The sequence below is a fragment of the Thermodesulfovibrio yellowstonii DSM 11347 genome (assembly GCF_000020985.1).
Lineage (GTDB): Bacteria > Nitrospirota > Thermodesulfovibrionia > Thermodesulfovibrionales > Thermodesulfovibrionaceae > Thermodesulfovibrio > Thermodesulfovibrio yellowstonii.
In genome coordinates, this window is the sequence record NC_011296.1 from 1,842,747 (window position 1) to 1,958,089 (window position 115,343).

Below are 115,343 nucleotides of genomic sequence, written 5' to 3' on the forward strand. Positions count from 1 at the left end.
ATCTGGTCCTTCAAGTCATCAAATGTAAACTCCTCTTTTTCAATTTTTGCTTTAAGCTTTTCAGCTTCTTTCATATCATAGGCTTTCTGTGCCTGTTCAATTAGTGAAAGGACATCTCCCATTCCAAGAATTCTATTTGCAACTCTGTCTGGATGGAATTCATCAATTGCATCAATTTTTTCACCTGTTCCAATAAGCTTTATTGGCTTTCCAGTGACTTCTTTTATGGACAGTGCTGCTCCACCTCTGGCATCTCCATCCATCTTTGTAAGAATAACACCGTCAATACCTATTTTTTCATGGAAACTTTTTGCGATGTTCACAGCATCCTGTCCTGTCATTGCATCTGCTACAAAAAGAATTTCATGAGGATTAAGAACATTTTTTACATCCTGCAATTCTCTCATGAGTTCTTCATCAACATGCATTCTTCCTGCGGTATCAACAATTACAGGATCTGCTCTGTCAATAACAGCCTTTTTTAAAGCATCTTTACAGAGTTCTCTTGGATCTTTAATTTCATATGAATGAAAAACAGGAACATCTATCTGTTTACCTAAGGTAACAAGCTGTTCTATTGCCGCAGGTCTTTGAAGATCAGCTGCTACGAGCATAGGCCTTCGTCCCTGTTTTTTAAAAAGTCTTGCAAGCTTTGCAGATGTGGTGGTTTTACCAGAACCATGAAGTCCTACCATCATAATGATTGTTGGAGGATTAGGACTGAGCTTAATTTTTGAAGTGCTTCCTCCAAGGAGTTCACAGAGTTCTTCATAAACTATCTTTATTACTTGTTGTGCAGGAGAGAGGCTTTCAAGAATCTCTTTACCAACTGCTTTTTGACGGACTCTTTCAATAAAAGCTTTTACAACCTTAAAGTTAACATCTGCTTCAAGCAAAGCAATTCTTATTTCTTTTAAAGCTGCATCAACATCTTCTTCTTTTAGAATTCCTTTACCTTTAAGTTTTTTAAATATTGCTTCAAGTTTATCTGTTAATGCTTCAAACATTTATTGCCTCCTAAGAAGAATTTCTAAATCTTTACTCAGTAAACCAAAAGTATCTTCTGTTATGCCTCTGTATATTTGGACAATCTTTTTTTCTCTATTTAAAATAAAAAAGTTTGGGAAACCATAGATATTGTATAATTTTTTTATTTTTACATCACATAGAAATAGAGGATATTGAATTCCCCTGTTTTTTGCAAATTCAAAAAGTTTTTGAGGTTCTTTTATTTCGTCATTAAACAAGATTCCGATTATTTGAATATTTTCTTTTTTAAATTTTCCGTAAAGTTTGTTTATATCAGGAATTACGTAATCACAGGCAAAACATTTTGTTGAAAGAAACTCTATAAGTATTCCATTGCCTTTAAGCTGATAAACTTCAATATTTTCTCCATTCCAAGCAGTAAGGGAAAAATTAGGGGCAAAATCACCTTTTTTAAGTGCACTTTGCCCCATTTGTGGAATTAGTAGGATAAAAACTATAATTAAAAATTTTTTCACGAATTAGCTACTGAGGAGACTATCCAATTTGCTCTTTAGAATAGATTTTGGAACAACTCCTACAATCTGGTCAACTCTTTGACCATCTTTAAAAAACATTATTGTTGGAATTCCCATAATTCCATAACGTGTTGCTATTTCTGGATTTTCATCAGTATTTAGTTTCCCTACTTTTATTTTACCTTCGTATTCCTTTGCAAGTTCTTCTATTGTAGGAGCAATTATTCTGCATGGACCACACCATGGTGCCCAAAAATCTACCATTATTACACCTTTTGAATTTAAAACTTCTGTTTCCCATTTAGAGCTTGTGAGCTCTACAATGCCTTCAGCCATTGTTACCTCCGGGAGATTTTGTAAACAACTTCTCTAAAATAAATCTTTCTCTAATATTTTGTCAATTATTATCAAATTCCTCGGAGCATGATGCCCCGAGGAATATAATTATTCTAAAGGAATTTTTATCTCTCTTGGTTTGGATTCTTCTTTTCTTAAAACAACTATCTCAAGTAGTCCGTTTTTAATATTTGCTTTAACTGAAGATTTATCTACATCCGTAGGGAGATTGACAGTTCTTGAAAATGGTCCATAACTTCTTTCATTCAAAATATAATCATCTTCAGAAATACCTTCAGGCTTCTTAATTTCTCCCTTAATTATCAATCGGTCATCTGTAATAGTTAAATCCACCTCATCCTTATTAACACCTGGTAGTTCAACCTGAATAACTACCTCTCTACCTCTTTCAAAAATATCCACATTAGGAGAGATAACCCCTTCTGTGGTAACAGCTCTTCTCCTACGAACAGGTGATAGAAACTCTTCAAAAAGTCTGTCCATCTCCTTTCTTATTTCCTCAATTTCCTTTAAAGGACTCCATTTTACAATGGACATGATACACCTCCTCAATTTATCTTAGGCTGCTTCTACCAAAACAACCTTATTAAATACAATTTTACCATCTTTAAAATCAACTTCTACAGTCTCCCCTTCTTTAAATGTTCCTTCAATTAGTTTTATTGCCAGAGCATCAAGAATTTCTTTCTGTAACACTCTTCTCAAAGGTCTTGCACCATATACAGGATCATATCCAATTCTTACAATATAGTCCTTTGCTTCTTCTGTAAGGATTATATCAATCTTCCTCTGTTTAAGATACTGTTTTATCCGTTTAATCTGAATTTCTATGATATCCTTCATTATCTCTTTACTCAATGGATTAAAGATTATTATCTCATCAATCCTATTAAGAAACTCAGGTCTGAAAAATGCTCTTAAATCATCTATTATCCTTGTTTTTAAATCTTTCTTTAAATCCTGCCAGTGCTCAGAACCTTTATTTTCAAGAAATTCTTGAATATGGGCGCTTCCTATGTTTGATGTCATTATGATAATTGTGTTTCTGAAGTCAACAGTTCTTCCGTGTCCATCTGTAAGACGACCATCATCAAGTATCTGTAAGAGTATATTGAATACTTCCTGATGAGCCTTTTCAATTTCATCAAAAAGAACAACACTGTATGGCCGCCTTCTTACAGCCTCTGTAAGTTGACCTCCTTCTTCATAGCCCACATAACCAGGAGGAGCACCAATAAGACGAGATACAGTATGACGCTCTTGATATTCAGACATATCAATACGAATCATGGCATTTTCATCATCAAATAGAAATTCTGCCAGCGCCTTTGCAAGTTCTGTTTTACCAACACCTGTAGGTCCAAGAAACATGAATGACCCAATAGGACGATTAGGATCCTGTAATCCTGCTCTTGCTCTCCTTATTGCATTTGATACTGCTATAATTGCTTCATCTTGTCCAACAACTCTTTCTTTGAGTCGCTCTTCCATTTTTATAAGTTTCTGAGTTTCGCTTTCAAGAAGTCTTTTAACTGGAATTCCTGTCCATTTAGCCACTACCTCAGCAATATCCTCTTCATCAACCTCTTCTTTGAGCATTTGCCTTCCTCTCTGAATCTCTTTAAGTCGGGCATTTGCCTCATCAAGTGCTTTCTGAAGTTCAATAAGTTTGCCATATCTCAATTCTGCTGCCCTTGTTAAATCTCCCTGACGTTCTGCCTGTTCACTTGCTATTTTTGCCTGTTCAATCTCTGCCTTAATCTCTCTGATTTTTAAAATAAACTCTTTTTCAGCCTGCCATTGTGTGTTCAGTTCCTCTTTTTTAGTGAGTAGTTGCTCTATCTCCTGAGAAATCTTTTTTATTTTTTCCTTTGCATCTTCAGTTGGTTCTTTGCTCAATGCCTGACGCTCTATCTCAAGTTGTCTAAGTTTTCTTTCTATCTCATCAAGTTCAATTGGCATGCTATCAATCTCCATTCTGAGCTTTGCCGCAGCTTCATCAATTAAATCAATTGCTTTATCAGGCAAGTATCTGTCTGTTATATACCTTGCTGAAAGCACAGCAGCAGCAACTAATGCTGAATCCTTTATCTTTACACCATGATGAACCTCATATCTCTCTTTAAGTCCTCTTAAAATAGAAATTGTGTCTTCAACAGAAGGCTCTTTAACTAAAATAGGCTGAAATCTTCTTTCAAGTGCAGGGTCTTTTTCAATGTATTTTCTGTATTCATTAACAGTAGTTGCTCCAATGCATCTAAGCTCTCCCCTTGCTAAAGCTGGCTTGAGCATATTTGCTGCATCCACTGCACCTTCAGCAGCACCTGCACCTACAAGTGTGTGAAGTTCATCAATAAATGTAATAATTCTTCCTTCAGACTGTGTAATCTCTTTAAGCACTGCTTTGAGTCTCTCCTCAAACTCTCCACGATACTTTGCACCTGCAAGAAGTGAGCCTATATCAAGAGCTATAAGTTCTTTATTCCTCAAAGATTCAGGAACATCGCCTGCTACTATCCTCTGTGCAAGACCTTCCACTATAGCTGTTTTACCAACACCAGGGTCACCAATCAAAACAGGATTGTTCTTTGTTCTTCTGCTTAAAACTTGAATAACTCTTCTAATTTCTTCATCTCTTCCAATAACAGGATCAAGTTTACCCTTTTTTGCAAGTTCTGTAAGATTTTTGCCATATCTAACCAATGCCTGATACTTTTCTTCTGGATTTGGATCAGTTACCTGATGAACTCCTCTTATTGCCCTCATTGCATCAAGCACTTTTTGACGGGTAACTGCCTGCTTTTTTATTGCATCAAGCGCAGGACCTCCTACATCAAAAAGAGCTATAAGAAGATGCTCCACACTTATATATTCATCTTTAAGATGTTCTGCTTCCTTGTCAGCTTTTTCAAAAAGCTGATTAAGTCTTGGAGTAATATAGACCTGCTCAAGTGGCTGAGCACCATAGACCTTTGGAATTTTATCTATAGCTTTCTTTAAATCTGTTTTGATTGAGTTTAAGTCTGCTCCGCATTCCTTAAGAATCCGAGTCACAAGCCCTTCACTATCTTCAACCAGGGCATAAATTAGATGTTCTACATCTATCTGCTGGTTACCATACTGTGAAGCAATCTTCTGAGCCTCTCTTATGGCTTCCTGAGTTTTATAAGTAAGTTTATCAAATCTCATGGTTTTTCCCTCCTTAAAATTGTTCAAAAAATTTTTTAATTCTTTTTTCCACCTGTTGTCTTATTTCTTCATCAACATAACGAAGCATTTCCTGCATTACCTCTTCCATAATCTGCATTCTTTCTCTCATCCTTAAAATAATGTCAACTCCTGCTCTGTTAACACCAAATTCCTTTGTAAGCTTTATTACAAAGTTAAGTCTTTCTAAATCCTCATCTGTATAAATCCTCTGTTTTTTTATTCTTTTGGGCTTTATAAAACCTTCTCTCTCATAAAGTCTCAGAGTTTGAGGATGTACATTAAGAAGTTTACATACCATGCTAATCAAATAGAATCTCTCGTCTTTTCCCATTTTTACCTCCCCAACATGAACTGTCTTGGATTTTCTTTATAGAGTCTCTCAATCTTTTTTACTTCCTCCTTTTCGGACTGGGTTAATCCCTTAGGCACCGCAATCTTGATCACAACATACAAATCTCCTCTATTACCATTCTTTGGCGAAGGAAATCCCTTGCCAGAAATTCTAAACTTCTGTCCACTTTGAGTACCTTCAGGGATTTTCATTTTTACAAAACCTCCATCAGCAATAGGAACATCAATCTTCGCACCCAGTGCTGCTTCAACAAAGGTAACAGGAAGCTCAATGTATATATCATCGCCCTTTCTTGTAAAGAAAGGATGCGGCGTAACCGTAACATCAAGTATTAAATCACCATAAGGTGCACCGCCCTTGCCAGCATTTCCGTATCCTTTAACCTTTACAGTTGAACCATTATCAACACCAGCAGGAATTTTTGCTTTAAGTGTTTCAACAGTCAAAATTCTTCCAATTCCACCACAGTTTCTACATTTGGATGAAGCGGTTCTACCTGTTCCTCCACATTGAGGGCATGTTTGGTTTACTCTTAGAAATCCACGAGATGCCTGAATTCTTCCTGTACCATTACATTTTTTACATATATCTATCTTATCAGCACCGCTTCCGTGACAGACTGAGCATTCTATATATCTCTGATAATGAATTGGCTTGACTACACCATTATAAGCTTCTTCAAAACTAAGTGTTATCGGAATAACAATATCTTCACCCTTTAAATAGAAAGGTTGAGCAGTGGTAAAAGTCTCACCGAAGATGTCGCCAAAGATATCTCCCAAATCAAAGCCTTTTGTAAAGTCAAAACCACCGAAATCAAAACCCTTAAAATCAAAGCTTCCTCCTCTGTCATACTCCTCTCTTTTTTGAGGATCACTCAATACTGCATATGCTTCATTTATCTCCTTAAACTTTTCCTCAGCTTCTTTATTCCCCGGATTTAAATCAGGATGGTATTTCCTCGCAAGCTTACGATAAGCCTTTTTAATCTCTTCCTGCGAGGCATCTTTACTAATTCCTAAGATTTTGTAGTAATCTTTACGTTCCATAGTTAAACAATAACATATTGAGTTGATTTATATCAAGTCTTGAAACCCTAATTGATTTAAGGAGAAATTAGTTACTCAGAAATATTGATATTGCTTGCTTCTATTGCATTCAATGCATCAATAAATAAGGAGTTCTTAATTCCTCCAACCGTTAACTCATTGATAAATAAATTTTTCTGGGCTTTTAAGAAATCGGTCTTATTTTGGATTAAAGCAATATTGCATAATTCATCAATAAAATCATTAAGAATAGGAACTTCAAAGAAACCACTTTCTGTCTGTATAAATTTTTGAAAAAATACATTATTTTCAAATCTCAAAAAAATTTTCTCAATTATATGTCTTTGGAAAACAAGATTTTCTCTAAGGTTATAGAAATTTTCTTTAAGCTTTGGGTCAGTGAATTCACCATTCCATACCACAGGAGCATCATCATGAAAACCTTTACAAACTTTAAAAACTCCTCTTCTTTTTTCTGCTATTACAAGATTTTGCATTGTTTCAGGGAAAGTCACGGAAAATGGAATAATATTGCATTGAAGGGGTTTAAGGCTTCCATGTATTGAACATAAAGAGTCTTTAAGCAGTCTACATCTTTTCTTTAATCTATTGCCTGCTACAAAATCTCCAATAATGTAAAAGCTTTTATATTTAATTGCAAAAGCTTCAAGATACTCTTTATGAAAAGAATTAAAAGGATATATCTTCCTAAATCCTGCAGTAATAGGGAAAAATCTGTAAAGTTTTCCAAGTTCTTTTATTGTAACAATAGTTGCTCCACCGCAACATATATAGGAGCAATTAATTATGCATTGAAATTTTATCTGTTTATTCACCTTTTAAGCTGCATTACATCATCCCTTAAAACCACTGCTTCTAATTCAGCAGGAAATCCGCATTCTGCAAGAAATTTTAATATATTTTCCCTTCCACCTTCTTGTCTATCAACAAGAACAATAACTTTTTTCACGAAAATTCCTGCTTCTTTAAGACGGGTTATTGCCTTAATTGTTGAGCTTCCTGTAGTAATGACATCATCTACAACAACAACACTGTCACCTTGTTTTATATTCCCCTCAATCCACTGCATAGTGCCATGTTCTTTTGCTTTTTTTCTAACAACAAATGACTCAATAGGTTTACCTTTTAAATAGGAAGTATAGGCTACTGCATTTGAAATAGGGTCTGCACCAAGTGTAAGTCCTCCTATACCTTTAACATCAAGGTTAGCAATCATGTCAAAAATTATATTACCTATTAAATACATGCCTTCAGGTGATAGAGTTACTGTTTTACAGTTAAAGTAATACTGACTTAAACCACCTGAGACAAGTCGGAAAATAGGCTCTTCACTGTATTTAAAGGCTCTTTCATAAATAAGTCTTATTAGTCTATCCCGCATTGGATATTACCGCTATCAATAGCTTCTCTCTTGCTTTTCAGATTCGCATATTTCTTTTACTGTATCCTTAACAAGCTTACCATCTTCCCACACTTTTTCTGAAACCTTTCTACACTTGGTATAAGGGTCTTTATAGTAGTAATCACTTGAAGGTTCTGCTTTGTAATAGCCTCTTCCATCTTCTGTTCTGTATTCAACAGGCTTTCCAGTTTGATATGCCTCTCTTGAACCTCTTGTAGAAATATCAGCAATTGTAGCTCCAAAAACAGCACCAAGAGCTGCGCCAATAACACCTCCACGCCATGGATTTTTTTTGTCAAGAAGAGCACCTGCTACTCCACCAACAACAGCACCTGCACCTGCGCCTTCATAGTGTTGTTGCTGAAACTGGCCACATGCTACTGTAAAGAGTAATAAAATAGCCACTACCAAAGCCATTGTTTTCATTTTAAACCTCCTCCTTAGTTTCTATTAAGACTGTTCAAAAACTTATAGCTTCATCTGTCATTCCGAGGAGCATGAGCGACGAGGAATCCCCTCTTTCCGATTTAAGGAGGAGACCCTTTGGCTTTGCCTCAGGGTGACCCTAAGGGTCAAATTCCTCACACCCATTGAGGGTGCTCGGAATGACAAAAGAAAAAGAAACCTTTTCGGATAAAATTCCTCAGAGTCATTAAAACCCCTTGGAATGACTGTTACTAATTGAACAGCCTCTTGTTTTTTATTTTACTATAAAAGTCTCTAAAATTACTCTATTTCTTCCTGTCTGCTTTGCTTTATAAAGAGCTGTATCAACTTTTTGTATTAATTCATCTATTGTTATTAATTTGTTTCCATAAAAAGTTGTCAGTCCAATGCTTATTGAAAGATTTATTGTTTCACCAGAAAAAGTATGAAATTCGGTTTCTGCAACTTTTTTCCGAAAAGCCTCGCATATTTTAAAAGACTCATTTTCCTCAATACCAGGCATTATTATACAGAACTCCTCACCACCATATCTTCCGATAGTTAATCGGTTTGGCAAAAATTCTATTGCTAATGAAACAATTTCCATCAGAATTTTATCTCCTGATAAGTGACCATAGGTATCATTTATTTTTTTAAAGTAGTCTATATCAAACAAAGCAATACTAAGGGGTTCTTTATATAAAAAACACCACTCCAGAGAGGCTGAAAAATTTCAACTTCATCTTTTAAAAAAGAAGATATCAAATCGGAAAGAGATTCTATATTGATATATAGAACTATTTTCATTTTGATAAATAATTTAACATAAAAATATCCTTCATCTGAACAGGTTTAAGAGAACTTCTCTGGGATTTTGAGAAGATATGACTGCTCTTCCAATTACTATATAGTCCGCACCTCTGAGGAAAGCCTCTTGCGGAGTCACTGTTCTTTTCTGATCGTCATGAGACAGTTTTCCCAGCCTAATTCCTGGAGTTACTACTGTAAAATCCCTGCCACAGTGTTCTTTAATTGTAGATATCTCATGGGCAGAGGCTACAACTCCATCAACTCCTGTCTTTTTAGCAAGCATTGCAAGTTTTTTTACAAGAGATGGGATATCAAAGGTTAATCCATAAATTTCTTCAAGACTTTTACTATCAAGACTTGTAAGCACAGTTACTCCTAAAAGCTTTAAAGAAACATTCTCTCTAATTTTTGCTTCCTCTACAGTCTCCCTTGCCCTTTTCATCATCTCAAAGCCACCTGTTGTATGTAAAGTCAGCATATCCACGCCATAGTTTAAACTTGTCTTGACAGCTCTCTGAACAGTGTTCGGAATATCGTGAAATTTAAGATCAAGGAAGATTTTTTTCTCTCTTTTTTTTAGAGTTTTTAAAATCTCTTTACCTTCGTTGAGAAAAAGCTCAAGCCCTACTTTGTAAAAACTTATCAGTTCATCAAGCTCATCAACAATTTTCAGAGCCTCTTTTTTACTTGGAAAATCAAGAGCAATTATTACCCTGTCTAAGGTCATATTTTAGGAAGCACTATTCCCTGCTGAGCCTGATACTTACCTTTTCTATCTGCATAGGAGACCTCGCATTCTTCCTCTGCTTTTAAAAAGATCAACTGAGCAATACCTTCGTTGGCATAGATTTTTGCGGGCAAAGGCGTTGTATTTGATATCTCTATAGTTAAAAAACCTTCCCACATCGGTTCAAGAGGGGTTACATTTACAATAATTCCACATCTTGCATAGGTTGACTTTCCTATGCATATCACAAGAACATCTCTTGGAATACGGAAATATTCCACAGAGCGAGCAAGAGCAAAAGAGTTTGGCGGAATTATACATACTTCTCCCTTAAACTCAACAAAGCTTTTCGGATCAAAGTTTTTTGGGTCTACTACTGTGTTGTTTATGTTGGTGAAAATTTTGAATTCATCGGCAATTCTCATGTCATAGCCATAAGAACTTACTCCATAGGATATGACACCTTCCCTGATAAGTCCCTCTTCAAAGGGTTCAATCATTCCATTACGAGCCATTTCTTTAATCCAGCGATCATTTCTCACCATATGCTTCACTCCTTTTCATCAAGTATATTTCTAATTTTAAGTAAAATTTCCTCAGGCGCAAAAGTTTTTTCCACAGAGATGACATCTTTAAGGTCAATAGGATGTCCGCTCATTATAACAATTTTTGCCTCTGGATTGATTGTCTTAATCTGTCTCATAACTTCAATACCAGAAATTCCTGGCATAACAAGGTCTATCAGAGAAAGTGCTATCTCATGGTTGAGTTTTTTAAATATTTCCAGAGCTTCTTTACCATTTTTAGCTTCATAGACATTATATCCATAATCTTTAAGAAATGACGAAATAAAATCTCTTGTCTGTTCATCATCATCAACAACAAGTATTGTTTCTGCGCCCTTTAAAGTTTCTGGGGATATTGAAGGCTTTATTTTCTTGTCTTTTGCAGGCATGTATATTTTAAATGTTGTTCCCTTACCCACTTCGCTATAAACATGAATATGTCCATTATATTGTTTTACTAATCCAAAAACTGTGGAAAGCCCAAGCCCTGTTCCTTTGCCTTTTGGTTTTGTGGTAAAAAATGGTTCAAATATTCTTTGTTTTGTCTCTTCATCCATGCCTGCTCCTGTATCAGCTATGCATAAAACAACATAATCACCCGGGGCGACAAGCGGATGAGTATAATGATATTCAAGGTCAATGGAAATCTCTTTAAAACCAATTATAAGCTCTCCTCCTTCAGGCATTGCATCCCTTGCATTTGTAATAAGATTCATCAGAATAACCTCAAGATGAAGAGGGTCTATTCTATAAAAAACTTCTTCCTCTGGAAGATGCAGTTTTAACTCTATATCTTTTCCTATAATGGTTTTTACAAATTCAGAAAAATTTTTAAGATATTTGTTTATATTGATTTCCTGAATTACGCCAATTTCCTCTTTTCTGCTGAATACAAGTAACTTCTTTGCTAAATCTCTTGCTTTTTCGCCAGCATCAATAATTTTTTCAACAAAATTCTTAAGTATTGGCTCTTCTATCTTCGTATGAAGAAGACCAGCAAATCCTAAAATCCCTGTAAGAATGTTGTTGAATTCATGAGCAACTCTTCCTGAAAGCATTCCAAGGGACTCCATCTTCTGTGAATGAATAAGTTGTTCCTGTATCTTCTTCCTCTCGGAGATATCAATTATAGATGCTACTGATTTTTTTGTGTAAGGAATCATGGCAACATTCATAAGAACTTCCCTAATTCTTCCATTTCTGTCTTTCAGTTTTGATTCATACTGTCTTGGAGCTAAGGAAGGAGAAATTCTTCTAAGATTATGATACTCTATCATTTTATCAAGCATCTCTTCTGAAAAAAACTCTGTCCACTTCATCTTGCCTTCTATTTCTTTTTTAGAATAGCCTGTTAAATCTTCAAACTCACTGTTAGCAAACTCTATTGTCATATCCGCTTCAACAACAATAATGGCAACTCCAACAGAGGAAAGAATAGCATTTTGTTGTTCATAAAAATGAAATATTTGTTCCTGTTGTTCTTTTATTTTACTTATATAGTCTAAAAATCTCTCTTTTTGTTTATTTATTAACTGTCCGAGCATCTTTACAATTTCAATTTTGGATTCCTCTGAAGCTTCTGCTGAAAAATCGCCTTCTTGAAGTCTTCTTAAAACATCAAAGTGTTCACATATTCCCACTGCAAGCTCATGATTAAGATTTATTAAATCGTCAACCTCTTTAGCCAGTTTATTTATACTATCTATGAGTCTCTGAACAGCATACCTTTGAACTTTTATATCTATTTTTTTTGATGTATCTCCTTTGCTTATGCTTTCAATTATGTCTGAGCAGAGATGTAAAATCTCGCTCAATCTCTGTCCATATTCGCAGAATGTATTTTTGCATGCAAGAAAACCACCATATGGACAAGGATGCTGTTCCATCATTAAATCCTTATTGTCACCTTAATTTTATTTCCTTGTTTCTCTATATTTAGGATGGTTTTACCGAGCTTGCTACACCAGGCTTTTATATCTTTTTCAAAGGTGGGACAATCTCCGATTACTTCAATAATTTCACCTTCTTTGAATTGAGGATATTGGGCACTTAATTTTAGGATAGGATAAGGACATTTTAAACCACTGTAATCTATGACTCTGTCTGCCAACTTTTTTCCTGTTCCTCCATATCTTTAAAAATTTTTTCAAAAATCTTTAATGCTTCCTGTGCTTCTTGAGGTTCCATTTTGTTTATGGCAAAACCAGCATGAACAAGTACATAATCTCCAATTTTGGGCTCTTCTGGAAGAAGCATAAGGCTGATTTGTTTTCTTAATCCCATAACATCTACTGTTGCCATAGTGTCTTCAATTTCTATTATTCTTGAAGGGACTGCAAGACACATTTTATCCCCCAATTATTTAGAATTTTTAAAATTTCTTCAATTAATTCATTTAGTTTACCAACCATAGTAGGTGAAAGGTCAAGTCCAAGGTCAATAGACTCTGGTTGAATTCCTGCAAGAACTAATTCTTCTGGCATATAACCCATCAGCCTTGCCACTTCAAGTAAGTCCTGAACTCCTACGTGATGCACAGAAAGCTTTGTTTTAAGATAGGGTGGGATTTCTTCTCCCCTTAAAATTTTTATAAATCCTGGTTCTTTACCAAAATCTACAACATCAATTATGATGATTTTTTTATACTTTTCAATGTAGGGGAGAAGGTCAAGTCCTAATGTCCCTCCATCAATAATTTCAATATTTGGCTCAAAGGTATAATTTTTTCTTAAAATCTCCGCAATCTTCGGACCAATACCTTCATCTTGCATAAGAATATTTCCTACGCCAATGATGCAAATATCCATACTTCTCTCCAATTAAAAAGCCCTCCTATGATAAGGAGGGCTTAGTTTTTTTATTCTTTTTAACTATTCTTCCTTTACTTCAACAATGTGCATACCACATGCCATGCATGGGTCAAAGGAGTGAATGGTTCTGAGAAGCTCAAGAGGCTGTTTTGAATCTGCTACAGGTGTATTAACAAGAGCCTCCTCAACAGGACCTCTCACACCTTTGTTGTCTCTTGGTGAGAGATTCCATGTAGAAGGAACAACCATCTGGTAGTTTTCAATCTTCTTGTTCTTTATTACGATATAGTGTGAAAGAGCACCACGAGGAGCATCATGCCAACCCATACCTTTTGCCTCTGCGGGCCAAGTCTTTGGATCCCATTTTTCAGTGTTAGCGATTGTGTAATCACCTTTTTTGATATTTGCAGCAAGCTCATTGATGAAATCTTTTGTTTTGTAAGCAGTAACAAGAGCTATAATTCCTCTTGCCGCTGTCCTTCCAAGAGTTGAAAACAGTGCTTCGGGTCCGACACCGAGTTTTTTCATTACCATATCTACTGCTTCCTTAACTTCCTTATGTCCTGAAGCATAGGCTACAAGCACTCTTGCAAGAGGACCTACTTCCATTGGAAGGTCTTCATATCTTGGTGCTTTACCCCAGCTGTATTTACCATCTACATTGAGATACTCATAGGGTGGTTTCGGTCCTGTATAGTTAGGTGTTGTCTCTCCGTCCCAAGGATGAAGTCCTGCATTTTCTCCTTTGGAATACTTATAGTATGAGCGAGTGATGTATTCCTGAATCTTTTTGTGGTCAACTGGATATATTTCCTTTAGATTTTTGTTCTTTATAATTCCTGCTGGTAGCCACATTTTCCCATTTGCCTCTGGATATTCACCACAAGCAAGGAAATTCACATTTCCGCCGTATTTTGCCCAATCTTTGTAGAAAGATGCGACTGCAAGAAGGTCTGGAATGTATACTTTTTCAACAAACTCAATTGCCATGTCAGCATATTTATTTAAAGCAGCTATAGTTCCTGCATTAATTGCATTCTGGCTTTCTGGGTCTATTGGAATTGCCATTCCACCTACTAAGAAGGTCTGAGGATGAGGATTTTTTGCACCAAGCATTGCCATCATCTTGATAACTTCTTTCTGCCAGTCAAGTGCTTCAAGATAATGTGCTACTGCCATTAAGTTTGCCTCTGGTGGAAGATTGTATGCAGGATGACCCCAGTAGCCATTGCTGAATATTCCAAGTTGTCCTCTTTCTACAAAGGCTTTCAGTTTGTCCTGAACAGCCTTGAAGTATGTTGTTGAATTATTAGGCCAAGGAGAGATGGTTTTTGCCAGTTCTGAAGTTTTTGCTGGGTCTGCTTTAAGTGCTGAGACAACATCAACCCAGTCAAGAGCATGAAGATGATAAAAATGAATTACATGGTCTTGAACACACTGATTTGCCATTATGAGATTTCTGATAAGGTCAGCATTTCTTGGAACTTTTATCTTCAATGCATCTTCTACTGCTCTTATTGATGCAATTGCATGAACAGTTGTGCAGACACCGCAAAGTCTCTGAACAAAAACCCATGCTTCTCTCGGGTCTCTACCTTTCATTATTACTTCTATTCCACGCCACATGGTACAGGATGAATAGGCATCTTTCACCTTGCCATCGGCAACTACTGCTTCACATCTTAAGTGCCCCTCAATTCTTGTTACTGGATCAATAACTAATCTTGCCATACATGCCCCCTTTATTTATTCCTTGTTTTCTTTCTTTGTTAAACCGGCTACTGCCATAGCACCAAGTCCAATCTTGGATGCCTTTGCAAAGAAGCTATCTTTATTTTGAAGTCCTGCATAAAATGGAGCATTAGCATCCCAGAATTTTGGCTCTGAACAGGCAACACAAGGATGTCCTGCCATAACTGGCCAGCTTGTCCCATCATTCCATCTAATTGTTGGACAGTTGTGATAGGCAAAAGGTCCTTTGCAGCCAAGTTCATATAAGCACCAGCCAAGTCTGTGTCCCTTATCTCCCCATGACTTTGCAAATTCGCCTGTGTCAAAATGACCTCTTCTTTCGCAATTATCATGAATGAGAATTCCGTGTGCGAATAGAGGTCTTCCGAGATTGTCAGTTTTTGGAAGTTTTCCAAAGGTAAGGAAATAAACCACTGTAGCAGTGAAGTTTTCAACATTCAGTGGACAGCCTGGCAGATTAATTACAGGCTTGTCTTTAATAATATCTCTTACACCGACAGCTCCTGTTGGATTTGGTTTTGCTGCTGGAATTCCACCGTATGTTGCACAGGTTCCGATGGCAATTATAGCAGCGGCATCTTTTGCAACTTCTTTGAGAATATCAACTGCTGCTCTACCACCTATACAACAATAAAGTCCACCATCTTTTGTAGGAATTGCACCTTCAACCACTACAAGATATTTACCCTTGTACTTCTTAATGGCATCGTGAAGGGACTTTTCAGCCTGATGTCCTGCTGCTGCCATGATTGTCTCGTGGTATTCAAGAGATACCACATCAAGAACAATCTGGCCAATTGTTGGTTTTGTTGCCCTTAATACACTTTCACTGCATCCTGTGCAGTCCTGAAAGTGTAACCAGACAACAACTGGCTTTTCCTTTTTTTCCATTGCTTCAGCAATCTTTGGAACATAAGAGGAGGAAAGTCCTAAAACAGCTGCTGTTGTTGCACAGAATTTAAGGAAGTCTCTTCTTGAAACCCCACGACGAACCAATCCTTCATAGATTGTTCCTTTTTCCATACATGCCCCCTGAAAAGATTTTTTTTCGTGTAGTAAGTTTATATTTTTTTATATAATTTGTCAAGAGATTTCTCTTTCAGGTTAAAACATAGTATATAGGGTAAGAACAATCCTTGAAATAAGAGGTATTTAGCTGCCCTCAGAGAGACAGTTAAATTAGCTGGGTTTCAGTATAATAGTATTATTTGCATTCACCAATCCACTTACCGCTCATTTTTTGAGTAATCTCTACTCCGCTATGTTTCATTTTGCCAACTCCGTTAAAGGAGGTTCCTTTGTATGTCACTGTCCCTTCACTGAAAAAAGGTCCATCAGGAGTTTGGCATTCCATTGACCATGCTACTGTATCTCCTTTTAACTCCTCTTTAATAACTTTACAGTCCTTATTTGTTTCAATATTTTGAGGAATTACATTTTTTTTGGTTATGCATTGAGTAAAAGTCTGAGGAGGCATCTGAAAGGGCAGTTTACCAGTTGCTTCCATTTGAAATGTTATTTCCCATTTTCCTTCCTTCATGTTGGGTCCTTCTTCCTTCTTGGAACAGGCTATCATTAATAAAGAAATAGAAAATAAAATAATGAATAATGCTCTAATCATTTTAAAACCCCCTATTTTTTATTTGATTGAATTGTATCAGGTAATACGAAGTTTGTCAAATCATTCCTTCTTTCAGGGTTAGGAGATAGTATCCAGGGGTAGAAATAAAACATGGATACTATGTCATAACTAATGACTATAGATTTTCTCTTAACTAAATTGAGTATAATATAAAAAATTTTCTGGAGGTGTAATATGGGTTTTGAGAAAATTACAGAGATTGTAGAAATTAGAGATGGTAAAGTTGTAGTAAAAGATAAAGAAAAAGTCAAAAAAGCTATGGATGGACTTATATTTGATGCAATTTTTGAAGAAGTGGAAGAAGCAAGAATTAAAAAATTACTAATTATTAAAGAAATCGCAAAGGGAATGGATGCTATTCCTTCATCAATTCATGGATTATATGAGGAAATGGGGAAACATTTTTTGGGCTTTACAGTTCCTGCAATTAATATTAGAGGTTTAACCTATGATGTGGCAAGAGCAATTTTTAGAAAAGCAAAGGAGAAAAATGTTGGTGCCCTTATCTTTGAAATTGCTCGCTCTGAGATTGGTTATACAAAGCAAAGACCGCTGGAGTATTCAGCCTGCGTTTTAGCAGCTGCTGTCAAGGAAGGTTTTACAGGACCTGTTTTCCTTCAGGGAGATCATTTCCAGATTGTAAGAAGATATTTTGAAAAAGAACCTGATAAAGAAATAAATTATGTGAAAGGCTTAATAAAAGAAGCAATTGAAGCAGAGTTTTATAACATTGATATAGATACATCTACTCTTGTTGATTTAAGCAAAGAAACAATCTATGAACAACAAAGACCAAATTTTGAAAATACAGCTCTTTTAGCCGAACATGTAAGAAACCTTGAACCTGAAGGTGTTACCATATCTATAGGTGGTGAAATTGGTGAGATTGGAGGGAAAAACTCCACCCCTGAAGAAGCAAGGGCATATCTTGACGGCTTCAGAGATGTATACAAGGGAGATAAAGGTTTAAGCAAACTAAGTGTGCAGACTGGCACAAAACATGGTGGAGTAGTGCTACCAGATGGAAGCATTGCACAGGTTAAGATTGATTTTGAAACTCTACAGATTCTTTCAGAGCTTGTGCGTAAAGAATATGGATTAAGCGGATGTGTTCAGCATGGAGCAAGCACTTTACCAGAGGAAGCTTTTGATAAATTCCCCGAGACAGGCACTTCTGAGATACATCTTGCCACAGGCTTTCAAAATATAATTTATGACAGCAAATACTTGCCAGATGAGTTCCGTAAAATGATTTATGAATTTCTTAAAAAACAGTTTGCCTCTGAATGGAAGGAGGGACAAACAGAGGAGCAGTTCATTTATAGCACCCGCAAAAAGGGTTTTGGACCATTTAAAAAAGAGTGGTGGAGTCTTCCAAAAGAAGTAAAAGAGCCAATCATGGCAGAACTCGAACAGAAGTTTGAGCTTTTATTTGGGAAATTAAGAGTGTTTGATACTGTTGAAATAGTAAATAAAACTGTGAAACCTGCTAAGGTTTCAGTGGAGATTGATTTTTAATTTTATGGAAAAAATAGAGAAAATAAAAGATATATTACATAAACAAAAGGAAGAATTAAAGAACAGATTTGGTGTCTTAGAAATAGGAATTTTTGGTTCCTATGCAAGGGGTGAGGAAACAAAGGAAAGTGATATTGATATATTAGTTGTTCTTGATGAAAGATTTAAAACTTTTGATAATTATGTAGATTTAAAAAATTTTTTGACAACTCTTTTATGTATTAATGTCGATTTAATAATCAAGGATGCGATAAAACCTCGCTTAAAGCCTTGTATTTTAGAGGAAACAATTTATGTCTAAACGAAGAATTACAAAGATTATTTTAGAAGACATCGTTGATGAAGTAGAAAGGATAAAAAAATTCAATAAAAACATTCATTCAGTAGAAGAGTTCAGAGATAATGAACTTATACAGTATGCTACAATGAAAGCACTTGAGAATATAGGCGAAGCAGTTAAAAAAATACCTGAAGAAATAAAGCAGAAAGAAGCTATTGAATGGAGAAAAATAGCTGGTTTAAGAGATATTCTGATTCATGAATATTTTGGCGGAGATGTGAGTATTACCTGGAATGTCATTAAAGAAAAAATTCCTGAATTAGAAAAGGCTATTCGTAAGTTGCTTCAAGAAATCTCATAAGGAGGCATTTATGGAAACAGTTGGAATAATTGTTGGTGGAGGACCTGCTCCGGGAATAAATGGAACAATAAGTGCAGCAACAATTGAGGCAATAAATCAGGGCAAAAAAGTAATTGGAATAAAAGGTGGTTTTAAACCTCTCTTTGACGGCAATCTTTCCTGTGCAATGCCTCTTAGTGTAGATGACGTTTCAAGAATACATACAAAAGGTGGCTCAATTTTAAGAACATCCCGCGAGCATGCAGAAAGAGTTAAAGAGAAATTCCCTGTTTTAATGGAAACACTTAAAAAATTAGGCATAAAGTATCTCATAACAATAGGCGGAGATGGAACTCTTTTTATGGCAAACTGGATAGAAAGAGAAGCAAGAGGTGAGATAAATGTTGTTCATGTCCCAAAAACAATAGATAATGACCTACCCCTTCCTGGGGGTGCATCTACTTTTGGATATGAAACAGCAAGACACTGGGGCGTGGAAATTGTAAAAAATATTATGGAAGATGCAAGAGTTTCTGCAAGATGGTATTTCTTAACCATAATGGGAAGATATACAGGACATCTTGCACTGGGAGTTGGAAAAGCTGCTGGCGCAACATTAACAATAATCCCAGAGGAATTTCCTGAAGAAAAAATTTCATTTAAAAAAGTAGCAGATATTCTCACAGGTGCTATTATCAAAAGACTCAGCATGGGAAGAGACCACGGAGTTGTAATTATGGCAGAAGGACTTTCAGAAAAGTTTGATCCTGAAGAACTGAGTCATTATGAACAACTTGAAAAAGATGAGACAGGAAGAGTAAGGCTGAGTGAGATTCAACTTGGCAGAATAATGAAAAACTTTGTTAAAAAATCTCTTGAAGATATGGGAATTAAATTAACGATAGTTGATAAAAACATCGGCTATGAACTGAGGTCTGCGGACCCGATTCCCTATGATATTGAATATACAAGAAACCTTGGCTATGGAGCAGTCCGTTACCTATTAAGAGGCGGTACGGGTGCAATGATAACCTTTGAAGAAGGACATCTCAGACCTATTCCTTTTGTTGAACTTATTGATTACAGAACAGGTAAAGTAAAAATAAGAAAGGTTGATATAACATCGGAAAACTATGAAGTAGGAAGAAAATATATGATAAGACTTGAAGCTGAAGACTTTGAAGGTGAGCGTCTTAAGGGACTTGCTTCAGTTGTAAAAATGAGCGAGAAAGAATTTAGGGAAAAATTTTTCTATGTCACCACATGACAGGCAAAGAAGAAATAAGAAAGAGTTTGTTCCAATAGACTGGGAGAGAGCAGAAAAAATTCGGGAAGTTTTACACTATCTTTATGAAATAAATAAATTTGTTCCTATCATAGTAGAAGGCAGAAGAGACAAAAAAGCTTTACGTGAAATAGGCTTTGATGGAGAAATTATTATACTTCATAGCGGAAAATCAATATATGAGTTTTCAGAAACAATAGCCAACCGTTTTGAAAAAGTTGTTCTGCTCATTGACTGGGATGAAAAAGGAGAGGAACTATATTCAAAAATAGGAGAAAATCTGCAAGGAATGTGGGAAGATTTTGCATCAATAAGGGAATTGCTAAAAATTCTTTGCCAAAAGGAGATATTAGAAATAGAAGAAATTCCTTCACTTTTTCAAAGAATAGCTGGGCAAAGTCTTGATGTAAAACAATGGCAAGAATAGAGTTAGGCAAAGAAGGTGAAAAATTAGCAATAGATTATCTTTTAACAAAAGGCTATAAAATCCTTGAGAAAAATTTTCGCACACCTTTTGGAGAGATTGATATAATAGCAAAAGATGGAAATTTTATCGTAATTATAGAAGTAAAAAGAAGATTATCAGACAAATTCGGCAAACCAGAACTTTCAGTAAATTACACAAAGCAGCAAAAACTTAAAAAATTAGCCCTTTATTATATCTCAATGCTTAAAAAAGAATATCCTGTGAGATTTGATGTTATAGCAATCAATGATAAAAAAATTGAACACATTGAAAATGCTTTCTTCTAAATTATTCCTTTATTGAATAATAAAGCTTGATTGAAACAAAACCAAAAATCAATGGCGTAATCCATGGTGAAATAAATGGTGGAAGAATCTTTGAGTATCCCATAAACATAAAAAGCGAGTATACAAGCCAATAAATTATTGTTATTACAAGCCCTATACCAACAGTTATTATACCACCTGCTGCGCTTCCGCCTTTTCCTTTTGAAAACAGGAAGTTGAATTTTTCATATGCCCCAAGAGGCAAAGACATTCCAAGTATCATCATAAAAAATGTCACAAAATTATATGAAAGCCTGCTACTTATATCAGTATCAATCTTAGGATTGCTTAGTCCTACTTTTTTTAATTCCTTTCTTTTCTGAATAAGTTCAGCAATACCAAATTCCTCAATTTTTTTAATATCTTTAAATGCTGCAATAGAAATTTTTAGATTAAGTGGATAGTCCATCAAATCATATTTTTCAACTTTTCCAGCTACAAAGTCATAAACTATGGAGTTTTTAAGCTTCCACTGATCTTGTTCTATTTCTGCTTCCTGAGAATCTATTCTTTTAATCAATGCATCATTTTTTATGATAAATATTTTTACCTCATCTGCCTTTTTCTGCTGCTGGGAAAACTTCCCAATTTTGATAACTGTTCCGTCTTTGGCTCTAACAAAAAGCTCTTTCTGTATAGAACTCTTTCCTTTCTGGGTTAGTTCTTCAATCATAAAATTTAACTTTTTTGTAAATTCTGGTTGAAGGAATTCTCCGAATATAAAGCCTACAATAGAAATAACAATGCCTAAAATTAAAAAAGGCTTTAAAAGTCCTCTTAATCTTCCACCAGAAACAGAAAGAATCAAAAATTCCCTGCTTCTTACGCCAATTGAAAATATAAATAGTGAGGTTACAAGTGTGACAAAGGGTATTAAGTAAAAAATGTAGCGAGGAATACTATATAAACCATATTCAATGAAAAAAGTGGTTGAAGGTTTATATGGCATAAAATCATCTATTTTTTCAATAAGTCCAACAATTGAAAGAAGACAAGACATAGAGAAAAGCAAGACTAAAAATGTTCTCACAAAATCTTTTATATAGCTTTTACATACAATGTTTATATTCATTTCGCTACTTTCTAATTCGTGTATACATAGTAAAGGCTAAAATTGCCATAACTATAACGGGTAAAAGAGAACCTATCTCTGCCGAAACTTTCCCAGCTTTTGCAAGATTAGCTCCATATATCATTAAAATATAATAAAAGGCAAAAATGGCAAGTCCTACTGTAATACCACCGATTCTACCAGTTTTTCCAACAATAAGGCATAATGAGGGAGCTAAAAAAACACTTACTATGCATAAAAGTGGTAAAGCGAATCTTTTATAAAGTTCCAGTTTATAATCAATAGCTTTTACCTCTTCTGTCTGAATTTTTGAAACAAGCTCAAATAAAGAAAGTTCACTAACTTTCTTTGCTATAGGATCTATATTTGGAGAAAGCCTGAAGATATACTCCTTAAAACTTACTTCATTTAAAGTCAAGCCCTTATTAAAATAGGCTTTTCCATTTAATAAACTCAAATTTATATTATCTCTTTCTTTTTTTATTAGACCTCCTTTAGCAATTACTATTTTTGTATCGTTTTTTCTTTCATCAAAAATTACCACTTCTTTTAAATGTAAACTATCAGGTTTTTCCTTAACAAAAATTGTTACATCTTTAAATCCCTGATTAAAAACTCCTTCCTCTAATCCAAGAGGTGCTCGCTCTGCAAGAATAGTCAAAATTTTTTCTCTTACAAGACTTACTCCTGTTGGTGCAAGATAAAAACTCATCAAAACAGTGAAAAAAAATGCTATTAATCCGATATATATAGCAGGTTTAAATGTTTTTTTATAAGGCATTCCGCTTACCATAAAGATTGTCATCTCGTTATCTGCCTGAGTTCTTCCGTATGTAAGTAAAATACTGAGAAGTAAAGCCATTGGAATTGTAAAAATAAGCAATTGAGGTTGTAAAAGAAGTATAAGTAATACAAGATTGGGTAAATCTATTCCAACAGAAGCAAATATCTTACTCAGTTTGAATAGCTTTTCAATTATTAAAACCGCATTTAAAAAAGCAATTGAAAGTCCGATGTTTTGAAGTAGTTCACGGGTTAAAGCCTTGTAAATAACTTTCATTAAAGAATGCCCTTTTTGAGGATATCATGAATGTGAATTAAGCCTTCAAGTGTTCCATCACTATTAGGAACAACAAGGCTTGTTATTGAATATTTTTGCATTACTGAAAGCGCAACTGCTGCAAGTTCGTCTTCATTTATGGTTTTAGGATTTATAGTCATAATTTGACAAGCTTTTAAATCAAAAAGGTCTTTTCCATATCTCTGCACACCCCTTCTTACATCACCATCAGTGATAATCCCTAAAATTCTTTTATTTTCGTCAACAACAACAACAACTCCAAGCCTTTTGGATGAAATTTCTAAAACTGCATCAAGCATGACAGTCTGCGGAAAACACACAGGAAGTTCATCTCCTGTATGCATTAAATCTTTAACCTTTGTAAGCATTCTTCTCCCAAGTGAGCCACCTGGATGAAAAAAAGCAAAATCTTCTTTTTTAAAGCCATTTCGCATAATTAAAGCAACAGCTAATGCATCTCCCATTGCCAATGTGGCTGTGGTAGAGGCTGTTGGAATAAAACCGAAAGGGCAGGCTTCTTCTTTTACAGAAACATCAAGAACCGCATCAGCCTGCTTAGCCAATGTGGATTGAGTATTTCCAGTAATGGCAACTATTTTAACATTGAAATACTTTAAAAATGGAATAAGTCTTATTAGTTCATCTGTCTCACCGCTGTTAGAGATTGCTATAACAACATCTTCTTCTGTAACCATACCAAGATCACCGTGACTTGCCTCTGCTGGATGCATAAAAAATGATGGTGTACCTGTTGAAGCTAAAGTAGCAGCAATTTTTCTCCCAATGAGCCCTGATTTCCCAATGCCTGTTACAACAACCCTACCTTTTGAATTATGGATTATTTCAACAGCTTTAAGGAAATCTTCATTGATTCTTTCTTTGAGTGTTTGTAAAGATTCTGCTTCAATAGTAAGAACCTTCTGAGCTATCTCTATAAGGTTTTCCATAAGTTTTATTTTAAGTGAGTTGTTTGATTAAATTCAAATAAGCTCTATTTATTCAAAATTAAAAACAAATCGCCTTCTATAAGATTATCTACAATTTGATATCTATTTGTTAATTTCTTTGAAATTTTTTCAAGTTCTTCTATAGCAAAATAGGTCACGCCGATATCTTTAAGTTTTGTTTTCTTATTAAGGCAAGTAAGAATAAGTTTTTCATTAGTATGTTGAAAAAGAATTTCCAGACATCTTTGCATAAGCTCTTTTATATCCTGAACTGCGAGATTAAATACTCCAATTGCCAGTGTATAATTGAAATCTCTGTCCAAAGGCTCTCTTTCAATATCCTTAACATAAAAAACTGTTTCAGGATAGTTTTTTATTGCAACCTCAATCAGTGAAGGATTTATATCTATACCAGTATAGTCACATTTTATTCCCCTTTGTTTCAAAAAACCATAAAAATCACCTTTACCGCAACCAAAATCAAGAATGCTTTTTCCTTCAGGGTTTATGAGTTCAACAACTGCCTCATATCGGAGCAACTGACCTTTCGCAGTCCATCCTACGGATTCAGGAGAGTCTTTAAAATGAATTAGTCTTTTGGTAAAAAAATCAATTACATATTCCTTTGCAAGCTCATCCATGCTGTTATGTTATACTAAAAAATGCAGATAATTCCAGCAATTGACCTTAAAGATGGCAAATGTGTAAGACTTCGTCAGGGGAAGTTTAGCGAAGTTACAGTTTATTATGACAATCCCGAAGATGCAGCATTAAGATGGCAGAATGAAGGCGCTGAGGTTCTTCATGTAGTTGACCTTGATGGCGCAAAAGAGGGAAAAATCGGCAATCTTCCGTCAATAAAAAAAATCCGGGAAGCTTTCAGGGGTAACATAGAAGTTGGAGGAGGAATAAGAAGGATTGAGGATATTGAATTGCTCCTTTCCGTAGGAATTGACCGAGTTATTGTTGGCACAATTGCTGTCCAGTCACCTGATTTTGTAAAAGAGGTTTGTAAAAGATTCCCTAAAAAAATAATTGTAGGCATTGATGCTAAAGATGGGCTTGTAGCTGTAAAAGGCTGGGTTGAAGTTACAGAAATAAGAGCCATAGAGCTTGCCTTAAAGATGCAGGATTATGGTATCTGGGGTATTATATACACAGATATATCAAGAGATGGAATGCTTACGGGACCAAATATTGAAGCAACAAAAGCCCTCGTTGAATCAGTCAAAGTTCCTGTGATAGCGTCCGGCGGAGTTTCATCAATTGAAGATATAAGGAAGCTTGCAGAAATTCCACAACTTTGGGGGGTAATAACAGGCAAGGCAATCTATTCAGGAGCAATTGATTTAAAAGAAGCCTTGAGAATTATAAAAGGGGACGGAGTAAAAAAATGAGCGTTGAAATAGCAAAAAATAAATTAAAAGAGAGGAATAAAATGTTCTGCGTATTTTGCGGGGAAAAGATAGAGGGACTTAAATAGGAGAGAGAGCACAATTTTAGAGTTGCTGTATCCGAATATGAATGTGATTGTGGTAAATTCATTAGATTTATAGATACAAAGGGTACCGAGTTATATGCAACAGTAACTATAGATTAGGATTAAAATAAATCACTTATTAAAAGATTATAATGAAACAATATGAAGCAGTCATAAAAGTGATGAGAGAAAACGGAGGGTTTGCAACTCTCGGTTTCTTATATCAAGAAGTTTTGAAAATAAAAGATTGTGTATGGAAAACTAAGACCCCCTTTGCAAGTATCCGACGAATTGTTCAGGACGATAGATTTTTCTTTAAAATAAAACCAGGACTCTGGGCATTAAAAGAGTATAAAGATAAATTACCTATAAATCTTATTCCTCAGAAATCAATTGTAAAACAGCAGGAATTTAATCATAGTTATTATCAGGGACTACTTGTAGAAATCGGAAATCATAAAAATTTTCAAACTTTTGTTCCGAATCAGGATAAAAATAAAAAATATTTAAATAGAAAACTTGGTGACATAACTACAATAGACAAATTCTACAAATTTAGTTACGACCATATAGTTCAGAAAGCCCAAACTATTGATGTCAGCTGGTTTAATGTAAGAAAAATGCCAGAGGCTTTTTTTGAAATAGAATATTCAACCGATATTCAAAGTTCTCTATTAAAATTTGTTGAATTACAGGATTTTAATGCGAACTTTGTTATCGTGGCAGACAAAGTAAGAGAAAAAGAATTTATTACAAAATTGTCTTTAAATGCATTCTCTGCAATCAATAAGAGGGTTAAATTTATGAGCTATGATAAGGTTTCAGATTGGCATACTAAAACCTATGAACTGATGATTATAGAAAGGAATATAGGTGTTTATTCCCCATGAGATGGATAGCTACTGGTGATACACAAATTGATAGAATTATATTTGCTGCTGCTGGAAGAAAATATCCTGCACCAGAAAGATATTCAAAACCTATAAATTATTTGGAGTAAACGATGCTTGCAAAACGTATAATTCCCTGTCTTGATGTTAAGGATGGAAGAGTTGTAAAGGGTGTTAATTTTCTTAATCTAAGGGATGCAGGAGACCCTGTTGAAAATGCCCTTTACTATAATGAGGAAGAGGCTGATGAGCTTGTTTTTCTTGATGTTACAGCGTCCCATGAGAAAAGAAAAATAATCATTGATGTTGTTGAAAGAACTGCCTCAGTAGTATTTATGCCTCTTACTGTTGGTGGTGGTATAAAAAGCCTTGATGACATAAGGGATTTGCTTAATGCAGGAGCAGATAAAGTATCCATAAACACAACTGCCGTAAAAGACCCTTATTTTATTCAAAAAGCTTCAACACGCTTTGGCTCTCAATGCATAGTAATTGCAATAGATGCAAAGAGAGTGGATAAAAACTTTAATCCAAAAGCCTATCCACCTGAGTCATGGTTTGATGATAAAGAACTTAGTGATGTGCTCTATAAAGAAGACTCCCGCTTTGTACTTTCCACACATGGTGGAAGACTCATGAGACCCATTGATGCAATCGCATGGGCAAAGAAGATGGAAGAATTCGGTGCGGGAGAGATTCTGCTTACAAGTATGGATAGAGATGGAACAAAAGAGGGCTATGATATAGAACTAACAAGGGCGATTTCAGAGGCAGTGAGTATTCCTGTTATTGCATCAGGCGGTGCTGGCACACTTGAGCATCTTTATGAAGCTTTTGCTTATGCAAAGGCAGATGCAGCACTTGCAGCGTCCATATTTCATTTCAGAGAGTATTCAATAAGAGAGGCAAAAGAGTTTCTAAGGCAAAAGGGAATTCCAGTAAGAATATAAGTTGCGTTAATTCTTTTTCAAGTTTCTCATTTTCTATTAGCGCTCTAATTTTGCTGACAGCAAATTAAACTGTTTTTTGCTCTTGCAAACTTTTTGTCAGCAAATTTAAGAAAGATTTCATAATTTTTCATGCTTTGATATAAAATATTGCCTATGAATACGCTTTTAGTAGTTGTTATTTCTATATTCATTTTTTGGTTTGCTTTCAGGTTTTATGCTCGATATATTGCAAAAGTTTTCAACGAAGATGATAGTCACCCTACTCCAGCAAAAACAATAAATGATGGGATTGATTATGTTCCTTCAAAGACTTTGGTTGTCTTTTCCCACCATTTCTCCTCTATCGCAGGTGCAGGACCTATAGTGGGTCCTACTGTTGCACTGCTTTATGGATTTTATCCTACATGGCTTTGGATTCTTCTTGGTGCCATATTCATTGGTGCTGTTCATGATACTGCCTCAATTTTTACAAGTCTAAGAGAAAAGGGAAGCTCCATTGTTGAAATAGCAAAAAAAACCATGGGGAAATGGGGTTTCACACTCTTCATAATTTTTGTTTTTTTCATGCTTTTGCTTGTCTGTGCTGCCTTTCTTGACCTTACCTGTGTGGCTTTGACCTCTGTGGTAAAGCTTAAACTCCTTGGTCTTCCCGAGTCTCAAACACTTTTTCGCACAGTTAGTGACCCAAAGACAGGAGAGAGCATGGCAGTAGTTGGCGGAATTGCCTCAACCTCTGTGATTATAATTACAGCCTTTGCCCCATTGATGGGTTATCTTCTTTATAGAAGAAACATGAAGGTTTTTTATGCTGTGATGCTGTCCTTAATTGTAATTGTGTTATCAGTCTTCATTGGTTTTGCCTTACCTGTAAGATTTTCTCGTGAGACATGGATGGTGCTTGTCTCCATATACTGTTTTATTGCCTCAGCAATTCCCGTTTGGGTGGTGCTTCAGCCAAGAGATTTTATAAACTCCTTTTTCCTTTACGGAGGCATTATAGCACTTATTTTTGCGGCAATCGTAGGAGGATTAAAAGGAATAGAAGTTACCACACCTGCTATAAATATTTCAGAAGGTGCAGCAAAGCTCGGTCCTGTATGGCCCATTCTGTTTATCACTGTTGCCTGTGGTGCAATAAGTGGATTTCACACTCTTGTAGCAACAGGCACAACTGTAAAGCAACTTTCCCGTGAGTCTGATGCAAGAAAAATTGGCTATGGAGCAATGCTTGTAGAGAGTATGCTATCTGTTGGAGTTATTGTTGCTCTTGGAGCAGGACTTGCCTATGTTGCTTACAAAGATATAGTTTTCCCTCAGACAGGAAAATCCAATCCTGTGCTTGCCTTTGCTCTTGGTTCAGGATTGTTTATGGAAAAGGCTTTGGGTATTCCCTCCTATGTAGGAATTATTTTTGGAATTCTTATGATTGAAGGCTTTGTTATAACAACCCTTGATACAGCAGTAAGGCTGGGAAGATTGATTTTACAGGAGTTCTGGAGAACTATTTTTAAGAAACCACCACGCATAATCTTTTCCCGTTTTTTTAACTCCACAATAATAATTGTATCAATGTTTCTCCTTGCCTATAAAAACGGTTTTGCAGTTGTCTGGCCTGTTTTTGGCTCAGCAAATCAACTCATGGCAGCACTTGCTTTGATAGCAATATCACTTTGGCTTACAATGATGCAGAAGAAGAGACTTTTTACAATTCTTCCAGCCCTTTTCATGCTTATCACAACGATTTGCTCATTGGGATTTCTTTTGATAAAGAAATTTATGCCCTCAGGAAACTATCCCCTAATTATAATCACTATTATTCTCTTTCTTCTTGCATGTTTTGTTTTTGTTATAGCATTGAGAAAATTCATTGAATACGCAAAAAATAAAGAAGTAATGGTTAAGGTATGATAATAATCTGTGGAGCTGGAATTACAGGACTTTCCCTTGCAAGAGAGCTTGTAAAACAAGGGATTAAGGATATAACAATCATAGAAAAGGAAGCCTCTCTTGGTAAACATGCCTCTGGTAGAAACAGCGGAGTGCTACATGCAGGGATTTATTACACTCCTGACTCCCTTAAGGCAAAGTTTTGTTTAAGGGGTAACTTACTCATGAAACAATACTGTAAGGAAAAAGGGCTTACTTTAATTGAGTCGGGTAAGGTCATAGTAACAAAGAAAGAAAGCGAAGTCCCTGTGCTTCACGAGCTTTACAGAAGAGCAAAGGCAAATGGAGCAAAGGTTGAGCTCATAGATGAAAAGACTTTGAGAGAGATTGAGCCCTATGCAAAAACCTGTGAGCAGGCTTTGTATTCGCCCCTCACAGCAGTAATAAATCCAAAAGAGATACTTGACAGTTTAGAGAAAGAGTTAGAGAGTGCAGGAGTTAAGATAGAAAAAGGAGTTGCCCTAAGAGGACTTAAGAAAGGTAAACTTCTGACAAACAAAGACACATTTTCCTTTGAACTTTTTATTAATTCTGCGGGCTCCCATGCAGACAGAATTGCCCATCTTTTTGGTCTGGCAAAGCAATACAGAATTGTCCCATTTAAAGGACTGTATAAGAAATTGAAGAAGGAAAAGTCATACTTAGTTAAAGGCAATATCTATCCTGTGCCTGACATAAAAAATCCCTTTCTTGGTGTTCATTTTACAAAGGTGCATGATGGTACTGTCTATGTGGGACCAACTGCCACACCTGCCTTTGGAAGGGAAAATTATAAACTACTTGATGATTTAGGAATTGAGACAGTTAAGATTTTATGGAGGGATTTATCGCTCTTACTCACTAATGAAAAATTTAGAAATACAGCGATTACGGAGATAAAAAAATACTTAAAAGCAAACTTCTACAGAGATGTAAAGGACATGATTGAAGGAGTTAATCCAACTGACCTTTTACCTTCCAAAAAAGTCGGCATCAGACCCCAGCTAATTGATATTAAAAAGAAGGAGCTTGTGATGGATTTTTTAGTTATAAAAGATGCTAACACCCTTCACATCCTTAATGCCATATCACCTGCCTTTACTTCTGCCTTTGCCTTTACTGAGTATGTAGTTAAAGAATATATCTTGGAGAACAAAGAATGATAAACTGGGCTAAGGAACTAAAGAAAGAGTCTTTTCCTCATAAACCACAGAATCTGGAGATTATTCAGACTCATATTTCCTATGTATTTATCGCTGATGAACTGGTTTACAAAATTAAAAAGCCTGTAAACTTTGGTTTTCTTGATTTTACAACCCTTGAGCTAAGAAAACACTTTTGCGAAAAGGAAGTGGAACTTAACAGGAGACTCTGTCCTGAGGTCTATCTTGGCGTTGTTCCAATCTCAGAGAAAGAAGGGAGTTACGAGTTGGAGAGTGGGGAGAATATTGTTGAATACGCTGTTAAGATGCAAAAACTTCCCATTGAAGGAATGATGGAGAAACTGATAAAGGAGGGCTCTGTTACTAAAGAGCACATAGACCTTATTGTGGACATTCTTGTTCCCTTCTTCAAAAACGCTCGCACAGGTAAAGGCATTGATGAATACGGTTCAATTGAAACAGTCTCTTTTAACACAGAGGAAAACTTTACTCAGACAAAGGGATATGTAGGACGAGCAATAAACAGATGGAGATATGAAGAAATTGTAAAATGGACAAGGTCATTTATAAAGCAAAATCAGACACTCTTTGAATCCCGCATCAGCGGAGGCTTTATCCGTGAGGGACACGGAGACCTCTATTCTGCCAATGCATGCTTTGATGACCTGCGGAAGGTCTATATCTTTGACTGTATTGAGTTCAATGAAAGATTCCGTTGTGGCGATGTGGCAAGTGACATAGCCTTTTTAAGCATGGATTTAGATTTTCACGGGTTTAGAGAGCTTTCAGAGTATTTTGTCAATTCCTATGTTGAAAACTCTGGTGATAGGGATTTATTGAAAGTTTTAAATTTCTACAAATGCTACCGTGCCTATGTACGAGGAAAAATTGGCTGTTTTACCTCCGATGACCAAGCTTTGCCAGAGGAAAAAAGAAAAGAGGCACTTGAGACAGCCCGAAAATACTTTGACCTTGCCTATCTTTATGCAGAGGGAAAGCCCAAAGTTTTTGTTGTTTTCGGACTTTCAGGCACAGGCAAATCAACCCTTGCAAGAGCACTTATTAAAGAAACCCTTGCAGAATGGATTCCTTCAGACATTGTAAGAAAAAGCCTCGTAGGAATTGCGCCAACAGAGCATCATTATGAACCCTTTGAAAAGGGTATTTATAGCAGGGAATACACTGAGAAAACCTATACAAAAATGATTGAGATTGCAAAAGAGGCAGTTCTTAAAGGCAGGGATGTAATACTTGATGCCACATTCAAAGACAGAGTCTATAGGGAAAAAGTAGCCCAAGAGCTAAGCTTTGCTGATATTTACTGGCTTTGGTGTTTTGCTGATGACAGTGTTGTAAGGGAGAGATTCATGAAACGTAAGGAATCCGAAGACATATCTGATGCCCGCTGGGAAATATACCTTGCTCAGAAAGAAAAATTTGAAGCTCCCGATGAAGTGGACCCTCAAAAACTTATAAAGCTTGATACTTCAGAGGGAACGGATTTGATTGGGAGAGTGATAGAGAGAGTTTATGGAGTGGAGAGTTGTTAGAGTTAGAGAGTTTATGTTTAATCATGAATATATATCAAATAGTTGGAGGGCTTTATGCTTGAAATAATTTTTATTGTAGAGGAAGACCCAGAAGGTGGATATAATGCCTCAGCTCTTGGGTATTCTATATTTACTCAGGCTGATACTTTAGAGGAATTGAAAATGAATATTAAAGATGCGATTAAGTGTCATTTTGAAAAAGAAGAGGATTATCCAAAGATTATAAGACTTCACATGGTTAAGGAAGAAATTTTTTCCTATGCCTAAGATATTGATTAATTATAGTATGATTCCTTACCAGTCTCCCCAAAAATAGGAATTACAAAATACCAAAAAAGGTTGCACATTATAAGAACATAATATAGAATCAAGTAACCCGAGGACATTTCCGATGTTCGCTTGAATATCTCATACTTAGAAAAAAGTTTGAATCATAAGATGCTTTTTGAAGAAAAAAATAAAAATTTTTTAGAATAATTCAAAATAATCTTCGTCTATTTTAAGTAGTTCATAGCTTCTTAGAGTTTGCACTCCGATTTTAAATTTCATCATATAATCAACTATTTTATCTCCATCAATGAGAATAACTTTAATATCAGATAGTGATTTTGCATATTTTGTTGCATTTTTTGTAAATTGTGAAGTAGTAATGAAGACCCCCTTTTTCCCTTTACCTTGTAATGCTCCTACAAATGTTTGTAGTTCTGTTGCACCAACATTACCTGTCCATTGTTTAGCTTGGATGTAAACATTATCTAAGCCGAGAATATCTTGTTTTATAATTCCATCTATACCACCATCGTGGCTTTTACCTATATGCTGACTCGCTTCTTCAAAAGAACCTCCATATCCCATTTTTAATAAGATATCAATCACAAATCTCTCGAATTGTTCTGGAGTTAAAGATTTGATTTTACTTTTTAAATCATATTTTACTAAGTTATTAATTTCTTCAATTTTTGAGGAGATTACTTCTTCTGGGGTTCCTTCCTCTGTTGATTTATTTTCTATGTTTAGTTTTTCTTCTTTCTTTTGTTTATAAGATAAGTTCCTCCAAATTTTGAATTCTTCAAATCTCATAAGAAATTCAAAATTTATTTTATCTGGCTTTTCTTTTAAAACCTCTAAACCTCTTTGAGTGATTTTTAAAAATCCTCTTCGTGGTATTTCTAAAAGTCCAGCTTTTTGTAAGTAGGTTTTTGCCCAGCGTACTCGATTATTAAATATTGGTTCATTGCCTCTTGGTAATAATTTTTCCTTTTCTTCTCTTGTTAATTTAAACTTTTCGGCAAGTTCATTTACAATATCTTTTATGTGTATTTCCTTTTCATCAGAGAGTAACATCAGTAAAGGTAACATTATTGTCTTATCATCCGGAATCATGGTATCTTACCTCCGGGTAATATAATTTTTGATTAATTCAGAGACATTATATCCAAAACTCAAAAAAATATTATAGACTTAAAATTTATAAGAGTATGTGAAAAGCTTTGACTATCAGATGGAATGTTTGCAATTCTCTAAGTCTTTACTATGTTGTTTATAGGGCAAAATGCGTACATAGTTTAGCTTTTAAAGTGAAAATATTTTGGAAATATTATAAACCTCCACCTAAAATCTCCTTTAATTTCATTACAAGAATCTTAAAGTTTTCCTTAATGTAATAATTTCGCCATTCTGCATCAACTATTGAGCCAAGTTTTACTGAGTAGTCATTTTTTGAAAAATCCTTTATACCTTCAAGTAATTGCTGAAGTTCCTCTTTTTTTGCGTTAAGAGGAACACCTTTTTTAAGCAAAAACTCTATATCAAAGACATCTCTGATTTCTTTTCTGTTTAAGAAAGCCTCTATCTTTGTTTTCATTACTTCCTCAAGGAACAGAGTTCTTACCAGAACCTGAATGTTTGAGAATTTGCTTTGATTTATATTTATAGGTATTTCATTAAAGATATCTTGTTTACATTTTTGTTAATTATGTCAACTTTATAAATTTTCCTGCAAATTTCTCTCAGCTTCTGACATCTGGAATATTGGTCTGGAATTAAACTCAGATTCTTAAATCGTAATCACAGAAAACAGTGCCATGCAATCATTTAGGAGAGACTATTCTTTAGTAAAGGTTTATTCTTGATTTAAGGGATAAAAATTTGCTATATTGAAGTAATACCATAAAGGAGGTATTACTTAATGAAAAATATTACAGAAAAATCAGCTCTTACAAAGAAATATCAGATTACAATTCCCAAAAAAATCAGAGAGTTTTTGAAGATAAATAAAGGTGATACGGTTAATTTTATAATTGAGAATAATGAAGTTAAGCTCAAACCTGTGAGGTCAAAAATAGAGGAAAATTTCGGGAAGGTCAAACCTAAAAATAAACCAGAAGATTTTAACAAAATTAGAAATTTTATTGAGGCTCAAATTGCCCAGGAAGTTTCAAAGGAAATTAAATGAGATTTATTGATACGAACTTTTTTCTTAGATATTTAACAAGAGACGAAGAAGAGAAAGCCTACGCAGTTTTAGAGCTATTAAAAAGAATTGAGAGAAACGAGGAAAAAGTCATAACGAGTCCTTTGGTAATGTTTGAGTTAGTATTTACCCTTCAGAGTTTTTACAATTGTACAAGAGAGGAAATAAGAGACTTAGTTTTACCATTAATTTCTCTAAGAGGATTGAAGTTGCCTTTTAAAAAAATTTTTGAAAGGGCTTTGATTGATTTTCCTGAAAAACAGATTTCTTTTGCAGACATTTTTAATTATCACTTCATGATTGAGCACGGCATAAGAGAGATTTATAGCTTTGATAGGGATTTTGATAAATTCAAGGATATTTCAAGAATAACTCTCTCAGAAAAAAGTTAATTATCTTTTATAAAAAGCTTTCACTTTCAAGTAGAGCTCCTCTAACTCCCTCTCAGGCACTGAGTTCCAGACAATGCCACAGCCTGCGTAGTAGGAAAGCCTGTTACCTTTACCTACGGCGGTTCTTATAAGCACTGACAATGTAAAGTCAGTTTCATTTCTTACAAGTCCTCCGCATCCGCAATAATAACTACGGGCATGAGGTTCAAGGATATCTATCATTTCAACAGCCTTTCTCTTTGGTGCACCTGTTACAGAGGCAGGAGGAAAAGTTTCCTTTATTATGTCAATAATGGATTTGTTTGTAATTCCTTCAACAGTAGAGTGCATTTGATAAAGAGTTCTGTATTTTGTTATTTTAAAAAGTTCTGTAACTTTTACGCTTCCAATCTGAGCAATTCTTCCTATGTCATTACGCATCATGTCTGTAATCATGAGGTTTTCTGCTTTGTCTTTGTGGCTGTTTTGAAGAAATCTCAATGATTTAGAAGTTCCCTTTATTGGCTTGCTGACGATTCTTTCACCTAACTTTTCCAGAAAGAGTTCCATAGAGCCAGAAACTACGAAAAAATCACCAAAATTGAGAAAAAATCCATATGGTACAGGCTGATTTTTGTAAAATCTGAAAAACAAATTCACAGGATTGCCCTTAAACTCAAAATCAAAACGATTTGTAAGATTTATCTGATAGACAGTGCCTTCTTCAATAAGATTGCGAATTTTTTGAATGCCTGCAATAAATTCACTGTCTTTTAAGCTCATGCTGTATGGCAGAAGATTATAGTGACCCTTTTTTTTATTGATTTTTTTGAATTTTCTTATCTTGATAACTATCACTGAGGGCAAGTCCGTGCTCTGTAGCTTAAAATCAAGGATTTCACCTGAAAGGTCATAGGAAAATATGACAAAACTAATTGGTTCAACTTCTCTTATCTGAGAAAGACTTTGATAAAATCTAACATCTTCAATCTCTGCCTCATAAAATCCCTTTTTATTAAGCCAGCTACCACAAAGTATAAGCATTTACAGGGAGTTTTCCTCTTCAATTATTGAGTTTATAGAGTTAAGGAGTTCGGGAGTTATAGAGTAATTTTTATTTTCAAACTGAACTACCGGTAATGCTCCGATAAGGCTGTTTGTTATAAATACTGATGAAGCATTGTAAAGGTCATCTATAGTAAGCCTTTCCTCTTTTACATTCATTTTTTCAATCAAAATCTCCATTGTTGTGCCCATCAATAGTCCACATTCACGGGTAGGAGTGAGAAGTTTGTTATCCTTAACTATCAAAATATTTGAGGCTGAGCACTCTGTTATTTCATCTCTCTCGTTCAACATAATTGCATCATCAAAGCCCTTTGATAGAGCTTCTCTTTTTGCAAGAATATTTGGAAGATAGTTCATAGTTTTGTGATAGATAACAGGGTTCGCACTGTGCCTCTTTATGTTTGAAAGGCAGAGTTTTTTTGGTGTTCTATCAGGGACAAGCTCCTTCGCAATCACTAAAATTTCTGACTCCTTAGGCAGGGAGTAATAAAGAGCCTCTCCTTTTGAAAGCAAACAGAATTTTACATAGAGATTTTTTCTACCTTTAGTCTTTTTCTCTATTTCTTGACAGAATGTTTCATAATCAGGACAAGGAATCTGAAAAAAATCTGCTGAATTTTTAAGCCTCTGGTAATGTCTGAGGAGTTTAGGTGTTCTACCTCGCCAAAGCATTGTCTCAAAAAGCCCTTCACCGAATAAAAGTGCCCGCAATTCCATCAGTTTATTCTAATTTAAAAATTTAGCACTTGTCTAAATTTTATCAAGCTTAATACTTTAATAAACTGAGAGAAAATATGCATGGGCAGAGTTTATAAAGAACATTTTAAATGCCACTCAAAATAGTGTTATTTCTCATTTTTAAGCCATACAACTCTTTGAGGAAATGGAATTTCAATGCCTTCCTGTTGGAAACGTTTAAAAATTCTCTTTCTTAGTTCATGTTGGACTGGATACTGGTCAACAAATTCTTTTACATGACACACAAGAGTAAAATCAAGAGAACTTTCACCAAAACCCGGGATAAATCTTACGACAGGAGAAGGTTCGCTGAGTAGCCCAGGAACTTCCTTTATTGCTTTTTTTACCTCTTCAATCAATATTTTTTCTACTAATTCAGGGTCTGAGTCATAACTAACACTTATGGGAATTTGGAATGACATTGTTTTTTCGGGAAGAAAATAATTTACAACAATACTTTGAGCAAGCTTACTGTTAGGAATTACTATCATATTATTGGGAAGCATTCTGATTCTTGTTGTCCTCCATGATATATCTTCAACGTATCCTTCCTGACCTGTCTCAAGCCTTATAAAGTCTCCAACTCTTACTGTTTTTTCTGCCATAATGTGAATACCTGCAAAGAGATTTTCAAGAGTATCTTTAAGAGCAAGAGCAACAGCTAAGCCGCCTATTCCTAAGGCTGTTATCAAAGGCGCTATAGAAATTCCGAGAATGTTAAGGATAATTATAAAACCGATTAAATAGACAGCAGTTTTGATTATTGTGTTTAAAAGTCCTGTTGATTGAACAGAAACTGATGAGCGATCAATATATCTGATAAAAACTCTGGTAACAAGATTTGCAGCAACTACGGTAATTGATAAGATTATCAAGATATGAATAGCCTTAATTATATAGAAAGTGTACTTTAAGGGAATTTCTGAACTTTCAAGTCCAATATAAAGAGCTATTCCTATACACCAAAAAATTGAAGGACTTTTAATTGTATTTATTATTAGATTGTCAAAACCTGTTTTTGTTTTTTCAGCCCATTTATGAAGAATTCTGAATAAAAAACTTCTTACAATTAATAAAACTGCCAATACAAGTATTATTACAGCAATAGAAACCGCTACTTTTTCAATATGCATAACAATATATTATTTTACAGAAACCATGGTTCTTTCAGAAGATGCATATCTTGCAAGAGCCTCATATACATCTTCTGCTGTTACTATATTCCCTCCGGGTCTACCATACAAATAAACTTCAGCCATACCATTTACTGCAAGTTTTACATCTTCAACCATCTGTCCTGCATTAAACTCTACAACAATGAATCTTTCAATTTCCTGTGCAAGCCGCCTTATTGGCTCTTCAGGAAAGGGGAACAATGTGATAGGTCTTAAAAGTCCGATTTTTAAGCCTTCTTGTCTTAATTTTCTTACTGCTGAAAGAGAAATCCTCGCAGCAGAGCCAAAGGCTACAACCACCACATCTGCATCATCTACAAAATAAGTTTCATATCTAACTTCTTTTTCTTTCCATTGTTTATATTTTCCCTGTAGCTTCCAATTGTGTTTCTCAAGTTCTCCTTCAGTCATCAACAGAGTTCTTATAAATCGTGACGGTCTTCCCTTTGCTCCTGTGAGTGCCCATGAAGACTTATCATAGACTTTTAATTCCGGAACTCTCTGAATAAGAGGTTCCATCATCTGCGCAATTACTCCATCTCCAAGAATCATCACAGGATTTCTCCATTCATCAGCTTTTTCAAAGGCTAAAATTGTATAATCCCAGAGTTCCTGCACACTGAATGGCGCATATACAAGAAGCCTGTAATCTCCATGCCCACCACCCTTTACTGCTTGAAAATAGTCTGCCTGACTGCCTGAGATGTTTCCAAGCCCAGGTCCACCACGCATCATATTTACAATAACTGCAGGAAGCTCAGCTCCTGCAAGATAGGAGATAGCTTCCTGTTTGAGGCTGATTCCTGGTGAACTTGAAGATGTCATGACTCTTACGCCACATGCTGAAGCACCATAAATCATATTTATCGCAGCAATTTCACTTTCTGCCTGAATAAATACCCCGCCTGCTTCTGGTAATCTTTTTGATAAATACTCAGGAATTTCATTCTGTGGCGTTATAGGGTATCCTGCATAAAATTTTAGCCCTGCCTGAATAGCAGCCTCTGCAACAGCTTCGTTGCCCTTCATTAGAACTTTATTCATATTAGCTCCTTCCAAATTTTTTAACAATATATTATTTATAATTGTTTAAAGAATGTGCTGTCAAGAAAAGTTTTATGCTATAATTTAAAAACTTTTTTATCAGGAGGAGGCTAAAATGAAGGCAATAATGAAAGCATTTAAAAAAGCTGTTGCCTTAGATAGCACAGTTCATAGATATTTAAAAGTAAAAATGCCTGAAGATTATTTATATATGGAAAATGTTGAAGTTGTTCCTCTTACTTATTCTGAAATTTTATCTGCTACCATGTATTATCCTGTTATGTTTGGTATTCAGGATGAAATTGTTTTTCCATTCGCTGTTATAGGAATTAATAATAAGAATATATTTCTAAAAAAGAATGGACAATGGAAGCTTGACACCGTGCCAAATATCTGCAAACATTATCCTTTTGGAGTATTTAAGGAGGAAGATGATTATACAATTATTTTTGATGAAACCTTTGCCTCATCAGATGGAGAAAGAATTTTTGACGATGATGGCAATGAAACAGAATTTTTTTCAAAAATAAAGGCAGGGCTCACAGAGCTTGCAAGAGATTTTCATGATGCAGAGGAATGTTCAAAGGAGTTATTTGAAGGAGGATACTTAAGAACATTAAATCTTGATATTGAAACAAAACTTGGTAAAATGCAGTTTCGCAATATGTTAATAGCCAATATTGAACATATGTCAAGACTTCAGCCTGAAAAACTTTACAACCTCAACTCAAAAGGTTATCTTTTAATTCTTCATGCTCATTATTTAAGCCTAAGAAATTTCAAGCTTTTTGATATATTTGCAGAGATTTGATTTTATTGAGTAAAAATTCAGGTTCCAGACATTTTCTTTCTTTGCACACATCAGGAAAACAGGCTGAACAGCTTTCATAACGAATAATCATAAAATTTTCACCAATAGGATGCCATACTTGAGGCTCTGTTGGACCAAAAATAATGATTGAAGGGATTCCAAGATAACTGCTTAAGTGACTTATTCCGCTATCAAGTCCAATATAAAGATTCGCTTTGCTTAGCAGTTTAGCGATTTCTACAGGATTTTCTATATAAACTGAGTTTTTAAATACTTCTGCAAACTCTGTTTCAGCTGGACCAAGTAAATAGAGAATATCAAAGCCTAATTCTTTTAAAAATTTTTCTAACTCAAAGAAAAAAATTAAATCAGGATTTTTCTTTTTTGAACCACTTCCTGGATGAACAATGCAAAGATTATTATGTTTACTTTCTGAAAAAGATACTGGAAGAATCTTTGAATACCTTTCATTATTAAAGCCAACTTTTTCTAAGTAATAATCAACAATCCAAGTTTGCTGTGTCGGAATTGGATTAATATAAATGGAGTTATTCTGGGAGTTTTTTAAAATCTCTCTATTTTTTGAAAAAATTATTTTTAAATCATATTGTTCCTTTGGCTCATAAAAAACTGTTTTTATGCAAAATCCTGATATTTCAGCAAGCCTGAAGTATTCTGGATTTCCCCATACAGTAACATCATAGCCTTTTTTATTAAGTATTTCAAGAATCGGATAAATGAGAAGACTGTCACCTAATCCTCCCATCCGATAAACAAGAGCTTTCATGATATAATTTTAAATCATGTATAAAATTAGGACAAATCGTGGTGAAATTTTTGAAACTCATGGAGAGACTCTTCTCCAAGTTTTACAGAGTCATGCTATCTATCTTCCAGCATCTTGTGGAGGCAAAGGAATTTGTGGAAGATGCAAATTAAGAATTGTTGAAGGCAAATCAAAAACATCTTCTTTTTTTGGAATATCAGAAGATGAAAAAAAACTTGGCTATGTTCTTGCATGTCAAACTTATCCAGAAAGTGATATTATAATTGAAGTTCCGGAAAAACTAATTACTGTTACAGAAAGAATCTCCGCAGCAAAATTGTGGTTGGTTGAGAAACCTTTTAAAGACAATCCGTCTTTATTTGAACCCTTAGTTAAAAAAGTTTCATTAAAGATTGAGCCTCCTACAATTGAAAATTCAAAAGCAGACTTTGAAAATATAAGACAGACTTTAAATAAAAAAATTTCAATATCCAGAAAACTTGTTTCACTGCTGCCTGAATTTTTAAGAAAAAATAAATGGCAGATTACTGTTGTTCTTACAGAAAAGGAAATTATTGATTTTATAGAACCAGATACAAAACTTTATGGAGTTGCTGTTGATATAGGCACAACAACTGTTGCTATCGCTCTAATTGATCTTGAAGAAGGAAGAGTCATTGATATAGCCTCATGCTATAACTCTCAGATTTCCTATGGAGACGATGTTATTACACGAATTATTTACGCAGTTGAAAATAAAAATGGACTTGATATCTTAAGAAAATGCATTGTTGATGATATAAATGCCCTCATTAATACAGTCTTCATGAAACACAGGGATGGGAAAATTTTATATGTAACAATCTCTGCAAATACAACAATGGCTCATATTTTCTGGGGAATTAATCCAAAATATATAAGAGAAGAACCCTATACACCAGTTTTAAATCATTATCCTGTATGGAATGCGGCTCAGGCAAAACTTCTTATAGAACCAAATGCACCTGTTTACACAGTTTCATCTATTGCAGGTTATGTTGGAGGAGATATTGTTGCAGGTATATTGGCATCACAAATGTATCTTCAAGAAGAAATCTCTTTATTCATAGACATTGGAACTAATGGAGAAGTTGTTATAGGTAATAAACAATGGCTTGTAACAGCATCTACCTCCGCAGGTCCTTGTTTTGAAGGAAGTGGAATAAGTTGTGGGATGAGAGCTACTTCAGGAGCTATAGAATCTTTCTCCTATAATAAAAATTCAGATAGTTTTAAAATAAAGGTAATTGGAGATATGCCACCATCAGGCATATGCGGCTCAGGAATGATAGATATTGTTTCTGAGCTTTTTTCAGAAGGAATTATTGATCAAAAGGGAAAACTCATTAAAGGATTTTCTCAATGGATAAAAGAAGTTAATGATGAACAAAGATTCATTATTTCCGAAAACTGTTATATTACTCAGGCAGACATTGACAATATAATCAGGGCAAAAGCTGCAATTTATGCAGGAATATCAACACTGCTTGAAGAAGTTGGAATTAGTGAAAAGGATATATCAAAGGTTTACATTGCAGGAGGATTTGGCGAGTTTATAAATATTAAAAAAGCATTAAAAATTGGCATGTTACCCAATTTACCCGAAAATAGATTTCAGTTTCTTGGGAATACTTCTTTAGCCGGTGCGATTTTATGCACTCTTAGTTATCAACTGAGAGAAACAGCTGAAGAAATCGCTGATAAAATGACGTATATTGACCTTTCACGTTCAAAAAAATTTATGGATGAATATATATCTGCACTATTTTTACCTCATACAGATTGGGAAAGATTTAAAGAATTAAGTTAAAATAGGCATAAATTCAGAGGCGGAGGAGAAAATGAGGGTTTTCAACACACTTACAGACAAGCTGGAAGAGTTTAAGCCAATAAATGACAAAAAAGTAGGCATCTATGCATGTGGAGTTACTGTCTATGACCTATGTCATATCGGACATGCAAGAAGCGCTGTTGTTTTTGATGTAATTGTAAAATATCTTCGCTATAAAGGCTATGAAGTAAAATTTGTCAAAAACTTCACGGATATTGATGACAAAATTATAAACAGGGCAAATAAAGAAGGAGTTTCATGGAAAGAAATTGCTGAAAAATATACTGGAGAATACTATAAAGATATGGACCGTCTTGGAATAACAAGAGCAGATATTGAGCCAAAAGCAACAGAGCATATAAATGAAATGATTGAAATAATTCAGACACTGATTAATAAAGGATATGCCTATGAAATTGAGGAAGGACAGGCAAAAAGCGTTTATTTTTCAGTTGAAAAATTTCCACAGTATGGAAAACTTTCCAAGAAAAAAATTGATGAACTTATAAGTGGAGCTCGTGTTGAAGTTGATGAAAGGAAAAAAAGCCCTCTTGATTTCGCACTATGGAAAGCATCAAAACCCGGAGAGCCATGGTGGGATTCTCCATGGGGCAAAGGACGTCCTGGATGGCATATTGAGTGTTCTGCTATGTCAATAAAATATCTTGGTGAAACCTTTGATATTCATGGCGGAGGCGCGGATTTAATATTCCCTCATCATGAAAATGAGATTGCCCAGTCTGAAGCATTTACTGGGAAACCCTTTGCAAAATATTGGATTCATAATGGATTTGTAACAATAAATAAAGAAAAAATGTCAAAATCCTTAGGTAATGTTCTTAACATAAGGGATTTACTTGATATTTATGATGCTGAAGCATTGAGACTATTTCTTCTTTCAAGCCATTACAGAAGCCCAATTGAGTTTGCTCATGAATATATTAAAGAAGCTGAAGCAACAGTTGACAGAGTATACAGCACCATAATGAGAATTGAAGATTTTGAAAAAATTGAAATAAATGATAAAAGCTCCATAGAGTTTGACAAAGTTAAAGCCATGCTTGAAAATCTGAAACCAGAATTTGAAAAAGCAATGGATGATGATTTCAATACAGCAAAAGCCTTAGGAATACTATTTGAGTTTATTAAAGAAATAAACCGATTTATGGATAAAAAACCATCACAGAATAAAGAAATTGATTTTCTTGTAACTGCAAAAAGAGCAATCAAAGAAATTGGTAGTGTATTAAATCTATTTCAGAGACAACCTGTTGATTGGTATAGAGATTTACTTAAAGTTAAAAAAATTGCCATTAAAGAAGAAGAAATAAATAGACTCATTAAAGAAAGAACTGAGGCAAGAAAAAATAAAGATTGGAAAAAAGCTGACAGTATTCGTGAACAACTTTTATCAAAGGGAATTATTCTTGAAGATAAACCAGACAGAACTATATGGAAAGTAAAGATAAATTAATGTATATATATGGTGTAAATCCTGTTCTTGAATCTTTCAAAATATCTGATGCATTAAAGGAAATTTATATATCAAAAAATAGAATTTCAAAGCTTAAAGAAATTCTGAGGCTGGCAGAGGAAAAATCAATTTCAGTAAAAATAGTTGAAGAAACATTCATTGAAAAAATCACACAAGGAGTTCATCAAGGAGTAGTTGCCAAAATAAAACCCAAGAAAACAATAACTCTTGATGAAGCTTTAAAAATTTCATTTAAAAAAAATGAGCCTGCTTTTTTCCTAATTCTTGATTTAGTTGAAGACCCTCAAAATTTTGGAAGCATCTGTAGAATTGCTGATGCAGCAGGAGTCCATGCAATAATTTATCAGAAAAAACGCTCAGTAGGAATTGTCCCATCTGTATGGAAAGCATCAGCAGGAGCAGTATGGCATGTTAATCTTGTAGAAATCAATAATATTAAGTATGCGATAAAAACTCTCAAAGAACATAATATCACAATATATGGAGCAGAAGCACAGGCTAAGGATGTATTCTGGGAAAGCGATTTTACTCAGCCTTTAGGTTTAATTGTTGGTTCTGAAGGAAAGGGAATCAGACAAACAGTAATTGCCTTATGTGATAAAGTTATAAAAATTCCTATGAGAGGCACAATAAACTCTTTAAATGTTTCAGTTGCATCCGCTTTAATTACTTTTGAAGTATTAAGGCAGAGAAAAATCCAATAATTATAAAATAAAGCAATGACAAAAATAGTTGAAATACCTATCAAAGGAATGACATGTGCTGCCTGTGCTCAAGCAGTTCAAAGAGCATTAAACAGATTAGAAGAAGTTATCAGTGCGGAAGTAAATCTTCTTACTGAAAAAGCAAAGATTGAAGTAACTGATAAAGTTGACATTCACAGATTAATCAGCATAGTAAGAGCAACCGGATACGACATAGGTAAAACAAATCTTTATCTACAGATAAGTGAACTTGCCCCTGACAGTGCAAGACCTATTGAAGAAAAAATTGCTCAGCTTGAAGGAGTGGTTGAGGTAAAAATAGATATTGTGAATAAAAATATTGTTTTATCTTATATACCAACAATTATTGATGAAGATAAAATTTTATCTGCCATTAAAACTCTTGGTATAAAAGCAAAAAAATATGCGGATACAATATCAGCCTTTGAAGAAAAAAAGAAAGAGTTTAAAAAACTAAAAAAAGACCTCATCATAAGTTTTATTTTTACATTGCCTGTGTTTTTAGGTAGCATGTTTCACATTCCTTTTTTACATGAGGGAATTATACAGCTTGTGCTTACAACACCTGTCCAGTTTATTACAGGATGGAGATTTCACAGGCTTGCATTTCTTGCTCTGAAACACGGCACAGCAAACATGAATAGCCTTGTAAGTCTGGGAACAAATGCTGCCTATTTTTACAGCGTTGCTATGCTAATTTTGGGTCATGGAGGATTTCATCTTTATTTTGAAACTTCAGCAGTAATAATTACCCTCATACTTTTTGGTAGAACCCTTGAAGAAAAGGCAAAGGCAAAAACATCAGAGGCAATACAAAGGCTTATTCAACTTCAGCCCAAACGAGCAGTTGTAATAAGAGATGGAAAAGAGCAGGAAATAAACATTGATGAAGTTTTGCCCGAAGATATTGTGCTGATAAGACAGTCTGAAAAAATACCTGTAGATGGAATTATTGTAGAAGGTGAAGCAACCGTTGATGAATCTATGATAACAGGAGAACCAATTCCTGTTGACAAATCTGCTGGAGAGAAAGTAATCGGAGGAACAATCTTACTAAGTGGAGTTATTAAAGTTGAAGCAAAGGCTGTTGGTAAAAATGCCCTTTTAAACCAGATAATCAAACTAATACAGGAAGCACAGACAGGAAAACCACCTGTTCAGAGGCTTGCAGATAAAATCTCAGCCATATTTGTTCCTACGGTTTTGGCAGTAGCAGTGTTAACCTTTGCCCTATGGATGTTCTTACAGGGAGAAGTTTCGCAGGCTTTAAGTAATAGTATCGCAGTCCTTATAATTGCCTGCCCCTGTGCATTAGGACTTGCTACTCCAACAGCAATTATGGTTGCCACAGGAAGGTCTGCAAAAGAAGGGATACTCATAAGAAATGTGGAAAAACTTGAGGAAGTTGGCAAAATTGAAATTCTTTTTTCAGATAAAACAGGCACACTCACACAAGGAAAACCTGAAGTAAAAGATGTGCAATACCTTGATGTGGATAAGAGCGAAATTTTAAGTCTTTGTGCTACTGCTGAAAAATACTCTGAGCATCCTCTTGCAAAGGCGATAATAAGGCATTGCATGAGAGAGGGAATAAATCCCGATGAGCCAGAGTCCTTTGAAGTAGTTGCTGGTGGAGGAGTTTTGGCAAAAGTTTTTGATGCAAAGGGAGACAAAAGGGAAGTTTTAATAGGAAGCAGTAAACTAATGCAGAAAAAAAATATAAATTTACCAGAACTCTCTTATTCAGAGTCTACGACAACAGTTTATGCTGCTATTGATGGAAACATAAAAGCAATATTTTTCATTGCAGACCCAATAAGAGAAGAATCCGTAGAAACCATAAAAGAATTACAGAAAATGGGAATTGAAGTAGCTATAATAACAGGAGATAATGAACTTACTGCAAAGGCAGTAGCAGAAAAACTGGAAATTAAGATATATTTTGCAGGAGTGCTTCCCAATGAAAAGGCAAAGATTGTAAGAAAATTCAGAGTTGTTGAGAGAAAAAATGTTGCCATGATAGGTGATGGAATAAATGACGCACCTGCATTGGCAGAGGCAAATATAGGTATTGCAATGGGAAGCGGAACAGACATTGCAATCCATACAGCTGATGTAACACTTATGAAAGGAGGGCTTAAAGGAGTTCCGGTGCTTATCAGGTTAAGTAAGCTCACTCTCAGAACGATAAAAGAAAACCTTTTCTGGGCATTCATCTATAATGTAATCGGCATTCCAGTTGCTGCTGGAGTTCTTTACATTTTTGGTGGTCCACTTCTTAATCCAATGCTTGCTTCCTTAGCAATGTCTCTAAGTTCTGTCTCAGTGGTAAGCAATTCCCTGAGATTGAAAAAAAGAAAGATTTAAAAGACAGATAATCTTATCTGAATGATATAATAATTTATGGATTTATTCACAAAAAAAGTTTCTTATCTGCACATTCTTTACAATGACAAGCCATTTAAAGAAGATCCTCTTTCACTTTTTTATCATAACTTTACCGACTTAAGGGTTGTTACCTATGTTTCTTCTCCTGATTTTTTCTTTGATAAGGTGAAAACATTTAAAAAGGTCATAACCATATTGGGAGAGGAAGAATCAGCAAGAGAATTCTATGTGCTTGACCCAACTTCTGAAGAGAGATTTATCCATTCTGCTGAGGCAGACCCTGAAGTTCTTGAAGCTCTTACAACCGGGAAAATTGAGCTAAGATATATGAAAGCAGGTGAGCGAATACACTCAAAGATTTATATACTTTCTGATGATGAGGGGAGTTTAAGAGTAATGGTAGGTTCTGCAAATTTCACTAACTCTGCTTTTAGTAATAGCAGACAGTATGAAGAGCTCATTGTCTATGACAGTTCCTATAATCCTTTGTTCTGCAAAACATATCTCAATAGATTTGAAGAGATATATCAAAACTCTGTGGATTTCTTAAGCGAAAAAACAAGAAAAAAGCTTCAAAGTCTGATATTAAAAACAGAGAATATTCTAATATTTACACCAGATGATAGAACTGAAAGCATTGTTGAAAGGGTGCAAAGACAGATACAGAGTGGAGGAGATGCAGAAAGTTTGGTAGTTGAGGTTATGGATGAAAGGGAAAGGATAGATAAAAAAATAATGGAGATTGAAAGAATTGAAAAAATCATTGAGCATGTGACTAAGAAAACAAAAAATGGCTATTCTTTTGAACCAAAGCAAAAATTAGTAACACTTAAGGACAAGCTCAGGGAAATTGTATCCTTCTCTCACAAAAGAACTCAGGAGTTCATTGATAAAAGAAACTTTCTTTATCTAAATCCCGCTAACTGGGAGTTTTATGTAAAAGAAAATGAGCAGGCTGTTTCCTATACAGTAAGCCTTACAAAAGAAGAACTACAAAGCAATCTTGCAAAACTTGTTAACTTTGTCAATTCTTATTGGGAATTTGCAATTTACAAAGACAGAGAAGTGCTTAAAAGAGTATTTGAGGCAATACTTTTTGCCTTTACCTCACCGTTTATATATCTCATAAGAAAGCATGTAAAGAAACATAAAGGAGATGAAAAACTTGCAGAAATACCGATTGTTTTAATACTTGGAGGGCTTGCAAACACTGGAAAGACAAAACTTCTTTTATTTATAAACAAACTACTTGGCAACAACTTTGAAGTATTCAATTACAAAGACATCTATACAAAAACACAGAGAATTCTCTATGACATATTTTCTTCAAACAATGTCTTTCCCATTTTAGTTGATGAAATATACGATAACTTCTTTAGAGGAGAAGGAGAAAGACTGATAAAGACTCTCACAAACACAATTACTGACCCTCATCCCTGTCTTATTGGCACATCAAATGTGGGATTTAGCGCAGAAAGTCAGGTAATAAGAAGAATTTATTACTTACATTTTGGCTCACCTTTCTCAGAGGATAAAAAAGCAAAAGAAAAGGCAGAAAAATATTTTGAGGAAAAAGTTGATGGTATTGACGACAGCTTATTTAGATATTTCCTTAAAGAGTTTGCAAAAAAAATGACTGATGAAGAGTTTTTCAAGATTGAAGACCCTCTATTTCTTTCAAGACAAATATTTATTGAGATGTTTAAACAAACAGAACTGGAAGTTCCAGATTTTATAAGTGAAAGCCCTTGTGGAGATTACTACAAGATAGGAAGTCAGGAATGGCAAGCTTTTTATCTTACAAGAAAGAAAGATTTCAAAGAGATGAAAGACGGAGGTGAGAAATTTTTTGTAGTAGACCTCAAAAGCATTTATGAGCCAAAGGATGCAGAGGCACTTAAAAACAAACTTCCTCCAAGTGTTGTAAAGTCTTCTGGAACTCCTTTGATTCTTCATAAAAATAGATTCCTTCATTTTATTGGGCAAAAAGAAGGATTTTTGAAGAAAATCCTCGGATGAGACAATGGGATTGAGGCTTGATGAAGAAAATTTAACAAAATTTGTTTGTGCTATAAAAAATTAGGATTGAAACCTGAAAGACCTGTTAAAATAGATGAGTTAATAAATTTCGGAACTGTGCAATTACTAACTTTCATTCCTCTGGCATTGCCCGAGGAATGTGACCCTTTTACTGTCACCCTGAGCGTAAGCGAAGGGTCTCCTAAAAGTCGGAATGACAGTTGGAGGTAATTGAAAAATAGCAGGAGTTGTGGTTTATTGATTTTCAATAAATTACAAGTCTTGAACAGGTTTAAGAAATTAAAAGAGGGAAAAATTAATGGATGAACTTTTTAAAGCTATTATTCTTGGAATTATTCAGGGAATTACTGAGTTTTTACCAATAAGCAGTACTGCCCATCTTGTGATAACGCCATGGATTTTTGGTTGGAGTGGAATTGTTAATTCACTGAGTTTTGATATTGCTGTTCATGTGGGAACTCTTATATCCCTTCTTTATTGCTTCTGGAAAGACTGGATAAATATATTTTTCAGAGAAAGAAAAATGCTACTATTTATCATAATCGGAACAATTCCTGCAGGTATTGCAGGTATAGCTTTTCATGATTTGATAGAAAGTGCACTGAGACATCCTTTAATTATTGTGGTTACACTTATATTAGTTGGATTTCTAATGCTTTATGCAGAAAAAGTAGGTAAAAAATTAATAAGATCTATAACTCTTTCAGATGCTGTAGTAATTGGTACAGCTCAAGCAATAGCTCTTATTCCAGGGGTTTCACGTTCTGGTATAACAATTACAGCAGGATTATTTAAAGGACTTGATAGAGCCTATGCAGCAAAGTTTTCGTTTCTGCTTTCAACACCTGCAATTGCAGGTGCTGCAATGCTGGATTTTTATAAATCTATAAAAATTGGACACTCCCATGATTACTCTCTTTTCATTATTGGAGTAATTTCAGCTGCAATTACTGGAATAATAGCAATTAAATTTTTACTTAGCTTTCTCCAAAAGTATCCTCTCAATCTTTTCATATACTACAGATGGTTTTTAGCGGTTGTTATTTTTCTGTTATATTTTTTTAGAAACTGATGCGACAAAGGGTAATATATAAAAAGCCGATAAAAAAAAGTTCTTTGAACAAAAAAACTGAAGAAATCAAAGATTTTTCAGCTTTAAATATTTTTAAAGCTATTTTATTAATCGCCTTTTCAGTTTATCTTGCTATAACCCTTATAAGTTACAATTTTTTAGACCCCTCACCTTTAACTTTTACAAAATCAAAACCATTAAACTATGGAGGGATAGTTGGTTCATATCTTTCAGACCTTTTACTAAGTACCTTTGGAATTGCTACATTTTTAATTCCGCTACTTTTAGTTTTCTACGGAATCAGAAAGTTTACTGGTAAAAAGCTAAATATAGGAAAACTTATATGGTTTCTAACCCTGCTGTTTTCTTTATCCATCATGCTTGAACCATTAAGGAAAAATATTGAGACCTATAAAAAACTTCCAGAAGGTATTTCATGGATAGCCTTTCATCTGACTGAAAAGTTTCTTTCAATTGCAGGAACTTATATTTTGTGGGCTTCTGTCTTCATTGCTTCAGTTATTCTTATTAAGCCAGAATTGATAAAAAGAAAAGAAATTAGTTCTATTAAAGAAACCTCTCCTGAAGCTGGTGAGGGAATAAAGGTTGTGAAAGTTTCAAAACCTGAAGAACCTGTAAAAAAGGCTGATAATTTAAATCTCAAAAGCGAAACCAGATTAAAGCCTAAGGACATTGATGAAAAACAAAAAATTGAAGCAGAGCAAAAGGGTTTTATAATTCCACCTCTTTCTCTTTTAAAAATTGAAAAGCATGATGACAATATATCAAAGGAAGAAATTATAGCCTCTGCCAGTAGCATTGAAGCAAGATTTGCTGAATTTGGTATTCATGGGACAATAAAAGAGGTCCATCCAGGTCCTGTGGTTACAATGTATGAATTTGAACCTGCAAGCGGGATAAAACTCAGTAAAATCATAACTCTCAGTGATGAACTTGCCCTTTCACTTAAAGCTCAGAGCATAAGAATATATCCAATTCCAGGAAGGTCTGCAATTGGCATAGAAGTCCCAAATAAAAAAAGACAGATTGTAAGACTCGGTGAGATTATTGCATCAGAAAAGTTTCAAAGCAGTGCCTCTTACTTAGCTCTTGCACTTGGTAAAGATATATACGGAAATCCTGTAATAACTGACCTTTCAAAAATGCCCCACTTACTTGTGGCAGGTGCAACCGGCTCTGGTAAAAGTGTATGTTTAAATACAATGATTTTAAGTCTCCTTTATAAAGCAACTCCGCATGATGTAAGACTTCTTCTTATTGACCCAAAGCTTCTTGAGCTTTCAACATATGAAAATATTCCTCATCTAATGTCCCCTGTTATAACAGACCCTAAGGAAGCATCCGAAGCTTTGAAAAAAGTAATTGTTGAAATGGAACGAAGATACAAACTTTTTGCATCAAAAGGATTTAGAAACATTGATAGTTACAATCAGACAGTTTCTTTTGAAGAAAAAGTTCCATATATTGTTGTTTTTATTGATGAGTTTGCAGACTTGATGTTCACAGCACCAACAGAAGTTGAACAGGCTGTTACCAGAATTGCTCAGATGGCAAGAGCATCAGGAATTCATCTTGTTGTTGCAACACAGCGTCCAAGTGTTGATGTAATAACAGGAATAATTAAGGCAAACTTTCCTGCAAGAATTGCCTTTCAGGTTACATCCCGTGTGGATTCAAGAACAATACTTGATACACAGGGCGCTGAAAAGCTTCTTGGAATGGGTGATATGCTTTTTATGGTTTCAGGTGTAAAAATAATAAGAGTTCATGGTGCCTATGTAGGCGAAGAGGAAGTTAAAGCAGTAACTGAATATTTACGCAGTCAAGGTAGTCCTGATTATAGTCTTTTTGAATCAATACAAATACCTACTGAAAACAAAGAAAATGGAAAGGTAAATGGTGGCGAAAAAGATGAACTTTATGAAGCAGTGATTGAATATGCCACCCAGGCTGGTGAAATATCAATCTCTCTTATACAGAGAAGATTTAAAATAGGTTATAATCGTGCAGCAAGGATCATGGATTTACTTGAAGAAGATGGGCTTGTAGGTCCACCACAGGGTGCGGGCAAACCAAGAAAATTTATAGGTAAATTTTAGCTTGCATTTTTTCTAAAACTTATGTTATGCTAAAAATTGTCTGGTGGCTATACCGGAGGGGAAACACCCGTTCCCATTCCGAACACGGAAGTTAAGCCCTCCAGGGCCGATGATACTATGACCGTGAGGTCATGGGAAAGTAGGTCGCTGCCAGGCTTTTTTATTTTATACAAAATAAAATCTCCAATCAGTCTTTTTAAATACTATTCCAGAAACCTTAAAAAAATTCCTTTACTTTTTTAATATCCCCATGTTATAAAAGATTAGCTTTGCATTTTGCGAAGTTTTAGTACCTGCCATAGGTGGGGAGATTAAAAGGAGGTTTTAAGAAGTATGGCTTTTGAAGGACGTGTTAAGTGGTTTAATGAGTCTAAGGGATTCGGATTCATTCAGCAGGATGGCGGACAGGATGTCTTTGTCCATTACACTTCAATTAAAGGTGATGGATTCAAGACCCTGAAACAGGGTGACAGAGTTAAATTTGACGTTGTTGAAGGAGACCGTGGACCTAAAGCAGTTAATGTAGAAAAAGTCTGACAACCTGAGGGGGCTTTCTGCCCCCTTTAATAAATCTCTCAAAATGCCTCTTCCAGAATGGGTTAAAACCCAACTTAAAGAAATTAAAAAAACACAAAATTTTTTTAAAAAACACAAACTTAATACTGTGTGTGAGACATTGAGATGTCCAAATAGAACTATATGTTATAAGCAACCAACCGCAACATTTATGATTATGGGTGAAGTATGCACAAGGGGATGTAAATTTTGTAATGCAGAAAAAGGTTATCCAGAACCATTAGATAATTCAGAGCCAGAAAAAATTGCTATTGCAGTAAAAGAGATGTCATTAAAATATGTTGTTATAACATCTCCTACAAGAGATGACCTGATTGATGGAGGAGCGAAACATTTTGCAAAAACAGTTGAAACAATAAAAAAGTTAAATCCAGATATACTGGTAGAAGTTTTAGTGCCAGATTTTCAGGGAAACAAAACTTCTATTGAAACTATTTTGAATTCAGGTGTTGCTGTTTTTGCACATAACATAGAGACAGTTAAAAAATTTTATGGTTCTGTTAGAAAGGCTGTTTATATCCGTTCTCTAAATATTCTTAAAACTGCTAAAGAGATTAACTCAGAAATAATAACAAAATCAGGATTTATGTTAGGACTTGGTGAAAATATAGAAGAAGTATACAACATTTTGAAAGATTTAAAAAATGTAGAATGTGACATAGTTACAATAGGGCAGTATCTTCAGCCTTCAAAAAAAGCTCTGCCTGTAGTAGAATATATAAAACCAGCAGTTTTTGAAAAAATTGCGGAGAAAGCTGTGCAAATAGGATTTAAGGCTGTGGTAAGCGGGCCTCTTATCAGGAGTTCAACAAAAGCTTATGAATCATATTTAGCAGTAAAGGAGGAAAGATATGGAAAACTTTGAATTTTATAATCCTACAAGAATTATATTTGGCAAGGAAGCTGAGAAAAAAATTGGCAAAATTTTAGAAAAAGATGATGTGGAAAGAGTTCTTTTTGTTTATGGTAAATCATCCATAAAGGAAACTGGACTCTATGATAGAATTGTAAAGGCACTAAAAAAAGAAGGAATTGAGTTTATAGAACATGGAGGAGTAAAACCAAATCCTGTACTTTCTCATACAAGGGAAGGAATTGAAAAGGCAAAGAAACATAAGGTTGACGCAATTTTAGCAGTAGGTGGTGGCTCTGTTATTGATGAGGGGAAAACCATTGCAGTAGGTACAAAAACTGATAAAGATGTATGGGATTTCTTTAAAAGGAACAAAGAAATAAAAAAGGCTTTACCGATTTATGTAATACTTACCCTTGCAGCAACTGGAAGTGAGATGAACGGTTTTGCTGTGATTACAAATGAGGAAACACAGGAAAAACTTTCCATTTCCTCAGAGCATATCTTCCCAAGAGTGTCTATTTTGAATCCTGAGCTTACTTTTACAGTATCAGCTAAGTATCAGGCATACGCAGCAGTTGATGCTATTGCCCATGTGATTGAGCATTATTTTAGTGGAAGTTATTGCCCCAATCTTCAGAACAGGTTTGTTGAGGGTTTAATTAAAACAGTAATGGAGACAACAGAAATAATTCTTAAAGAACAAAAAAACTACAACGCAAGAGCAGAGTTTATGTGGGCTGCTACACTTGCTTTAAACGGACTTGCAAAGTTAGGGATAAAAGGAGGGAGTTTCCCAAATCACATGATTGCTCATTCTCTTGGAGCAATTTACGACTTACCTCACGGTGCCTGTCTTAGTATTGTAATACCAGCATGGATGAAATGGTATCAAGAAAAAAATCTTATACAGTTTGAAAGATTTGCAAAAGAAATATTTGGTGTCAATACAGCAACCGAAGGAGTTTTTCAACTGAAGGAATGGTTTAGGAAAATAGGTGCACCAGTGAGCTTAAAAGAAGCAGGAATATCCATTGGAGAAATTGATAGAATTGTTGATAATGCTTACAATATAGCAAAAGTTTGGCAGATGGAAAAGGATTACACAAAAGAGGTATTGACAGAAATAATAAAAAATGCAAATGATTAAATAAAAAACGGAGGATAAAAATGTTTGATTTTCCGAGAATTAAAAGATTGCCTCCTTATGTATTCGCAGTGGTTAATCAGCTCAAAACAGAACTTAGAAGAAAAGGTGAGGATATTATAGACCTTGGCATGGGTAATCCTGATTTACCAACACCTAAACACATTGTTGACAAACTTTGTGAAGCTGCAAAACTTTCAAAAAACCACCGATATTCAGCAAGTAGAGGCATTACTCAGCTTAGATGTGCTATTTCAGAGTGGTATAAAAGAAGATTTGATGTGGACATAGACCCTGAAACAGAGGCAGTAGTTACTATTGGTTCAAAAGAGGGACTAAGTCATCTTCTTTTAGCATCTGTCCAACCAGGGGATGTAGTTCTTACCCCCTCACCTGCCTATCCTATTCATCCCTATGGAGCAATTATTGCAGGAGGAGATGTAAGGACATTTAATGTTTGCCCGTGTATGGACTTTTTTGAAGAGCTTGAAAGAGCTTTTAAAAACTCCTGGCCCAGACCAAAAATTTTGATAATTAACTTTCCACATAATCCTACAACAGCAGTCGTGGAAAATCTTGATTTCTTTAGAAAAGTTGTTGATTTCGCGAAAGAAAACAATATCATGGTTATCCATGATTTTGCTTATGCAGACCTTGTTTTTGATGATTATAAAGCACCAAGTTTTCTTCAAGTCCCAGGAGCAAAAGATGTAGGTGTAGAGTTTTTTTCAATGACTAAAAGCTATTCAATGGCTGGGTGGAGAGTAGGATTTTGTGTTGGTAATAAAGAGATTGTTGGCGCACTTACAAAAATAAAAAGTTACCTTGACTACGGAATGTTTCAACCTATTCAAATTGCCTCAATAGTGGCACTGCGGGGTCCTCAGGATTGTGTTGAAGAGATAAGAAAGACTTACGAAAGAAGAAGAGATGTTCTCATAAAAGGATTGAATCAGGCAGGATGGAAAGTTCCTCCACCAAAAGCAACAATGTTTGTATGGGCGGAGATTCCAGAACAATTCAAAAAAATGGGATCTCTTGAATTCTGCAAATTTTTAATAAATGAAGCAAAAGTAGCAGTTTCTCCAGGTATTGGATTTGGTGAAGGTGGAGAAGGATTTGTCAGATTTGCTCTTGTTGAGAATGAACACAGAATAAGACAGGCAACAAAAGGAATTAAAAAGGCTCTAAATCTTGTTCCAGCAGTAAAGAAAATAAGAAAAGTTGGTTAAGGAGGCTGAATGAAACAGGTTAAAGTTGGCATCATAGGTTTTGGAACAGTAGGCACAGGAACAGCAAAAATTATTCTTAGCCAAAGAGAACTTATAAAAAAAAGAACGGGAATAGAGCTTATTCTTAAAAAAGTTGCTGATAAGGATATAAAAAGACCAAGGGAGATAAGCCTTTCCGAAGGTGTTCTCATCCCTGATGCCTGGAAGATTATAAATGATCCTGAAATAGATGTTGTAGTAGAACTGGTTGGTGGAATTCATCCGGCAAAGGAGTTCATCATTGAAGCATTAAAAAAGGGTAAACATGTTGTTACAGCAAATAAGGCTCTTTTAGCAGAAGAAGGAAATGAAATTTTTAGCATAGCTAAAGAAAAAGGACTTCAGGTAGGATTTGAGGCAAGCGTAGGAGGCGGAATTCCGATAATTAAAGTAATGAGAGAAGGACTTGTTGCAAATAAAATGCTTGCAATTTATGGAATCATTAATGGAACAACAAATTTTATTCTTACAAAAATGACAAATGAAGGGATTGATTTTCAGGATGCTCTCAGGCAGGCTCAGGAACTTGGTTATGCAGAAGCAGATCCAACGCTTGACATAGAAGGAATAGACTCATCACATAAGATAACGATTCTTGCATCTTTGGCTTACGGGATTCCATTAAGCTTTAAAAAGACATATTGTGAAGGAATTACAAAAATAACTGCTCAGGATATAGCCTTTGCAAGAGAGTTTGGTTATAAAATTAAGCTTCTTGCAATAACAAAAATTCTTAATGGAGAAATTGAACTAAGAGTTCATCCTACAATGATTCCAGAGGATTATTTGATAGCTAAAGTTGACGGAGTTTTTAATGCCATATATGTGGAAGGAGACAGTGTAGGCGCAACTCTTTATTATGGTAGAGGAGCTGGAAGCATGCCTACAGGTAGTGCTGTGGTAGCTGATATTGTAGATATTGCAAAGGGCACAAATTCTCTACCACTTGATTTTTCAGAAAAATACAGTATCAAGCCAATTGAAGAGATAGAAAGCATGTACTATTTCAGATTTACTGCCTTAGATCGTCCTGGAGTTCTTTCAAAGATTTCAGGAGTATTTGGACAACACAATATAAGCATCGCATCAGTAATTCAAAAAGGCAGGTCAAAGGCTGGTGCAGTTCCTCTTGTAATATTAACGCATAAGGCAAAGGAAAAAGATGTGCTTGAGGCTCTTGAGAAGATTGATAAACTACCTGTTGTCGCAGCAAAGAGTGTATTTATAAGGGTTGAAGGACAGGAAACATAGTCTTTTGAGATATCATAGACAAATTATACTTTCTTATATAGGCAAAGAAGGGCAAGAAAAACTTAATAAATCAAAAGTATTAATTGTAGGCGCAGGTGGGCTTGGTAGCGTTGTTGCATATTATCTTGCTTCATCTGGCATTGGATATATAGGAATAGTTGACCCCGATATAGTGGAACTAAGTAATCTTCAAAGACAGATTCTCCACAATGAAGAACATATTGGCATGCCAAAAGCTATTTCAGCAATGATAAATCTCAAAAAACTCAACAGTGAAATAAATATACTTCCTTATCCTGAAGAAATCAACAAAAGAAATGTTTTTGAGTTAATTAATTCCTATGATATTGTTGTTGCATGTCCAGATAATTTTAAAACAAGATTTATCCTTAATGATGCCTGTTTTAAATTACAAAAACCTCTTGTAGTAGGTGCTGTCTCAGAGTTTGAAGGGCATGTTTTAAATGTGATTCCTCCAGAAGGACCATGCTATAACTGCCTTTTTGAAGATGCAAAGGATGAGAATTTTGTTCAGGGTATTTTAGCTCCGGTTGCAGGTATAATTGGTTCTATTCAGGCTGTTGAAACACTAAAGATTTTACTTTCTATTGGCGAGTCCTTACATGGCAGAATGCTCATTTATGATGCTTTGAAGGATATTTTCAGAGAAGTAAAATTTTTAAAAAATCCATCATGTCAAATTTGCAAACGATGTTAAAAATTAAAAGAGAAATATTCAATGAAATGATACAGCACTGTAGAGAGTGTTTACCTTATGAAGCATGCGGTATTCTTGCAGGAAAGGATAATTTTATCTCTAAAATTTACAAAATAAAAAACATTGAACAGTCTTCAGTAAGTTACTTTATGAATCCGAAAGAACAACTTCTTGCTATGAAAGACATGAAAACTTATGGTATGGATATGCTTGCCATATTTCATAGTCATCCCCTTGGTAGTGCTGAGCCTTCTCAGAAAGATATAGAACTTGCTTTTTATGATGTGTATCATATAATAGTCGCTATTGAACCAAAGTTTGAGGTGAAATGTTTTAAGATAGAAAATAGAAAGTTTGATGAACAAGAATTATTTATTGAGTAAAAATGAAAACTAAAATAGTTTATATCTTTTTCTTTGTTTTACTTTTTTTCATAGGTGTAATCGGAGGTTATATTTACTGGATTTTTTCAGACCTGCCAGATGTAAAGGCATTAGAGGGTTATAGACCTTTTGAGGCATCAGTTGTATATTCATCAGATGGTCAGGTTCTGACAGAGTTCTTTTACGAAAGGAGAAAGTTTGTCCCTCATTATGAAATACCTGAAATAATCAAAAAAGCTTTTGTAGCAGCAGAAGATGTAAGATTTTATAAACACCCCGGGGTTGATGTTATTGGCATTCTGCGAGCCCTTTACAGAGATATTAAAGCAGGAGGAATTGTTGAAGGTGGAAGCACAATTACTCAACAGCTTGCTAAAATGTTATTTTTAAAACCAGAAAAAAGTATAACAAGAAAAATAAAGGAAGCTATTTTATCAATTCAGATTGAAAGAAAGTATACAAAAGATGAAATATTAGGATTATATCTCAATCAGGCATATTTTGGGAATAGAGCATATGGAATAGCTGCTGCATCGGAAGCTTATTTTGGCAAATCTTTTAAAGAGCTAACTCATGCTCAGATTGCATTGCTTGCATCACTTCCAAAAGCGCCTTCAGCTTATAATCCTTTTAAAAAACCTGATATTGCCATTAAAAGAAGAAATATAGTTTTACAAAAAATGCTGGAAGAAGGATTTATAACAAGAGAACAATACAATGAAGCATTAAAGGAGGCTCTTCCAGAGCACCCCTACTGGAGAAAGTTTGAAGCACCCTATTTTGTTGAGACATTAAGACAAGAGCTTGAGTCAAAATACGGAGAAAGACTTTATAAAGATGGATTAAGGATTTATTCAACAATTGATTATAATCTTCAGAAAAAGGCAGAGGAAGCAGTAAGAAACGGTCTTATAGAAATTCATAAAAGAGTTAAACCTCAGGTTCAGGCTTCATTAATTGCCATAGACCTTAAAACAGGTTATGTTAAAGCTTTAGTAGGAGGAAATGATTTCTGGGAAACACAATACAACAGGGTTTTTTCTTTACGCCAACCAGGAAGTGCTTTTAAGCCCTTTGTTTATGCAGTAGCTCTTATGGATGGCTGGAGCCCTGACGATACTATTCTTGATTCACCTGTAAGCTTCCCAGGTTCAGTTCAAGGAAAAAGCTGGAGTCCAAAAAACTATAATAACGAATATCATGGAGAAGTTCCTCTTCGTAAGGCAATAGCTCTCTCTTTAAATGCAGCAACCGTAAGACTTGCTTCCCAAGTGGGTATTAAAAATGTTGTTGAGTTTGCTGAGCAATGTGGACTTACTACAAAGATTCATCCCTATCTATCAACTGCTCTTGGAGCATCTGATGTTAAGCCAATTGAACTTACTGCAGCCTATTCAGTTTTTGCTACAGGCAAGAAAATAAAACCAGTCTTTTATGAAAAAATTACTGACCATAACGGTATTACAATTGAAGAAAATAAATCTGAAATTCAACAGATATTACCTGAGGAGATTGTTGAACAAATGCGAGAACTTCTTCAGGAAGTAGTGCTCTCTGGGACAGCTCAAAAAGCAAAAGAACTTGGCAGGGAAGTATATGGCAAAACAGGAACAACCAATGATTTTTCTGATGCGTGGTTTGTTGGATTTGATGATAACCTTCTTGTGGGCGTATGGGTTGGAAGGGATAATCATAAACCAATTGGGGCAAAAGAAGCAGGAGCAAGGGCAGCCCTTCCAATATGGATTGATTTTATGAAACAAACAGGTCAAATGTTAAAATAGAAAATGGGTAAAATAATCACAATAGCAAATCAGAAAGGTGGAGTTGGAAAAACTACCACAGCTTTAAATTTAGGTGCCTGTCTCAGTATAGAAGGGAAAAAGGTTCTTTTAGTAGATTCAGATCCGCAGGGAAATCTTACAACAGGAGTTGGTATATTAAGAGATGAACTTAGTCTAAGTCTTTATGACCTTTACATGAATTCTTCCTCACTCGAAACAGCAAAAGTTCAAACAGCGTATGAAAATTTATGGATTATTCCATCTACAATAGACCTTGTCGGAGTTGAAGTAGAGCTCGTCCACAGAGAAAACAGGGAATTTGTTTTAAAAAAAATGCTCTCTCAATTTGGTTCAGATTTTGATTTTATAATAATTGATGCACCTCCTTCACTTGGTCTTCTTACTCTTAACTGTCTTGTTTGTGCAGACTCTCTTATAATTCCTGTTCAATGCGAGTATTATGCGCTTGAAGGATTAGGATTGCTTATGAAAACAGTTGAACTTGTAAGAGCCAAATTAAATCCTGCTCTTAAAATTGAGGGAATTCTTCTTACTATGTTTGATGGAAGAAACACACTCTCAAAACAAGTTGCTGAAGAGGTTAGAAAATTTTTTGGCAAAAAAGTTTATAATACAGTAATACCAAGAAATGTCACTCTGGCAGAGGCTCCAAGTCATGGAAAGCCAGCTGTTTTTTATGACATGAGATCAAAGGGATCGCAGAGTTATCTAAGTTTTGCAATGGAGTTTTTAAGTGAAGAAAGCACTCGGTAAAGGATTAGATGCTTTAATACCAAAAGTTGAAAAGGCAGAAAAAGAAGCTTCATTAATTGAAGTGCCAATAGAAAGAATACTTCCTGGTATAGCTCAACCAAGAACAGGCTTTGATGAGAAAGCTCTTAAAGAACTTGCCCAATCCATTAAAGAAAAAGGAATTATTCAGCCAGTTGTGCTATCAAGAGCAGGAGATGGTACCTTCAGAATAATTGCTGGTGAAAGGCGATGGAGAGCTGCGAAGCTTGCAGGACTTGAGAAGATTCCAGCTATTATTAAGGACGTTTCTCCTGCTGAAGCTGTTGAGATAGCACTCATTGAAAACATTCAGAGAGAAGACCTTGACCCTGTTGAAACAGCTTCTGCATTTGAAAGACTTCTTAAAGAGTTTAATATTACACAGGAAGAACTATCTCAGAGAGTTGGGAAAGACAGAGCAACAATAGCAAACTATTTAAGAATCCTTAAACTTCCTGAGGAGATTAAAACTTATCTTAAAGATGGCTCACTAACAATAGGACATGCAAAGGCAATAGTTTCAATTGATGATTCTCAAAAACAAAAAGAAGTTGCTCAAATTGTTATAAAAAAATCCCTTTCTGTAAGGCAAACCGAAGAACTCGTAAAAAGATTAGCGAAACCTCTTTTAAAAAAACAGAAGGAAAAATTTCCTGAAATAGCACAACTTGAAGACAGACTCACAAGTGAGCTTGGTGCAAAGGTTAAAATCTCACATAAGGGCAAAGGTGGCAGACTTGAAATCTTTTATAACTCCCTTGATGAGCTTGATGGAATTCTTCAGAGGATATTTAAAAAATCTTTCCCGGATTCATAATTTCTTTAGGGTCAAAAACTCTTTTTACAGCTCTCATTAAATCTATATTCTTTTTTGAAAGCTGAAGATCAATATAAGACTTTTTTGTAACTCCAATTCCATGTTCTCCTGATATAGCTCCTCCAAGAGAAACTATAATCTCAAAAATTTTTTTTACTAAATCAAATCCTTTTTGTCTGTGCTGTTCATCGCCCTTTTTAACAAGGATATTTACATGTATGTTACCATCTCCAGCATGTCCAAAGGATACTATTGGAATATCTGAGTTTAATGAGAGTTCTTTCAATTTAGTTAATGCTGTTGAAAGATTATCTATAGGAACAGCTATATCAATGTTTATTTTTTCTTTATCCTTCATTTTTAAAATACATGGTGATATACTTCTTCTTGCCTGCCATAGATTTTCTCTTGAGTAGTAATCTGTAGCGATCTGAGTTTCACCTTTAAATTTTCTTGCAATATCAACAATCTTTTCTGCCTGTCTTTTTATTGAGGTGAGTTCTCCATCAAGCTCAACAAGAAGTAAGGCATCACTGTCTAAGGATAATCCCAGGTCTTTATTTTCCTCTATTATTTGAAGACAGGTGTTATCAAGAAACTCAAGGGTTCTTGGAATTATTCCAGAACCTATAATTTTTGGGATACAATCTCCTGCATTCTCAAGCTCTTTAAAGCTTATAAGAAGAGTGATGACTTCCTCAGGCTCTGGTAAAACTCTTAAGGTTATTTTTGAGATTATTCCAAGAGTTCCCTCCGAACCAATAAAAAGTTCCTTTAACTCATATCCTACAACTCTTTTAACAGTCTTACCACCTAAATTCACAATAGAGCCATTTGGAAGAACAACTTCAAGTTCCATGACATAATTTCGTGTAACACCGTATTTTATAGCTCTTGGACCTCCTGCATTTGTTGCTACATTGCCACCAATTGTGCAGTAATCTAAAGACGCAGGGTCTGGAGGATAGAAAAGGCTCTGAATTAAAAGTTCTTTTTGAAAATCTCCATTTATCACACCTGGTTGAACAGTAGCTGTGAAATTTTTGGGATTTATCTCAATCACTTCTATCATTCTTTCAAGGCTTATTACTATACTTCTTGAATTAATAGGAATAGCTCCACCTGCCATGCCTGTTCCAGCTCCTCTTGGAACTATTTTCAAACCTTTATTTGTAGCCCATTTTACAATTCTTGAAATCTCATCGCTATTTTTAGGCCACGCAACCAACTCTGGAATCGCTCCCTGAGCATAGGATGCATCATAGCTGTAACATATAAGGTCTTCTTTTACATCAGATATATCTACACCATGAATTAAATTTAAATCCTTCATGCATAAACCTCAGCTTCTTTTAGTCCTAATGAGATAACTGTTGAAACACCCTCTTCCTGCATTGTAATACCGTATATGTAATCTGCACACTCCATCATGAGCTTGTTATGGGTGATTATAAGAAATTGCGTTTTAGAGCTTAAATCTTTTATTAATTTTCTGAATCTTAATATATTGGGGTCATCAAGTGGAGCATCTATTTCATCAAAAATACATATAGGAGATGGACGAATTGAAAGACAAGCAAATACAAAGGCTATTGCTGCAAGCGTTTTTTCCCCTCCAGAAAGAAGATTGATACTGTTGGATTTTTTACCAGGTGGCTGAACAAAAATGTCTATTTCTGAATCAAGAATATTTATTTCATCAGTTAAAATTATTTCTGCCTTGCCACCTCCAAAAAGCTCTTGAAACGTGTTATTAAATTTATCTTTAAGTAAATCAAAAGTTTCCTTTAATTTTCTTCTTGTAAGAGAGTTAATCTTTCTTATCGCTTCTTCAAGCTCTTTTATGGAAGTTTTAATATCTTCCTGTTGATTAAGTAAAAACTCATATCTTTCCCTTACTTCTTCATATTCTCTCAAAATATCCACATCAACAGGTCCGATATCTCTAAGTTGATTTTTAAGTTGAGTAATTCTTATTTTTAGTTGTTCTATCTCTTGTACAGTCTCAAATTCTTCCTTGATTATATCTACTCCATAAAGATTATAGATTTCATTCCATATATTTTCAAGCTTAATTTTACCTTCTCCTTCTATTGTTTTTTTCTCTCCGAGCAATGCTGTGATGCTTTGCAGTTCTTCATTTAGTCTTTGATAGCTTTTTTCAAGTTCAGTAAGGACTGATTTTTCATTTTGAAGTTTTTCTAAAAGAGATTCCCTTTGTTCTTTTAAGGAATTTATTTCTAAGTTAAGATTTTCCAGATTTTTTATTCTTTCAGCTTTTTCATATTCAATTTGATTTATCCTTTTTTTATTTTGTTCAATTTCTTCCTCATTTTTCAGTTTTTTAATGGAAATGGTTTTAAGGTGTTCATTCAATCTTTTTATCTCTATTTTTTTACTGTTTAATTTCTCTTTAAGAGTAGACAATTCAATTTTTTTGTTTGATACAGCTTCTTTGTGAATATCATTTTTATTCAAAATCTCTTTCTGTTCATTTTTAAGCTCTTCAATTTTTGCCTCTAACTCTTCAATACAAAGTGATAAATTTTGAATTTCTACATAGACTTCTTCTTTTAGTTTAGTGTTTTGATTTATTTCATCCCGTATTGTTTTTTCTTCATTTTCCATGTATTTTAATCTTTGTTTTGTTTGTTCAATATCCTTAAGAAAAGTTTTATATCTTTCTTCTGTCTGAAAAATTTCTTTGTTAAGCTGAGTAATATATGCTCTTTTTTCTTCAATCTCTTTTTTTAGTTCTTCCCTTTTAGCTCTTATTCTATTAATTTCCTCCTCAATAGATTTGATATCATCTGTTAATTTATTTTTTTCAGCTTTTAAGTCTTCCAACATTCTTTTTTTCTTGAGTAAATCTGTAGGTCTACCCACTTTTATGAATCCATCTGAAAATATTACTTCTCCTTTAGTTGTTATGAATGAACATTGTGGATAGGCTCTTCTTTTTTCCAATGCTTCTTTTAAGCTATTTACGATGAATAAATTTTCAAAAATTTCACCACTAATTTCAGAATCTTTTATTTGTAAAAAATCTTTTATTTTTTTTATGCCTGGAAGATTTGGAGATTCTGCTGTAGTTTGGTCATTATTCTTCAGAAAGAAAAATTTTTTATGTTGAACTCTTTCAATTTCTTCAATTTTGTCTATAATTGATGCTTTAAGTTTATCATCTAAAAAGATTTCTACCAACTCTTCAACTTCAGGACTTACATCTATACATTCAAAAAATAATTTGTGATTACTATTTTCCTCCCAGATTTCAGACGATAGAGCTTCAATTTTTCCGTTAATAATAGCCTCTATTTTTTTCTTTTCTAACAATATCTGACTTTGGCTTTCAAATAAACCTTCTGCTTCTGAAAGTTGCTGTTTTAGAATATTAATTTTATAAATCTCTTCTTGGTAGTCCTCTTTGAGGCTTTTTATTTTTATCTCTCTATTTTTAACTTCTGTTTCCATCTGCCTTATTTTCTGGTATATTTCCTTTTTCCTGACTTCAATATTACTTATCCTATTTTGAACTTGTTCAAGAGATTTTTTTATTGATTGATAATTATTTCTCTTATTAGCAAGTTCTGTTGTAAGACTAAAAAGAGTTTTCCTTTCTTTTTCAATAAGTTTTTCAATCTCAACAATCTCTTTTTGAAGAGTCAAAAGGTTTTCTTCTTCACTAATTATTTCTTTTTGAATAAGATCAATAAATTCTTCAATTTCTTGAGATTGAATATGACAGTTTTTAAGTTCCTGTTGAGCCTTTTCAATTTCGTCATGTATTGAAGTGTTTTCTTCATCAAGTTTTTTTATCTGTTCTTTTTTATTTAATTCCTCCTGTGCAAGGAGCGCTAATTCCTTTTCTATTTTTGCCTTTTCAAGTTCTCCTTGTTTTATCTGATTATCTCGTTCCTGAATAGTGACTTCAATTTCAGCTATGTATTTTTTTTGATGGTTAATCTTTTCTATAATTTTTCCATTTTCTTCTTTAAGCTTTGATTGTTTATTTTCAAGATTTTCTATTTCATTTTTTAATTTTTGCAGTTCACCAAGAAGATTTAGAATTTCGGTTTTTGAAACTTTTAGTTCGGCATCTTTTAGTTCTTCCATTACTTTTCTATATTTATCAGCTTTTTTTGCCTGTCTTTCAAGTAATGAATACTGCTTTTTTAGCTCATTTAATATATCTTCTATTCTCTGGAGATTTTCTTTTGCTGACTGAAGCTTTGTCTCAGATTCTGTTTTTTTCAGCTTATATAAAGAAATTCCAGCACATTCTTCAAGAAGACTCTTTCTTTGAGAAGGTTTGAATAAAATTTCATTTATTTTTATCTGATCAATTATTGAATAAGTTCTAATATCAACTCCTTCAGATATGAAAATTTCTTTAATATCTTTTAGCCGTGACTGTTTCCCATTGATGCTAAAATAGGATTCTCCTGTTCTATAAAGCCTTCTTTTAACTTCTATCTCTTGTGTTTCTGGATCATTTCCGTTTGTTGACTCTTTTTTAATATTTAAAAGAAGTGTTACTTCTGCAAGCCCTTTTTCTTTTTTTGAGAAAGTTCCCTGAAATATAACTTCCTCCATTTTTTCTCCCCTTAAAATACGGGGATTATGCTCACCAAGTACCCATCTGAATGCATCTATAATATTGCTCTTTCCTGCTCCATTGGGACCAACAAAGCAGGTTATTCCTTCATTAAGTTCTATTTTTGTCCTTTCAGGAAAGGATTTAAATCCGTTTAATTCTATCCACTTAATCCGCATTAAAATATTTTAGCTTATTTTTAATTTAAAAGCTTTAATGTGAACATAAATTTTTTTTATTTGACCAAATGGGCATAACTATTTTACTGTTGATAGACACAAAATTTTATGGTATAATTTCAAAAAATTTTAACAGCAGGAGGAAATTATGACGAAGAAGTATGACACACCTTTATTGGATGAGCTTGAAAAGGGTCCATTCCCGAGTTTTGTTACTGAGATTAAAAAAGCAGCTGCGAAGAATGCAATGGCTGCAGATGAGCTTGGACAGTTAGAAAAAAGTTTTAGAGACAAGGTGACTTACTGGAAACACGGCGGAATCGTTGGTGTCAGAGGATACGGAGGTGGTGTTATTGGAAGATACTCCCAGTTAGCTGACCAGTTCCCAGGTGTTGCCCACTTCCACACAGTCCGTGTTAACCAGCCTTCAGGACTTTTTTACAATTCTGAAACCATCAGATTTATCTGCGACCTTTGGGACAAATATGGAAGTGGATTAACAAACTTCCATGGTTCTACAGGTGACATGGTTTTATTAGGAACTGTCACAGATAATCTTGAGCCTCTTGCTACCATTCTTAGCCTTAATGGATTTGACCTTGGTGGTTCTGGTTCTGCAATGAGAACACCAAGCTGTTGTCTTGGACCAGCCAGATGTGAGTGGGCAATGATTGATACCCTTGATATTACCTATGATTTAACTCAGGAGTTTCAGGATGAACTCCACAGACCACAGTTCCCATATAAGTTTAAAATCAAAACAGTCGGCTGTCCAGTTGACTGTAATGCATCAATAGCCCGTGCAGACCTTTCTATAATTGGAACATGGAAAGGACCCATAGCAATTGATCAGGATAAAGTAAAAGACTATGCAAAGAAAGGCATGAACATTCAGGAAGAAATAGTTAATTTCTGTCCTGGTAAATGTATTACATGGGATGGTAATAACCTCACAATAAATAATAGCGATTGTTTACACTGTATGCATTGTATTACAAAGCTTGCAGGTGCATTAAAGCCAACACCACCATTTGGTGCAACACTTCTTATCGGTGCTAAAGCACCATTTGTTATCGGTGCAACCCTTTCTTGGGTAATTGTTCCATTTATGGAAATGAAGCCACCATATCAGGAAATTAAAGACCTTATCAGAAATATGTGGGATTGGTGGAATGAATATGGAAAGAACAGAGAGAGAATTGGTGAGCTTATAATTCGTCGTGGTATGAGAGAATTCCTTGAAGTATGTGGACTTGAACCAACACCTGAGATGGTTAGAGAACCAAGAAATGACCCATTCTGGTTCTGGACAGAAGAAGACCTTGAAAAGAAACCTTGGGAAGAATATTTAAAATAAATACTAACTAACAAAATAAAAGGAGGTAAGAATTATGCCTTATGTAATTCCTGATGTAGTAGATGTAAAACAAAGGAAAACTGATATAGGACCACCCCATTACAAAAACTTTTTACCACCAGTAATCCAGAAAAACTATGGAGACTGGAAAACACATGAAATATTAAGCCCAGGATTAATGGTTCATATAGCTAATTCTGGTGATAAAATCTGGACAGTAAGAGTAGCATCTCCAAGACTTTTATCAACAGATACTTTAAGAGATATTGCAGACATTGCTGAAAAATATTGCGGTGGATATTTCAGATTTACAACAAGAAACAACGTGGAGTTTCTTGTATCTGATGAAAGCAAGGTAAATCCTCTCTTGGATGAACTTAAGGCAAAGAAATATATGATTGGTGGTATTGGCTCAAGAGTAAGTAATATAGTTCATACACAGGGATGGATTCACTGCCATTCAGCAGCTGTTGATGCATCAGCTCTTGTCAAGGCTTTAATGGATGAGTTTGCTGATTACTTTACAACAAAAGAGACCCCAAATAAAGTGAGATTTGCTGTTGCCTGCTGCACAAATATGTGCGGTGCAGTTCATTGCTCTGATATTGCTTTCGTTGGAATTCACAGAAAGCTTCCAAGAATTGACCATGACAACTTCAAAAACCTCTGTGAGCTTCCAACAACAATGGCTGCATGCCCAACAGCAGCAATTACTCCTGATCCAGCGAAGAAATCCATAAAGATTAATGCAGAAAAATGTATGTACTGCGGTAACTGTTTCTCAGTTTGTCCTGCACTTCCTATTGCAGACCCTGAAAATGACGGTGTTGCAATAGTTGTTGGTGGAAAAGTTGGCAACTTGAGAAAACCGCCAATGTTTTCAAAACTTGCTGTTGCTTATTTACCAAATACTCCACCAAGATGGCCAGAAGTTATAAAGGCTACAAGAAAAATTTTTGATGCCTATGTTGCTGGTGCAAAGAAACATGAGAGAGTAGGTGAATGGATTGAAAGAATTGGCTGGGAAAAATTCTTTGCAGTCACTGGCTTACCATTCACATTCCAGCACATTGATGACTGGACATATGCATTCAAGACCTTTAGAACTACAACACAATTTAAGTGGACTAAATAAGTAAGAAGGAGGGGGTAACCCTCCTTCTCAATTTTTATGAAAGGAGTGTGATTTTTAATGGAGAAAGAGGAACTCAAAAAGGCAATTTATCAGCTTATTGAGCAGTCAGCCGGCAAGAAGAAATTTAAACAAGCAGATTTGATAAAGCATTTTAGACAGCAAGGCATTTCAGATGCTGACACCAAGGCAGCAATAAGAGAACTTATTGATGCAGGCGATTTGATTTATACATATTTTGGTGGAAGTTACATAGAATTAGGAGAAAAACGGAAGGGCGCTTAGTCAACCATTGAATAATTTTTTTTAGAGGAGGGATTAATCCCTCCTTTTTTATTTTAAAGCTTTGCTATAATTAACAATGCATTTTTTAAATTCTATCGCATTCAGCATTATTAAAAAACTCATCCAGACTGGTAAAACTCTTTCAACCGCAGAGTCTTGCACAGGTGGGCTAATAGCCTCTTCAATCACTGATATTCCTGGTGCAAGTAAAGTTTTCCTTGGAGGAATGGTAGTCTATGCAACGGAAATGAAGCTTAGACTTCTTGGAGTTGCAAAGGAAGTCTTAGATTATGGCGTAATCTCTTCGCAGATGGCTGAGGCAATGGCATTAAAAATAAAGCTTCTTACTGGCTCCGATTACTCAATTGCTACAACGGGAAATCTTGGTCCTGATGTGATGGAGGGAAAAGCAAAAGGCTTAATTTATATTGCCGTTGCAACGCCTGAAAAAGTCCATATCAAAGAATTGAATTTACAGGGAGATAGACTATCAAATAAAACAGAGGCAACTGAGGAAGCATTGAAACTTTTTCTTGAACTGTTATAATAAAAAAGGGGAAAGATGAAACTCACTGAACTGATTACAGAAAAGGAACTTAAAGAAATGGCATTAAATGAATACAGAAGAAGAATAGTTCTTTATAGATTAATAGACGAAAAAATGAAAAAAAAATACGGCATGAGCTTTGAAGAGTTTGAGAAGAAAAATATCGTAAAGGAGAAAGGATTTTCTTGGGATGTGGAGAAAGATGCAATGGAGTGGGAGCATGCCTTAGAATCTTTAAGGACTCTTACCGAAAAGCTCAGAAAAATTGAAAAAATAGATGATTAATGGAAGAATATATAAGTTTAATAGACAATCTTGCAGAAAAATACAATTTAAAAATTTTTCATTTAGATTTTTCTAATTTTTCCTTAATTGCAAGAGTAGGGCTTTCATTAGAAATTTTCATCCAAATATATATAAACACCCGAAAACAAAAAACAAATCTTGCATTAGTTATCTCTGACAGCAGAGTTTATGGTATAGACAAAGAAGGAGGATTTTATCACGAACATCCTTTTGAAAATCCGGAGTTGCATTTGCCCGCAGAACCCATGGAAATAGAAGATTTTATTGTAAAGAGTTTAGAATACTTAGAAAAAATGGGATTAATTTAAGATTTTTCTGGAGGTTTTGAATGAAGCAGATACCTGAAGATATAAAAAAAGAGATTGAAAAACTTGTCAAAGAACTCAACTATCACAACTACCGTTATTACGTGCTTGATAGCCCAGTGATATCTGATGAAGAGTATGACATGATGCTAAGGAGACTTAAAGAGCTTGAAGAAAAATGGGGATACATACTGCCAGACTCACCAACTCAAAGAGTAGGTGCTGCACCATCTGAAAAATTTGAAAAGGCTGAACACCGTGAACCAATGCTTTCCCTTGATAATGCCTTTTCCATAGAAGAGTTAAGAGATTTTGATGCCAGAGTTAAAAGGCTTCTTGGAAGTTCAGAGGAAGTAGAATACACTGTTGAGCCAAAGTATGACGGCTTGGCTGTGGAATTATCTTACAAGGATGGACTTCTTTACAAAGCATCAACCAGAGGTGATGGCTATGTTGGTGAGGATATTACTCAGAACATAAAGACAATAAAAGCTATCCCTTTGAGAATTGAGGGAGTTGACAAAATTCCAGAAGAGATAGATATCCGTGGGGAAGTTTACTTAAACATTGATGAGTTTGAAAGAATAAACAAAGAGAGAATCGAAAAAGGCGAGCCTGTATTTGCCAATCCAAGAAATGCAGCTTCTGGCTCTGTAAGACAGCTTGACCCTTCAATAACAGCAAGTAGAAGGCTTTATATGTCCTGCTATGGAATAGGATATGTAAAAGGCATAGAGTTTAAAAGTCAGATAGAGTTTATTGAGTGGCTTAAAAAAGGGAGATTTCCTGTGCCTGCCTATGTGAAACTTGCAAAAGGCATTGAGGAGGTTATTGAGGCAATTAAAGAGATTGAAAAACTAAGGCAAGGCTATCCCTTTGAAACAGACGGGGCTGTTGTAAAGGTAAACAGTTTTGAATTGCAGCGTAAGCTTGGCACAAAAACTCGTGAACCAAGATGGGCAATTGCTTATAAATATCCTGCCCATCAAGGAATCACAAAGCTAAAGGACATTCTTGCAAGTGTGGGAAGAACAGGGGTTATAACTCCTGTTGCCGTACTTGAGCCTGTAAAAATCGGTGGAGTTACAGTTTCAAGATCAACACTGCATAACTGGGATGAGGTGGAAAGAAAAGATATAAGAGTTGGCGATTATGTAATTGTTGAAAGGGCTGGCGAGGTAATTCCCCACATAATTGGAGTGGTTAAAGACAGAAGAACAGGCGAGGAAAAAGAGGTAAAAATACCTGAACACTGCCCAGTTTGTGGTTCAAAAACAGTTAGAGAGCCCGGTGAGGTAGCAGTTAAATGCATTAACTTTAACTGCCCTGCTCAGGTTGAAGAAAGAATTAAACATTTTGCATCCCGCAGGGCAATGAATATTGAAGGACTTGGTGATAAAACTGTTGAGCTTTTGCACAATAAAGGAATCATAAAACACTTCGTAGACCTTTACAAACTAAGGCAGGAAGACATAAAAGGACTTCCTGGTTTTGCAGAGCTTTCCTCAAAAAAGCTAATTGAGGCAATAGCTAAAAGTAAAAAAACAACTCTTTCAAGGCTTCTTTATGCCCTTGGAATAAGTCAGGTAGGAGAGTATGCCTCAAAGCTTCTTGCACAACATTTTAGAAAACTGGAAGATTTATACCATATAAAGGCAGAAAAGTTAGTCCAAATCCCACAAATTGGAGAGAAAACAGCAAAGACTATTGAACAGTTTTTCAATAACGAAGAGAATTTGAAAGCAATAGAGGAATTAAAAAGGATGGGACTTAAAGTGGAAAATCCTGAATTTGAGGAAGAAAAAAAGCCCTCTCCTCTTAAAGGATTAACTTTTGTAATAACAGGAACTCTTCCAAAACCAAGAGAGGAAGTCAAGGAAATGATAGAAAAAGCAGGTGGCAAGGTCTCTTCATCAGTCTCAAAAAACACGGACTATCTCTTAGTTGGTGAAGACCCTGGAAGCAAGCTTGCAAAGGCTCAGGCACTGAGAGTAAAAACCCTTTCATACGAAGAATTTCTTAAAATGCTGGAGTGAACTTGTATAGATTTAAAATATACTACCCCGGTAAAACAAAGGCAAAGTTCATAAAAGAAGGGATAGACCATTACATTAAACTTCTCAGTCCCTTTGCAAAAGTTGAGTTGATTGAGCTTAAAGAAGGACATGGAGATAAGGAGAAAGTCACAGAGGAAGAATCAAAAACAATTCTGAATTCACTTAAAGGTGATTTTATTCTTCTGCACAGAGACGGTAAAAGCCTTAGCTCTACAGAATTTGCCGATTTTATAAAAGATAAATCACTTACTCAGTTCGTAATTGGAGGCGTCTATGGAGTAAATGAAGCAGTTTTTAAAGCTGCTTCTTTCAGACTTTCCCTTTCCTCTCTAACCTTTACCCATGAAATATCAAGACTCCTACTTCTTGAGCAACTCTACAGGGCAATAACAATTATTCATGGAAAGAGTTATCATTACTGAGTTTCAAGCTTTTTAGCTTCTTCAATGAGAAGAATGGGTATATCCTCTCTTATTGGATAATAAACAGAGCAGTTTTTGCAAACAAGCCTTTCTTTTTCTTCTTCGTAAATCAAATCTCCCTTGCATTTTGGGCAAACTATAATTTCAAGCAACTCTTTATCAAGAGGCATCTATGACCCTCCTTAATCTCTTTAGTGTTTTTTCCTTACCCGCAATCTCCAAAACCTCATATATTCCAGGGCTCACAGTGCTACCTGTCATAACAACTCTTACAGGCTGTGCAACTTGTCCAAGCTTTAATCCCTTTTCATTCACAATGTCCATAAATATCTTTTCAATTCTTTCCTGAGTGAATTCTTCAAGAGCTGCAAGTTTTTCTGTTACCTCTCTGAGAACAGGAACTGTCTCAGCGTTTATATATTTTTCCTTTGCCTTTGGCTCTATTTCAACATAATCAAGAAGATAGTATCTCATTGCGTGGGCAAGCTCTTTAAGGGTTCTGCATCTTTCTTTAAGTGATTTTATAGCCCTACATGCCCAGTCTTTATCCAGTGTTTCTCCTTCTTTTAAATATCCCTCTTTAATTAAAAAAGGTTTTACAAGCTCAAAAAGCTTTTCTTCAGGAGTAAGCTTTATGTATTCACTGTTAAGCCACAGAAGTTTTTCAGCATTGAAAACAGCATTTGCCTTACCAACTTGTTCAAGATTGAAATATTTTATTAACTCTTCCCTTGTAAATATCTCTTTGTCTCCGTAAGACCACCCAAGACGGGCAAGAAAGTTAACTAAAGCATCGGAAAGATATCCCTCGTCCCTGTAAGAAAGAACAGATGTTGCACCATGACGCTTGCTTAAACGAGCTCTGTCAGTGCCAAGTATCATGGGAATATGAGCAAACTCGGGTGGATTCATGCCAAGAGCATGATAAATGTGAATCTGCTTTGGAGTATTATTTAGATGGTCTTCACCTCTTATTACATGGGTAATACCCATTTCAAAGTCATCAACAACCACGCAGAAATTATAGGTTGGTGTGCCATCGCTTCTTAGAATTACAAGGTCTTCAATTTCGCTGTTTTTAAAAGTAACTTTACCTTTTACAAGGTCATCAACAACTGTTTCACCCTCAAGGGGCATTTTAAATCTTATGGCAAAGGGCTTATTGAGAGTTTCTTTTATCTCTCTACAACGTCTGTCATATCTTGGAGGTTTCCCTTCTTTCATTGCCTGTTGCCTTCTTTCCTCAAGTTCTTCCGGAGTGCAATAGCAACGATAGGCTTTACCTTCTTCAAGAAGCTTGTAAGCATAGGCTTTGTAGACCTCCATTCTATCAGTTTGTCTGAAAGGACCTTCATCCCAGTCAAGCCCAAGCCATTTCATTGCCTCAATTATAGATTCAATGTATTCTTCCGTAGAACGAGACCTGTCAGTATCTTCAATCCTTAGAATAAACTTTCCATTGTGATGCCTTGCAAAGAGCCAGTTAAAAAGCGCTGTTCTTGCTCCTCCAATATGTAAATGTCCTGTAGGACTTGGTGCAAATCTAACCCTTACCACTTTCCCTCCTTTGTTGTAGTTAAAAGACTGTTCAAAAACTTGTAATTTATTGAAAATTAATAAACTACAAGTCCTGATATTTTTCGTTTATGTCCATCTGTCATTCCAATACTTTTTGTCATTCCGAACGAAGTGAGGAATCTCCTCCATTTTTTCCTACCTAACCAAAGAAAGATTCCTCTGAGTCATTTACACCCCTCAGAATGACACCTATAAATTGAACAGCCTCTGTACCTAATAAAAATAGTATAACATAGCAGACTCTTTAATTAGCTTTGACACAACTTCTATACTGTGCTATATTACTTAAAATGTCAACAAAATTAACATCTGAAAGACTAACAATAGGAGTATTTCTCTTAAAAAAAGGTAAAATTTCTGAAAAACAGCTTATTGATGCACAAGCAGTTCAAAAAATTGAAGGGATAAAAATTGGAGCCGCCCTTATAAAATTGGGCTACATAACAGAGGATGAATTGGTAGAGTCTATGAGCGAACTTTATGGCTATCCTGTATTTAAAATTGACTCTTATAAAATTGACCCCTTGGTAGTTAAACTTCTTCCAGAGGATGTAATAAGAAAATACAAAGTATTGCCATTCTTAAGAGAAGGAAATATAATCAGGGTTTTAATTACAGACCCAGCAAATGAAATAGCTTTAGAACAACTTAAGTTTTTTTTAAGCGGTTTTAAAATTCTTTTTTACATAGGAAAGGACTCAGATTTCAAAAATTTAATAAATAAATTTTTTGGAGAAGAAGGAGCCGAAATTTATAGCAAAGAAACTGTTCATGAACTTGTTGAAAGCGCTGTTCAGGAACCGTCTATAACACAACCCGAAGAAGAACAAGCTATTCTTGAAGTAGATGCTCCTTTAATAAGGCTCGTCAATCAGATAATTGTGAATGCAATTTCAAAAAGGGCAAGTGATATTCATATAGAACCTTTTGAAGACAATATATATATCAGATATAGAATAGATGGAGTGTTGCATGATATTTTAACTTTGCCACCAAAACTTAAGAGTGCTCTTATCACGAGAATTAAGATCATGGCAAACATGGATATCTCAGAGAGAAGACTTCCTCAGGATGGAAGAATAAAGATGAAAATAGGCAAAAAAGAGGTTGATTTTAGAGTTTCAACACTTCCATCAATATTTGGTGAGAAAATTGTTTTAAGAATTCTTGAAAAAGGCTCGCTCCAGCTTGACCTTACAAAGCTTGGTTTTGAAGAAGAATCTCTGAATTTTTTTATTGAAGCTCTCAGTAAACCTTATGGAATGATACTTGTTACAGGACCAACTGGCTCTGGTAAAACAACCACACTGTATTCTTCTCTCATGAAACTTAGAAAACCTGAGGTAAACATTGTTACTGTTGAAGACCCTGTTGAGTATACCCTTCCAAGAATTACACAGGTTCAGGTCCAGGAAGACATTGGACGAACCTTTGCTCAGGTATTGAGGTCATTTTTAAGACAGGATCCAGATATAATTCTTGTCGGAGAGATAAGAGATTTTGAAACAGCAGAAATAGCAATAAAGGCAGCTCTCACAGGACATCTTGTCCTGAGCACGCTTCATACAAATGATGCACCAAGTACTATTACAAGACTGGTAAATATGGGAATAGAACCTTTTTTAATTGCCTCATCGGTCATATTAATTGTTGCCCAAAGGCTTGTAAGAAAATTGTGTGAAAGCTGTAAAAAAGAGCAAAAAATATCAAAAGAAACCTTTCTTAAACTCGGTTTTCCTGAAGAATCGTTTGATAGTTTAAAAATTTATGAAGCCCAGGGATGTGCTGAATGCAATCAAACAGGATATCGTGGAAGAGTGGCTCTTTATGAAGTTATGCCTATAAAGGATGAGATTAGAGAACTTATTTTAACAGGTGCATCTACAAATGAAATAAAAAAAGAAGCAATAAAACTTGGAATGCTTACACTGAGACATTCTGGAATTAGAAAAATAATGGCAGGAATAACAAGTATAGAAGAAGTTTTAAGGGTTACGGTGGAAGACTGATGAACAAGCTTGAAATTTTGCTTAAAGCCGCAGGTAAGATATCAAGGGAGAAAAATTTAAATAATCTAATAAGTATCCTTTCAAATCTTGCAAAGGATATAATTGAAGTTGACCGTTGTAGCCTTTTTCTTATAGATGAACAAAAAAAGGAGCTATATACAATATTTGCACATGGTGTAAAGGAAATTAGAATTCCTATAACTTCAGGGATAGCAGGATATGTTGTTAAAACCGGGAAAACCTATGTCACATCAGATGCTTATAAAAGTAAATTTTTCAATCCCGAAGTTGATAAAATTTCGGGTTACACAACAAGAAACATTCTTGCGGTACCAATTTTTGATTCCAGAGGAAGAATAATTGGAGTGTATCAGGCAATAAACAAATTGGATGATTTTAACAGTGTGGACATTAAATTAATGAAGCTTATTGCAGAATTTGCTGCAGCAGCAATTGAAACCCAGATGCTTTATGAAAAAATCAAATCTGTGCATAAAAAAGCACTTATAAAACTTTCAAAAGCTGCAGAATACAAGGATCCAGAAAGTCCTAATCACTTTTTAAGAGTCGGACTTATTTCAAGTCTGCTTGCAGAAAAACTCGGATTAGATGAAGAAAAATGTGAACTGCTTATGTTAGCTTCAACAATGCATGACATTGGCAAGATTGGAATTCCAGACAGTATTCTTCAAAAATCAGGCAGACTTGAGCCTGATGAATGGGAAGTTATGAAAAAACATCCAATAATTGGATATGAACTTCTTTTTGATGAAGAAAGTGAACTTCTTCAAATGGCTGCAATAATAGCTCTTGAACATCATGAAAGATGGGATGGTAAAGGATATCCTTTTGGAAAAAGAGAGACAGAAATATCTCTCTGGGCAAGAATAGTAAGTGTTGTTGATAACTTTGATACACTTACAACAGATAAAGGGAATAGAGAGTCATGGAGCATTGATGCCGCTATAAATTATATGGAAATTATGAAAGAAAAAGCTTTTGATCCTCAAATTGTTGACACTTTTCTTAGTAATATTGAAAAAATTATTGAAATAAAAGAAAAATATAAAGACTAATGGAAAAAGAAATTCTGTTAGAACATCTTAAAGAACTCCTTGAATTCTCTAAAATAATTAATTCCTCCCTTGAAATTGAAGAAATAAGAAAAAAAGCAGCATTGGCAGCAGTAAAACTTGTCAATTGTGAGGCAGGAAGTCTTCTTCTTTTTGATGAAGAATTAGAAGAGCTTTATTTTGATGTTGCTCTTGGAGAAAAAGCTGAAAAAGTGAAAATGATAAAACTCAAAAAGGGTCAGGGTATTGCTGGATGGGTTGCAAAACACAAAGAGGCAGTCATAATAAATGATGTCCAGAAGGACCCCCGATTCTACAAAGGTGCAGATGAAAAATCAGGATTTAAAACAAAAACAATGATTTGTTTACCTGTAATGATTAAAGATAAAGTTCTTGGTGTAATTCAGGCTATAAATAAAAAAAACTCACTTTTTAATGAATATGATCTTGAGCTACTCAGGGCACTTGCAAGTCAGGTTGCTGTAGCAATAGAAAATGCAAGACTTTATGAAGAGCTTAAAGAGACTTTTTATTCAATTGTTTTTGCACTTGCAGATACAATTGAAAAAAGAGATCCTTATACAGGAGGTCATACTAAAAGAGTCATGGATTATAGTGTTGCAATAGGGATTGAGATGGAACTCAGCAAAAAAGAAATTGAAAAATTAAGACTCGCAGCTATCCTTCATGATATAGGCAAAATTGGGATAAGAGATGAAATTTTGCTAAAAAAAGAAGAACTTTCTGATGAGGAGTTTAAGATTATACAAAATCACACAATTTATGGTGCAGAAATTCTTAATTATGTTAAACAACTTAAAGATATTATTCCCGGTGTGAAACATCATCATGAAGAATTTAGTGGTTCAGGGTATCCTGACCAGCTAAAAGGCTATGAAATCCCTCTAATTGCAAGAATTATCGCAGTAGCTGATACCTTTGATGCAATGACCACCGACAGACCTTACAGAAAAGCTCTTTCAGTTAATGAAGCGATGAAGGAATTACAGAATAAAGCAGGGACACAGTTTGATCCTCATGTTATTGATGCATTCCAGAAAGCATTCACTAAAATGAAAAAGCTATGAAAATAAGAGTTCTTGGAGCTTCAGGCTCTGATATCCCTGGTCATCATCTTTCTTCTTTTCTTTTAAACAATAAAATACTTTTTGATGCAGGGGGTGTTACAAGTTCTCTAAGTTTTACTGCTCAACAGAAAATAGAGCACATATTCATAACCCATGCTCATTTAGACCATATAAGGGACATTCCTTTTCTTGCTGATAATATAATTTTAAGTGGTAAATCTAAAAGGATAAATATCTATTCAATAAAGGAAGTTATTGATGATATAAAAAAACATTTACTTAATTACAGGCTATGGCCTGATTTTACAGTTATTCCAGATGTTAAAAACTCTATTTTAGATTTGAAAATCATTCATGAAGAAAAATCTATCTTATTAGATGGATATAAAATAACTGCTTATAGAATGAATCACACTGTTCCAGCAGTTGGCTTTCTTGTTGAGAAGGAAGGAAGGAGTTTTTTTTATACAGGAGATACGGGACCTGCAATCAATACATGGAAAAAGTTTTTAAATAAAAAATTGAATGCCTTAATTATAGAAGTTTCTCTACCTGATAAAATGAAAGACCTTGCTACTAAAACTGGGCATTTAACGCCAAGACTTCTTTTCGAGGACCTGAAGCTATTCAATCAGAAACCTGAAAAAATTTTTATAACTCATATAAAGCCTCTTTACAAAAAAGCTATTGAAAGAGAATTGAAAAAATATTCGGATTACAAAATAGAGATTCTTCAGGGTAGAGAATCAATAAAAATTTGATGGATATTAACAAGCTGATACAACTACTCAGAGCACAAAAAAATAAAGAAACTATAGTCAGTGTTTTTATTGTGATTATTTTCTTGGTGCTTTTTTATATAAAACCCTATCCATTTGAACTTGTTGATATGAAAATATATGATTTATTTTTTCATCTTCGCGGTCAGGAAACTCCTCCAAAAAGTGTAGTTATTGCCGCAATAGATGAGGCTTCTCTTGAAAAATTTGGGAGATGGCCCTGGAGCAGAGATAAAATAGCCAAAGTTATTGATAAACTCTCAGAGCTTGAAGCTGCAGTTATTACCTTTGATATCATACTAAGTGAACATGAACAGAATGATAGAGTTTTGGCAGATAGCATATCAAAAGCAGGAAATGTCATTTTGCCTGTTGTTTTCTTTTTTAATGAAAATGCCCCAGAAGAGTTAACAATAATTTCTTCAGCCTTTCCTGTTTTAAATACTCAAAACCTTAAAAGGTATCATCCTATTTCTTCCAAAAATGTTCTTGTCTGTCAAAAAATTCTTGCTGAAAATGCAGCAGGATTTGGACATATTAATATGTTTCCTGATCCTGATGGAACAATAAGATGGGAAGTTTTATTCATTGAGTATTATGGATATATGATTCCCTCACTTTCACTTAAAACAGTCTCTATGTATCTTGGCATCCCTCCTGAAAAACAGGCAATTGATGCTAACAGAGGAGTCTATCTTGGCAAAAGATATATACCTACTGACCCATGGGGGAGATTTTTAATTCCCTATTATGGAGGAAATGAAACATTTAAACATATTTCAATTGTTGATATCCTTGAAGATAAAGTTAAAAAAGAAGATATTGAGAATAAAATTGTAATAGTTGGTGCAACTGCTGTTGGAATTTATGATTTAAGGGTTACTCCACTAAGCTCCGTGCTTCCCGGTGTTGAAAAACATGCTAATGTTGTCGCAGCAATCATTGATGGGAAAACTCTTTTGCCAGCCTCTTCATTTTTAGTTTCGCTATTAATCTTTTTATCAGGAATAATAAGCATTCTGTTTTACAAAAAATTAAAAGCAGGTTACTCCATGATTGTTTTGATGTCTCTGCTTGTAATAGTTTTTTCAATCTCATTTGTTTTCTTTAAAAACGGAATATGGCTTTCTATTGTTTATATTTCAGGAAATTTAGTCACTCAATTTCTAACAACAATCACAATAAAGTATGCTTACTCTGAAAAGGAGGCAAGACAAATAAAAAAAATATTTTCAAGTTATGTTACTGAAAAGATTGTGAATGAACTTATTAAAAATCCTTCAATGGCTAAACTTGGAGGAGCACGAAGAGAAGTAACAGTATTATTCTCTGACATTAGAGACTTTACAACACTGTCTGAAAAACTCCCTCCGGAAAAAGTTGTTGAAATTCTTAATGAGTATTTCAGTACGATGGCAGAAATTATTTTTAAATGGGAGGGAACTCTTGATAAATTTATGGGTGATGCAATAATGGTTTTCTGGGGTGCTCCTCTTCCGCAGAATGATCATCCAGAGAAAGCATTAAAATGCGCTATTGAAATGATTAGCAAACTTAGATATCTACACAGTAAATGGAAGGCAGAAAATAAACCTTTATTAAAAATAGGAATTGGTATAAGCACAGGGGAGGTTCTTGTTGGCAATATTGGAGCAGAAGGGAAAAAAATGGATTATACAGTAATTGGTGACCATGTAAACTTAGCATGTCGTCTTGAGAAATTAAATAAACAGTTTGATTCCGAAATATTGATTTCTGAGTTTACCTATGAAAGAATGAAAGAAACAATTGACTCCGAATATCTGGATTCAATATATGTTGAAGAACTGGGGACTATTTTAGTAAAAGGCAAGGAAACTCCAGTTAAAATTTTTAAAGTTTCTCTCAGATAGTTCATAATGCAATGATTTTCCTTAATTTCTTGACAAATTCTTAAATATTATAGTAGTTTAAAAAATACGGGCGGATAGCTCAGATGGGAGAGCGCAGCCCTTACAAGGCTGAGGCCACAGGTTCGAAACCTGTTCCGCCCATGTGACCGTGGGGTGGTAGTTCAGCACGGTTAGAACGCTTGCCTGTCACGCAAGAGGCCGCGGGTTCAAGTCCCGTCCACCCCGTAAATATTTTCAAGGGTTTTCAGAGTATCTCCATCTACTGTGATAAACCACTGTGATAAAACTTTTTATCAAGTAGTTTTACTGCTTTTTTATGGTGAGAATATCTTAGAATCATTGCTAAGGTTATGTGCCCCAATAGTTCTTGAACTGTCTTTAAATCTGCTCCCTATACTAAACCTCATAGAAAGTGGACACAGTCAATTAGTAGAGGTTAAACTTTTTGCATAAGCAGAAGAGAGGCATGAATGAAAATAAGGAACAGCTAAGACATGTTGCATAAGGCTGCACAAATTGGAATGCTAAAAAGCATCCTCAAAAATGAGGTGCAGTGCAATCATTATTTTTCTATCCAATTTATCAATACATAGACGATAAAGAATCCCACAACAATAAAGAAAACAAAAGTAAAAATTGCCGTTTCAAGGGCTATCTTTCTTGGCTCTTTTTTTGTTGTGTAGTGGTGCATATACTCGTTATAGGTAATAAGATACACCATAACAGCGGCAATGATAGAAAAAGGAAGAAGAAGAATAAAATAAATTGTATTAGTTAAGACTTGGTCTGGCATTTCCGTTCTTCATATCTCTGTTTTTGGATTATACCCTATTATCTTTTCCTTTGCAAATAGAAGGTAACTATGTATAAATTATAAGGAAGATGGGTATCCAACGCATCATAGAATACTCCGCCAATTAAATAAAATAGATAAATGGAAGAAAAGTTTTCTCCCTTGTTGCTCAGCATCAGAATGACATGCTTTTTATTGTTTCAAGCACTCGCAAGGAATGCGAGGAATCTCTCCTGTTGTTCAAAAAGGAAAAAACGAGAAGGCTTTTCTCCTAAATCGCAGGGAGTACTCTGACTCGGAATTATAGAAAATAGATTTTTCTGAACAAGAAGGGTATTTTTACCTTGATGAATAAAAAAAGTTTTTATATACTTTGAATATGAAGACACGATTGATTATAATTATGTTTATTTTTATCTTCATCTCAGTCTCCTTTGAGGCTTACGCAGTTAACTTCAAAGGAGAGGCTATTAAAAAACTCTGTGCAGCAGAGCCAGTTAAGGAAGGAAAGAGATATATCTGCCCTTACTGTGCTGAAGTTACAGAGTTTGCTGGAGAGAGTTGGGAAAAGTTTGTGATAACAGATGTAATTGAGGAAATTTTCATTACTGGAAAGAAAGTAAAGTATGTGTAATACTTTGGCTGTAAACTTCGAGCATAGGTTATGGTGGGTATGTGATAATCGTGACAGAGATTGTAAAATATTGTAAAATTTTATTGAGAAAATGCTGATATATTATCAATTTAAAGAAAGGAGAAAAACCATGACAAAACAACTCTCAGTATTAACACTCACATTGACGGTTTTTATTTTTCTATGGGTTGCCGTGTTTGATGCACATGCTCAAGGGAATCAACAACAGTCTCAGGCATTCCAGATGAAGGATTTTTCAAAATCTCCCTCTCAGAAACCTTCTACAAGCGTAAGTGATATGATTAAGTGTATATATGACAAATGCCCTGCAAATCTCAAAAAGAATACTACTTCCAGTCAAAATCCGAATTTACCTCAACAAAAAACTAATCCACAAGCTCAAACTACTCCAGAAAACAAATCCGTTACAATTCAAAACACTCCCACCAAACCAGATGTTATCAAAACAAAAACAGACCCAAAGAAGATGAATTCTATATTTGTTTCAAAACCTCGCTCTGAGGAAGAAAAGGCAAATAGTCAAAATCAACCTAAAATGGTATCTCCAGAAGAAATGAGAGACATTCTCACAGGGAAAAAACCTGTACCTCAGAGCAGCAATCAACAGCAGCCTCAGCAACAAAAACAGACAGAAAAAATCGCTCCTAATCTGGTGATTCAGGATATGGGAGGAAATCCAGCACAGCAAAACCAGAATAGACAGATGACACAGACACAAAATCAGAATCAGAATAAAACCATTCAGCAAAATTGTGTTAAAGACCCTAAAAAACCCTTTGCTTCATGTGATCTGGGCGGAAAAAAATAATGAACATGGAGGAGATTCTTCGCAAACCCTTCGCCTATAGCTCAGGATGACATTTCCCTTTTCTTTCATTATGAGGCTTTAGCCGAAGAGTCTCCTTATTTTTTACAAAATCAAACAGCCAAATACTTTAACTTCAGGGGGAGGAAAAATGCTTATTGATGAAATAAAAAAATTATTACAGAATTATGATGGCAGTTTGGAAGAAAAGAAGGATACATATAAATTTGAGACAGTTATAGCAGAAAGAAAATCTTTTCTTTCAAGGAAAAAACTCATGTATATAATCAAATTCAAAATTGATGATATCTATAGAAAGTTTATTTTTTCCGAGATGCTTAAAGAAACAGGGTTTGGGCTTTCCTCTTCCGCAGGTGATGATGAGATGAGCTCAGGGTTTACTTTCAAGAAATACAAAACCAAACAGGGCTTTGGCACACCAATAGAGGAGACCATTGAGGAACAGTCAAATCTTTTTGGGCAGAAATACAATTACAAGTTTGATTTTAAGGTAATTAGGGAAAAGATAAAGCAGATATCGCAACAGAATGGCTATGAATTTGAATACAAAATATGGTTTTAAATTGACGAAGAAGGAGAAAAAATGCGAACGTATTTTTATTTTCTTTCAATCTTTTTAATTTTAATTCCTCAATTACTTACTGCTCAGTCGCAAACTCCTTATTTTGAAAAGTCTCTTGATGAGTACAATCCTCCTCTTGTTTCTGATATGGTGCCAAGAGAACTTCTTAATTTTAAACCTGTATCCTTTAAATTTTATGGAGGGACTATCACAGAATTAAAGGCTACAACTAAAGGGGGGCTATCAAGAAAGAGCGATGAACAAGAGTATGGCAAAAAACTTCACTTTGAATGGCAAATAAAAGGAAAATTAGTAACGCTTGATTATTATATAGTTTCGTGGGAGAATGCTCAGAAATATTTTGGTGGGAAAAAAGTTCATCCCAATACCTATACATATTTAAAAATTATTGACAAAAAAATAAGAAATGTTTGCTCAGGTGGTAACTGTCCTCATTTGTTTGTAGAATCTAATCTGCCAGACGAACACAATAAATGTGATTTTTATGCAAATCCAGATAAAATATCTCCCATTCCTTTTAAGTCAAACTATTACATATATAAACAATGTGCTATGGCTGGTGGACAAAAGTTTTACAATATTTATGTAGGTCTTTGGAGTTATGCTAATGTTTTTATAGAAGTTACTGCATATGATATTGATACACTAAAAAAACTTGGTGAATCAGCAGTTGCTAAATTGATGGGTAAAAGTGTTCCTGTTGAACAACCCGTAGAAAAACCAAAAGAAGTCCAAAAAGAACAACTAAAACAGGAATCACCAGAAGTAAGAGTAATCGCAATGCCTTCTGCTGCAGGTGATGACCTGTGGAGCATTGCCTATCTACCTGCAACTAACAAACTTCCTGCAAAAATAATAGCAGAGACAAAGCCAAATACACCTGTAACATTTCACATAGTTAAGAGTCCTAAAGACGCTTATTTAGTTATAGGCGATAAAAAAGGGGTTACTATAGAGACTAAATCAGACAGTAAAGGCATTGCAGAGGCACTTTTTTATTACAATGGTGGTAAAGTTACACAACCGAAGAAGTATGAAATAAAAGTAAGCACAGGGGAGGAAAGAGACATTGCAACAGTCAATGTTGGTTTAGGTCTTGCCTTTGATAAAATTAAAGCAGTGCAGGGTGCATACGGAGACAGACACCCCTTTACACTTTCTTTGGTAAGCAAGTATTTTCCTAAGTTAAATCTTGGGCTTTACTTTAGCAGTGCCTCACGTAAAGTATGGAATGGTCAGACTGTTGGAGTAAGGCTTAAACCTCAATGGGTAAATAAAACGCCTGATTTACCAGCAGATATGGTCTTTAATGGAATAACAAAAATAACACCTGTAATGGCATCTTCAGGTGGAAACAATGTTCTTACAGTGTTGTCTTACAGTTCAGGTGAGGAGACAGTTTACAACATAACCAAATATGCCTATCCTGCAGTAAAAATGATGAGTGATGGCATTCACAATTACAGAATAGTGGGAGAGTTAGTTTTAACAGATGAAGAAGGCAGAGATTTAGGAGGAATTGATGAAAGTTTAGTCCAATCAGATGCCCTTGCAGTTGTCTCAAAGGATACGCCTGAGCATTTTATGGTGAGCCTTGTTTGTGCCTTAGAGGCACAAAATGCTGATCAGTTTGTAATGCTTGATTATATAAAGAGATTTCCTGTTTATGGAAAGTATGCCGATGAATTTTTAAATGTAACTGGAATACTTTGTAAATTAGGGAAAGAAGACTACGAAGGACTGTTTTATGATTTAAACAACTATCTTGGTGGTAAGTGGTTAGACCATCTCACAAGTAAAGAAGTTTTCCCAAAACTTACACCAAGACAGCAAAAGGCAGCGAAATGGGCAAAGGCAGCCTTTGATGCAACCCAGAAAATAAAAACAAAGAGAGAATATGATGAATGGGAAGTTAAAGATCCTGCAAGAAGGTCAGCACAATCATTAAATCCAGACCATGATGCTAAAAAACTTGAGTACAATCGTGAATTAATTGCACCTGCTCTGATAGATTTCAAAGAAGCAGAAGAAGCATTACAGAAAATGGAAGAAAAACAGCCGAAAAATAAACCCATAGAGGCGAATTTTAACAACGAAAATTTGAAAAAAATAGATGAGCAGAAAACTCAGGGTCAGGGTTCTGAAAACACAGAGGGAAACGTCTTTGAAAAGGCAGTAAATGAACTTAAAGACACTTTCAAGAAAATTTTTAAATAAAACAAAATGGTTCGCAATTGATAGTTGTTGTTCCGAAGGAGGCTTATAATATCAAGGAATCTTAATTGCAAGGGTCACCCCGAGGGCTTTCCTTGATGAAACTGACTTGCAAGAGTCCCCTAACAGAGGAGGAGATTCTTCGTCTAAATCGCAGTCAAAGAAGTCCCTAACATGTCTCAGATAAGAAATTATAATGAGTTTACAAATACTGTAAAATTGCTCACCCCCTTTATATCCCACATGGTTCAGATGAAACAGGATTTAATCTTTTCAAAAATCTGTCTAACCCACTGCTTTATATCCCACATGGTTCAGATGAAACAAGTGTATCCTCATCTTTTCACAATCTGCCTTTATCACTTTATATCCCACATGGTTCAGATGAAACTTCCATCTTCTGTTTGAACCTCTTCCATCTGATAACTTTTATATCCCACATGGTTCAGATGAAACTAAGAACGGTGCTGACTTCACTTACTTCATCTGTCACCTTTATATCCCACATGGTTCAGATGAAACAGAATACAGAGTAATCAATTGCAGATTTCTCCAGACTTTATATCCCACATGGTTCAGATGAAACTTCAGATTCATCAAAGAAAATTTTTGGTGTCATTGCCTTTATATCCCACATGGTTCAGATGAAACATTGAGAAGAAAAGCAGAAAGAGAATTATTTTTAGACTTTATATCCCACATGGTTCAGATGAAACTGGATATTTTTCGCTGGCGTAGGTAATGGCAAGTGCACTTTATATCCCACATGGTTCAGATGAAACGAAAAATACTTTTGGAATTAGCAACTAAATATAACTCTTTATATCCCACATGGTTCAGATGAAACTGAGCGGATATAACTTCATTGAGCTTGCGTGGGGAAGCTTTATATCCCACATGGTTCAGATGAAACTGCTTCTTGCTTAGCTTTCCTTTCTAATTCTAAATCGTCTTTATATCCCACATGGTTCAGATGAAACTATTCTACCCCAAAGATATTCCATTGCGAGGTCTTGCTTTATATCCCACATGGTTCAGATGAAACAAAATATATTTTATAAGTTTATTCCTACCTCCAGTAAACTTTATATCCCACATGGTTCAGATGAAACTTAACCGTGCAATAAACATACTTGTGAACTATACAGTCTTTATATCCCACATGGTTCAGATGAAACCATACCTTTCGTGAGGTGGTAGATGCTAAGGATTATTGCTTTATATCCCACATGGTTCAGATGAAACTCGCAATCCCTCCTGCTATGGTAGTCCCTCCTCTGACTTTATATCCCACATGGTTCAGATGAAACTTTTTTAGCTCTTGTTTGCTCTGTTTTCTTGCTAAGCTTTATATCCCACATGGTTCAGATGAAACACAATATAAATAAGGCAGTTTCTCTTCAGGAAAAAACTTTATATCCCACATGGTTCAGATGAAACACGCATTAATGTTGCTGAACTTGCAAGGGTAATTGGACTTTATATCCCACATGGTTCAGATGAAACTTGAGGATGTCCGTTGGCATGACCTGCGGCGAACATTCTTTATATCCCACATGGTTCAGATGAAACGGGGATTGTGGATTACAGATATGACAGATTCAATCCTTTATATCCCACATGGTTCAGATGAAACAGGGACTAAATCCTCTGGCGGGGTTGTTAAGAAAAACTTTATATCCCACATGGTTCAGATGAAACACAATTAACAAAGAGTACCCCGCCGAACCGAAAACGTCTTTATATCCCACATGGTTCAGATGAAACAGGAAGAAATAGTAAAGATACTGCAGCATACTCCCGGTCTTTATATCCCACATGGTTCAGATGAAACGGTTCTAAAAACAGACAGAAAATTATAGGGCTTATACTTTATATCCCACATGGTTCAGATGAAACTTTTTATAATTTATCAGAACATTACTGCAGGGTATACTTTATATCCCACATGGTTCAGATGAAACATTGAAGGAGTAATAAAAAGATTCTCTGCATCAGGCCTTTATATCCCACATGGTTCAGATGAAACTTTACATAAGTGAATCAAGGGTAATTATTAAAACTGTCTTTATATCCCACATGGTTCAGATGAAACTAGAAAGAAATCAGAAAAAGAAGCTCTATACATACTTTCTTTATATCCCACATGGTTCAGATGAAACGATGAAGAAAAAATTAGACATAGGACAGCTTGACCTGCTTTATATCCCACATGGTTCAGATGAAACGAGGGGAATGTGTTTAAGGGAGCAATTGAAAATACCTGCCTTTATATCCCACATGGTTCAGATGAAACCTTGAGGCTGCCTGTCAGAGGCTTGGCTTGTCTATGCAAGCTTTATATCCCACATGGTTCAGATGAAACTTTAATAAATAATGCTAATATTTCATTAAAAGCAAACTTTATATCCCACATGGTTCAGATGAAACGATGTTAAGAGTAAAAACTCCTATAATTAATCCTGCCTTTATATCCCACATGGTTCAGATGAAACTTCTCTTTGAAGTTCCTATAGAGAGAATTAAATTAACTTTATATCCCACATGGTTCAGATGAAACGCATTATATAGAGAAATTCAGTACCACCGCCTTTGGCTTTATATCCCACATGGTTCAGATGAAACGGAGTTGATGGATTTATATAATTATCAGGACTCGACTTTATATCCCACATGGTTCAGATGAAACAGCATGTATTTGCAAGAAGTGAACAAGAGCTTGAACCTTTATATCCCACATGGTTCAGATGAAACGAATTTGAAGTTGAAATTTCTAATGATGATTTCTTTACTTTATATCCCACATGGTTCAGATGAAACGGCAACCACTGCTGTAAAAGACAAAAAAGTAATCTCTGCTTTATATCCCACATGGTTCAGATGAAACTACTGCTTCTATTGTTATGTAAGCAATTTCTCCAACCTTTATATCCCACATGGTTCAGATGAAACGGCAACCACTGCTGTAAAAGACAAAAAAGTAATCTCTGCTTTATATCCCACATGGTTCAGATGAAACTACTGCTTCTATTGTTATGTAAGCAATTTCTCCAACCTTTATATCCCACATGGTTCAGATGAAACATACTTGTTTTACAGAACACTAAAAAACACAACCGAACTTTATATCCCACATGGTTCAGATGAAACAACATGTCAGTTTTCTCATTGGCTTGAGTATCTTCTACTTTATATCCCACATGGTTCAGATGAAACAGATGTGCTGATGAGCGAGAAAGAGTTTTCAGAGAAGACTTTATATCCCACATGGTTCAGATGAAACGAAGCTAAGAAGGTTGAAGAAAAACCTGCTCAGAAGACTTTATATCCCACATGGTTCAGATGAAACTGTAAAGTAAACTACGTAACGTAGTTTACTTAAAACCTTTATATCCCACATGGTTCAGATGAAACGTTGTTGCCTTGCCTTCGTGCTTTTCAATTTGCACTTCTTTATATCCCACATGGTTCAGATGAAACCAACTGTAACTGTTAAAGATGGTGAAACCACTGCTATTGTCTTTATATCCCACATGGTTCAGATGAAACTCTTTTTTAGAATGAATTCTATAATTCATCATTATATTCTTTATATCCCACATGGTTCAGATGAAACTTAACATCTCCCTTGTCAATCGCAGATACAGGCAACTTTATATCCCACATGGTTCAGATGAAACATGGAAATTTATATGTAATTTTGAAAGTAGTTGCTCTTTATATCCCACATGGTTCAGATGAAACCGTTGATTGCATGTTCTTAAGCACTATCTGCATTGCTTTATATCCCACATGGTTCAGATGAAACATCTATCCCTTTTTCCGCACAGATGCGGGTTCTTGCTTTATATCCCACATGGTTCAGATGAAACATGCCATAAGGGCTGTGGCAATAGTAGATGCACCAATCTTTATATCCCACATGGTTCAGATGAAACTTATACTTATTTTTGGGTTCTTGAAAAACAATCAAGCTTTATATCCCACATGGTTCAGATGAAACATATTTGCCAGAAAAGTTAAAGCAATACCTTATCTCACTTTATATCCCACATGGTTCAGATGAAACTATTACTCTCAACCCAATCACGAATTTGTTCTGTTGTCTTTATATCCCACATGGTTCAGATGAAACTGCTTGAAGAACTGAAAGAACCGGAACCATACTGCACTTTATATCCCACATGGTTCAGATGAAACTGAACCCGTAATTATTCAAGATGCCGCAATATTCTTTCTTTATATCCCACATGGTTCAGATGAAACTGCTTGTTGACCATAACAGAAACTTTTTAGCTCCACACTTTATATCCCACATGGTTCAGATGAAACGAGGGTGAGGACATTTGTATTATTTGATAGAATAAGTCTTTATATCCCACATGGTTCAGATGAAACTTTTTGCATCTATATATGCTGTTTATATAATTTTTAAACTTTATATCCCACATGGTTCAGATGAAACATTCTCATACTCAAAAAGAAAAGCCCTTTCTGGCTCACCATCTCTTTATATCCCACATGGTTCAGATGAAACAATTTTATACTTTGCAAATTCTGTTTTTTATGTTTGCTTTATATCCCACATGGTTCAGATGAAACGAATTCATGAAAAAATGCCAGAAAGCTAAATCTTTGATCTTTATATCCCACATGGTTCAGATGAAACGAGTCCATACTGTGTTGGGCAGTATAAAGAGCTCCGCTTTATATCCCACATGGTTCAGATGAAACGCCATTTTTTTGTTTAGATTTCAACTTCAAAGTCTTCCTTTATATCCCACATGGTTCAGATGAAACTAATATTGACAAACTTGAAAATGCAAGATGTATGATGCCTTTATATCCCACATGGTTCAGATGAAACTATGATGCTGGACCTGATAAAACATTTAGAAAGCACTTTATATCCCACATGGTTCAGATGAAACGTTCAACAAACTCTTTGTGTTTGATTTTATTGACAACTTTATATCCCACATGGTTCAGATGAAACGAGACCAGATACAAGAGCATTAGGAATAGCATTAAGACTTTATATCCCACATGGTTCAGATGAAACGAAAACCACGTTTTGACAATAGAAGGTCTTACAAAACTTTATATCCCACATGGTTCAGATGAAACAAATCATCATAACCTTCTGAAGCACTTCTGGAACTGTCTTTATATCCCACATGGTTCAGATGAAACAAGTTTCTTAACTTAGTATAAAAATTATCACAAATAAATTCCTTTATATCCCACATGGTTCAGATGAAACCCGTTGGTAGTGGAGACAGGCTTTGTTGGAAGTTTGACTTTATATCCCACATGGTTCAGATGAAACATCACATATGCAAAAAGATACGCATTGTCTTTAGCTCTCTTTATATCCCACATGGTTCAGATGAAACGATGCAAAAGGATGTTACAGAAAATATGTTAAAAAACTTTATATCCCACATGGTTCAGATGAAACCAACGGGACAGAATGTTACTGTTGATGAAGTTGAGATCTTTATATCCCACATGGTTCAGATGAAACATTTCAAGTTCTAAATCCTTAAAATACCTTGTATCTATCTTTATATCCCACATGGTTCAGATGAAACACAATAAAAGATCCAAGTTGCTGTTGCGTTAAAACACTTTATATCCCACATGGTTCAGATGAAACATAGTCTTTGCCAAAAAGTGTGGCTTTACCAATATCTTTATATCCCACATGGTTCAGATGAAACGTTATAAAGCATATTGTTATGTCTCTGAACTTCTTTCTTTATATCCCACATGGTTCAGATGAAACTCACATATGCAAAAAGATACGCATTGTCTTTAGCTCTCTTTATATCCCACATGGTTCAGATGAAACAGTGAACTTTGTTAGACAAATCTAACTTAGTGAGTGACTTTATATCCCACATGGTTCAGATGAAACGTAGACCCATCGCCACATATGTCTCCAATTCAACAATACTTTATATCCCACATGGTTCAGATGAAACTGAAATTCCTAAAGACAAAATCATCTATAACAAAGACTTTATATCCCACATGGTTCAGATGAAACGTATGTATCGGCTTTATTGCAATCAATATCTTACACTTTATATCCCACATGGTTCAGATGAAACGTTGCAAGAGCTTTTATCCCAACCAGAGCTAATCTCTTTATATCCCACATGGTTCAGATGAAACTGAATGCTTGAGATATTTAGTTTATAACCGAACAAGACTTTATATCCCACATGGTTCAGATGAAACTGTTGCGTTCAAAATCTCTACTTCTTTCTCTAAGCGTCTTTATATCCCACATGGTTCAGATGAAACCCTGAGTTAGTTGAGGCGGGGAGAGGGGTCCTTCCTACTTTATATCCCACATGGTTCAGATGAAACTTAAACGAATGGAATGAGACAATGATAAAGCGATACCTTTATATCCCACATGGTTCAGATGAAACTGTGTATGCCAGAAGAAATTGTTTCGGCATTTTCTTCTTTATATCCCACATGGTTCAGATGAAACTATCAGCAGTTCGTCAAGTTTAATGTTTTTAACAGACTTTATATCCCACATGGTTCAGATGAAACAATATCAAATTTATTACTCAACCAGCAAGGACAATAATAACCTTTATATCCCACATGGTTCAGATGAAACACTGTACTGACACAACAGCGGAAATAACAAACTACAACTTTATATCCCACATGGTTCAGATGAAACCTCTTCTATGTTTTTGTCTTTGACATTAACCCCTTCCTTTATATCCCACATGGTTCAGATGAAACTTTGTTTTTTGATAAGTTACTATTTTCGTTGTTATCTTTATATCCCACATGGTTCAGATGAAACTGCATCTGCAGGAATGCTTACAAGAGATATTTCAAGCTTTATATCCCACATGGTTCAGATGAAACTAACTTTCCCTGAAAGTGCTGACATTTGAACCCATACCTTTATATCCCACATGGTTCAGATGAAACTTATACTGCTCTACTGCATCGTAGGCAAGTCTAAATACTTTATATCCCACATGGTTCAGATGAAACTCCCATCCTGCCCTGGCAAATTCTCTATAACATAAACCTTTATATCCCACATGGTTCAGATGAAACTCCTGCAAAAATCAATCTTCTTAAAATTACTGCTTTCTTTATATCCCACATGGTTCAGATGAAACCTTGTTTTTACATCGTGAACCTTCCCCTTGAAACACTTTATATCCCACATGGTTCAGATGAAACTGGTGCAGGTGGCTCTGGTGGAGCTGCGGGCTCTGCCTTTATATCCCACATGGTTCAGATGAAACTCGTCCGCCCACTCGCTTACCGTCTGCTTTGGTCTCTTTATATCCCACATGGTTCAGATGAAACAACTTCATCCCATGCAAGCCCTCCAGGATGGAATCTCTTTATATCCCACATGGTTCAGATGAAACTAAAAGCTATTCTGACATCTTTGGCAGTTTTTTCTGAACTTTATATCCCACATGGTTCAGATGAAACAACTTCAACTGGGCACATATTCCAGATGCAGACTTACTTTATATCCCACATGGTTCAGATGAAACAAAATTTCCAAACTGCCAAAAACCTTTATTTTTTCACTTTATATCCCACATGGTTCAGATGAAACAGACAGGCTTTGTTGGAAGTTTGACGGGGAGAGTATTCTTTATATCCCACATGGTTCAGATGAAACGACCTTGATAGAAAAATCACTATTACCACAAGACCTCCTTTATATCCCACATGGTTCAGATGAAACTTTGCTCCCTTTTTCGCACAAATTGGGCAACTGGTAGGTACTTTATATCCCACATGGTTCAGATGAAACTTGGCACACATATCAGATATTCACCATCTTTGATTGTCTTTATATCCCACATGGTTCAGATGAAACAAGCTGGATGCTTGACTTCACAGTCACTGAACCATCCTTTATATCCCACATGGTTCAGATGAAACCTGGTGGATTATCACGCTTCTGGTTGGCAATTTAGTCCTTTATATCCCACATGGTTCAGATGAAACATGAAATCCTCAGTAGGAACAAAGATGCCCCCACACCTTTATATCCCACATGGTTCAGATGAAACGATGCTGGACCTGCAAACATTGTTGAGGCTATTGGCTTTATATCCCACATGGTTCAGATGAAACCCAGCTTGTCAATGAACAATGAATTGCTCCCAAAATTCTTTATATTTCTAAATTTTACAAAAAAATTATCGCATCTGAGAACCCCCTCAAAAAACAAGTTATTTGCATCAGACCTTTAATCAATTTTTAAAAAATGTCCAAAATCACTTTTCAAATTATTGATAATATTATCTCTCGCCTAACCTCCGACTTAAAACAGGTTTGATGCAGACTTAATAATAGAAAGAGATTCCTCACTTCGTTCGGAATGACAGAAAAAATGACGGAATGACAAAAGATAACGGAATGACAAAAAGATGACAGACAAATAATAAGAATGACAAAGAGAAAATCGGAATAATATAGGTAATTCCAATTCGGAATACCATATGTAAATTCCACTCATAAATAAAAAAATGGTTCGGCATAAGCAATGTGCTCATTCTAAATGTGAGAATTAATAAAAATAAATAGAGATTTCCGCTTAGTTCAAAATGTTTACTCACAATTTATCTATAAAATATTACCCGTTATTTCTTTTTCGATGCCTAATACGGTTTTTCTGTAATTTAGCCTGTTTTCAAGGCTGTAGAAGTATACTGAATCTACTTCTTTGTCTATGACCTTTTCCAGTTCAAGCTTACATTTTAAAAGCTTTCCCTCTGTTATCTCTCCCTCAAATACAGAGTTCTGCACCCACATGAAATACTTCTTAAGTATTTTGCGAACCTTGTTTACTCTCTCTTCAGCAATGTCATATGTGACGATTAAATAAGGCATTTTAATTTATTCCTAAATTAAAATCTAAGATTCTTCGCTTCGCTCAGAATGACAGCAAAACCTTCAGAATGAAAATTTTCAGAATAATAAAAAATTTTACTGTAGCCTAAAATAGCAAGAACATTATCTAACTCACCACCAAGCCTTAAAAGGAGCATACACTTCATCTCCAATGAAATGTTTTATGAGTTTGTAACATTCAATTCTGATTATCGTCCTGTAGGAGACATTTCTTTTAAGCTTCCTATGTTTTATTGTTGTGCTTAATTTCTGGTCAAACTCTCTGATAAATTTTTTTCTACCACTTTCGTTTAAATAACAATAGTTAACATCTTCTTCAAAGTCATCCAGCTTTATCATGTTGTTGTTTATAAGTTTGAAAATGATTGCATCAGCTAAAAGAGGCTTAAAAATCTCGGCAATGTCAAGACTTAGAGAGTATCTTCTTTCGCTTGGTTCATGCAGGTAGCTCACTGTCGGATTAAGCTGGGTGTGATATATTTCATTAAGCACAGTGGTGTAAATCATGCTGTTTGCAAAAGAAATAAGAGCATTAATTGGATTCCTTGGAGGTCTTTTTTCTCTTTTTCCCATTGAGAAATCTGATTTTAAAAAGGTATTAAATGCCTCGTAATAAAAATCCCTTGCTCTTCCTTCACATCCCATAAGCTCGCTTATCTTTGTTGTCTCAACTGCATTACTCAATTCTTTCTTGATTTTCTCCTGAAATTCATCAGTGTTTTTGTATTCTCTGAGATTCCTGACCATATGAAATATCGCACCCTCTACAAAGGAATAGGCAAGATAAAATCTTCGCTCAGGGTCAAGAAAATGCTCAACCTGTTTTACCACAATATGTCCTGAGACATTTCTTTCTCTTGGCATAAGGCTACCTGAGTAAAATCCGTAGTAGTTGTAAAAGTGAACAGTCTTTCCTTGTTGGCATATGAAATTAAGTAGCTTGGTATTTAGGTCAACTTCACCAAAAATATGTATTGTATCAACATCCTCAATAGGAATGGCTTTCCTGTCTCCTTGTTCATTTTCTATGTATATTGTATTTTCCTTCCGCCTGATTCTTCCATTTGAGAATATGTAATAGTTTCTCATCGTTCAACTCCAGCAAAACTCAAAATAAGCACACTTTGTGCAATAAGGTTTTTTCTTTAATTCAGGTGGTTTTTCCATGCTCACAATTTCCCTTACTCTAACTAAAGCCTCCTCAACCTCCCTCTCCGCTTCAGGTGTAAGAGTAATTTCCTCTCTTTTACGCATTTTTGGATAGTTTATGATACCCTTTTTTTCAATTCCAATCTGCTTTAGATAGTAAAGATAATACAAAAGTTGAATTCTATCTGCATGGGCAAGGCGATTACTGTATTTCACTTCTCTTATCTGGTCATCGCCTACGATATCAATGTTTATCAGGTTATCAATGAGTAATTCCCGTTTTTCTTCTGCAGGATAGGAATACTCTGAAAGAAGCTTTCCCATAAGGACTTTATCAGATTTTGACTCCATTTGAATTCCTCTGTCAAAAAACCAGAGCTTCCGCTCGCAGACATAGAGGTAGTTGACCTTTATCCCGTTTGTCCTGAGAGTCTGAAAGTCAAATTCCTGTCTTAATGTTTCCATTTTAAATTAAAAAAGTATACTAACTGGTAAAGCAAAAAACTTCTCTCCAAAAGGAAGAATCCTTTCTCCCATGTATAAAACATATCCCGCTTTAAGATTACGGACGGCTTTATCTAAAGAAGCAATATATTTAAAGTCATCCCGCGTTACAGTTTTTGAAAATTTTACCTCAATGGCAATAATGCTTCTGCCCTGCTCAATAACAAAATCAATTTCCTGCCTGTCATGGGTTCTGTAAAAGAAAAGCTCAGCAGGTTTATCTGAATACTTTGTGGCCTTAAGAATTTCAGAAAATACAAATGTCTCAAAAATTAAGCCTTTGTAGGGAGACTGCATGAGGTCTTCTTTTGTTGATACTCCAAGCAAATGAGATAATATGCCACTGTCTGTGAAAAATAGTTTCCCTGTCTTGATTATTCGTTTGCTTATGTTTCTGCTGTAAGGTGCTAAAATGTAAATTTGATAGACCATTTTCAATAAATTAAGATAGTTCTCAAGGGTTTTAATTTCTAATTGAGCATCACGAGCAATATCTGATTTATTAAGCAAATTGGCAGACCTTGGCGCAAGCAAATTAAACATTTTTATAAACTTATCAAGATTTCTCAACTCTCCCAAGTCTCTAACATCTCTTTCAATGTATGTCCGTATATATGAACTAAACCATAAATATCTTCCAGTTACTGTGTCTATCTTTTGAATCTCGGGATATCCACCCTTGATGACCTGTTCAATAATTAAATCAGTCTCTATTAATGGTAAAGTGAAATCTTTAAAATTGGCATTAAAGAGTATTTCAATCACATTTTCCGTCTTTTTAGAAATCTCCTTACAACTTAAAGGAAAAAGCTCAATAATTGCCATTCTTCCTGCAAGCGTGTCCGATATGTCTTTAAATGCCAATATATTAGCAGAACCTGTTAACAGGTAACTCCCATTAATTCTGTTTTTATCTATGTCAAGCTTTATTGAATTTAAAAGTCTTGGCAATTTTTGTATTTCGTCAATGACAACAGGTTTTTTTAGATTACTGACGAAAAGCGGAGGGTCTGCTAAAGCGGATTCATACACGGTTGTATCATCAAGGGTTACATAGTTTTTAAACATAGACAGTGCAAGAGTTGATTTGCCAACCTGCCTTGCACCTGTAAGAAAAACAGCAGGAAAATACCTCATTGCAGTGGATAGCTTTGATGAAATAATCCTATGAAAAAGCATTCATACTCCCTAATATTTTGGTAATATATTACCAAAAATTACAGATTTTTGCAAAACTGATTCAATTCTAATATTTAGTCTATAAGTACTCCTTCTCCAGCTGTATCCTTTAATTGTAAACCTTTCTCATAAGAGTAGGTAACTTCGTTCATTATCATTATATTGTTTCTTTTGCAATATTCAGAATCAGGCACAGGGGTTAAATTTTTGAAATTTCCAAATATCTGAAGAGGAATTATAAAATCTTTTATCTTAGCTTTAGCCTTAATACGTTGCATTTTTTCTGTATCTTTATTGTCTATAAGTTCTATCAAATTCCTTATTTCCTTCTCATTTTCTTCATAAACAAGACGAGGAATAACGCAATAATTGAAAGCTATGTTTCTAAAAAAGGCTTCAGCTTCGGTCTTTGATTGAGCCTTAAAACCTAATTCAAGCAATTCTTTATTTCGCTTGTATTTTTCATAATATTTTGTCTTCTCAATATCTTTAAAAATTGTGAATATCGCATCTTGCTTATCTCTCTCATCCATGATTTTATTCTTGTAATTATTAAAAATTAGAGAATAAGTTCTGTCAAGAAGTTCTTTATCATAAATCCTATTGTCTTCAGCTTTAAAAATGTGAATATTGGGCTTATTATCTGTATATTCTCTTTTTCTCCAGCATCTTCCAAATCTCTGTAAAAGACTATCTATGGGGGAGCATTCTGTAAACAATGCATCAAAATCTAAATCAAGGCTCGCTTCTACCACCTGAGTAGCTATCCAGATTACAGGTGGATGTTTAGGGTTATTGACAGCCATTATTCCGTGGTCTCTGCTTTCTTTATTTTTTCTATCTTTCAGTATGTATCTTGAGTGTAGCAGTGATGGATTAAAATTTTTTAGCATATCATACATTTGCTGTGCTTTTTTTACAGTGTTACAGACAATCAGTATTTTTTTGCCTGATTTGAAGTTTTTATCAATCATCTTCAATGACCGTTCGCTGTCAATTGGTTCATCATAAACGGTAATAAAATGTCGCTTATTTGGCAACAATACAGGCTCAGGAAATTCCACATTCTGCAACTCCTTTAATTCTTCTTTAATAAAAGGTGGGAGTGTTGCTGTCATAATAAGAAATTTACTACCAAGCCTATGAACTTCCTTTAGAAAAACCATTATTGCCGCAATAGAGTCTGGAGAAAAGCTCTGTATCTCATCAAGCACAATCTTTGAATAGGAAGCAGTAAGATATGTCATTTCAAATCCATTATATTTGAAAACTGATGTTACAAGTTGGTCAGCAGTTGCTACAGTCAGGGGAGTAGAAAGTTTTCTTGCAGTTTCAATTCTTTCAACATATCTTTCCTCTGTATCATCATCCTCAATTATATTACTAATTTCACCATGTAATAGAGATACATTCTCACCGAATATATCTTTAAATCTTCTATACATTTCATTAACCGCAGTTCTAATGCCCAAAAGATAAAATGCCTTTTGTCCATTTATCCAGTTCATTGAATATTCGGTTTTTCCCGTACCTGTGGAAGCTACAAGAACTACGCTCTTATCTGATAGTCTTTTTGCCTCATTTTGAAAAGGTTTAAGATGCCATCCTTTTTTAGATAACCAATTATTGAAATCTTTTTCATAATTGCCTGAATAGTGACTTTCAGGCTCAATATTAGCAGAAGCAGTATAATCACATTTATGCAGTATGCCTTTAAGAAAAACAAGCAGTTCAAAATAATTCTTAAAATTTTTTTGTGAATCAATTTTCTGTTTTATATCTTTAAATATGTCATAGTCAAAATTTAAAGAATGGTTTATCCCTAATAATCCTTTATTTTTTTCAAGATCATGACAAATAGTTTTCTCTAAGGCTTTCTTATCAAAAGGCTTTGTCCTTGTATGATGAAATGCGATGCAGTATTGAACAAGGTCAGCAAAATGGATGGTATCAGTACTCAAAGTATGAAAATATCTTTTGTCTTCTCTTGAGAGGAAGGCTAAGGATAACCATTCATGAGGTATTTCATCAATATCTTTTAGTTCTGGTATTATTACTTTTTTAGATAATCCAAGCTTATTCTGAAATTTATGATTTAACTTGCCAAGGTCATGATAATAAATAATTTTTTTGATTACTTCATCATATTTTTTGATTTTTTCTGGATCAAGAAATGGTTTTATTCTCTCATAATTTTCAAATATTTTTTTGTTGTGTTCTTCAATAGTTTCAGGAGGATTTGATTTAGCAAATACAGGCATTTTTATATTGACAAAAAACTTACTATATACCTATCACTGTCAACATTAATTTCTGAATATTGAATTTTATTGCCCTTTGCAATGTAGATTGCGTTAACATACCTAAAAATTCTTTTATCTGTGAATGAATTTACAGGCTCATAATAAAAAGGCAATCTATAACATGTCCCCTCCAATTGCTCTTTTTTACAAAGCTCAGGTGCAAGATATATATTGTATGGAAGCCTGTATTCATCACTGAATGATAAAATGTCAACAAGACTTGTATCTTCAAAATCCACTCTTGCAATATCTTCATTTCTGCCGAGAATAACAGTTTTCTGCTTTAATGCCTCAAGAAGTTTGTCATTCAACCCTTCATCATCAAAGGATATATGAAGAATAAGTTCCATATCAACTATTTCGTCAACAAACATTATGCCTTGGTTTAATACCCTTTGCCCGCCAGCATAAATCCGTGGGCGAGGGTCTATAAATTCCCTTTTTTTATCATCTCTGACTCTATCAAATTTGTATACCTTCTGCATATTTGTTACTACAGAGGCATAGTTACCCTGTATGGATATTTTTAGATTGTGGTATTTGTTTAGGTTTAAAAGACTATGAGCCATACCTTTTACCATTGAAGGAGTTGGAAGTGGATAAGTCTGCACATAGCCATAGCTCAACTCCTTTCTGTAATTAACCATATTCTGATAGAGTTTGATTCTAACAGCTTTCATTTCAAGCCATTATAAAAATTATCAATTTTTTCATTAAGTTTAGTGAAAAAATCTTCTATTGGAAACTTATCTTTAATGTCTATGTCATCTATATTTGAAAATTCTCCATCAATATAACCTAACATACTCTGTTGTCCAACAGTATTTTCAAAGGTTTTAATAGCAAGAGTGCTGTTTATTAATTTTTCATTAAGCATAATCTTATCTTTGGTAAAAGAAAGCTTTATTCTGTTGTAAAAGAATGGATTACCAACATCATATAATCCACCTATTACAAATAAAGGAGAAAGGTTTTCTCTTTTACCTCTTATGTCTCTGTTAAGTAGCTTAATAACATTCAACAGACATTTTACTCTATTTGATCTCTCTGTATTATCAAGAACAATTTCATATATAGGATCAACACCTATCTCCTCAAGATTGCAGGTTAAAGTGTAACAATAATATGAACGATGAATTTCAGCCTGAAAAATGTCATTACCTACATTGTTTGGAATTCTATCTGCAAGTCCTTTATTGGTTGCAAATTCAAGTTCATTATAGAATGGTTCAAGGCTTACAGCATCGGTGAGTCTCACTACAGCTTTTCTAATCTTGTTAGAAGTTGTAGTTTTCATATAACCAAAGAAATCTATCTCGGGAAAATCTTTGATAGTAGCATGTTCGGCAAATTGGATAACACCAGCTTGCCTATCAACATCAGTAAGTCTATAACCGCAAAGCTCATTAAGCATTCTCACAACGTCATATCTCAGCGCCTGCCTGCTTATGTAAGAATAGTTTTTCCCCTCAGTAGTAACTTTTTTTAGTGTAAGAATATTCCCAACACCCTCGCCATAGTTTAAATTTGATGCTTTAAAGATTACTGCCAGATGTAAATATTTTTGGGCTATCATAATTACTCCTCCTCTATATCATTTGTTCCAGTATTATTCTCTATGCCACTTTTACTAATTAAACCACTAACAAATGAGTAACCAAACTGCAAGAAATAATCATCATCAAGCATTTCATCCTTACCAAAACGATTTGGTTGATTATGAGACATTACTATCCTCAGATACTTGTCAAGAAATTTTTCTCTGTCACCTATTTTTAAGTCATTCAAAAAACCATAAACTAATCCGTTAATCTGATTTTCTTTACCCTTTTTTATAAGTTCATTGCGAAGGCTAAGTCCACTAAGGTAGCCTTTGTTAATTATTTTTTGACTTTTCTCCATGCTTTCACCTCTTACCCATTGGATATATTTAATTACAAAATTCATAACTTTATTCAAGTTATATTTAGTTGAGTAATTATCAGTGTCTAAATAGTATGCAAAATATCTGTAGAGAGTTGAGTAATCAATCTGATAACTAATGGCAAGTTTCAAAAGTTCCTCTTCAATACTACAGTAATTTTTATTTAGGACATAATAACCTTTCGGAACACTTTCATTTTTAAACTGCAAATCAAGAAACATAGCTATATCAGGGCTAATATTGTAGTTGTAAATATTGTATCCTTTAGTCCCTTGACCTGCAAGAATGGGATTGTCAGCAATTTCAATAAAATTAATATTTTCTGAGATACGATTTATCTGTTTCTTTGTTATATAATCCACTATTTGCTTTATCATTACATAGAGAAGATTGCTGTTTTCTTCAATGTTGTCAATTAAAAGATTAAATGTTTTAACTATTTCATAAAGTGTTTTTAAATTTGTGTTCTCATTGGGGAAATAAAAATAATTCAGATATTCTCCTTCGGCTATTTTTAAAACATAAGCAAAGGAGGCAAAAGCGCAACTGTAAATAATAGCACATAAAGGACATATTTGAAGTTTTGAAACCTTAAATCCCCATATCCAGTTTGAGTTATCTTTGTTGAATCCAATGATATTAGATACAGCATTGTTAAATTCGTATTCTGCCTTTTTTTCTTGACAGGATGGACATAGTTCATTATTCTTTAATTTCTTTGAGTATTTCATAGCTTTTATCCTGCTTACATATTCTGAAACATTTTCATGAGAACATACACCTTTCAATTTCTGATTGATAAAAATTTGTATTGACTCCTTGCCTTCAGGGGTTTTGTTTAGAATCTCAAAAATTTGATTTTTAGAGAGATTTTTTAACTTAGACTGAGCTTTTTCAAGATTGTCTATAAAATCTTCAGCGGACTTATACTCCCAAACCGGTATATTCAATAATTTCAAAAAATCCTTATATGGGGGTTTTTCAATCTCTTCAAGTTTTTTTCTTATCTGTTCAGGTTTGATTTTTGTCTTTTTTTCAGTTAAATCTTTTTGAGCTTTTTGTAAACGCTGAAGATAAGCATTAACATTAAAAAATTTCAAAAAAGCATATTTGCTAAATTTCTCCTCAAAACCTTCAAAAATTTCATCACTAAATTCAATATAATTCTCACCAATTGTTAGATATGGAATACTATCTAATTCCTTCCCATCTGTGATTATATTAAGAAATCCTACTATCCCAGCATTGAAATACCAATCTCTCATGTAGATTTTATGTTTAACTGTTGATGGATAGAGTTTTATACTATCATTCACCATGCCTACACCTAATAAATTAATCTGTTAATAATTCTTTTAATGTTATTAACATAGACACTTCTATATAAATTCTCTTTAGCTTTCTTGTATAGTATATTCTCCAAAATTTTAATGACAGCCTTATAGGGCATCGTTTGTCCGTTTTTTTCTAACACCTTAACACACCTCTACCATGCCAAAGCCCTGTCCTGTCCTTAAGCCAATCCCTATCTGATAAAGCAATCTTAAATCCTCAGGGTCTCCGCTCAGTCTGAAAGAGCCTTCAAAACAGGTTAGCGTCATGTAGGGTTTACCAGTCTTTTCTCTAAAGCCTTTCAATGTATGTTTAACCACCTGTTTTTTAAGACTCAAAGGCTCAAATTCAAGTGCTCTCTTCAGTCCGTATCCTCTTATGTCCTTGAAAATTCTATCATGTATTGCATTAAACTCAATATTAAAGTCCTCCACATTATCAGAGGGCAAAATTGGTTTTCCATCTTTGGTTTCAATCAAAGCTGGACAGAGTGTTTTAAAAGTAACGCTATCATTTTCAATTTTTTTCTCATTAAGCATAAATATCCTTTTTAGCATGAATGTTAGCTCATCACTAAATTGAAAGGATTTATTCTCAAGAAGTCCATTATAAAGATTAACCATAAACTCATAATCAGAAGAACTAACTATGAGAGATACATAGCCTGTGTCTAAAAAATAAAAAACCGTATCTTCTATCTCAAAATCTTTGTCTATGATTATTTTTTCTTTTTTAGTCTGTCTTGATGCAGGTATGGTTACACAGAAGCAAAATGGCTTTACCACTTTAGTTATTTCTTGGCTTTTATCTGGATAAAGTTTTTCTTTATAAGCACTATCAGATTTTTCCAGAGAATCTTTTATCAGAGACATAAATCTGTTTCTATAAAGTATGGGAAGTTTGGGGGCATAAAAAATAACTTTAATTCTCATCTCAAAACCTCACACTCATTATATCAAAAAATTTTATCTGATACAATCATACGCCTTTCATCAAAAATAATCTATCTGAAACAGGATTGTTTCTTAAATTGCTCATTTTTAATCTTTAATGATATAATTTTTTCACAATTTCAAAGGAGTAACGATGAGAGTAATAATTGTTGGTGCTGGTGAGGTCGGATATCAAATTGCAAAGTTTCTTACCTATGAAGGGGTTGATGTTGTAATTATTGATAGAGATGGGAGCAAGCTTAGAAGAATTTCAGAAGAGCTTGATATTGCTACAATAGAGGCAGAAGGAAGCGACCCTTCCGCTTTTAAAGAAGCAGGTGCAGATAACGCCGACCTTTTACTTGCAGTAACAAACAGTGATGAAACGAATATGATTGCCTGCCTTCTTGGCAAGGCAATGTTCAATATAAAGCGAAAAATTGCAAGGATACGAAATCCCGACTACTTTTTTAATAAAGAACTGCTTGGTAAAGCCAATCTTGATATTGACCCTGCTATTAATCCTGAACTTGAAGCTGCAGAAGCGGTATCAAGGCTTATTGAAAGCCCTTTTGCGAGTGAAATAATAGAATTTGAAAAGGGAAAGATAAAGGTTATAGGGTTTAAAATTCCTCAAGATAGTCCAATTACAGGAAAAAAATTAAAATCTATCAAAACATTTTTAAAAAAGGATTTTATCATAGGAATAATAGAAAGGGATGAAAATGTTATAGTGCCTTCTGGAGAAGATATTTTAAATGAAGGGAATATAGTTTACATACCTGTAAGAAAAGAAGAAGTTGAGGAGGTTGCTCAAAGTCTTGGAGTACCTGCGAAACCTGCAAAAAAGATTATGATTCTTGGTGGAGGAAGAATTGGATACTATATAGCAAGCAAAATGGAAAACAGGGCAGATATTAAAATAATAGAAAAGGACCCTGAAAGATGTAAATTTTTAAGCAAACATCTTGGTAAATCATTGGTTCTTCATGGAGATGGAGCAGATAAGCAGCTTCTGTTAGAAGAAAATATAAGCAATATGGATACATATATTGCATGTTCTAACAATGATGAACTAAATATCATGGCATCTTTACTTGCAAAAAAACTCGGAGCAAAAAAAGTTATAGCTCTTGTAAATAGAACAGACTACGTGCCTCTTGCACACAACCTGGGAATTCAATCTGTTTTAAGTCCAAGATTAATTACAGCAGGCATTATTCTCAGATATGTAAGAAAGGGAGAAGTATTATCTCTTACAGCTATTGCCGAAAATAAGGCTGAAATAATAGAAGTGGTTGTTAATAAAACTTCATCTCTAATAGGAAAAACATTGAAAGAAGGAATTTTTCCAAAAAATTCTATACTTGGAGCAATCATCAGAGATGACCGTATCATAATCCCTTCAGGTGAAGATTTTATAAAAGAAAAAGATAAATTAATTATCTTTGCCCTTAAAGATTCAATAAAGGAAGTTGAAAAACTTCTCACATGAACTATAAAACTGTAATAAACATTATTGGCATAATTCTTATTATTCTTTCAATTTTTATGATTATTCCCATACTGGTCTCAATTATTAATCATTCTTCGGACATACCAGCATTAGGGTTATCGTGTTTTTTAACGTTCTTCTGTGGTACTGTTATGCTCGCTTTAACTAAACAATACAGACATGAAGAATTGATGTATAGAGAAGCTTTTATGACAGTAACGCTTACATGGATAGCTGTTGCCTTTTTTGGTTGTCTTCCTTATATTTTTACAGGCTCTGTGAGTTCCTTTACAGACGCCTTTTTTGAGGCAATGTCTGGCTTTACAACAACAGGCGCAAGCATTTTTGCTGATGTGGAAAGCCTGCCTGCAGGACTTCTTTTCTGGAGAAGCATGACCCAGTGGATAGGTGGAATGGGAATTATAGTTTTTGTCCTTGCTGTTTTGCCTCTTATGGGTATTGGAGGGATGCAACTTTTTAAGGCTGAAGTTCCTGAGATAAGTGTTGATAAACTGAGGCCAAGAATTATTGATACAGCTAAATCATTGTGGTTTATCTATATTGGAATTACAGCTATTATAATCATTCTTTATTTTATTGCTGGAATGGATATTTATGATGCAGTTTGTCATGCTTTTACAACAATTTCAACTGGTGGATTTTCAACAAAAAATGCAAGCATTGCTCATTTCAAAAGTCCGATGCTTGAATATATATCAAGTTTTGGAATGTTTCTTGGAGGAATAAACTTTGCTTTGTATTTTTATCTTCTGAAAGGTCGTGTAAGAAGATTTCTTAAGAATGCGGAGTTCAGATTTTATTTTTGTATCATTTCTATTACTGTCGTTTTATTGACTGTTGACTTATTGTTTTATTATCATTCTTTTTCTGAAGCGTTTAGGTACGCACTTTTTCAGGTTATCTCAATAATGACAACTACAGGTTATGCTACAGCTGATTATTTAAAATGGAGTTCTTTTTCGCAGTTGGTTCTATTGATAATTATGTTTTTTGGAGGAATGATAGGTTCTACAGGAGGTGGAATTAAACAGGTTAGGGTTTATTTAATGATTAAGCAAATATACAGAGAATTTTATCAGCTTATTCATCCCCGTGCAGTGTTAGCTTTAAAGTTAGATGATAAATTTCTCACAAAAGAAATTCTTGGAAGTATATGGGGATTTGTTTTCCTTGCAATATTTGTCTGTGCTCTGGCAAGTATTGGCATGACTGCAACAGGACTGGATATGGTAACTTCAGTTTCCACTGTAGTCTCATCAATGAACAATGTAGGTCCTGCACTTGGCGAAGCAGGACCCGCTGGCAACTACTTTTCAATTCCTCCCTTAGGTAAATGGATACTCATTTTATGTATGCTTGCTGGCAGACTTGAGTATTATACAGTGCTAATACTTCTTACTCCTGCTTTCTGGAAAAGATAGCCTTAACCTTACTTTTTCTAACAGGGATATATTCAACTGACTGCCTCACAGGCTGTGGATAGAGATTCATAAGTAGCATTATTTCTTTGGGCATCTCAGTTGAAACAGGCAGTCCCAGTTCTTTTGCTTCCTCCGCACTTATTGGGTAATCATGAGTCCATTTTCCTGAGACAAGCTTTTCAGCGATTTCCTCAGCTTTTTCAGAGGATTGGTTGTGCGATAGAATTTCTATTATTGTTTGTTTCATTTGTCTTATGGCTTTTTCAGCCTGATCTGCTAAGATTAAAGTATTATCATCAATATCACTTAAAGGTTTTTTCTGAAGCACGCTCAACACTGAAACAGCTGGTTGTTGCCCTATCTGTGGATCAAGTGGTCCCAATACAGCATGTTCACACATTACAATTTCATCTGCTGAAAGGGCTATCAGTGTCCCTCCTGACATTGCATAATGGGGAACAAACACTGTAACTTTAGCTTTCTGCCTTGAAAGGGCTCTTGCAATCTGTGTTGCTGCAATGGCAAGTCCTCCAGGGGTATGAACAACAAGATCAATTGGAGTATCATCATCAGTTAAATGGATTGCCCTTAGTACTTCTTCTGAGTCATGAATATCAATGTATCTCATAATTGGAAAACCAAGAAAGCTCATTGTTTCCTGCCTATGAACAAGAAGTATCACTCGGCTTCCGCGTTGTTTTTCAATTTCTCCAATAAGTTTCATCCTTGCATTCTCAAGCAGTCTCTGTCTGATTATAGGTTGTATAGCAATAATCATAAGAAAAATCCAGAAAAATATCATCGGATCAAAATGCATCTTAGCCTCCTACTATTTTTATTAAGCTTTATCACCTCTTCCCCAAATTATCTCTATTGCAGAGTATTTAATAGCTTTTTTAATAATTTCTTCAAAATTAATTAAACTTCTTCCCTTTACAGCAATGGCATACTGGAAATTACCAAGGAGACGGGAATTAAGATAAAGAGGCTTCAAGGTTTCAGCAACTATTCCCCTTGTTGTATTTGCATCAATGTTTATAATTTTTTCATCAGGCAACTTTAACTGAAAACTCAGTGGCACAACTCCCTCAAAAACAGTTCCTGGCAACAGAGGTTCTGTGAAAATGTGAACTTCACTGAAGCCAACCTTCTTGAGGGCATAATGAAGTGTCCAAGGCTTCCAGCGGGTTACATGATGGGGTGGGTAGTCATTATACCACCATTTGTATTTTCTGTAACCCTTTGCTGTATTTTCAAACTTATAAAATGGTGGGCAACTTAAAATTAAAATGCCTCTGTCTGCAAGCAATGAATATATATCCTCTAAAAACTCTGATGGCGCATGGACATGTTCAAGAACTTCAAAAGCTGTTATTACATCATAAGACAATTTGTATTCTTCAGGAAGTTCATCAAAAGACATAGCCTTGACAACATTTAGTTTGAATTTATCTGTTGCTATATTCACAGCTTTCTCAGAGGCTTCCATTCCATAAACTTCAAATCCAATTTTTTTTGCAATCAGCATAAAAAAGCCTGTAGAACAGCCTATATCAAGAAGTTTGCCCTTTGAAACTTGAGAAAGAATAGGAAGCAAAACATTAAATCTGGGAACCCTACTCCATTTTTCTACTTCAATTTTCTCATCTTCAATATTTTGATAGGATTCATAAGCTAAACCAGAGCCAAAATTAAGGAGATCGCCATACTTTTTTTCATAGGTTTTCTCATAGTCCATAACTTTCATAGGATGTGTAAACTGCAACCCACAGGATGGACATTCAAAGACTCTTGAACTATTTATTAGCTCAAATAGAGGAATCTCTCCTTCAAAATCACAAACTATGCACTTATTTGGTTTTTCATAATCTTTTTCAGTCAGTAACTTAGCATCATTAAGAGCAAAATAAATTATCTTAGGTGGAATGCTTTCTATACAAGGGCTATAAAACTGTCTTTTTACCTGTGCTTCAATGCATGGCTCTGTTGTTGCATGTTTCATACAGGGTGCAACACAGGTCTGCCCAATATAGTTTGGCGATACAGGTATTACAGTTGGATAGTTTGATGTTCTTAATTCTGCATCAACCGGACCTGTAATCAAAACTGTTGGCTTTTCAAGCCCTGCAGCTATATGCAAAGTTGCTGTATCTGCTGTGATTACAGCATCGGAAAGAGCTACAGAGGCAATCAGATATCTTATATCTTTCATGAAAACTGAAAGATTTGCAGCTCTTATTCCATAAGCATCAAGGGCTGTCTCAACAGTTATATCTTCTTCGGGCATTGAACATATGACAGGGACATATTCATTCCATATGAGGTCTTCAATTTCTTTAAGCAGTCTCGGTGGAAGAGTTCTATGAACAGAAGAGGCAAGATAATGGAAAAGAAGCACCTTTTTACCGCCTGAAGCTTCCCTGATTTTATCAAATGCTTCTTTCATTTCAGCTAAAACAGCTTGATTAATTAATACATCCGGGGTTTCCTTATCAGTCTTATATATATAAAGTTTCCAAAGATAGTAATCAACCAAAGATAGATTATCAAACTGAGGAGCATTAACCATTTCAATAACCTTAACAATATAGTCAGCCTTTGCAACTTCTTTAAATAGTATAGGCATTGGAAAAAGATTATCAATATAGGGCAATCCCTCCAAAACTGGCTTTGCCTTTCCTGAGATGGTTACATTAAGCGTCATTTCTGGATATCTTTTTTTTACCTCCCTTAGGGCAGGCGTCATACAGAGAGCATCACCTATTGCAGCCTGGGCTATGACAAGAAGGGTTTTCCCATTTAGATTTTCACCTCTATAAAAAGGAGGTAGCACACTGTGAGCTTGTTCAAAGGCTGATTTTATTGGTTCTGGAAGAAGATTGAAAACATCATCGGCAAAGAGAAACTTGTCTCCAGGCTTAATTTTAAAATCATAACCATTAAAGTTTAGCTCAATTTTGCCTTTTGCTTTCCATACTTTCATAAATCACCATAAATTGAATTCTCCACAAAGGTTTTGAATTTCTCAACTTTTTCAAAGTAATTCTCAATATCTATAGATTCTTCCATGATTAGTCCATATCGGAATTCTACGGCAAAAGGGGTTAAATCTATAAGATCGTCAATAAAATCAGGAACTTTTATATTGTTTTCCTCGCAAAGCTCTATTAATTTTTCAATATCATGTATTTTGGGAAAATTGACATTTTTTTTAGCCAAGAGAGCTTTTAAAAACTTCTCTGTTGCCTGTTGAAGATGAAAAAATAAAAGTTGCCTGCTGATTTCTTGATCAGATAAGTTCTTCTCCACCAATTTGAGATCATCACAGGCAATCTTGAAAAAATTCTCAAATTCACTGATTTTTTTCATATACTAATTTACCCCTTTGATTTGCCTCAGCTATAACACTGTTTTTCCAGCTTTTAGAATAAAAATCAAACTCCTCCAGAGATAGAACAATTATATCAAAAGGATATTTTAATCCCTTAAGACTTTTTCTAATCTTTCTATATTCATCAATTTTTGACCCTCTAACTGAAGTTACCACGATTATATCAATATCACTATCTAAACGAGGAGTTCCGTAGGCATATGAACCAAAAAAAATAATCTTGTCTGGTGAGGTTACAGAGATGATTCTTTTAATAATCTCTTGAATTGGAAGACTTTCTATTGTCTGATTTTCATTTTTCATACTCTATTATATCAAACCTTACTTCTTAATTGGCTCTTTGAAACTGTAACGGTCATCTTCAAGAAGAATCTGTACACCAATTTTTTTATTTTTGTTTATCACAAAGGGTGATTTAAGATTTGCAGCAACCCCATCATTGTATTTAAGTAGAGATACGTATATTTCAAGCTCCTCTTCGCTTTTTGCATCAAGAACAGAGACAATTTCATCACTAAGTTCAAAGCCATAATCAGGAAAATATTTAAAGGGCTGTATAATAAGCATAGCAACATCTGTATCATCAATGGCTATTAGCCATTTCACAGGCTCAATAAGGTCTTTTATAATAAATCTATCAAAGGGCACGCCAGGTATGCCAAGGGGAAAGTAGATTATCTCATTTTCGTCAATGTTAAGTTCGCCAAAACGCTCTGATTTAAGAATTATCATCTTTTTGCTCCTTGTTTTGAGATGCTCCGACCTTATTCATTGAATTTTCAGCCTTAAGAAGCAATTCATCAAGTTTCAATTCCTTTGCTGTATTTAATGCCTCAATATTACTCTCTTTAAGCTTCTCATAAAGTTCCTCTCTGAAGATAGCCATACCCTTTGGTGCTTCTATACCAATTTTTACTTGTGAGCCATCAACATTGACTATTTTGATAACTATGTTGTCTCCTATTCTGATTGACTGACCAATCTTCCTTGTTAGAACTAACAATTAATGCATCCCCTTTCGGATTTCTCCATATAATTTATATGACTGCGCAAAAAATTGCAACTGTTAGACTAACAGGTAATTAGGATAGCAGAGAGAAAAGTGTTATTCTGTCCCTCTTTCTGTCTTCCGATCACCTGTCCTCTATCATTCTGAGGAGCGTTAGCGATGAAGAATCTCCTCCCTTTCTAAAAGGAAGAGACCCCTCGGCTTCGTCTCAGGGTGACAAAGCGGAGATTCCTCGCATCCATTGAGGGTACTCGGGATGGCAAAAGAAAAAGATGACCCTTTCGGGGCAGATTCTTCGGGGTCATTGAAACCCCCTCTGAATGACAATAAAAAGAGAGACCCCTCGCTAAAGCTCGGGGTGACAAAGAAAATGTCATTCCGAACGGAGCAAAGCGGAGTGAGGAATCTCCTCATCTTTGATTAATAAATAAAATTGCTATCTGAGGAAATCAAAAAGATTGTTTCTAAAAAAGTCTGTAAGAGTAACTCTCATCGCTTGAAGTACTGTCATTCTCTGATTGAGTTCTGAAATAACCTGAAGAGCATCGGCATCTTGGTCATTGGAAAGATTTTGATTTGTATTTGTTTTGACTTCCAGATTATAATCAGTAATACTTTCTATTTTATTGAGCCTTGCTCCAATAATTGATTGCTGTTTATATAGTTTATCTGCAATCTTATCAAAGTAGTCTACTGCTTTCTGAATCCTTCCCTGATCATTATTTTCAAGGGCAACTTTAAGAAAATAAAGAGCTCTGAGGTAGTAGTTTTCATTAAGATAGTTATTGTTGAAACTGTAATAGTTAGGGTCTGTGGGATCTGTAATGTAGTTGTATCCGTTAATGTTTCCCTCAAGGCTCATATTTGATGAGCCAGAATCAGGATTATAGGATAAAAGATTAAGCCCTGTATTAGCAGCGTCTGTGGTGCTCACCTGAATTCTTATTTTATCAGACTTTCCGTTAGGCACACTATTTATAACAAGCCTGTAATCAGGAGAACCAGAGGTTCCTACATTCACAACCCATGCCTTTACATAATCACCTGCTTGAGAGTTTATAGCGTCTCTTACATCATTAAGAGACGCCCCTGAAGAAATTGTAACTGATACTGATTCATTATCACCAAGTTGAATCGTAAGAGTTCCTCCATTAGTTGTGAATCCTGCTGTTGGATCAGTTATTGCTCCTCCTGAAGGCTGAGGCATAAGCAAAGCAGAAAGAGGGTCAGCATCATGTAATTGTGTTCCTGAGGTTGTAACTGTCTGATTATAGGGGGTAAAAACCTTTATATTTCCATAAGGATCAGTTGGATCAACTTGATAAGTAAAAAACTCTGTTGCTGGCAAATTCACTGCCACGTCAAGGAAAAAGCTTATATCAAGATACTGAAGATTTGTATCAGATTGATAAAGACCTGTTGTTGAATTAACAGGGGGAGTATCAGCTTTATAACCTCCAAATATATACCTGCCTGATACTTTTGTATTTATTGTTTCAATACTGCGTTGAATTAGAGTATCTACTTCCTGTGCCAGGGCAAGTCTATCTGTAGCAGAAAGTGTATCAGTTGAGCCATTAACTGCATACTGTTTTGCCTTTATTGCCATGTTTTTCAGATCATTTATTGCTGTCTCAAGCGAAGAATTATAAATTTTAGCAGTATCAATTACTCTTGAATATTCGTCAAGAGCAGAAAGTTCTGTTTTGTATTTAACAATTCTTGAAATAGCAACAGGGTCATCACTGGGAGAAAGAACTCTTTTGCCTGTAGTAAGCTGTTTTTGAGCTTTATACATTGCTTCTATCTGCGTATTCATATCATTTATAAATGTCTTATAAAAGAAACCTGTTGTAACCTTCATCTTTTACCCCCTTTCACTTAGAGAGGACTAAAACCCTCTCTTTAGCTCACCATATCAAAAAGTGTTGCAAGTATTTCATCAGCAACTTTTATTACTCTTGCCGAAGCTTCATACATTTTTTGATACTTTATGAGATTAACTGCCTCTTCATCAAGGCTTACACCAGATACATCCTGTCTTCTTTTTTCAATTTCCTCAACAAGAGACTGTTGAAAACTTTTCTGTGTTTGTGCACTTGAGGAATAAACTCCAACTTCAGAAACAATTGCCCTGTAAAAATCTATTGGAGTTGAATTACCAATGATTTCACTGTCTAAAAGAGAATATATTGCCCTTGCATTCTCATTATCCATTTCTCCACTGGTCGTGGTAGGATTAGCTGCTGCGGCTGCAATCTTTTGAGTATCTGTTATTTCAACATTAAATAATAAACCTGAATGTTGCTTTATTTGAAAGGTAAAATCAAGAGTATTATCTGGATTTTTTATTGTCACTTCTATGTCATTAAAACTTAATTTATAGTAAGTATCTGTTCCTTTTGTCCATGAAGTTACTGTAGGAGTTATAGATGAAGAAGTTGTATTATCTGTAACAGTCCACGCCGGAGGTACAGCACTCCCATCAAACTCAACTTGATACTCATCATAGGTATTTGTATTTACATTATTTATTTTAAAAGATATGTCTGAATATGGAGATGTTGGAGAAGAAGGAGATGACACAGTTAAATCATAAAGCTGACTGAAAAAATTATTTCCCGTTGTTCCATCAAGCCCGTAACCCTGTCTGTGCTGAGCATTTATTGCCTCGGTGAGGTCAAAAACAAGCATATTAAGCTTCTCCATATATTCAGGGATTGTCTCATCTCTCAAGTCTATCTCTGCTTTGAGTTTTCCTCCCTGAATTAATCGTGTAACATCTATGCTTCCTGAAACAGTTTCAAGGCTAAACTGCATGTTTTGTTTACTGTCAAGGGCTGTACTCAAATGGTAAACCTTGCCTCCATCAACAAGAGGCATTCCACCAAGCAGAATAGAGTATCTACCTGAATTGTCTTCAAAGTAAGTGATTTGAACAATGTCATTGAGCTGCTTTACAAGATTGTCTCTCTGGTCTTTGGCATCAAGCGAACCAGGGCTTGCAGCAATCTTTTCATTCAGTTCATTGATTTGATCAAGATAGTTGTTTACCTGATTAACAAGACTTTGTGTATCTTTATAAATTTCCTGTCTTTCATCAATGAGAGATTTATAGGAAAGATTTAATCTTTTAGTAAGATAATTTGCCTTATCAAGAAGAAGTGTTCTCTCTGCTGTTCCAGAAGGATTTTGGCTTAATTCCTGCCAGGCATTAAAAAAATCATTTATTGAATTACTAAAAGCAGTTTCAGAGGCATCATTAAAGATATTCTCCAATCTGAGCATTCCATTGTATACTACATCCCAGTAAGCAAGATTAGAACTCTCTGTTTTAAGCTGAAGGTCTATGAAGGAGTCATACATTCGGCGGATATCTTCAAGCTTTACTCCTCTTCCAGTAACTCCTGAGAGACTCAAAATACCT

The 115,343-nt window shown here is 34.8% G+C and carries 105 protein-coding genes, 2 tRNA genes, 1 rRNA gene, 1 pseudogene and 1 CRISPR repeat array (2 of these 110 cut by a window edge); of the genes and pseudogenes, 56 read left to right on the top strand and 53 right to left on the bottom strand.

The window, feature by feature from the left end:
* The 20 genes from ffh to THEYE_RS09605 all read right to left on the bottom strand — a co-directional run.
* Positions 1-1,007 carry the 5' portion of a signal recognition particle protein gene (gene ffh, locus THEYE_RS09510; RefSeq protein ID WP_012546620.1) on the bottom strand. Its footprint begins 316 nt before the window's first position, so 1,007 of the gene's 1,323 nt are visible here — the first part of the coding sequence; the start codon lies at positions 1,005-1,007; the stop codon falls past the left edge of the window.
* Complete coding sequence (locus THEYE_RS09515; RefSeq protein WP_028842055.1) at positions 1,008-1,505, bottom strand: peroxiredoxin family protein; 498 nt, start codon at positions 1,503-1,505, stop codon at positions 1,008-1,010. It abuts the gene before it with no gap.
* A gap of 3 nt (positions 1,506-1,508) precedes the next feature.
* Entirely contained in the window at positions 1,509-1,841 is a 333-nt protein-coding gene (gene trxA / locus THEYE_RS09520) for a thioredoxin (RefSeq protein ID WP_012545412.1), read from the bottom strand.
* A gap of 108 nt (positions 1,842-1,949) precedes the next feature.
* Positions 1,950-2,399 carry an Hsp20/alpha crystallin family protein gene (locus tag THEYE_RS09525; protein WP_012546164.1) on the bottom strand — a complete coding sequence of 150 codons (450 nt, stop codon included), beginning with the start codon at positions 2,397-2,399 and terminating at the stop codon, positions 1,950-1,952.
* Between the two features lie 21 nt (positions 2,400-2,420).
* The gene (gene clpB / locus THEYE_RS09530) at positions 2,421-5,051 is read right to left on the bottom strand and encodes an ATP-dependent chaperone ClpB (RefSeq protein ID WP_012546043.1); all 2,631 of its coding nucleotides are present in this window, start codon (positions 5,049-5,051) and stop codon (positions 2,421-2,423) included.
* Between the two features lie 13 nt (positions 5,052-5,064).
* Positions 5,065-5,403: a MerR family transcriptional regulator gene (locus THEYE_RS09535; RefSeq protein ID WP_012545092.1), complete on the bottom strand. Its 339-nt coding sequence runs from the start codon at positions 5,401-5,403 to the stop codon at positions 5,065-5,067.
* 2 nt (positions 5,404-5,405) lie between these two features.
* The gene (gene dnaJ, locus THEYE_RS09540) at positions 5,406-6,473 is read right to left on the bottom strand and encodes a molecular chaperone DnaJ (RefSeq protein ID WP_012546226.1); all 1,068 of its coding nucleotides are present in this window, start codon (positions 6,471-6,473) and stop codon (positions 5,406-5,408) included.
* Between the two features lie 71 nt (positions 6,474-6,544).
* The gene (locus THEYE_RS09545) at positions 6,545-7,309 is read right to left on the bottom strand and encodes a hypothetical protein (protein ID WP_012546306.1); all 765 of its coding nucleotides are present in this window, start codon (positions 7,307-7,309) and stop codon (positions 6,545-6,547) included.
* On the bottom strand, positions 7,306-7,875 hold the full coding sequence (gene pyrE / locus THEYE_RS09550; protein WP_012546400.1) for an orotate phosphoribosyltransferase: 570 nt from the start codon (positions 7,873-7,875) through the stop codon (positions 7,306-7,308). The genes THEYE_RS09545 and pyrE overlap by 4 nt, the downstream gene beginning before the upstream one ends.
* A 15-nt stretch (positions 7,876-7,890) precedes the next feature.
* Positions 7,891-8,322: a YMGG-like glycine zipper-containing protein gene (locus tag THEYE_RS09555; protein ID WP_012545573.1), complete on the bottom strand. Its 432-nt coding sequence runs from the start codon at positions 8,320-8,322 to the stop codon at positions 7,891-7,893.
* A 274-nt stretch (positions 8,323-8,596) separates the two neighbouring features.
* The gene (locus tag THEYE_RS09560; protein ID WP_164924933.1) at positions 8,597-9,040 is read right to left on the bottom strand and encodes a GGDEF domain-containing protein; all 444 of its coding nucleotides are present in this window, start codon (positions 9,038-9,040) and stop codon (positions 8,597-8,599) included.
* A gap of 120 nt (positions 9,041-9,160) precedes the next feature.
* Entirely contained in the window at positions 9,161-9,859 is a 699-nt protein-coding gene (pyrF, locus tag THEYE_RS09565) for an orotidine-5'-phosphate decarboxylase (protein ID WP_012545803.1), read from the bottom strand.
* Positions 9,856-10,404 carry a dCTP deaminase gene (gene dcd / locus THEYE_RS09570; protein WP_012546770.1) on the bottom strand — a complete coding sequence of 183 codons (549 nt, stop codon included), beginning with the start codon at positions 10,402-10,404 and terminating at the stop codon, positions 9,856-9,858. The genes pyrF and dcd overlap by 4 nt, the downstream gene beginning before the upstream one ends.
* A 5-nt stretch (positions 10,405-10,409) precedes the next feature.
* A complete protein-coding gene (locus THEYE_RS09575; RefSeq protein ID WP_164924874.1) occupies positions 10,410-12,314 on the bottom strand; it encodes an ATP-binding protein in 1,905 nt (634 codons plus the stop codon).
* Positions 12,314-12,535: a sulfurtransferase TusA family protein gene (locus tag THEYE_RS09580; RefSeq protein ID WP_012544963.1), complete on the bottom strand. Its 222-nt coding sequence runs from the start codon at positions 12,533-12,535 to the stop codon at positions 12,314-12,316. The genes THEYE_RS09575 and THEYE_RS09580 overlap by 1 nt, the downstream gene beginning before the upstream one ends.
* The gene (locus THEYE_RS09585) at positions 12,517-12,771 is read right to left on the bottom strand and encodes a HypC/HybG/HupF family hydrogenase formation chaperone (RefSeq protein ID WP_012545287.1); all 255 of its coding nucleotides are present in this window, start codon (positions 12,769-12,771) and stop codon (positions 12,517-12,519) included. The genes THEYE_RS09580 and THEYE_RS09585 overlap by 19 nt, the downstream gene beginning before the upstream one ends.
* Positions 12,744-13,232: a HyaD/HybD family hydrogenase maturation endopeptidase gene (locus THEYE_RS09590; RefSeq protein ID WP_164924875.1), complete on the bottom strand. Its 489-nt coding sequence runs from the start codon at positions 13,230-13,232 to the stop codon at positions 12,744-12,746. The genes THEYE_RS09585 and THEYE_RS09590 overlap by 28 nt, the downstream gene beginning before the upstream one ends.
* Positions 13,233-13,295: 63 nt before the next feature.
* Positions 13,296-14,966 carry a nickel-dependent hydrogenase large subunit gene (locus THEYE_RS09595; protein WP_012546172.1) on the bottom strand — a complete coding sequence of 557 codons (1,671 nt, stop codon included), beginning with the start codon at positions 14,964-14,966 and terminating at the stop codon, positions 13,296-13,298.
* Positions 14,967-14,981: 15 nt separating this feature from the next.
* Entirely contained in the window at positions 14,982-16,010 is a 1,029-nt protein-coding gene (locus THEYE_RS09600; protein WP_012545343.1) for a hydrogenase small subunit, read from the bottom strand.
* Between the two features lie 181 nt (positions 16,011-16,191).
* Positions 16,192-16,608, bottom strand: coding sequence for a DUF3617 domain-containing protein (locus THEYE_RS09605; protein WP_012545104.1), 417 nt, complete (start codon positions 16,606-16,608; stop codon positions 16,192-16,194).
* A 195-nt stretch (positions 16,609-16,803) separates the two neighbouring features.
* On the opposite strand from THEYE_RS09605, the gene THEYE_RS09610 reads away from it, so the two are divergent.
* From THEYE_RS09610 to THEYE_RS09635, 6 genes are read left to right on the top strand one after another with little or no spacing between them, the layout of a single operon-like run.
* The gene (locus tag THEYE_RS09610) at positions 16,804-18,147 is read left to right on the top strand and encodes a class II fructose-bisphosphate aldolase (protein ID WP_012546190.1); all 1,344 of its coding nucleotides are present in this window, start codon (positions 16,804-16,806) and stop codon (positions 18,145-18,147) included.
* A gap of 4 nt (positions 18,148-18,151) precedes the next feature.
* The gene (locus THEYE_RS09615) at positions 18,152-18,448 is read left to right on the top strand and encodes a nucleotidyltransferase family protein (RefSeq protein ID WP_012545356.1); all 297 of its coding nucleotides are present in this window, start codon (positions 18,152-18,154) and stop codon (positions 18,446-18,448) included.
* On the top strand, positions 18,441-18,788 hold the full coding sequence (locus THEYE_RS09620) for a HepT-like ribonuclease domain-containing protein (protein ID WP_012546264.1): 348 nt from the start codon (positions 18,441-18,443) through the stop codon (positions 18,786-18,788). The genes THEYE_RS09615 and THEYE_RS09620 overlap by 8 nt, the downstream gene beginning before the upstream one ends.
* A 10-nt stretch (positions 18,789-18,798) precedes the next feature.
* Complete coding sequence (pfp, locus tag THEYE_RS09625) at positions 18,799-20,034, top strand: diphosphate--fructose-6-phosphate 1-phosphotransferase (protein ID WP_012546508.1); 1,236 nt, start codon at positions 18,799-18,801, stop codon at positions 20,032-20,034.
* A complete protein-coding gene (locus THEYE_RS09630) occupies positions 20,021-20,479 on the top strand; it encodes a toprim domain-containing protein (RefSeq protein ID WP_012545605.1) in 459 nt (152 codons plus the stop codon). Before pfp ends, THEYE_RS09630 begins: the two co-directional genes overlap by 14 nt.
* On the top strand, positions 20,467-20,805 hold the full coding sequence (locus THEYE_RS09635) for a YraN family protein (protein WP_012546712.1): 339 nt from the start codon (positions 20,467-20,469) through the stop codon (positions 20,803-20,805). The genes THEYE_RS09630 and THEYE_RS09635 overlap by 13 nt, the downstream gene beginning before the upstream one ends.
* A gap of 1 nt (position 20,806) precedes the next feature.
* Here the strand turns inward: THEYE_RS09635 and THEYE_RS09640 are convergent, their stop codons facing one another.
* From THEYE_RS09640 to THEYE_RS09655, 4 genes are read right to left on the bottom strand one after another with little or no spacing between them, the layout of a single operon-like run.
* Positions 20,807-21,916, bottom strand: a complete 1,110-nt coding sequence (locus tag THEYE_RS09640) for an LptF/LptG family permease (protein WP_012545175.1) — start codon at positions 21,914-21,916, stop codon at positions 20,807-20,809.
* A 4-nt stretch (positions 21,917-21,920) separates the two neighbouring features.
* Positions 21,921-22,976, bottom strand: a complete 1,056-nt coding sequence (locus THEYE_RS09645) for an LptF/LptG family permease (protein ID WP_012546094.1) — start codon at positions 22,974-22,976, stop codon at positions 21,921-21,923.
* Positions 22,976-23,944 (bottom strand): KpsF/GutQ family sugar-phosphate isomerase, encoded by a 969-nt coding sequence (locus THEYE_RS09650; protein WP_012544949.1) that lies wholly within the window; start codon positions 23,942-23,944, stop codon positions 22,976-22,978. Before THEYE_RS09650 ends, THEYE_RS09645 begins: the two co-directional genes overlap by 1 nt.
* 44 nt (positions 23,945-23,988) lie before the next feature.
* The gene (locus tag THEYE_RS09655; protein WP_012546497.1) at positions 23,989-24,585 is read right to left on the bottom strand and encodes a class I SAM-dependent methyltransferase; all 597 of its coding nucleotides are present in this window, start codon (positions 24,583-24,585) and stop codon (positions 23,989-23,991) included.
* Positions 24,586-24,606: 21 nt separating this feature from the next.
* Between THEYE_RS09655 and hisA the strand changes: the two genes are divergently transcribed.
* From hisA to THEYE_RS09690, 7 genes are all read left to right on the top strand, one after another.
* Complete coding sequence (gene hisA, locus THEYE_RS09660; RefSeq protein WP_012545163.1) at positions 24,607-25,341, top strand: 1-(5-phosphoribosyl)-5-[(5-phosphoribosylamino)methylideneamino]imidazole-4-carboxamide isomerase; 735 nt, start codon at positions 24,607-24,609, stop codon at positions 25,339-25,341.
* 235 nt (positions 25,342-25,576) lie between these two features.
* The gene (locus tag THEYE_RS09665) at positions 25,577-26,314 is read left to right on the top strand and encodes a type II restriction enzyme NmeDI-related protein (protein WP_028842884.1); all 738 of its coding nucleotides are present in this window, start codon (positions 25,577-25,579) and stop codon (positions 26,312-26,314) included.
* A 113-nt stretch (positions 26,315-26,427) separates the two neighbouring features.
* On the top strand, positions 26,428-27,264 hold the full coding sequence (hisF, locus tag THEYE_RS09670) for an imidazole glycerol phosphate synthase subunit HisF (RefSeq protein WP_012545004.1): 837 nt from the start codon (positions 26,428-26,430) through the stop codon (positions 27,262-27,264).
* A gap of 153 nt (positions 27,265-27,417) precedes the next feature.
* The gene (locus THEYE_RS09675) at positions 27,418-29,172 is read left to right on the top strand and encodes a carbon starvation CstA family protein (protein ID WP_012545239.1); all 1,755 of its coding nucleotides are present in this window, start codon (positions 27,418-27,420) and stop codon (positions 29,170-29,172) included.
* Positions 29,169-30,353, top strand: coding sequence for an L-2-hydroxyglutarate dehydrogenase (lhgO, locus tag THEYE_RS09680; protein ID WP_012546485.1), 1,185 nt, complete (start codon positions 29,169-29,171; stop codon positions 30,351-30,353). The genes THEYE_RS09675 and lhgO overlap by 4 nt, the downstream gene beginning before the upstream one ends.
* Positions 30,350-31,903, top strand: coding sequence for a bifunctional aminoglycoside phosphotransferase/ATP-binding protein (locus THEYE_RS09685; protein ID WP_012546491.1), 1,554 nt, complete (start codon positions 30,350-30,352; stop codon positions 31,901-31,903). The genes lhgO and THEYE_RS09685 overlap by 4 nt, the downstream gene beginning before the upstream one ends.
* Positions 31,904-31,957: 54 nt before the next feature.
* Entirely contained in the window at positions 31,958-32,170 is a 213-nt protein-coding gene (locus THEYE_RS09690) for a type II toxin-antitoxin system HicB family antitoxin (RefSeq protein ID WP_012545302.1), read from the top strand.
* A 201-nt stretch (positions 32,171-32,371) separates the two neighbouring features.
* On the opposite strand, the gene THEYE_RS09695 is transcribed toward THEYE_RS09690, so the two are convergent.
* A complete protein-coding gene (locus tag THEYE_RS09695; protein WP_012546249.1) occupies positions 32,372-33,286 on the bottom strand; it encodes a restriction endonuclease in 915 nt (304 codons plus the stop codon).
* A 214-nt stretch (positions 33,287-33,500) separates the two neighbouring features.
* Positions 33,501-33,854 carry a nucleotidyl transferase AbiEii/AbiGii toxin family protein gene (locus THEYE_RS09700; RefSeq protein ID WP_339156410.1) on the bottom strand — a complete coding sequence of 118 codons (354 nt, stop codon included), beginning with the start codon at positions 33,852-33,854 and terminating at the stop codon, positions 33,501-33,503.
* 237 nt (positions 33,855-34,091) lie between these two features.
* Between THEYE_RS09700 and THEYE_RS09705 the strand changes: the two genes are divergently transcribed.
* Both THEYE_RS09705 and THEYE_RS09710 read left to right on the top strand, forming a co-directional pair.
* Positions 34,092-34,358 (top strand): AbrB/MazE/SpoVT family DNA-binding domain-containing protein, encoded by a 267-nt coding sequence (locus tag THEYE_RS09705; RefSeq protein ID WP_012545042.1) that lies wholly within the window; start codon positions 34,092-34,094, stop codon positions 34,356-34,358.
* The gene (locus tag THEYE_RS09710; RefSeq protein ID WP_012545852.1) at positions 34,355-34,768 is read left to right on the top strand and encodes a type II toxin-antitoxin system VapC family toxin; all 414 of its coding nucleotides are present in this window, start codon (positions 34,355-34,357) and stop codon (positions 34,766-34,768) included. Before THEYE_RS09705 ends, THEYE_RS09710 begins: the two co-directional genes overlap by 4 nt.
* On the opposite strand, the gene THEYE_RS09715 is transcribed toward THEYE_RS09710, so the two are convergent.
* From THEYE_RS09715 to THEYE_RS09730, 4 genes are all read right to left on the bottom strand, one after another.
* Positions 34,769-35,791, bottom strand: coding sequence for a chorismate-binding protein (locus THEYE_RS09715; RefSeq protein WP_012546701.1), 1,023 nt, complete (start codon positions 35,789-35,791; stop codon positions 34,769-34,771).
* The gene (locus THEYE_RS09720; protein WP_012545575.1) at positions 35,792-36,532 is read right to left on the bottom strand and encodes an aminotransferase class IV; all 741 of its coding nucleotides are present in this window, start codon (positions 36,530-36,532) and stop codon (positions 35,792-35,794) included. It lies immediately after the preceding gene.
* 128 nt (positions 36,533-36,660) lie between these two features.
* Complete coding sequence (locus tag THEYE_RS09725; protein ID WP_012545596.1) at positions 36,661-37,686, bottom strand: mechanosensitive ion channel family protein; 1,026 nt, start codon at positions 37,684-37,686, stop codon at positions 36,661-36,663.
* Positions 37,687-37,695: 9 nt separating this feature from the next.
* Positions 37,696-38,772 carry a 3-methyl-2-oxobutanoate dehydrogenase subunit VorB gene (locus tag THEYE_RS09730; RefSeq protein WP_012545833.1) on the bottom strand — a complete coding sequence of 359 codons (1,077 nt, stop codon included), beginning with the start codon at positions 38,770-38,772 and terminating at the stop codon, positions 37,696-37,698.
* A 115-nt stretch (positions 38,773-38,887) separates the two neighbouring features.
* Between THEYE_RS09730 and THEYE_RS09735 the strand changes: the two genes are divergently transcribed.
* A complete protein-coding gene (locus THEYE_RS09735; protein ID WP_012546675.1) occupies positions 38,888-39,583 on the top strand; it encodes a SapC family protein in 696 nt (231 codons plus the stop codon).
* Here the strand turns inward: THEYE_RS09735 and THEYE_RS09740 are convergent.
* Positions 39,552-40,370 carry a glycosyltransferase family 9 protein gene (locus tag THEYE_RS09740; RefSeq protein WP_012545817.1) on the bottom strand — a complete coding sequence of 273 codons (819 nt, stop codon included), beginning with the start codon at positions 40,368-40,370 and terminating at the stop codon, positions 39,552-39,554. The two genes, THEYE_RS09735 and THEYE_RS09740, sit on opposite strands and share 32 nt — an antisense overlap.
* Before the next feature lie 16 nt (positions 40,371-40,386).
* Between THEYE_RS09740 and THEYE_RS09745 the strand changes: the two genes are divergently transcribed.
* The 18 genes and pseudogenes from THEYE_RS09745 (at position 40,387) to THEYE_RS09830 (ending at position 61,651) form a co-directional block, all read left to right on the top strand.
* Positions 40,387-42,198 (top strand): ASKHA domain-containing protein, encoded by a 1,812-nt coding sequence (locus THEYE_RS09745; RefSeq protein WP_012544976.1) that lies wholly within the window; start codon positions 40,387-40,389, stop codon positions 42,196-42,198.
* Between the two features lie 31 nt (positions 42,199-42,229).
* Positions 42,230-43,693, top strand: a complete 1,464-nt coding sequence (gene cysS, locus THEYE_RS09750) for a cysteine--tRNA ligase (RefSeq protein WP_012546384.1) — start codon at positions 42,230-42,232, stop codon at positions 43,691-43,693.
* Positions 43,672-44,418: a 23S rRNA (guanosine(2251)-2'-O)-methyltransferase RlmB gene (gene rlmB / locus THEYE_RS09755; RefSeq protein WP_012546281.1), complete on the top strand. Its 747-nt coding sequence runs from the start codon at positions 43,672-43,674 to the stop codon at positions 44,416-44,418. Before cysS ends, rlmB begins: the two co-directional genes overlap by 22 nt.
* 15 nt (positions 44,419-44,433) lie before the next feature.
* Positions 44,434-46,806 carry a heavy metal translocating P-type ATPase gene (locus tag THEYE_RS09760; protein WP_012546628.1) on the top strand — a complete coding sequence of 791 codons (2,373 nt, stop codon included), beginning with the start codon at positions 44,434-44,436 and terminating at the stop codon, positions 46,804-46,806.
* A gap of 36 nt (positions 46,807-46,842) precedes the next feature.
* Positions 46,843-48,846, top strand: a complete 2,004-nt coding sequence (locus tag THEYE_RS09765) for a phospholipase D family protein (RefSeq protein ID WP_012545793.1) — start codon at positions 46,843-46,845, stop codon at positions 48,844-48,846.
* 319 nt (positions 48,847-49,165) lie between these two features.
* On the top strand, positions 49,166-49,939 hold the full coding sequence (locus tag THEYE_RS09770) for an undecaprenyl-diphosphate phosphatase (RefSeq protein WP_012546705.1): 774 nt from the start codon (positions 49,166-49,168) through the stop codon (positions 49,937-49,939).
* A 98-nt stretch (positions 49,940-50,037) separates the two neighbouring features.
* A pseudogene (locus THEYE_RS09775) lies at positions 50,038-52,059 on the top strand (DNA translocase FtsK); the annotation flags it as partial.
* Between the two features lie 39 nt (positions 52,060-52,098).
* Positions 52,099-52,215 (top strand): 5S ribosomal RNA (gene rrf, locus THEYE_RS09780).
* A 177-nt stretch (positions 52,216-52,392) separates the two neighbouring features.
* A complete protein-coding gene (locus tag THEYE_RS09785) occupies positions 52,393-52,596 on the top strand; it encodes a cold-shock protein (RefSeq protein ID WP_012546429.1) in 204 nt (67 codons plus the stop codon).
* A 4-nt stretch (positions 52,597-52,600) separates the two neighbouring features.
* Positions 52,601-53,500 (top strand): lipoyl synthase, encoded by a 900-nt coding sequence (lipA, locus tag THEYE_RS09790; protein ID WP_255446996.1) that lies wholly within the window; start codon positions 52,601-52,603, stop codon positions 53,498-53,500.
* Positions 53,487-54,638: an iron-containing alcohol dehydrogenase gene (locus tag THEYE_RS09795; protein ID WP_012545883.1), complete on the top strand. Its 1,152-nt coding sequence runs from the start codon at positions 53,487-53,489 to the stop codon at positions 54,636-54,638. Before lipA ends, THEYE_RS09795 begins: the two co-directional genes overlap by 14 nt.
* Positions 54,639-54,658: 20 nt before the next feature.
* Complete coding sequence (gene alaC, locus THEYE_RS09800; protein ID WP_012546347.1) at positions 54,659-55,867, top strand: alanine transaminase; 1,209 nt, start codon at positions 54,659-54,661, stop codon at positions 55,865-55,867.
* Positions 55,868-55,876: 9 nt separating this feature from the next.
* On the top strand, positions 55,877-57,157 hold the full coding sequence (locus tag THEYE_RS09805; RefSeq protein WP_012545264.1) for a homoserine dehydrogenase: 1,281 nt from the start codon (positions 55,877-55,879) through the stop codon (positions 57,155-57,157).
* The gene (locus THEYE_RS09810; RefSeq protein ID WP_012546398.1) at positions 57,138-57,875 is read left to right on the top strand and encodes a HesA/MoeB/ThiF family protein; all 738 of its coding nucleotides are present in this window, start codon (positions 57,138-57,140) and stop codon (positions 57,873-57,875) included. Before THEYE_RS09805 ends, THEYE_RS09810 begins: the two co-directional genes overlap by 20 nt.
* Complete coding sequence (locus THEYE_RS09815; RefSeq protein ID WP_028842896.1) at positions 57,869-58,258, top strand: M67 family metallopeptidase; 390 nt, start codon at positions 57,869-57,871, stop codon at positions 58,256-58,258. The genes THEYE_RS09810 and THEYE_RS09815 overlap by 7 nt, the downstream gene beginning before the upstream one ends.
* Positions 58,259-58,260: 2 nt before the next feature.
* Positions 58,261-60,042, top strand: coding sequence for a penicillin-binding protein 1A (locus tag THEYE_RS09820; RefSeq protein WP_012545662.1), 1,782 nt, complete (start codon positions 58,261-58,263; stop codon positions 60,040-60,042).
* Between the two features lie 3 nt (positions 60,043-60,045).
* A complete protein-coding gene (locus tag THEYE_RS09825) occupies positions 60,046-60,816 on the top strand; it encodes a ParA family protein (protein ID WP_012546810.1) in 771 nt (256 codons plus the stop codon).
* Positions 60,797-61,651 (top strand): ParB/RepB/Spo0J family partition protein, encoded by an 855-nt coding sequence (locus THEYE_RS09830; RefSeq protein WP_012546849.1) that lies wholly within the window; start codon positions 60,797-60,799, stop codon positions 61,649-61,651. Before THEYE_RS09825 ends, THEYE_RS09830 begins: the two co-directional genes overlap by 20 nt.
* Here THEYE_RS09830 and THEYE_RS09835 read toward each other — a convergent pair.
* The gene (locus THEYE_RS09835; protein ID WP_012545680.1) at positions 61,626-62,984 is read right to left on the bottom strand and encodes an FAD-binding oxidoreductase; all 1,359 of its coding nucleotides are present in this window, start codon (positions 62,982-62,984) and stop codon (positions 61,626-61,628) included. The two genes, THEYE_RS09830 and THEYE_RS09835, sit on opposite strands and share 26 nt — an antisense overlap.
* The gene (smc, locus tag THEYE_RS09840) at positions 62,981-66,427 is read right to left on the bottom strand and encodes a chromosome segregation protein SMC (protein ID WP_012546468.1); all 3,447 of its coding nucleotides are present in this window, start codon (positions 66,425-66,427) and stop codon (positions 62,981-62,983) included. The genes THEYE_RS09835 and smc overlap by 4 nt, the downstream gene beginning before the upstream one ends.
* A gap of 148 nt (positions 66,428-66,575) precedes the next feature.
* Between smc and dsrA the strand changes: the two genes are divergently transcribed.
* The 8 genes from dsrA (at position 66,576) to THEYE_RS09880 (ending at position 72,838) form a co-directional block, all read left to right on the top strand.
* Positions 66,576-67,784 (top strand): dissimilatory-type sulfite reductase subunit alpha, encoded by a 1,209-nt coding sequence (gene dsrA / locus THEYE_RS09845; protein WP_012545539.1) that lies wholly within the window; start codon positions 66,576-66,578, stop codon positions 67,782-67,784.
* Between the two features lie 34 nt (positions 67,785-67,818).
* Positions 67,819-68,919 carry a dissimilatory-type sulfite reductase subunit beta gene (dsrB, locus tag THEYE_RS09850; protein ID WP_012546493.1) on the top strand — a complete coding sequence of 367 codons (1,101 nt, stop codon included), beginning with the start codon at positions 67,819-67,821 and terminating at the stop codon, positions 68,917-68,919.
* A 57-nt stretch (positions 68,920-68,976) separates the two neighbouring features.
* Positions 68,977-69,201: a hypothetical protein gene (locus tag THEYE_RS09855; protein ID WP_012545371.1), complete on the top strand. Its 225-nt coding sequence runs from the start codon at positions 68,977-68,979 to the stop codon at positions 69,199-69,201.
* A 76-nt stretch (positions 69,202-69,277) separates the two neighbouring features.
* Positions 69,278-69,748, top strand: coding sequence for a CinA family protein (locus THEYE_RS09860; protein ID WP_012546719.1), 471 nt, complete (start codon positions 69,278-69,280; stop codon positions 69,746-69,748).
* A 15-nt stretch (positions 69,749-69,763) separates the two neighbouring features.
* Positions 69,764-70,033, top strand: coding sequence for a hypothetical protein (locus THEYE_RS09865; protein WP_012545611.1), 270 nt, complete (start codon positions 69,764-69,766; stop codon positions 70,031-70,033).
* Positions 70,033-70,362: a hypothetical protein gene (locus tag THEYE_RS09870; protein ID WP_012545064.1), complete on the top strand. Its 330-nt coding sequence runs from the start codon at positions 70,033-70,035 to the stop codon at positions 70,360-70,362. Before THEYE_RS09865 ends, THEYE_RS09870 begins: the two co-directional genes overlap by 1 nt.
* Positions 70,363-70,382: 20 nt before the next feature.
* Positions 70,383-72,395: an NAD-dependent DNA ligase LigA gene (gene ligA, locus THEYE_RS09875; protein WP_012545963.1), complete on the top strand. Its 2,013-nt coding sequence runs from the start codon at positions 70,383-70,385 to the stop codon at positions 72,393-72,395.
* A gap of 2 nt (positions 72,396-72,397) precedes the next feature.
* On the top strand, positions 72,398-72,838 hold the full coding sequence (locus THEYE_RS09880) for a 23S rRNA (pseudouridine(1915)-N(3))-methyltransferase RlmH (protein WP_012546553.1): 441 nt from the start codon (positions 72,398-72,400) through the stop codon (positions 72,836-72,838).
* Here THEYE_RS09880 and THEYE_RS09885 read toward each other — a convergent pair.
* Together THEYE_RS09885 and gltX are read right to left on the bottom strand one after the other, a co-directional pair.
* Positions 72,832-73,008: a Trm112 family protein gene (locus THEYE_RS09885; RefSeq protein ID WP_012545155.1), complete on the bottom strand. Its 177-nt coding sequence runs from the start codon at positions 73,006-73,008 to the stop codon at positions 72,832-72,834. The genes THEYE_RS09880 and THEYE_RS09885 overlap by 7 nt on opposite strands.
* Complete coding sequence (gene gltX / locus THEYE_RS09890; RefSeq protein WP_012545418.1) at positions 72,998-74,395, bottom strand: glutamate--tRNA ligase; 1,398 nt, start codon at positions 74,393-74,395, stop codon at positions 72,998-73,000. Before gltX ends, THEYE_RS09885 begins: the two co-directional genes overlap by 11 nt.
* Before the next feature lie 311 nt (positions 74,396-74,706).
* On the opposite strand from gltX, the gene pilB reads away from it, so the two are divergent.
* The 7 genes from pilB (at position 74,707) to THEYE_RS09925 (ending at position 81,482) form a co-directional block, all read left to right on the top strand.
* Positions 74,707-76,425, top strand: a complete 1,719-nt coding sequence (pilB, locus tag THEYE_RS09895; RefSeq protein ID WP_012546881.1) for a type IV-A pilus assembly ATPase PilB — start codon at positions 74,707-74,709, stop codon at positions 76,423-76,425.
* A complete protein-coding gene (locus tag THEYE_RS09900) occupies positions 76,425-77,501 on the top strand; it encodes an HD domain-containing phosphohydrolase (protein WP_012545957.1) in 1,077 nt (358 codons plus the stop codon). The genes pilB and THEYE_RS09900 overlap by 1 nt, the downstream gene beginning before the upstream one ends.
* Positions 77,501-78,586: a GAF and HD-GYP domain-containing protein gene (locus THEYE_RS09905; protein ID WP_012545054.1), complete on the top strand. Its 1,086-nt coding sequence runs from the start codon at positions 77,501-77,503 to the stop codon at positions 78,584-78,586. Before THEYE_RS09900 ends, THEYE_RS09905 begins: the two co-directional genes overlap by 1 nt.
* Complete coding sequence (locus THEYE_RS09910; protein WP_012546308.1) at positions 78,583-79,347, top strand: 3',5'-cyclic-nucleotide phosphodiesterase; 765 nt, start codon at positions 78,583-78,585, stop codon at positions 79,345-79,347. Before THEYE_RS09905 ends, THEYE_RS09910 begins: the two co-directional genes overlap by 4 nt.
* On the top strand, positions 79,347-81,257 hold the full coding sequence (locus THEYE_RS09915) for a CHASE2 domain-containing protein (protein ID WP_012545101.1): 1,911 nt from the start codon (positions 79,347-79,349) through the stop codon (positions 81,255-81,257). Before THEYE_RS09910 ends, THEYE_RS09915 begins: the two co-directional genes overlap by 1 nt.
* A gap of 68 nt (positions 81,258-81,325) precedes the next feature.
* Positions 81,326-81,398 (top strand) — tRNA-Val (locus THEYE_RS09920).
* Between the two features lie 9 nt (positions 81,399-81,407).
* Positions 81,408-81,482 (top strand) — tRNA-Asp (locus THEYE_RS09925).
* A 337-nt stretch (positions 81,483-81,819) separates the two neighbouring features.
* Here the strand turns inward: THEYE_RS09925 and THEYE_RS09930 are convergent.
* Positions 81,820-82,050, bottom strand: a complete 231-nt coding sequence (locus tag THEYE_RS09930) for a hypothetical protein (RefSeq protein WP_028842903.1) — start codon at positions 82,048-82,050, stop codon at positions 81,820-81,822.
* Positions 82,051-82,453: 403 nt separating this feature from the next.
* On the opposite strand from THEYE_RS09930, the gene THEYE_RS09935 reads away from it, so the two are divergent.
* From THEYE_RS09935 to THEYE_RS09950, 4 genes are all read left to right on the top strand, one after another.
* Complete coding sequence (locus tag THEYE_RS09935) at positions 82,454-82,684, top strand: hypothetical protein (RefSeq protein WP_164924876.1); 231 nt, start codon at positions 82,454-82,456, stop codon at positions 82,682-82,684.
* A gap of 130 nt (positions 82,685-82,814) precedes the next feature.
* Positions 82,815-83,513: a hypothetical protein gene (locus tag THEYE_RS09940; RefSeq protein WP_012545393.1), complete on the top strand. Its 699-nt coding sequence runs from the start codon at positions 82,815-82,817 to the stop codon at positions 83,511-83,513.
* A gap of 148 nt (positions 83,514-83,661) precedes the next feature.
* Complete coding sequence (locus THEYE_RS09945; protein WP_012546783.1) at positions 83,662-84,093, top strand: hypothetical protein; 432 nt, start codon at positions 83,662-83,664, stop codon at positions 84,091-84,093.
* Positions 84,094-84,114: 21 nt separating this feature from the next.
* Positions 84,115-86,331 (top strand): hypothetical protein, encoded by a 2,217-nt coding sequence (locus tag THEYE_RS09950; RefSeq protein WP_012545385.1) that lies wholly within the window; start codon positions 84,115-84,117, stop codon positions 86,329-86,331.
* Between the two features lie 227 nt (positions 86,332-86,558).
* Positions 86,559-94,476: a CRISPR direct-repeat array (repeat unit 29 nt; unit sequence CTTTATATCCCACATGGTTCAGATGAAAC).
* A gap of 492 nt (positions 94,477-94,968) precedes the next feature.
* On the opposite strand, the gene cas2 is transcribed toward THEYE_RS09950, so the two are convergent.
* The 9 genes from cas2 to cas6 form a co-directional block, all read right to left on the bottom strand.
* Positions 94,969-95,235 (bottom strand): CRISPR-associated endonuclease Cas2, encoded by a 267-nt coding sequence (cas2, locus tag THEYE_RS10040; RefSeq protein WP_012546411.1) that lies wholly within the window; start codon positions 95,233-95,235, stop codon positions 94,969-94,971.
* Positions 95,236-95,367: 132 nt separating this feature from the next.
* A complete protein-coding gene (gene cas1b / locus THEYE_RS10045) occupies positions 95,368-96,345 on the bottom strand; it encodes a type I-B CRISPR-associated endonuclease Cas1b (RefSeq protein ID WP_012545291.1) in 978 nt (325 codons plus the stop codon).
* Positions 96,346-96,348: 3 nt separating this feature from the next.
* Complete coding sequence (gene cas4, locus THEYE_RS10050) at positions 96,349-96,870, bottom strand: CRISPR-associated protein Cas4 (RefSeq protein ID WP_012545751.1); 522 nt, start codon at positions 96,868-96,870, stop codon at positions 96,349-96,351.
* Positions 96,871-96,876: 6 nt separating this feature from the next.
* On the bottom strand, positions 96,877-98,088 hold the full coding sequence (locus THEYE_RS10055; RefSeq protein WP_012546576.1) for an ATP-binding protein: 1,212 nt from the start codon (positions 98,086-98,088) through the stop codon (positions 96,877-96,879).
* A 74-nt stretch (positions 98,089-98,162) separates the two neighbouring features.
* Complete coding sequence (locus THEYE_RS10060; RefSeq protein ID WP_012544994.1) at positions 98,163-100,349, bottom strand: CRISPR-associated helicase/endonuclease Cas3; 2,187 nt, start codon at positions 100,347-100,349, stop codon at positions 98,163-98,165.
* 2 nt (positions 100,350-100,351) lie between these two features.
* A complete protein-coding gene (cas5, locus tag THEYE_RS10065) occupies positions 100,352-101,071 on the bottom strand; it encodes a CRISPR-associated protein Cas5 (protein ID WP_012546885.1) in 720 nt (239 codons plus the stop codon).
* Positions 101,068-101,967, bottom strand: a complete 900-nt coding sequence (gene cas7i / locus THEYE_RS10070) for a type I-B CRISPR-associated protein Cas7/Cst2/DevR (RefSeq protein WP_012544921.1) — start codon at positions 101,965-101,967, stop codon at positions 101,068-101,070. The genes cas5 and cas7i overlap by 4 nt, the downstream gene beginning before the upstream one ends.
* Positions 101,968-101,969: 2 nt before the next feature.
* Positions 101,970-103,634: a type I-B CRISPR-associated protein Cas8b1/Cst1 gene (gene cas8a1 / locus THEYE_RS10075; RefSeq protein ID WP_012546150.1), complete on the bottom strand. Its 1,665-nt coding sequence runs from the start codon at positions 103,632-103,634 to the stop codon at positions 101,970-101,972.
* A 156-nt stretch (positions 103,635-103,790) separates the two neighbouring features.
* Complete coding sequence (cas6, locus tag THEYE_RS10080; protein WP_012546265.1) at positions 103,791-104,579, bottom strand: CRISPR-associated endoribonuclease Cas6; 789 nt, start codon at positions 104,577-104,579, stop codon at positions 103,791-103,793.
* Between the two features lie 154 nt (positions 104,580-104,733).
* Here cas6 and trkA point away from each other — a divergent pair, with 154 nt between their 5' ends.
* The gene (gene trkA / locus THEYE_RS10085; protein ID WP_012545959.1) at positions 104,734-106,074 is read left to right on the top strand and encodes a Trk system potassium transporter TrkA; all 1,341 of its coding nucleotides are present in this window, start codon (positions 104,734-104,736) and stop codon (positions 106,072-106,074) included.
* Positions 106,071-107,516, top strand: a complete 1,446-nt coding sequence (locus THEYE_RS10090) for a TrkH family potassium uptake protein (protein ID WP_012545413.1) — start codon at positions 106,071-106,073, stop codon at positions 107,514-107,516. The genes trkA and THEYE_RS10090 overlap by 4 nt, the downstream gene beginning before the upstream one ends.
* Here the strand turns inward: THEYE_RS10090 and THEYE_RS10095 are convergent.
* The 6 genes from THEYE_RS10095 to csrA are packed head-to-tail and all read right to left on the bottom strand — an operon-like array spanning position 107,491 to position 111,910.
* The gene (locus THEYE_RS10095; RefSeq protein ID WP_012546027.1) at positions 107,491-108,333 is read right to left on the bottom strand and encodes an SDH family Clp fold serine proteinase; all 843 of its coding nucleotides are present in this window, start codon (positions 108,331-108,333) and stop codon (positions 107,491-107,493) included. The genes THEYE_RS10090 and THEYE_RS10095 overlap by 26 nt on opposite strands.
* 21 nt (positions 108,334-108,354) lie before the next feature.
* Positions 108,355-110,499 carry a methyltransferase domain-containing protein gene (locus THEYE_RS10100; protein WP_012546270.1) on the bottom strand — a complete coding sequence of 715 codons (2,145 nt, stop codon included), beginning with the start codon at positions 110,497-110,499 and terminating at the stop codon, positions 108,355-108,357.
* On the bottom strand, positions 110,496-110,885 hold the full coding sequence (locus tag THEYE_RS10105) for a HEPN domain-containing protein (RefSeq protein ID WP_012545657.1): 390 nt from the start codon (positions 110,883-110,885) through the stop codon (positions 110,496-110,498). The genes THEYE_RS10100 and THEYE_RS10105 overlap by 4 nt, the downstream gene beginning before the upstream one ends.
* The gene (locus tag THEYE_RS10110) at positions 110,869-111,210 is read right to left on the bottom strand and encodes a nucleotidyltransferase domain-containing protein (RefSeq protein WP_012545631.1); all 342 of its coding nucleotides are present in this window, start codon (positions 111,208-111,210) and stop codon (positions 110,869-110,871) included. Before THEYE_RS10110 ends, THEYE_RS10105 begins: the two co-directional genes overlap by 17 nt.
* Before the next feature lie 18 nt (positions 111,211-111,228).
* Positions 111,229-111,639 carry a flagellar assembly protein FliW gene (gene fliW / locus THEYE_RS10115; protein WP_012546503.1) on the bottom strand — a complete coding sequence of 137 codons (411 nt, stop codon included), beginning with the start codon at positions 111,637-111,639 and terminating at the stop codon, positions 111,229-111,231.
* Complete coding sequence (csrA, locus tag THEYE_RS10120) at positions 111,626-111,910, bottom strand: carbon storage regulator CsrA (protein WP_012546156.1); 285 nt, start codon at positions 111,908-111,910, stop codon at positions 111,626-111,628. The genes fliW and csrA overlap by 14 nt, the downstream gene beginning before the upstream one ends.
* A 262-nt stretch (positions 111,911-112,172) precedes the next feature.
* On the opposite strand from csrA, the gene THEYE_RS10440 reads away from it, so the two are divergent.
* On the top strand, positions 112,173-112,340 hold the full coding sequence (locus THEYE_RS10440; RefSeq protein WP_012546713.1) for a hypothetical protein: 168 nt from the start codon (positions 112,173-112,175) through the stop codon (positions 112,338-112,340).
* Between the two features lie 12 nt (positions 112,341-112,352).
* On the opposite strand, the gene flgL is transcribed toward THEYE_RS10440, so the two are convergent.
* The gene (gene flgL / locus THEYE_RS10125; protein WP_012544983.1) at positions 112,353-113,780 is read right to left on the bottom strand and encodes a flagellar hook-associated protein FlgL; all 1,428 of its coding nucleotides are present in this window, start codon (positions 113,778-113,780) and stop codon (positions 112,353-112,355) included.
* A 41-nt stretch (positions 113,781-113,821) separates the two neighbouring features.
* On the bottom strand, positions 113,822-115,343 hold the 3' portion of the coding sequence (gene flgK / locus THEYE_RS10130; protein ID WP_012545686.1) for a flagellar hook-associated protein FlgK. 143 nt of this gene lie beyond the right edge of the window; the window shows 1,522 of its 1,665 coding nt (coding positions 144-1,665); its start codon lies beyond the right edge, outside the window; its stop codon occupies positions 113,822-113,824.

What these genes read in the sequence shown, in the direction of transcription:
- cas1b (WP_012545291.1), bottom strand. Translation starts at nt 96,345, where the DNA reads ATGAGAAACTATTACATATTCTCAAATGGAAGAATCAGGCGGAAGGAA.
- flgL (WP_012544983.1), bottom strand. Translation starts at nt 113,780, where the DNA reads ATGAAGGTTACAACAGGTTTCTTTTATAAGACATTTATAAATGATATG.
- THEYE_RS09650 (WP_012544949.1), bottom strand. Translation starts at nt 23,944, where the DNA reads ATGGAAAACCTTATAGAGATAGCTCAGAAGGTTCTTACTATTGAAGCA.
- fliW (WP_012546503.1), bottom strand. Translation starts at nt 111,639, where the DNA reads ATGATAATTCTTAAATCAGAGCGTTTTGGCGAACTTAACATTGACGAA.
- THEYE_RS09685 (WP_012546491.1), top strand. Translation starts at nt 30,350, where the DNA reads ATGATAAACTGGGCTAAGGAACTAAAGAAAGAGTCTTTTCCTCATAAA.
- THEYE_RS10060 (WP_012544994.1), bottom strand. Translation starts at nt 100,349, where the DNA reads ATGCCTGTATTTGCTAAATCAAATCCTCCTGAAACTATTGAAGAACAC.
- dcd (WP_012546770.1), bottom strand. Translation starts at nt 10,404, where the DNA reads ATGGTGAGAAATGATCGCTGGATTAAAGAAATGGCTCGTAATGGAATG.
- THEYE_RS09785 (WP_012546429.1), top strand. Translation starts at nt 52,393, where the DNA reads ATGGCTTTTGAAGGACGTGTTAAGTGGTTTAATGAGTCTAAGGGATTC.
- cysS (WP_012546384.1), top strand. Translation starts at nt 42,230, where the DNA reads ATGAGGGTTTTCAACACACTTACAGACAAGCTGGAAGAGTTTAAGCCA.
- THEYE_RS09695 (WP_012546249.1), bottom strand. Translation starts at nt 33,286, where the DNA reads ATGATTCCGGATGATAAGACAATAATGTTACCTTTACTGATGTTACTC.
- THEYE_RS09835 (WP_012545680.1), bottom strand. Translation starts at nt 62,984, where the DNA reads ATGAAGGATTTAAATTTAATTCATGGTGTAGATATATCTGATGTAAAA.
- THEYE_RS09820 (WP_012545662.1), top strand. Translation starts at nt 58,261, where the DNA reads ATGAAAACTAAAATAGTTTATATCTTTTTCTTTGTTTTACTTTTTTTC.
- hisF (WP_012545004.1), top strand. Translation starts at nt 26,428, where the DNA reads ATGCTTGCAAAACGTATAATTCCCTGTCTTGATGTTAAGGATGGAAGA.
- THEYE_RS09950 (WP_012545385.1), top strand. Translation starts at nt 84,115, where the DNA reads ATGCGAACGTATTTTTATTTTCTTTCAATCTTTTTAATTTTAATTCCT.
- THEYE_RS09630 (WP_012545605.1), top strand. Translation starts at nt 20,021, where the DNA reads ATGTCACCACATGACAGGCAAAGAAGAAATAAGAAAGAGTTTGTTCCA.
- THEYE_RS09600 (WP_012545343.1), bottom strand. Translation starts at nt 16,010, where the DNA reads ATGGAAAAAGGAACAATCTATGAAGGATTGGTTCGTCGTGGGGTTTCA.
- THEYE_RS09795 (WP_012545883.1), top strand. Translation starts at nt 53,487, where the DNA reads ATGGAAAACTTTGAATTTTATAATCCTACAAGAATTATATTTGGCAAG.
- lhgO (WP_012546485.1), top strand. Translation starts at nt 29,169, where the DNA reads ATGATAATAATCTGTGGAGCTGGAATTACAGGACTTTCCCTTGCAAGA.
- dsrA (WP_012545539.1), top strand. Translation starts at nt 66,576, where the DNA reads ATGACGAAGAAGTATGACACACCTTTATTGGATGAGCTTGAAAAGGGT.
- smc (WP_012546468.1), bottom strand. Translation starts at nt 66,427, where the DNA reads ATGCGGATTAAGTGGATAGAATTAAACGGATTTAAATCCTTTCCTGAA.
- THEYE_RS09935 (WP_164924876.1), top strand. Translation starts at nt 82,454, where the DNA reads ATGTTTATTTTTATCTTCATCTCAGTCTCCTTTGAGGCTTACGCAGTT.
- trkA (WP_012545959.1), top strand. Translation starts at nt 104,734, where the DNA reads ATGAGAGTAATAATTGTTGGTGCTGGTGAGGTCGGATATCAAATTGCA.
- dnaJ (WP_012546226.1), bottom strand. Translation starts at nt 6,473, where the DNA reads ATGGAACGTAAAGATTACTACAAAATCTTAGGAATTAGTAAAGATGCC.
- THEYE_RS09805 (WP_012545264.1), top strand. Translation starts at nt 55,877, where the DNA reads ATGAAACAGGTTAAAGTTGGCATCATAGGTTTTGGAACAGTAGGCACA.
- THEYE_RS09535 (WP_012545092.1), bottom strand. Translation starts at nt 5,403, where the DNA reads ATGGGAAAAGACGAGAGATTCTATTTGATTAGCATGGTATGTAAACTT.
- pyrF (WP_012545803.1), bottom strand. Translation starts at nt 9,859, where the DNA reads ATGACCTTAGACAGGGTAATAATTGCTCTTGATTTTCCAAGTAAAAAA.
- THEYE_RS09665 (WP_028842884.1), top strand. Translation starts at nt 25,577, where the DNA reads ATGAAACAATATGAAGCAGTCATAAAAGTGATGAGAGAAAACGGAGGG.
- THEYE_RS09675 (WP_012545239.1), top strand. Translation starts at nt 27,418, where the DNA reads ATGAATACGCTTTTAGTAGTTGTTATTTCTATATTCATTTTTTGGTTT.
- THEYE_RS09900 (WP_012545957.1), top strand. Translation starts at nt 76,425, where the DNA reads ATGAACAAGCTTGAAATTTTGCTTAAAGCCGCAGGTAAGATATCAAGG.
- THEYE_RS09720 (WP_012545575.1), bottom strand. Translation starts at nt 36,532, where the DNA reads ATGGAATTGCGGGCACTTTTATTCGGTGAAGGGCTTTTTGAGACAATG.
- alaC (WP_012546347.1), top strand. Translation starts at nt 54,659, where the DNA reads ATGTTTGATTTTCCGAGAATTAAAAGATTGCCTCCTTATGTATTCGCA.
- THEYE_RS09525 (WP_012546164.1), bottom strand. Translation starts at nt 2,399, where the DNA reads ATGTCCATTGTAAAATGGAGTCCTTTAAAGGAAATTGAGGAAATAAGA.
- cas5 (WP_012546885.1), bottom strand. Translation starts at nt 101,071, where the DNA reads ATGAAAGCTGTTAGAATCAAACTCTATCAGAATATGGTTAATTACAGA.
- THEYE_RS09610 (WP_012546190.1), top strand. Translation starts at nt 16,804, where the DNA reads ATGGGTTTTGAGAAAATTACAGAGATTGTAGAAATTAGAGATGGTAAA.
- THEYE_RS09760 (WP_012546628.1), top strand. Translation starts at nt 44,434, where the DNA reads ATGACAAAAATAGTTGAAATACCTATCAAAGGAATGACATGTGCTGCC.
- ligA (WP_012545963.1), top strand. Translation starts at nt 70,383, where the DNA reads ATGAAGCAGATACCTGAAGATATAAAAAAAGAGATTGAAAAACTTGTC.
- THEYE_RS10105 (WP_012545657.1), bottom strand. Translation starts at nt 110,885, where the DNA reads ATGAAAAAAATCAGTGAATTTGAGAATTTTTTCAAGATTGCCTGTGAT.
- THEYE_RS09855 (WP_012545371.1), top strand. Translation starts at nt 68,977, where the DNA reads ATGGAGAAAGAGGAACTCAAAAAGGCAATTTATCAGCTTATTGAGCAG.
- THEYE_RS09860 (WP_012546719.1), top strand. Translation starts at nt 69,278, where the DNA reads ATGCATTTTTTAAATTCTATCGCATTCAGCATTATTAAAAAACTCATC.
- THEYE_RS09940 (WP_012545393.1), top strand. Translation starts at nt 82,815, where the DNA reads ATGACAAAACAACTCTCAGTATTAACACTCACATTGACGGTTTTTATT.
- THEYE_RS09615 (WP_012545356.1), top strand. Translation starts at nt 18,152, where the DNA reads ATGGAAAAAATAGAGAAAATAAAAGATATATTACATAAACAAAAGGAA.
- THEYE_RS09710 (WP_012545852.1), top strand. Translation starts at nt 34,355, where the DNA reads ATGAGATTTATTGATACGAACTTTTTTCTTAGATATTTAACAAGAGAC.
- THEYE_RS09655 (WP_012546497.1), bottom strand. Translation starts at nt 24,585, where the DNA reads ATGGATGAGCTTGCAAAGGAATATGTAATTGATTTTTTTACCAAAAGA.
- cas4 (WP_012545751.1), bottom strand. Translation starts at nt 96,870, where the DNA reads ATGGAAACATTAAGACAGGAATTTGACTTTCAGACTCTCAGGACAAAC.
- THEYE_RS10100 (WP_012546270.1), bottom strand. Translation starts at nt 110,499, where the DNA reads ATGAAAGTATGGAAAGCAAAAGGCAAAATTGAGCTAAACTTTAATGGT.
- THEYE_RS09555 (WP_012545573.1), bottom strand. Translation starts at nt 8,322, where the DNA reads ATGAAAACAATGGCTTTGGTAGTGGCTATTTTATTACTCTTTACAGTA.
- THEYE_RS09735 (WP_012546675.1), top strand. Translation starts at nt 38,888, where the DNA reads ATGAAGGCAATAATGAAAGCATTTAAAAAAGCTGTTGCCTTAGATAGC.
- THEYE_RS10110 (WP_012545631.1), bottom strand. Translation starts at nt 111,210, where the DNA reads ATGAAAAATGAAAATCAGACAATAGAAAGTCTTCCAATTCAAGAGATT.
- THEYE_RS09635 (WP_012546712.1), top strand. Translation starts at nt 20,467, where the DNA reads ATGGCAAGAATAGAGTTAGGCAAAGAAGGTGAAAAATTAGCAATAGAT.
- THEYE_RS10090 (WP_012545413.1), top strand. Translation starts at nt 106,071, where the DNA reads ATGAACTATAAAACTGTAATAAACATTATTGGCATAATTCTTATTATT.
- THEYE_RS09590 (WP_164924875.1), bottom strand. Translation starts at nt 13,232, where the DNA reads ATGGATATTTGCATCATTGGCGTAGGAAATATTCTTATGCAAGATGAA.
- cas2 (WP_012546411.1), bottom strand. Translation starts at nt 95,235, where the DNA reads ATGCCTTATTTAATCGTCACATATGACATTGCTGAAGAGAGAGTAAAC.
- THEYE_RS10095 (WP_012546027.1), bottom strand. Translation starts at nt 108,333, where the DNA reads ATGCATTTTGATCCGATGATATTTTTCTGGATTTTTCTTATGATTATT.
- trxA (WP_012545412.1), bottom strand. Translation starts at nt 1,841, where the DNA reads ATGGCTGAAGGCATTGTAGAGCTCACAAGCTCTAAATGGGAAACAGAA.
- THEYE_RS09815 (WP_028842896.1), top strand. Translation starts at nt 57,869, where the DNA reads ATGTTAAAAATTAAAAGAGAAATATTCAATGAAATGATACAGCACTGT.
- THEYE_RS09865 (WP_012545611.1), top strand. Translation starts at nt 69,764, where the DNA reads ATGAAACTCACTGAACTGATTACAGAAAAGGAACTTAAAGAAATGGCA.
- THEYE_RS09640 (WP_012545175.1), bottom strand. Translation starts at nt 21,916, where the DNA reads ATGAATATAAACATTGTATGTAAAAGCTATATAAAAGATTTTGTGAGA.
- THEYE_RS09730 (WP_012545833.1), bottom strand. Translation starts at nt 38,772, where the DNA reads ATGAATAAAGTTCTAATGAAGGGCAACGAAGCTGTTGCAGAGGCTGCT.
- THEYE_RS09690 (WP_012545302.1), top strand. Translation starts at nt 31,958, where the DNA reads ATGCTTGAAATAATTTTTATTGTAGAGGAAGACCCAGAAGGTGGATAT.
- dsrB (WP_012546493.1), top strand. Translation starts at nt 67,819, where the DNA reads ATGCCTTATGTAATTCCTGATGTAGTAGATGTAAAACAAAGGAAAACT.
- THEYE_RS09870 (WP_012545064.1), top strand. Translation starts at nt 70,033, where the DNA reads ATGGAAGAATATATAAGTTTAATAGACAATCTTGCAGAAAAATACAAT.
- THEYE_RS09930 (WP_028842903.1), bottom strand. Translation starts at nt 82,050, where the DNA reads ATGCCAGACCAAGTCTTAACTAATACAATTTATTTTATTCTTCTTCTT.
- cas7i (WP_012544921.1), bottom strand. Translation starts at nt 101,967, where the DNA reads ATGATAGCCCAAAAATATTTACATCTGGCAGTAATCTTTAAAGCATCA.
- pilB (WP_012546881.1), top strand. Translation starts at nt 74,707, where the DNA reads ATGTCAACAAAATTAACATCTGAAAGACTAACAATAGGAGTATTTCTC.
- pyrE (WP_012546400.1), bottom strand. Translation starts at nt 7,875, where the DNA reads ATGCGGGATAGACTAATAAGACTTATTTATGAAAGAGCCTTTAAATAC.
- THEYE_RS09910 (WP_012546308.1), top strand. Translation starts at nt 78,583, where the DNA reads ATGAAAATAAGAGTTCTTGGAGCTTCAGGCTCTGATATCCCTGGTCAT.
- THEYE_RS09605 (WP_012545104.1), bottom strand. Translation starts at nt 16,608, where the DNA reads ATGATTAGAGCATTATTCATTATTTTATTTTCTATTTCTTTATTAATG.
- cas6 (WP_012546265.1), bottom strand. Translation starts at nt 104,579, where the DNA reads ATGAGAATTAAAGTTATTTTTTATGCCCCCAAACTTCCCATACTTTAT.
- THEYE_RS09575 (WP_164924874.1), bottom strand. Translation starts at nt 12,314, where the DNA reads ATGATGGAACAGCATCCTTGTCCATATGGTGGTTTTCTTGCATGCAAA.
- THEYE_RS09945 (WP_012546783.1), top strand. Translation starts at nt 83,662, where the DNA reads ATGCTTATTGATGAAATAAAAAAATTATTACAGAATTATGATGGCAGT.
- THEYE_RS09645 (WP_012546094.1), bottom strand. Translation starts at nt 22,976, where the DNA reads ATGAAAGTTATTTACAAGGCTTTAACCCGTGAACTACTTCAAAACATC.
- cas8a1 (WP_012546150.1), bottom strand. Translation starts at nt 103,634, where the DNA reads ATGGTGAATGATAGTATAAAACTCTATCCATCAACAGTTAAACATAAA.
- THEYE_RS09585 (WP_012545287.1), bottom strand. Translation starts at nt 12,771, where the DNA reads ATGTGTCTTGCAGTCCCTTCAAGAATAATAGAAATTGAAGACACTATG.
- THEYE_RS09705 (WP_012545042.1), top strand. Translation starts at nt 34,092, where the DNA reads ATGAAAAATATTACAGAAAAATCAGCTCTTACAAAGAAATATCAGATT.
- hisA (WP_012545163.1), top strand. Translation starts at nt 24,607, where the DNA reads ATGCAGATAATTCCAGCAATTGACCTTAAAGATGGCAAATGTGTAAGA.
- THEYE_RS09770 (WP_012546705.1), top strand. Translation starts at nt 49,166, where the DNA reads ATGGATGAACTTTTTAAAGCTATTATTCTTGGAATTATTCAGGGAATT.
- THEYE_RS09595 (WP_012546172.1), bottom strand. Translation starts at nt 14,966, where the DNA reads ATGGCAAGATTAGTTATTGATCCAGTAACAAGAATTGAGGGGCACTTA.
- THEYE_RS09905 (WP_012545054.1), top strand. Translation starts at nt 77,501, where the DNA reads ATGGAAAAAGAAATTCTGTTAGAACATCTTAAAGAACTCCTTGAATTC.
- THEYE_RS09915 (WP_012545101.1), top strand. Translation starts at nt 79,347, where the DNA reads ATGGATATTAACAAGCTGATACAACTACTCAGAGCACAAAAAAATAAA.
- pfp (WP_012546508.1), top strand. Translation starts at nt 18,799, where the DNA reads ATGGAAACAGTTGGAATAATTGTTGGTGGAGGACCTGCTCCGGGAATA.
- THEYE_RS09765 (WP_012545793.1), top strand. Translation starts at nt 46,843, where the DNA reads ATGGATTTATTCACAAAAAAAGTTTCTTATCTGCACATTCTTTACAAT.
- THEYE_RS09715 (WP_012546701.1), bottom strand. Translation starts at nt 35,791, where the DNA reads ATGCTTATACTTTGTGGTAGCTGGCTTAATAAAAAGGGATTTTATGAG.
- THEYE_RS09725 (WP_012545596.1), bottom strand. Translation starts at nt 37,686, where the DNA reads ATGCATATTGAAAAAGTAGCGGTTTCTATTGCTGTAATAATACTTGTA.
- THEYE_RS10055 (WP_012546576.1), bottom strand. Translation starts at nt 98,088, where the DNA reads ATGCTTTTTCATAGGATTATTTCATCAAAGCTATCCACTGCAATGAGG.
- rlmB (WP_012546281.1), top strand. Translation starts at nt 43,672, where the DNA reads ATGGAAAGTAAAGATAAATTAATGTATATATATGGTGTAAATCCTGTT.
- THEYE_RS09620 (WP_012546264.1), top strand. Translation starts at nt 18,441, where the DNA reads ATGTCTAAACGAAGAATTACAAAGATTATTTTAGAAGACATCGTTGAT.
- THEYE_RS09745 (WP_012544976.1), top strand. Translation starts at nt 40,387, where the DNA reads ATGTATAAAATTAGGACAAATCGTGGTGAAATTTTTGAAACTCATGGA.
- THEYE_RS09885 (WP_012545155.1), bottom strand. Translation starts at nt 73,008, where the DNA reads ATGCCTCTTGATAAAGAGTTGCTTGAAATTATAGTTTGCCCAAAATGC.
- THEYE_RS09740 (WP_012545817.1), bottom strand. Translation starts at nt 40,370, where the DNA reads ATGAAAGCTCTTGTTTATCGGATGGGAGGATTAGGTGACAGTCTTCTC.
- THEYE_RS09825 (WP_012546810.1), top strand. Translation starts at nt 60,046, where the DNA reads ATGGGTAAAATAATCACAATAGCAAATCAGAAAGGTGGAGTTGGAAAA.
- clpB (WP_012546043.1), bottom strand. Translation starts at nt 5,051, where the DNA reads ATGAGATTTGATAAACTTACTTATAAAACTCAGGAAGCCATAAGAGAG.
- THEYE_RS10440 (WP_012546713.1), top strand. Translation starts at nt 112,173, where the DNA reads ATGGCAAAAGAAAAAGATGACCCTTTCGGGGCAGATTCTTCGGGGTCA.